Origin of the sequence: Enterococcus sp. AN402 (assembly GCF_040719405.1) — a bacterium.
In the GTDB taxonomy this organism is placed as follows: domain Bacteria; phylum Bacillota; class Bacilli; order Lactobacillales; family Enterococcaceae; genus Enterococcus; species Enterococcus faecalis.
Genome location: NZ_JBFDTM010000004.1, coordinates 1 through 107,500, shown reverse-complemented (window position 1 = coordinate 107,500; position 107,500 = coordinate 1). Strand labels below are relative to the sequence as shown.

Here is a 107,500-nt window from a genome sequence, read left to right as displayed (position 1 = left end):
GTTCATTCTACAAAAGGCACGCCATCACTCATTAACGAGCTTTGACTTGTTGTAGGCACACGGTTTCAGGATCTATTTCACTCCCCTTCCGGGGTGCTTTTCACCTTTCCCTCACGGTACTGGTTCACTATCGGTCACTAGGGAGTATTTAGCCTTGCGGGATGGTCCCCGCGGATTCCGACGGAATTTCTCGTGTTCCGCCGTACTCAGGATCCTCCTAGGTGTTGTTAGCATTTCGTCTACGGGGCTTTCACCCTCTTTAGCGGAATTTTCCAAATCCTTCAACTATACTAACAGACTACCATATCGGAGTCCTACAACCCCAACAAGCAAGCTTGTTGGTTTGGGCTCTTCCCGTTTCGCTCGCCGCTACTCAGGGAATCGAATTTTCTTTCTCTTCCTGCAGGTACTAAGATGTTTCAGTTCTCTGCGTCTACCTCTAATCAGCTATGTATTCACTGAAAAGTAATATCCTATAAAAGATATTGGGTTCCCCCATTCGGAAATCTCTGGATCATAGCTTACTTACAGCTCCCCAAAGCATATCGGTGTTAGTCCCGTCCTTCATCGGCTCCTAGTGCCAAGGCATCCACCGTGCGCCCTTATTCACTTAACCTTATCAACCTTACGGTTGGGTCTTGATCACTTCTTCTAGCGATAGAAGGTTAATCAATAAATAAGCAATTGAACTTATTAAAAAACTCATTCAACGCGGTGTTCTCGGTTTGTTTTGATTCTTTTTACTTCAATATCCAGTTTTCAATGAACGAATCTGATAGCAAAAGCTATCAATGGAGCCTAGCGGGATCGAACCGCTGACCTCCTGCGTGCAAAGCAGGCGCTCTCCCAGCTGAGCTAAGGCCCCGAACTTATTTGATTGAGAGTAGACCTCTCAAAACTGAACAAAGTAAAGACGAAATGTGTATTTCCGTAATATTCCTTAGAAAGGAGGTGATCCAGCCGCACCTTCCGATACGGCTACCTTGTTACGACTTCACCCCAATCATCTATCCCACCTTAGGCGGCTGGCTCCAAAAAGGTTACCTCACCGACTTCGGGTGTTACAAACTCTCGTGGTGTGACGGGCGGTGTGTACAAGGCCCGGGAACGTATTCACCGCGGCGTGCTGATCCGCGATTACTAGCGATTCCGGCTTCATGCAGGCGAGTTGCAGCCTGCAATCCGAACTGAGAGAAGCTTTAAGAGATTTGCATGACCTCGCGGTCTAGCGACTCGTTGTACTTCCCATTGTAGCACGTGTGTAGCCCAGGTCATAAGGGGCATGATGATTTGACGTCATCCCCACCTTCCTCCGGTTTGTCACCGGCAGTCTCGCTAGAGTGCCCAACTAAATGATGGCAACTAACAATAAGGGTTGCGCTCGTTGCGGGACTTAACCCAACATCTCACGACACGAGCTGACGACAACCATGCACCACCTGTCACTTTGTCCCCGAAGGGAAAGCTCTATCTCTAGAGTGATCAAAGGATGTCAAGACCTGGTAAGGTTCTTCGCGTTGCTTCGAATTAAACCACATGCTCCACCGCTTGTGCGGGCCCCCGTCAATTCCTTTGAGTTTCAACCTTGCGGTCGTACTCCCCAGGCGGAGTGCTTAATGCGTTTGCTGCAGCACTGAAGGGCGGAAACCCTCCAACACTTAGCACTCATCGTTTACGGCGTGGACTACCAGGGTATCTAATCCTGTTTGCTCCCCACGCTTTCGAGCCTCAGCGTCAGTTACAGACCAGAGAGCCGCCTTCGCCACTGGTGTTCCTCCATATATCTACGCATTTCACCGCTACACATGGAATTCCACTCTCCTCTTCTGCACTCAAGTCTCCCAGTTTCCAATGACCCTCCCCGGTTGAGCCGGGGGCTTTCACATCAGACTTAAGAAACCGCCTGCGCTCGCTTTACGCCCAATAAATCCGGACAACGCTTGCCACCTACGTATTACCGCGGCTGCTGGCACGTAGTTAGCCGTGGCTTTCTGGTTAGATACCGTCAGGGGACGTTCAGTTACTAACGTCCTTGTTCTTCTCTAACAACAGAGTTTTACGATCCGAAAACCTTCTTCACTCACGCGGCGTTGCTCGGTCAGACTTTCGTCCATTGCCGAAGATTCCCTACTGCTGCCTCCCGTAGGAGTCTGGGCCGTGTCTCAGTCCCAGTGTGGCCGATCACCCTCTCAGGTCGGCTATGCATCGTGGCCTTGGTGAGCCGTTACCTCACCAACTAGCTAATGCACCGCGGGTCCATCCATCAGCGACACCCGAAAGCGCCTTTCACTCTTATGCCATGCGGCATAAACTGTTATGCGGTATTAGCACCTGTTTCCAAGTGTTATCCCCCTCTGATGGGTAGGTTACCCACGTGTTACTCACCCGTCCGCCACTCCTCTTTCCAATTGAGTGCAAGCACTCGGGAGGAAAGAAGCGTTCGACTTGCATGTATTAGGCACGCCGCCAGCGTTCGTCCTGAGCCAGGATCAAACTCTCATAATAAAAGTTAGAACAATCTTACGATTGTTAAGCTCAATTTGTTTGCTAGCATATTGCTTGCTTGTTAAAAATGTTTGTTGTCTTGAATTGAATCAAGACGCCCTACACATTTGGTTCGTCTATTCTTTGTTCAGTTTTCAAAGGTCTACGTTACCTCGCAGCAACTTTTATATCATAACAAACTTTCGTTTGAATGTCAAGAACTTTTTTAAAAAGTTTTTTAAGTTGTTTCGCTCGGTTGTTGTTGTCTGTTGTGACAACTTCTATATCTTATCACCTCGCTTGTTATTTGTCAACAACTTTTTCGTTGTTTTTTCAAACTTTTTTCGAGATATTTGAAATCAAGAATTGTTATTTAATTATTGATTTCTGAATCGCTCAGCTGTGTGACTCGCCTTGCGACATGTAATAATATATCAAGATTTTGATGTTTGGTCAACACTTTTTTTCAAAAAAATTAAAAGAAGTTTTCAATCTGTTTTCATTCTTTTCAATTATTTCGTTTTTAAACTTTTTAAATCCTAATTGTCTATCAAAACAGTTTAATTCCTTACTAAAAATCGAACAATTTGAATCATATATTTGAAATAGTTCGATTAACTTTTTTACGTACAACATAAAAAAAGAAAGAATCTGTTCGATTATCGACAGATTCTTTCTTTTTTGTTTAAAACATTGGGACACCTTCAATATGATATTTTGACCAAATCGTTTTTAATTCTGCAGGTGCTACCCATGTATAGTCTTTATCCATTTCATTTTTAAGTGCTTGTTCATCCATCTCGAAGACAAACAGCGGAACATTTTCTTTATTGATATGCGCGTTAGTTAATTCTACTAAGCTAATTGAAGTAACGTCCAATTGAACCTCTTCTTTGAACCATTGTAGCATACTAGCTAAACCCGTCATCTCATCAGAAACTTTTGCCATCGCAAACTCAATCGCTTCACCTATTGGATGCATCAAAAATTTTTTACTACCATCGTTTAAGTTCAGTATGATTGTTCCAGCGACTTTTTTGTTAGACACGACATCCACCTCAATTAATTTTTAGATTCACTAACAAAAGAAATTGTAACACACTTTCTGAAAAAATACAGAATTATTTTTCAAGCAACTTATCCATTGCTTCATCAATCCATTCTGGAAGTTCTTTGTCTAAGGTTGCAAAGCCAATTTTTTTATTCTTATCCGTAAAATATTTTTTGCGTCGATGGTTCACTGAATGAACTTTGTCTTCAAGGGTCCGTAAAGATAAGCTAATCTTTTGAGAATATTCATCAACATCAATAACTTGAACGGTTACTTTTTGTCCAACGGTTAAGAGTCCATGGATATTTTTAGTAAAGCCAGCTTGTACTTCCGAAACATGAATCAGTCCTTGTGTTTCTTCGTCTAAAGAAACAAATGCGCCATATGGTTGAAGTCCGGTAATTGTGCCAGAAAGTACCATACCAATTTTGTACTTCATCAAATTTCCTCTTTTCATACGATAAATTTCTTTTTCCGTTTCTACTCATTTAAAATAATAGCATTTTTTCAACGTTTGTGCATTATTTCTTCCCTAGTTGTTAAAACAATTGTTTCATCTTTTAAGCAAAATCTACTATACTATAGGAAGTAAGACTTTATATAGAAGAAAAGGAGTTATCTTATGTTTAATTTTAATGAAACCATTGATCGTCGCCACACGAATTGTGTTAAATGGGACACCGTTGAAACGAGTTACCACGAAAAAGATTTACTACCTTTATGGGTTGCTGATATGGATTTCAAAGTACATCAGCCTATTCTTGATGCCTTGTCACAAGTTATTGAACAGGGCATTCTAGGATATGCAGTGGCACCTAATGAACTGTATCAAGCAATTCAAGATTGGCAACGGCAACACCATCAATTGATTGTTGAAAAAGAAGAAATTTTGTTTAATAGTGGCGTGGTACCCAGCTTGGCCACAGCCGTTCAAGCGTATACAGCACCTGCTGATTCTGTCATGATTTGTGATCCAGTCTACCCCCCTTTTGCAGATGTGGTAAAACAAAATGAGCGTAGACTTGTGTGCCATTCTTTACTAGAAGTTAACGGACATTATGAAGTTGATTTGGTTAAAATGGAACAACAGATAATCGAAGAAAAGGTGAAACTGTTACTTTTTTGTAATCCCCATAATCCTGGTGGACGTGTTTGGACAAAAGAAGAATTGCTAGCAATTGGCCGTTTATGCCAAAAACACCAAGTAACTGTAGTTAGCGATGAAATTCATCAGGATTTGATTTTCAAACCGCATACCTTCACTTCCTTCACTGTTGCTGATGAAGCATTTAAGGAATTCACTGTTACCTTAACAGCGGCAACGAAAACCTTTAATTTAGCGGGTATTAAAAATTCAATGCTGTTCATTCCTAATGAAAAACTACGGCAATCTTTCGTATCTTTACAAGACAAAAATCATCAAGGCGGTATCAATACTTTTGGCTACGTTGGAACGGCAGCTGCCTATCAAACAGGGGAAGAATGGCTAACGGCGTTACTTGATTATTTAAAAGAAAATATTGATTTTGCCCTTTCCTTTTTCCGTGAAGAGCTGCCTAGCGTTCGTGTAATGGAGCCTGAAGGAACCTATCTTTTATGGTTAGACTTTAGTTCTTATTCGCTAACGGATCGGGAACTTCGCGATACCTTAATTCATAAGGGGAAAGTGGTTCTAAATCCAGGAATTAGTTTCGGTCCCCAAGGTTCTCAACACATGCGTTTAAACTTAGCTTGTTCAAAAGAAACTCTCGAAGAAGGCCTTTTACGTATCAAAAAAGCTTTTAATTAAAAACAGCTGTCCTAGTTTTTAGGACAGCTGTTTTTAATTCTTTCTTTTGCGTTTAGCTAAATAAACTCTGACGAACCAGATACCTGAAAATAGAAGTAAAATTTCTCCAATTATGATTGTATAAAATCCTGGTTCATGAACGATTCCTTGCTGATCTACATACGTAAAAAACGTTCCTATAAATGGGAGTATTACTGCAAACAAAGCCAAGGCCATTGGATATCTGTATTTTTCTAACAAATTTGGTTCCTCTCCTTCTATTCTTTAACTCAGTATCCTATAAAGACTTCATTAAAAGAAGCGATTTGGATGCTTTTAAAAAAAAGTTAGTCGTTTTAAGAAAAAAATAAAGAGTACCAACGAATTTGTCCCTCGTTGGTACTCTCTTTTTCAATTGGTTAAACTTATTCACCAATGATTTCAACTGTGTCCATGACGACGTCAAATGTTGGACGGTCTTGGGCATCCCGTTGGACTCCACCAATTTCATCCACTACATCCATACCATCAACAACATGACCAAAAACAGTATGACGGAAGTCTAACCAAGGTGTTCCGCCTTGTTTGTAAGCTTCAATAATTTCTTCTGGAAAACCAGCATCTTCTAACTGACTCATCATTTGAGCTGGAACATTTTGATTAGTAACAACAAAGAATTGGCTGCCATTTGTGTTAGGACCAGCATTTGCCATTGACAATGCGCCACGCAAATTGAAAACATCCCGAGAAAATTCATCCTCAAATGCTTCTCCATAAATACTTTCGCCGCCCATTCCTGTTCCGGTTGGGTCACCGCCTTGAATCATAAAATCAGGAATCACACGATGGAAAATAACGCCATCATAGTAGCCCTTTTTCGCTAATTCAACAAAATTTTCAACCGTTTTAGGCGCTTGTTCTGGGAATAATTGAACAGTGATGTCGCCTCGGTTTGTTTTAATGACCGCTTTTGGGCCTTTAGCATTTTCTAAATCTAATTGTGGAAATTGTGACATGAGAATGTCCTCCTAGATAATTATTTTATAGTTCCATCATATCGAAAAATGCTGAAAATTGCTATGATCTTTTTCCAATGATTAAAGAATGCTTTGATTCGTTAGCCAAACTTGCTTTTTTCGAAAAGCCGTGCTATTTTGTGAAGTGTTCGCAAAACGATCAATAGTTGTCTCAACCCTAAATGAATTAGGAGGAATTTTCAAATGTCTGATGAAAAAGATATTTATGATTTAACAATTATCGGCGGCGGTCCTGTTGGATTATTTGCCGCTTTTTATGCGGGAATTCGTAAAGCGAAAACGAAAATCATTGATAGCCTGCCGCAATTAGGTGGTCAGCTAACAATGCTGTATCCCGAAAAATATATTTATGATATTCCTGGATTCCCTGCTATTAAAGCCGGTGAGTTAATTGCCAATTTGGAAAAACAGATGCAGCCATTTCAGCACGATGTTTGTTTGGAAGAAGAGGTCACACACCTTGCACAGGAAGCAGATGGACTTCTGCGCTTAGACACAACTAAAGGCACACATTATTCTAAAACGGTTATCTTTGCGATTGGTAACGGTGCTTTCCAACCTCGACGTTTAGCTATCGAAAATGTTGAAGCCTTTGAAGGTGAGTCAATCCATTATTATGTGACTGACATGAAAAAATTCGCTGGCAAAAAAGTTGCGATTGCTGGTGGCGGCGATTCCGCAATTGACTGGGCTTTAATGCTAGAAAACGTTGCAGAAGAAGTATCTATTATCCATCGTCGCCCACAATTTCGCGGCCATGAACATAGCGTGGAACAACTGGAAAAATCTAGTGTTTCTATCAGAACTCCTTATATCATTAGTGATATTTTAAAGGAAAACGAAACGTTCACAGGCATCCAATTAACGGAGACAAAAGGTGACCAAACATTGGATCTCCCTCTGGATGATTTAATTATCAATTATGGCTTCACTTCTTCTTTAACACACCTCAAAGAATGGGGATTAGACGTTTCTAGAAATGCTATTAATGTTCATTCCGATATGTCAACTAACATTCCTGGTGTATACGCTGTAGGGGATATCTGTTCCTATGAGGGAAAAGTGAAATTAATCGCTACAGGATTTGGTGAGGCACCTACTGCCGTAAATAATGCTTTACATTACTTACGGCCCGATGCTCGACGTCAACCAGTTCATAGTACAAGTTTATTTGAAAACGGCGTACCTAAATAAGGTTAGCACTGGACTTTAGCAGTTTTTAAGCCAAGGACAAAAATCTAAATCGGATTTTTGTCCTTGGCTTTCTGCTTTACTGAAAAGCCTTTCTTTTTCTCTTTTAAATTTATTTTTGATACAATAAAAAGTGCTAGGAGGAAGAAAGATGAACCAACCAATTATTTATTTAAATGAAGTATTCAACGAAGAACAACTGGAACAAGTGAAAGCTGTGGCGCCCAATTATCTAGTTAAAACATCTACTGATCATTTATCCTCTGCTGAAGAAGAGGCAATCGAAATTATGTTAGGCTGGCATAAAGAAATTGGTCCGCGTTTATTAGCCTCTGATACTAGTCACCTAAAATGGATTCAGCTCATTTCTGCTGGTGCTGATTATATGGATTTTGATAAATTAAGAGAAAAAGGCATTCTGTTGTCTAATGGTAGCGGAATCCATAGTGTTTCTATCTCAGAACATGTTTTAGGCGTTTTATTAGCACATACTCGCGGACTGCAAGAAAGTATCCAACAACAAATGCAACACACATGGAATCAAACAGCCCCTTCCTATCAACAACTTTCTGGGCAAAAAATGTTAATCGTAGGCACTGGGCAAATCGGACAACAATTAGCTAAATTTGCTAAAGGTTTAAATCTTCAAGTTTATGGCGTGAATACCTCTGGACATGTGACGGAAGGCTTCATTGAATGCTATTCACAGAAGAATATGAGTAAAATTATCCATGAAATGTCCATTGTTGTGAACATTCTTCCTTTAACTGAAACAACAAAACATTTATACAATCAGGCACTTTTTGAAAAAATGGCTCCTGAAACAATTTTCGTAAATGTTGGTCGCGGCGCCTCAGTAGCAACGAACGATTTGATAACTGCCTTAAACAATAAAACCATTGCTTTTGCTGCCTTAGATGTCTTTGAAGAAGAACCGCTTCCCGAAGATAGCCCTTTATGGGAGATGCAGAATGTTTTATTAACACCTCATATTTCTGGCATGACACCGAAGTTCAAATCAAAATTACTGGCGATTTTTATTCCAAACTTAAATCAATTTGTGACGGATCAGACCCTCGTCAAAAACCAAGTTTCTTTAAAAAAAGGCTATTAATTCAAAAAAGGCCTTCAACCATCTTTCAAGTAATTGCATGGTTGAAGGCTTTTTTTGCTATTTTTTACCAGATAACCTTGAAGTTATCATTTGTCGACGCTTGAATGATTGGATGTTTTTTTAAATATTCTGCAATCAGTTCCGTCATATCAATTTGAATTTCTCGAATAATTTTTTCAGGTTGGAACATTTGATAGTTTCCGCCACCGACTGCTCGGTATTGATTTGTCACGATTTCCAAAACATCTTCTGCTTGCACTGCTTTACCATGATAATTAAGTTTCGTCACTCTTTCACCAAACGGTTGTCTTAAATCAAGCGTATACTCAATGCCTTCATACATGTCATAATTATAGTATTGTGGTTTTGGATCGACATATTTCGGGTTAAAAATTGGTTGGCCTTTTTCTAACACAAAATAAGTAGCGCTTTGTTCTAACGCTTCACGGAGGTCTTGTCCAGTGACACGCAATACAGCCAAGGTATTTGGATAAATATAGTTGGTAATGATATCGCGCATCGTAATTTGGTTATTAAACCCTTTGCCTTCATTGTTAAAAAGTGCAGTCCCTGAAATATCCGTTCCGCTTGAAGCCATTTGGACGTTATTAATAAATTCTATATATGGATGTTCTTTTAGGCGTACGGCATTCGGATTTTGAATCGTCATATCCCCTTCCACATTTCCCACTGGTTGGTCAAGCCACTCTTCTACCTCGTCATGTAACGCTGTTGTCAAAGCTAAAACTTCTGTATCTGGTTGTTCGTTTCCAACAGGATGAATAGCTGCGTCACTTTCAATAACGCGATAGCCTTTAGCCATAGGTTCAATTTCTAAAGTAATTTCTCCAACGAAAGCTCCTCTAAAACCTGGTTGAATCACAGGTATTCCATTCAGTTTTGTAGCAATTTCTCGATGTTGGTGACCAGTGACTAAGGCATCAATCCCAGGAACTTTTTCCAATAAATCGTAGCCTTCATTTTCTCCTGTTAGTAATTCCGTGGGTTCCCCTGTTTCTAAATCTTTTTCAAAACCGCCATGGTAAGCAACAACAACTAGATCCGCTTCTTCCCGTAATTTTGGCACGTATTCTGCCGCTGTTTCAACGACACTTTTAAACGTTAAATCTTTGACTGTTGCCGGCTGTTCCCAATGAGGAATATATTGAGTCGTCACGCCAAGGATGGCTACTTTAACCCCTTGTTTTTCTATGATGACATACGGCTGACCGAAATAAGGTTGTCCATCTTTACCAAGAATATTGGCAGCTAAAACTGGCTGTTGATAACTGGCAATCGTTTCCTTTAAATAATCTAATCCGTAATTAAATTCATGGTTACCTAAAATGCTAACATCATAATTCATTTGATTAATGATTTTAGTGATGGCTTCCACTGAATGTGTTTCTGCTTTTCTTACGTAGTAACTAAGCGGCGAACCTTGAATAAAATCCCCATTTTCAATTTGAAAAACTGGTCCTTCGGCAGACGCCCGTAACTTTTTCAGCATGGTTGCTGCTTTTGCGGTTCCAAAAGGCAAATCCATCTTTTTTTCACTATAACTTGTCGGCATAATATACCCATGCATATCACTTGTTGCTAAAATTTTTATTTGCATTTTGTTTCTCTCCTTCTTCCGACCAAAAGAACAGGAAGGTTAGAACACGAGCCATAACGACTCAGATCCCAACCTCCCACGTCTGTTTATTTATTGATTATTGGTTCCATGCTTGTTCAAATTGTGATGTTGCATCTTTCAATAATTTTTTCGTGTCTTTATTTGATGAAGCAAAAATACTTTCCATAATTGTCCGCATTTCATTATAGGCTGAATCAGCATTTTCTTCTACTGGGATAGCGAATAAATCTTTTACTGCGTTTTCAAGTTGTGCAGGTACTTTGGTTGTCTTAGAATTTTTGTACTCATCACTGTGTAAAACAGATTCTAAAATTGGCATATAACCTGTTTGTTGTGCCCAGTACAATTGTGAATCAGGCGTAGCTAAGAATTTCATGAATTCAAATGCCGCTGTCCGTTGTTCTGGCGTAGCACTATCGAACATATAAATATCTGTTCCTTGTTGTAAATTGATTTTTTCAGGACGTGGTGCAACACCGTATTCATAGCCACCAGCTTCAGCATCTTTTTGAACAAAACCAGCACCAGCAATACTACCGACAAACATTGCTACCTTTTTGTTTGCAAATGGGCCAGATAAATATTTATCTGAACCAGCTGTGCGGAAGTAACCTGCTTCGATACCATCACGGTAATAGTCCACGACTTCTTGTGAATCTTTGCTTGTTAAATCTAAGTCTTTATTAAAATCAACGCCTTTGTTTTTCATTCCAATTGCGTAATAGTTATTTAACGAGTCAAAACCAGCACCAACGACTTCTTTGTTGGATTTTTCGTAAATTGTTTTAGAAGCTTCTTTTAATTCCTCTAATGTTTTCGGTACTTCAACACCATATTCTTTCAACAAATCAGCATTATAGAATAACATTTCTGTCGATTTATTAAATGGAATGCCGTATTGTTTGCCGTCGATTTTGGCGCCGTCTAACAATACTTCACGAATTGGCTCTGCATCTTTCCAGCCGATTGTGTCATCATCCATATATGGTTTTAAGTCCACTAACATTTCATCTTGTGCAGCATTCCATAACCAGCCTGGGTACGCTTGCGTAATTGTTGGTAAATCTTTTGGTGAAGTTAAAGTCGAATTGATTTTGGCTTGTAAATCAGGGTAAGCAGATTGATTTTGTAATTCCACTTTAATTTTTGGATTTTCTTTCATGAAGTCTTTCGTTAATTTTGTTAACGCTTCTTCTTGAACCCCATTCATTGCATGCCAGAAAGTGATTGTCGTATCTTCCTTCACTTCTTTCACAATATCGTTTGATTCTTTGGCCCCATTACCGTTACCACAAGCCCCCAATGCGAAAATAGCTGCGGTTGCTAACACTGTTGTTGCTAGAGTTTTGAACTTCATTTTTTTCTCTCCCTTAAAAAAATTTATAAAACAATTTGCTCGCCACGTTCTGGCAATATTCTTTCACCATACGGGTTTTCCAGTTTTTCTGGTTTTAAGGTATGGATTGGAACCAATACTTGAGGTTCAATCAATGCAATAATTTTATCCAGATCTTCTGGAATTGCATGTCCTGAACAAGCTAAACGGACAAAAGTAATGTCTTTTTTAGCCAACAAATCTAAAAACACGCGATACTGTGGATCAAAGTCCCCTAACGGTTGTGCATCACTGTGAATGTATAAACTACCTTCTTGGAGGTTGTCAAACTGGTTCACAACTTGCCACAGATAGTCTGTTTTGTCCTTTAGTAACGTGTCATACGGGATTTCTAACGCTGGATTCAATTCTGGTATTTTACCAGATTCAGCATAATAATAACGAACTTCTATTCCAAATACTTCAAGTAACAACGCAGCCATATTTGCTTCTAAAACGACTGTACGTGGTGACTTTTCAATAATCTTAGCAAAACGTTCCACGTTTGCTGGATAACCATTAAAGGTAATTTGTCGATTTGGGTTTTCTAGTTCTAAACGAACCAAGTGCTGAACAAGATCTTCTTCACTGACAACCGCTATTTGGGCTGGATCTGGTTCACGTTCTGGGAAGCTAATGCTTACGCCTTCCATCATTAATAATTCAGTATGTTTGGCTTTTTCACAAAAAGCTAAAGTCTCTTCACGATTATGGCCATGTAAGCGCAAATCACCTGTGTATGTGATGAAATGGTCAGGCGTGCGAATCAGTAATGCCGAAGCACCGTACGCATCATGATCAACAGGTACGATTTCCACTGAAATTTCGCCAACTTTAATAACATCGTTTTTATTAAGACCAATCATTTCTCGGGTAAAATTCTTTTCTTCAAACGGTGATGGAATCAAAAAATCACCTTTGCGATTTAAACTATTTAGAATCATTTTCGTTTCTTTTAATGTGTACAACGGAACAGCTGGGTCTAAATAATTAATCATGCGCGAATGATCTAAATGGGCATGAGATAAGAAAACAGCGGTGTGTTGATACTCTTTGTCTTCTGCACCATGATATTCATAACCTAAACGTGGATCATATAAGTCTTTTAATTCTGGCACTAAACGATTATTAATTAAGGTTTCAATGTGATCATCGGGCAAATCTAATTCTGGTCGAAATTCTGTACCAAAATCAAAGAAGATGTGGGCATCTTTATACGCCACTTCAATCACGGTTCCTCCAATTGTTAAAATGCCACTGTGAAAAGTCACAGTTGTTTTAGCCTTTGATTCCATTTTTTGCAACTCCTCTGATAATTTCTTTTCTGAAAATCAAGTAAATAATTAAAATTGGAATAACGGTTAATGTTGCAGCAGCCATTTGTAAATGTACGTCACTACCGCTCTCTGTCGCAAAGGCCGATAGTCCATTATTCAATAAACGGTATTTTTTCTCGTTCGTCACCAATAATGGCCACAAGAAAGAATTCCAACTAGAAATAAATGTTAAAATCCCTACTGTTACTAACGCTGGTTTTGACATTGGTACTAAAATACGCCAAATATATTCTAAATCACTAGCACCATCAATCTTGGCAGCCTTGTAAAAAGTATCAGGAATACCTTTTAAATAACCATTTAAATAGTAAATATAAAAAATACTAGTTAAAAATGGAATAATTAAGGCGCTGTAAGTATTTAACAAACCTAATTGCGCAATCGTTTGATAATTGGTAAAAATAATAGATTCATACGGAACCATTAACAACGAAATCATCAAAGCAATGACCACATTTTTAAAACGGAACTTCAAACTCGTTAATGCGAATGAAGCTAACACGGCGGTGACTACCGTAGCAATCGTTGTAACGCCTGAAACAAAGACTGTGTTCAAGAAATACCGAAGAAAGGGTGCTTTTTGAAAGACCTCTGTGTAGTTTTGCCATTGTGGTTGTTTCGGAAACATGGTTGGCGGCATGCTGGTCGCTTCAGAGTAACTCATTAAACCAGCTAAAATCATATAGACAAATGGAAATAACGTAATAACGGCTAAAATGCCTAAGAAAACAAATGCGATAATCGTTAAAACTTTTTTCATTAGCTTATTGCCCCACTTTCTTTAAGAGTTTATTTTGTAAGAAAGTGACCACTAAAATAATCACAAATAAAATCACTGTGGCGGCCATCGCAATTCCGGGACGCCCTGCAATGTGGAATTTGTCATAAATATAGTACACTGCGGTTGTGGCACTATTGGCAATCCCCGCACGACCACCGAATAAAGCATAAACTTGTGTATAAACTTTAAAGGCGCCAATTAAATTGACCGTTAATAAAAAGGCAATGGTCGGGACTAGTTGCGGAAACGTAATACGTCGGAAAATTTCGCCGTCTGAGGCGCCAAACATTTTTGCAATTTTAAAATGTTCTTCATCAATATTTCTCAACCCAGCCAACAAAATAATAATATTAAATGCTAAACTCGTCCAAACCCCAAAAATAATCAATGTTGGCATACTCATTTGAACATTATCTAGCCAGTTGACAGAAGGAATGCCGAAAAAGCCTAAGACGTAATTGACAATTCCATAATCGCCATTAAAGAAGTAACGGAAGACAATCCCAATGGCAATCGTACTCGTTACATAAGGCATAAAGAAAATCGTTTCAAAGAAACTCTTATGTTTAACTTTTTCAAAGATAATCCAAGCAATTGCTAGGGAAATTATCAAGGCAATCGGTACCACAGCAAATGCATAGAGCGCTGTATTTTTTAACGCTTTATAGAAGATTGGATCATTCAATACACGTTGATAATTTTCTAAACCAGCGTAGCGTTGGTTAATTAAGGAACCTTTTTGGAAGCTCATCCACAAAGAACGAAACAGCGGATAAACGCTAAACAGTAAAATGATTCCTAATGATGGCAGAAGGAAGAGCCATGCTTTTGGTTGATTTTCTGGATTGTATTTTTTCATTAGTAAACCCGGTCTCCCGCTTCGTTAAAGATAAATACTTTTTTATATGAAAAATCAAAAGATAAAGTGTCTCCTTCTTCAATCGCTTCTTCTACACTTACAATTGATTTCACTTGTTCATTTCCTAATGTAAATCGTAAAATACGTTCTCGACCAATCAATTCCACTAAATCTGTCGTTGTGGTAAAGAGACCTGTTTCAGCTGGTACCACATCTTCTGGACGAGAAGCAAACGTATATTTCCCATCAGTCATTGGCATTTTAAAGCGTGCTTGCTCAAAACGCTCAAGCGGAATTTCAAAACTTTCGTGGTACATTTTGCCGTCTTTCACTTCAACAGACAATAAATTAATAATTGGGTTACCTATGAACTGAGCAACAAATAAGTTATTTGGTTCTAAGTAAAGGTTTTGAGGTTCATCATTTTGTTGAATAACCCCTTCGTTTAATAAAATAATTTTATCACTGATTGATAGCGCTTCCTCTTGGTCGTGCGTTACAAAGATTGTTGTAATGCCTACTTCTTTCACCAAGCGGCGGATTTCTTCACGAATTTTCAAACGCAAACGTGCATCCAAGTTACTTAAAGGCTCATCTAATAATAAAACATCTGGTTTTTGAACTAACGCCCGGGTAATCGCAACACGCTGTTGTTGACCACCAGAAAGTGTGCCTGGCTTTTTATGGCTTAACTCTTCAATATTCGTTAGTTTCATATATTCTTCGGCAATAGCTTGTGCCTCTGCCTTGGGAACTTTCTTACTTCCTACTGTCAAAGGAAACATTACGTTTTCTAGAACAGTCATATGTGGATATAAGGCATAGTTTTGAAAAACGAACCCGATGTTCCGATCTTTTGGTGCTGTTTTGACAACCGATTGCTGTCGAAACTGAATATCTCCATCACTTGGATGTAATAAACCTGCAATTAAGTTTAAAATTGTGGATTTCCCACACCCACTTGGTCCTAACAAACAAACCAAGTCCCCTTGCTCAATCGTAAAATTGACCGATTTTAACGCTTCAAACCCATTATCGAATACTTTTTTCAAGTCGATAACTTCTATCATGACCCAACCTCCAAAAAAACATTTAATAGCATACCTTTTGATTTTAACATTTATTTCTTGCAACCGCGAGAGCAAAGCTGTTTCATTAAGATAAAAATAGGTAAAGTTAATGTATTTTTTATGTAAAAAATGTTGTTTTTCTGAAAAGCCTGTTTACACTTTTTTTAACGCATAACAAAAAAGCAGAGAATTTTTCTCTGCTTTTTTGGTTATTTTTTAGAATCTTTTTCTGATTCCTTTACAATATAAATTGGTCTTTTTTTCGTTTCTAAGAAAATTTTGCCGATATATTTGCCAATAATTCCTAAACATAAGAGTTGTAAACCACCTACAAAAAGTACAATACAAACCATTGAAGGCCAGCCGCTTGTTGGATCACCATTAACTAATGTTCGAAAGATAATCACTAACATTGCTAGTGCAGAACCAATACACGAAAAGGCGCCAACGTATGAAGCAATATTCAATGGTGTTTCTGAAAAATTGACAATCCCGTCAATTGAATAACTTAATAGACTCCAGAAAGACCAAGAGGTTTCTCCAGCAATTCGTTCTCGATTTTTAAATTCAATATATTCTGTTTTAAAGCCGACCCAACTAAAAATCCCTTTTGAAAAACGATTATACTCAGATAACTCTAAAATCGCATCGACCATTTGTCGGGTCATGACACGGAAGTCACGGGCACCATCCACCATTTCCGTCTCAGCAATTCGATTAATGAGTTTATAGAACATCCGTGCAAAAAAGCTACGAATGGGCGGTTCGCCGTCTCTTGTTATGCGTCGTGTGCCAACACAATCTAAATCTGTACTGGTTTCAATCATCTCAATCATTTGAGGTAATAACTCAGGCGGGTCTTGTAAATCAACGTCCATGACTGTCACTAAGTCACCTGTTGCTTCTTTTAAACCAGCGTATAAGCCCGCTTCTTTCCCAAAATTTCGTGAAAAAGAAAGATAACGGACCTTCTCTGGATGTTCGCGATAAAGCTGTCTTAAAACAGCTAACGTATTATCTTTTGAGCCATCATTCACAAATATATATTCTACTGAATGAGACAGTTGCTGGCTAATTTTTTCTACTTCTTCAAAAAACAGCGGAATCGCTGCTTCCTCATTATAACAAGGGACAACAATTGATAACATTTTATTTCCTCCACACTTCAGTTAATTATCATTATACCATATGATAGCCTTATTAAATAACGATATCCAATTAAGAATAGCTTAATTAAATAGAAAGAACCTGAGAAAAAATCCAAAACGATTTTTTCTCAGGCTGACTAGCGGTTAAACGAAAGCAACAGAAATAGTCCTACGCACTACTTCAGCCTCTTTTGTTTAGCACTAAAATTATTTTGTTAAATCTTCTTGGTTTGCTTCAAATTGATAACGCGGTTCATCATTCTTTTCATCATAATCAACAATCAAATCATACCCTTTAAAGAACCAATCATCTGTTTCTTCAATAAAATAGGTAATCCCATCTAGGTTCTCTTTAATCATTGGCTCATCTGGCGCTTCTACAGACATCGCAATGGAAAAACCATCATGAACAGGTGTTTTTCCGTAAATTTTTCCGAAAAAACGAATGCCTGTCTCAGGCTGAACCCCGGTTTCTTCTTTAAACCATTGTTGGGCTTTCGGTGTCACTTCTAATTTCATTCTTTGTTCCTCCTTCACATCTCTGTCGCCATTTATTGTAGCACAGCGCAGTGCTTTTAGAGAATAAAGTGCTTAGCCATTCATTTTTTCATCTAATAAATCAACGTCTGCGGTATCACCGATAACTAATAAATTGTCGTTTTCTCGAACAATTTCAGAAGCATCTGGCGAAGCAATTACTTCTGTTTTCGAGCGGCGGATCGCTACCACAGTTAAACCAAATCGCTGACGGAAATTTAATTCTGCTAAGGTTTTATTGTAAAATTTAGGATTGGTGACCCGAACCTCAGCTAATGAAAATTCGCTAGATAATTCAATATAATCTAAAATATTGCGTGAAACAAGTTTATGGGCAATTCGAATACCCATATCTCGCTCTGGGTGAACGACCATATCTGCCCCAATTTTATCTAAGACACGGGCATGATATTCATTGACTGCTTTGGCTAAGACATTGGGAACCCCCATCTCTTTAACCATTAGTGTCACTAAAATACTCGCTTGAATATCTTCACCAATTGCCACCACTACGTGATCAAAATTCCGAATCCCTAAAGAACGCAACGTCATTTCATCTTGGGCGTTAGCCACCACTGCATGCGTTGCAATATTCATATATTCATTGACACGGTCTTCACTGCTGTCAATGGCCAAAACTTCTTGACCAGCTTCCACCAAAGTTTGGCATATGCTGCCGCCAAAACGTCCTAAACCAATAATTGCAAAATTTTGTTTCATTTCTTCTGACCGCTCCTGTCTGTTCGTTAAAATTAGTATAACAAATCCATAAATAAATTCCTAGAAGGATTTCCTAGAATTTATTTATGGATTTATCTGATATTTATTTGGCTAAACCATGTTGAAAAGCATAAATCGCCGCTTGGGTCCGATCATCCACATCTAGTTTTGCTAAAATGTTTGAAACATGTGTTTTAACTGTTTTCAAAGTGATAAAGAGTTCATCAGCAATTTCCTGATTACTTTTACCTTGTGCAATCAACATTAAAATTTCGTGTTCTCGGTTTGTCAAATCTTCGTGCAACACCGGCTCTTGTTTTTTTGTTAACCGTTCCATCATCTTATGCGTCACTTCAGGTTCCAACACACGCTCTCCGCGATAAGTCGCCCGAATTGCATCAGCAATCTCATGTGCTGTTGATGTTTTTAATAGGTAGCCCGCTGCACCAGCTTCAATCGCCGGATACACTTTTTCATCATCAATAAAACTCGTCACAATAATAATCTTGGCTTCTGGCCAATCTTTCAAGATCGCTTTTGTTGAATCAATGCCGTCCATTTCTTCCATTACCAAATCCATCAAAATAACATCTGGACGTAGTTCCAATGCTTTTTCATAGCCAATCTTACCATTTTCTGCTTCGCCTACGACTTCTATATCCTCTTGAATAGATAAATATGATGAAACGCCTAAACGGACCATTTCATGGTCATCCACTAACATTACTTTGATCACTTGCAGTTTCCTCCTTTATGACAGGAACTTTAATTTCAACGCTGGTTCCCTGCCCTTTAAAACTAATAATTTTAACTGTACCGCCCATGCCGACAACACGTTCTCGGATATTATTTAAGCCATAACTACCGGCTTTATTACTTTGTTCCTTCATATCAAAGCCGACACCGTCATCAACAATACGCAATAGCACGTTTTTATCGACTTGGTGTAAGTATACCTCTAATTCCTTTGCTTTGGCATGTCTTAAGGTATTTGAAAGTAATTCCTGCACAATTCGGAAAAGATGATCCTCAATGCTGCTATTTAAATGAACATCTTCAACATCCCAAATCAATTCAATTTTAATTTTTGTTTGTAATTCTTTCAGTAATTGTTCAATACCTTTACGCAAACTTTTTCCTTCTAGACTGATAGGACGCAAGTGCAATAGTAACGCGCGCATTTCCGATTGAGAGGCATTAATGATTTCTGCCACCATGGCTAGTTGTTTACGATATGGTTCCGGGGTTTCTGTTCGTTGTGCTTGTTCATTTAAGGCAGACAACATCATCATGGCTGCAAAAAGTTGTTGACTGACTGAATCATGCAACTCCCGCGCCAAACGATGCCGCTCGTTCTCTAAAATTTCTTCTTTTGTTTGCCCATCCATTAATTGCGGTCGACTGTTTAATAATTGCAATTCTTTAGACATCTCTAATAATTTATTTTTAATCGACCAAATATCTTGTTCGACTTCGGTTAGATAATGGTCTTGATTTTCACTGGTCGTTGGTTTGTTTAAGACTGGACTTTCATAATTACCGTTGGCCAATAACCGAAGTTTTTCTTCAATCCGTCCATATTGCCCTTTTTGAACCAATGAAATCAGTAAAAAGGTCAATAAGCCTATTAGTAAGGATATGAGAACAATGTGCACAATTAGTGGTAAATAAAAGACTTTTCTCTGAAGAAGCTCTAATAACCACCGGTTTTGTTTAATCGAATGAAAATATGAAAACAATGTAATTAAGATAACAATAAAGGTGCTAAGGGACGCATATAATGAAATCATGCGTCTTGAAATCCGATCGGTCATACACGGATCACCTCAACATCTCCTACTAAAGTGTTCGTCATAATTTTCAAACGACGAAGATTGGTATCATAATCATTGCTGTAAATTTTTAATGATTCGTTTTTCAATTGATATTTTTCTTCTTCAAAACGTACCGTTCCGTAAAAAGTTGAATGTTCTAACAAAATAGCTACACCTAACGGCACTAGAATTCGCGTGCGGCCAAAACCTTTACGAATAATAATAATATTGTCTTCTTTCGGTAGTAGCGTATTACCTAAATCAATAATGGTGTCCCCAGAGATTAAATCAATATTGATATCGTCCCATTCATAGATATTGTTACCAATGCGTTCGTTGGCAAACCAGCGGCGTTTAAATCGTTTGCCATTTTTAGGTTCTTTTGCCGCCGTCTCCACCATAATCATTTGTTTTTTACGCCAAGGTGCTCGCTCAGCTATATCCACGCCTGAAATCTCAAAGCCTTTTAAGCCGATAAAGAGTACGCCAAAAATCAACATAAACCAAACAGCCGTGCTGTTCATTGCACCAATGACAATAAAAACAACGCCGAGGACGAATTGAAAGTTGTTAAAATGTGTTTTAGATGCTTTCCTGGAAACATAGGCCACAAGTAAAACGCCAATTGTTAATAAAACAGCTAATCCAGGATTATGTACAATTTGCCATAACGCCAGAATAAAAAGTAATGCTTCTGCGACGATAAAAAAGCGCCAAGGATTATTCATAGATTTGCCTCCTCCCTATGTCATTTATTTTACTCGTTTATTTTATTTAATCATAGTGGTTTGCGCCTTAGGTTACCATAGGACTTTAGCCCTAAATGTCCTAGATTGCGAAAGGACAGGCCTTGGAAGCTGCCTGCCCTACTCAATTATTTAGTTTGCTTCAACTTTTGTAATTTTAACTGTCATGTCGCCACCAGGTGTTGCAATAATCACTTGGTCGCCTAATTGTTTACCAATTAAGGCTTGCGCAATCGGTGAATCGTTAGAAATTTTACCAGAAAATGGATCGGCTTCGGCACTTCCTACGATTGTGTATTCCTCTTCTTCTCCATCAGGCAATTCTTGGAAAGTAACTGTTTTACCGATGGAAACTTCGTCTTGGTCCACGCCATCATTATCGATGATTTCTGCAAAACGAATCATATTTTCTAACGTTGTAATACGTCCTTCAACGAAAGCTTGTTCATCTTTAGCTGATTCATACTCTGAGTTCTCTGAAAGATCCCCAAAGCTACGAGCGATTTTAATACGCTCTACGATTTCTTTACGTTTAATTGTTTTTAATTCTTCTAGCTCTTGTTCTAATTTTTCTTTTCCTTCAAGAGTCATTGGATATACTTTTTCTACCATGTTAATTCTCCTTTTTCGCTTAACGATACGTAGTTCTTGGTTGGTTATTGAAAAAAATTCCGCTTTCAATCCACAAAAGAGTACCACGCTTTTTCTAAATTGTAAATATAATTATTGAATTTTTGTGATTTTGCTAAATTTTATTTATATAAATTTCTAGTTGCTACTCTTTCCCTCTGTTAAACAGATTACTTTTTGAGTATCTAAAAGCTTGGTGAATCATACAAAATTGATTCACCAAGCTCTTTTATGTTTTCATTTTATTCACTACTTGAATTATTGACATACTGATCTACTAATACTTGATGTTCTTCATATGTTTTTGAGAAGTATACTTTTCCTGTAGAAATATCTGCTACAAAGTATAAATAGTCACTTGGTGTCGGATTCAAGACTGCTTTAATTGACTCCTCACTTGGGCTATCTAATGGTCCTGGTCCATAACCAGTATTTTTATACAAGTTATAAGACGAGTCCACTTCCAAGTCAGCATACGTTACAGTTTCTTTGTGTTCTCCTAGAGCATACAAAATAGAAATATCTGATTGGATCGGCATATCGGCAGCCAAGCGGTTAAAGAATACTTGCGCAATTTGTTTGCGGTCTGCTTCTTTGACTCCTTCTTTTTCAACCAATGAAGCTAACGTTAAGACTTGCTGATTGGTTAAATTCTTTGCATGAATTGTCGGCGTATATTGTTCCATTACTGTGTTCATTTTAGCAATCATTTGTTCGACAAATTCAGGAAGTGTTGCTTTTTTGTAGTAATCATAAGTTGCCGGGAATAAATAGCCTTCTAAGCGATAACGAACACCTTCTGCGGTTGCAGCACTTTCAAGTAAATCAGGATACTTAGCCTTCATTTGATTGAAGAAGTCCTCGTTTTTCATTAATGCAATGAAATCTGCTTTCTTGAAATCCGTATTTTTTTCAATGGCTTCGCCAATTTTATCTATATCGTAACCTTCAGGAATCGTTACTTTGCCATCTGCGATTTTAGTTGGTTCTGGCGTGCCTCCTTCTTTTAGCATTTCACCAATTTCATCGAGTGTCATGCTTGGAGACATTTGATAATAGCCCGCTTGAAAATCTGTTAAGTTTTTAAATTTTACGTAGTAGTTAAAAACCATTCCGCTTTTAATGACGTTGCTTTCTTCTAAAACCGCAGCAATTTGCTTATTAGAAGATCCTTCTGGGATATGCACTTGAACAAGCTTCTTATTGTTCTTGTCTAGTGGCTGTAGCCCAGCATCTACATATTTATAAAAAGTAAACCCAAAGATTGCCATCATTAAAACCAATACAGAAACTACAATTAACACGATACGACCGACTAAACGATCTTCTTTTTTACGTGTTTGTTTTTTTGTATTTGTTGGCTTTTCGTCTGTTTCAATCGGGGTTGGCTCTTCGACTGTCTGTGTTGTCTTGTCTTTCCCACGTCTTCGAGCAGCTCTAGAACCTGCGCGTGTTTGTGTTGTGCGGCTCGCTGTTTCTTGTGATTCATCAGATGAAGGTTGGGGAGACCTATCATTTTTTTCAGAGGAATCAGGTTGATCGCCATCATTTCTACCTTTTAAAGACCCAGTTACTTGATCTCTAAGCGAAGATTTGGGATCTTGGTTATTTTGGTTATCATTAGCCAAAACTAACCCTCCTTACTATTCTATCGTTTATGACTGAAACTATTATACATGAAACCTCTTTAAAATTAAATGTTTTTAATAAAAAGACCGTCATTCCCCGATAAAAAATTCATCATTGACAACGGTTAAAGCCTATGATGGCGCTTTTCTATTGAAACGATAATAAATCTTAAAATCCTCCTAAATTTATCGAAAATCCATTTTCTATTAAGAATTTTGTAGCAAAATAGCACCTAAGTCTTTAGGCGATTGTACTAGGAATGTCGCTCCCGCCTCTTGTAATTCTGTTTCTTCACCAAATCCATACAAGACACCTATACTATCTAAGCCATTTTGTTGAGCACCAAGAATGTCATGATTACGATCACCAACCATGATAATCGCTTCTTTGGTTGGGTCTAATTGAGCTTCCGTTAATGCATACTGAATCACATCTGCTTTTTTAGAACGATGACCGTCCATACTCGCTCCATAGATGCCTGTAAAATAACAATCTAAATCAAAATGAGTAATAATCTTTTTAGCAAATTCTTCTGGCTTGGAAGTCGCAATGTATAACTTTGCTCCCGCTTCCTTTAACCTTGTTAACACTTCTGGAATCCCTGGATACACATGGTTTTCAAACATACCTTTTCTCTGATAATACGCTCGATAATGACCCACGGCTTGTTGCGCTGCTTCAGCTGAAGGCGCCATGTGCAAAAATGACTCATATAAAGGCGGCCCTATGAAAGAACGTAACGTCTCCTCGTTAGGAGCTGGCCAGCCTAATTGTTCTGTTGCGTATAAAATAGAACGCATAATGCCGCTACCAGAATCCGTAATTGTGCCATCTAAATCAAATAAAATCGTTTGATACATCTTCACTTCACTACTTTCTAGCATTTTTTGTCTAATTGATTCTTCAAAATAAGATACGCAAAAGAAGCACATTTTTCAGCACTTCTCTGCCTTTTTATTTATTTTGCTGTAAACGTATCTGGTTTTTTATCTGATTGCTGCATTTCATAGGCAATGGCTTCAACGATTCGACGGCTAGCTTGACCATCCCCATACGGATTTTGTGCATGCGCCATCGCGTGGTAAGCATCAGAATCAGTCAATAATGTTTTCGCCTCTTGATAGACTACTTGTTCGTCTGTACCAACCAATTTCAATGTTCCTGCCGCTACGCCTTCCGGACGTTCTGTTGTATCTCGTAAAACTAAAACTGGCACACCTAAGGAAGGAGCTTCTTCTTGCACACCGCCAGAATCAGTTAAAATTAACGCACTTTTCGCTGCAAAATTTTGAAAATCTTTGACGTCCAATGGTTCAATTAAATGCACACGAGCTAATTCACCTAAGTGTTCCGCTACTATTTCACGGACTTTGGGATTTTTGTGCATAGGGAAAATGACTTCAATTTCTGGATGTTCCATTACAAGCCGACGAACAGCTTTAAAAACATTTGCCATTGGCAGGCCTAAATTTTCACGACGATGCATTGTAATTAGTACAATGCGTTGGTCTGTAGGGATTTTTTCCAATAAATCATTTTGATAGTGGGCATCAACGGTGTACGCCATCGCGTCAATCGCTGTATTGCCAGTCACATAAATATGTTCTTCTGGATGATTTTCTTTGATTAAATTGTCCTTACTTTGAGTGGTTGGGGCAAAATAAATATCAGTTAACACGTCTACCAGTTGACGATTCATTTCTTCCGGAAACGGAGAATATTTTTGCCAGGTCCGTAATCCTGCTTCCACATGTCCCACCGGAATCTGTTGATAAAAAGCAGCCAATGCAGCCGCAAATGACGTGGTTGTATCGCCATGAACCAAGACAATATCCGGCTGTTCTGTCACAAGAACCTCAGTTAATAAATTCAAAACACGACTTGTAATATCTGTTAAGGTTTGCCCATCTTTCATGATATTTAAATCATGATTCGGTGTAATTTGAAAATCTTCTAACACTTGATCCAACATTTGGCGATGTTGCGCTGTTACGACTACTACAGAGTCAAATCCTTGACTTTGCTCTTCTAAAACTTTGATTAAGGGAGCCATTTTGATTGCTTCTGGCCGTGTTCCAAAAACCGTCATTACTTTAATTTTCTTCATCATTTTCCTCCTAATTCTATGTTAGTTTCGGGTATTTTTGTTGGCGAAATTCTTCTGCTCGTTGAATATAATGTAAGGCGTTCGTATGATTACTAGCTATTTCTGCTGCCGTTAACGGACGGATAACCTTCGCTGGTCGACCAAATGCTAAAACATTTGGCGGGATAATTTTGCCTTCCGTCACTAAAGAACCCGCACCAATCAGGCTGTTTTCTCCAATAATAGCGTTATTTAGAATGGTTGAACCCATGCCAATCAAAGCACCATCACCGATTTTACAACCGTGTAACATGCATTGATGACCCACTGTTACATACTTGCCTACAATTGTCGGGGCATCTTCATCAACATGAATAATCGTGCCATCTTGAATATTACTACCTTCACCAATGGTAATTGTGTTACTGTCACCTCTTAAGACCGACTGAAACCAAATATTACTATCCTTCGCTAGTTGTACGTTTCCATAGACATCTGCACTAGCAGCAATAAAATACTCTTTTTTCAAACCCTGTCACCTCTTTTCATTAAGTATAGACAAGAATTCCTCACTTTCATAGTAAAAAAGACAAGAAAAGAGCGTGGGACAAAAATCACTTTGGATTTTTGCTCCACGCTCAAAAACTGATAAACGGCGGGAACAAAAGCAACTCCTTCGGAAATAAGCCGGAATTCTCCAAAAATTACAGAACAATTTTCGGAAATTCCTTCTTATTTCTCGGAGTTAAACGCTTCTGTCCCGACCTCTTTTTATTCCTCATAGTCGCCTTCTTCAGCAAATTGACTATTGTATAGTTTTTCATAGAAGCCACCTTGTTTCAGCAACTCATGATGCGTACCTTTTTCAATGATTTCTCCTTGTTTCATAACAAGAATTAAATCAGCTTCACGAATAGTTGATAGGCGGTGGGCAATAACGAAACTCGTTCGTCCTTCCATAACACGATCCATTGCTTTTTGAATTAAGGCTTCCAAGCGTGTATCGACTGAACTAGTCGCCTCATCTAAAATCAAAATTTTCGGATCAGAAATTACCGCTCGGGCAATGGTCAACAATTGTTTTTGACCAAGGGAAACGTTATCTCCCTCAGAATTGATTTCCATTTCATACCCGTCTGGCATTGTCCGAATGAAGTGATCCACATTGGCCGTTTTCGCTGCATCCACAACTTCATAATCCGTGGCATCCAACTTCCCAAAACGAATATTATCTGCAATGGTACCTTTATACAACCAAGCATCTTGCAATACCATTCCAAATACAGAACGGACATCACTACGGTTCATTTTTTTCGTGTCAATACCATCAATTTTAATGGCGCCTTCCGTTACATCATAAAAACGCATCAGTAAGTTGATTAAGGTTGTTTTCCCAGCGCCAGTTGGTCCCACAATCGCAACCATTTGGCCCGCATCAACTTTAAAGTTCAAATTACGAATTAACGGTTTTTCTGGGTCATAACTAAAGCTGACATTTTCAAATTCAACAGAGCCTAAAATAGGTTCTGGTAAAGGAACATCTTGTTCGTTAAGTTCTTCTTCTGGTTCATCTAGGATTTCAAAAATCCGCATGGTCGAAGCTGAAGCGCTTTGTAAAGCTGCAGACAACTGCGTAATATTCCCCATTGGTTGGCTAATTTGCCAAATATATTGAATAAACGCTTGTAATTGCCCCACTACGATCACACCAGCAACCACATAGTAACTACCAAGGACAGCTACCCCGATATAGGTCCCATAAGCGGTCATCTGAACCAATGGCAACATTAATCCTGAGATAAAGGATGCTTTGAAACCAAAACCATTTAAACGATGATTAACTTGTTTAAAGCCTTCAAGGGTTTCTTTTTCCCGACCATATAGTTTTAAAACACTGAACCCAGTCATATTTTCTTGGACATAACCATTTAAGTCTCCTAAAGAATTTTGCATTCCTTGGAAATATTTCTGGGAGATTTTAACAATTGTTCTTGAAATAATCAGAGACAACGGAATCATAATCACTGAAAAAATCGCCATCAGCGGATTGATTAAGAACATCATCACTACCGCCATCACAATACCTAAGACTGCCGAAACAATATTAATAAAACTTTGTTGCATCGCATTGCTGACAGCATCCACATCGTTCGTCACCCGTGACAAAATATTTCCTTGTTGGTTCTTATCAAAATAAGAAACTGGCAAACGATTGATTTTTTCTTCAATATCTCGACGTAAATCGCGCATGGATTGTTGAACGACATTCGTCATTAAAAAGCCTGACAAAAATTGTGCCACACAATAACCTGTTCCCACAACTAAAATCCAAATTAAACATTGGATTACATAATCAAAATTGATTGATTCACCGGCCGCAATATTACGGCTAATTTCTGTCGTTGGTAATCCAGTCAAATAAGGCAACGCTGCATTAAAGGCCACGGTTAATATTGTAAATAAAATAACTAAATAAAACGTCACTCGGTACGGTTTAATATAGCGACCGATTCGTTTCATAGAAGAAAAGGCGTGTTTCATGCTAATTCCTCCTCTGACAATTGAGAAGCCGCAATATCATAGTAAATTGGACAAGTCTCAAGTAATTCACGATGTGTGCCAATTCCGACCACGTCGCCTTCGTTTAAAACAACAATGCGGTCCGCATGCATAATTGTTCCAACACGTTGTGCCACAATTAAAACAGTGGATTCTGTTGTTTCTTTTTTCAGACGCGCTCGTAAATTTGCATCTGTTTGATAATCTAACGCAGAAAAACTATCATCAAATATATAAATTTCCGGATTGCGAATAATCGCCCGTGCGATAGCTAAACGTTGTTTTTGACCACCAGAAAAGTTCGTGCCACCTTCTGAAAGAGGTTCATCATAGCCTTGCGGTTTTTGTGAAACAAATTCTGTTGCTTGAGCAATGTCAATTGCTCGTTCCATTTCTTCTAACGTCGCATCTTCCTTACCGTAGCGAAGGTTATCAGCAATTGTACCAGTAAAAAGTAACGCTTTTTGTGGAATATAGCCAATCTTATTGCGTAATGCACTAAGTTGGTACTCTTTTACGTTCACTCCATCGATTAAAATTTCACCTTCTGATACATCATAAAACCGTGGAATCAATTGAATTAATGTTGATTTCCCACTACCTGTGCTCCCAATAAAGGCCACTGTTTCACCAGGTGACGCCTTAAAACTTACATTGCGAATTACTGGGCTTTCCGCATGTCCAGGATAGGCAAAGGTTACATTTTTAAACTCTAGATAGCCTTTAGTAGCTGTTTCTGTTACGCCTTCTTCTTCACGAATAGCTGGTTCCATATCTAAGGCTTCTTGAATCCGTGAAGCCGAAACCGCAGCCCGTGGATACATCATAAAGACACTGGCAAATAACATAAACGAGAACAGCGCATGAAAAATATATTCAATAAAAGCAATTAAATTCCCAACTTCTAAATCCCCATGGCTGATTTGAACAGTCCCGCTCCAAATGATTAAGACCATTACAATATTAAATAAGAAAAAGAACCCTGGTTGGGCTGCTGCCATTAAACGAAACAGGCTTTTTGAACTTTTAGTGTAAGTTTCATTAACTTTATTAAAACGAGATTCTTCAAATTTTTCATTAACAAATGCGCGTATTACCCGCAATCCAGAAAGATTTTCTCTTAAAATCCCATTGATTCCATCTAAGTTCTTTTGTTGCTTTTTAGATAACGGTTCTGACAAACGAGCAATTCCGACAACGGCTAGCAGTAGAAAAGGCAAGGCACCTAAAACGTACATTCCTAACGACGGACTCGTCCGCATCACCATGTAAAGACTGGCAATAAACATCACTGGCGTCATAAAGCCAAGACGTAAAATATTTCCCATGAAGAGCATAATTTGGTATGCATCATTGGTAGTTCGCGTAATTAAGGAAGAAACCCCAATACTTTCATATTCACTGTGTGAGAAAGTTTGAATCTTTTCAAATAAATCATCACGAATATCACGAACAATGTTTGTTGTAATTCTGGCACCAAAGTACCCCAGCAAAATATTCATTGCGACACCAATAATCGTAATTACGACCATCCAAATCCCTTGCTGATAAATATAGTCCATATCTCTAGGAATAATTCCTTTGTCAATCATTCGTGCTAAAATGGTCGGCAAACCTAATTCAATCAAAATAAAACCAAACACACAAATAAAATCAGCAAAAAGTAATTTCTTATAACGCATTGTGTAACGCCACATTAACTTCAATTAATCATCTCCTTCTTATCTTACTTTAAATTTTCTAGTACTCCCACTGTATCAAAAAGAAATCGGTAATACAAGCTGTCTGGCTAGAAAAAACAGCCTTTCTCTTTCTATCCTTTCTCTTTTAGATTTTCTAAAAAATAGATAATTTTAATGATTTACTTATACGATTAAAATTGCTACTTCCTTTTGATTGTGCCATAATTGGGAAAAACTGAAAGGACCCTTTGAATGAAAAAATTATTCTTCATTTTTCTCGGTTCCTGTACGTTTGCTTTAGGCACGTTAGGAATCTTTTTGCCGCTTTTACCCACCACTGGTTTTTATTTATTAACGGCCTTTTTTTGGATGCGTAGTTCAGATAAACTTTATAACAAATTTTTAGCTTCTTCTTATTATCAAAAATATATCCAAGAAGCCTTCTTTGAGAAAAAAATTACTCGTAAAGGTAAATGGAAACTATTTATTTCCATGTTTCTTTTATTTGCCATTCCGTGTTTAATTGTCCGAAATACGTTGATGACCACGACTTTAGCGATTGTTTATTTAGCCCACGTGATTGGCTTAAGTTGGTATTGGCGTCCTAAAAAAAAGGCACTCGAACTTGATCAAGAATAAGGTGAAACAAGAAGTTTGTTTTTTTTAAAAGTCCAGTGAGTGTTTCTATACTTCCTTATCATTCTATGATAAAATAAGCTTAATTGTTGTTATTCACAACACACGGGACGGTTGAAAAAAGAACACATAAAATCAAATACCCAGAATGAAGCAAAGTCGAGGCTTCATTTCATCATTAACAGATGTTTTTGATGAGCATTCTTTTTTAGGTGATCAGCACCTCGTTTTGTTGTGTTTAATTTTCTGTCTTAAAATGAAAAAAACTATAAATTGCTACTATTAGTAGCTGAAGGAGAAATGAATCGATGATTTACAAAGTATACTATCAAGAAACAAAAATCAGAAACCCAAAAAGAGAAGACACAAAATCTCTTTACATGGAAGCCGATAGCGATGTAATCGTGCGCCAATTAGTTGAAGAAAATACCCCATACAATATTGAATACGTTCAATTATTAGACGAAAAACATCTTGCTTACGAGCAAGAACATGCGGACTTCACTCTAACGGAGTTTTAACATGAAAGTAAACATAAAAAATAACGAAACTGGCGTTTTTGCAATCGGTGGTTTAGGCGAAATTGGAAAAAACACATATGGGGTACAATTCCAAGATGAAATTATCATTATTGATGCTGGGATCAAATTCCCAGAAGATGATTTACTTGGGATTGACTACGTGATTCCAGATTATAGCTACATCGTTCAAAATTTGCATAAAGTCAAAGCACTCGTTATTACCCACGGTCACGAAGACCATATTGGTGGCGTTCCTTATCTTTTACGTCAAGCGAATATCCCAATCTATGCGGGACCACTAGCCTTGGCTTTAATTACCAACAAACTAGATGAACATGGTTTATTGCGAGAAGCGGAATTACACGAAATTAATGAAGATACGGTGATTCGTTTTAGAAAAACAGCGATTAGCTTTTTCCGGACGACTCACAGTATTCCTGATGCCTTGGGCGTTGTGGTTAAAACGCCTTCTGGTAACATTGTCGCAACAGGTGACTTTAAGTTTGACTTTACACCCGTTGGTGAGCCAGCCAACTTACACAGAATGGCGAAATTAGGTGAAGAAGGCGTCCTTTGTCTTCTTTCAGACAGTACCAATGCTGAAATACCCACCTTTACAAAATCCGAAAAAACAATTGGGACCTCTATTTTAAAAATCTTTGAAAAAATTGATGGTCGGATTATCTTTGCCAGTTTTGCTTCAAACATTTTCCGTTTACAACAAGCTGCTGATGCAGCCGTGAAAACCGGTCGCAAAATTGCTGTTTTTGGTCGTAGCATGGAAAATGCCATTGTCAATGGCGAACGCTTAGGCTACATCAAAGTGCCAAAAGGAACGTTTGTCGATGCGGCGGAACTGAATCAATTGCCAGCAAATGAAACAATGATTTTATGTACTGGCTCTCAAGGAGAACCTATGGCCGCGCTTAGTCGGATTGCTAACGGTACACATCGCCAAATTAGTATTCAACCAGGCGATACGGTTGTTTTCTCAAGTTCACCAATTCCTGGGAATACGACAAGCGTTAACCGTTTAATCAACTTATTATCTGAAGCCGGTGCAGAAGTTATCCACGGAAAAATCAATAATATCCATACTTCTGGTCACGGTGGACAAGAAGAGCAAAAATTAATGCTTCGTTTGATGAAGCCTAAATATTTCATGCCTGTTCATGGTGAATTTAGAATGTTAAAAATCCATGCTTCGCTCGCTCAAGATACAGGGGTTCCTGAAGAAAATTGCTTTATCATGGGCAACGGCGATGTCTTAGCTTTAACGGCTGATAGCGCACGTCCTGCTGGTCACTTCAACGCTAATGACGTGTACGTTGATGGAAATGGTGTCGGTGATATCGGGAATGTTGTTTTACGGGATCGTCGTATCTTATCTGAAGAAGGTTTAGTTTTAGCGGTAGCAACGGTTGATATTAAAAATAAAGAAATTATGGCTGGTCCAGACATTCTTTCCCGTGGTTTTGTCTACATGCGTGAGTCTGGTGATATGATTCATGAAGGCCAACGTCTTTTATTCAATGCTCTACGTGAAGCAATGAAAGATAAAAACTGTACCGAAGCAAAATTAGGCGAAGCCATGACGACCGCTTTACAGCCTTTCTTGTTTGAACAAACAGAACGTCATCCAATGATTCTGCCAATGATTATGACTGCCACAGTTAGTGATCAATAAAGCTCTCATTTAATAGAGAAGAAAAATGTTTGTTCATTTTTCTTCTCTATTTTTTCTAACAAAAAAACACCTAACATGCGTTAGGTGTTTTTGGATTATTTTTTATTAGTTTTTTTCTACGTTAACTGCTTGAGGGCCACGGTCTGAATCTTCAACATCAAAAGTCACTGCTTGACCTTCTTCTAAAGTTTTGAAACCATCACCTTGGATAGCTGAGAAGTGTACGAATACGTCGCTTCCGTCTTCGCGTGAGATAAACCCAAAACCTTTTTCTGCGTTAAACCATTTTACTGTTCCTTGTTCCATTCTTTTGTTCCTCCTCGTGCATTTGCACATAAATAGTCGTAACTTTGCTCGCTTCCAATAGAATATTTAAAAAAATTTAAAAAGTCTACATAATTCCAAACAAGATTACCCTTTCATTTTACACGTGATAAAATATTTTTGCAAGAATTGTCCTCATTCTGAAGCAAAAAAATTCTCTTCTCTCAAACTAATGTATCCGCTATCACCAACAATAATATGATCCAACAATTGAATCCCCATCATTTCGCCACATTCTTCCATTCGTTTGGTAAATTGAATATCTTGTGGAGACGGTGTCGGATTGCCAGATGGATGATTATGAGCTAATAGTATGCGAGCAGAAGAATATTTAACCGCTTCCCGAAAAATTTCGCGTGGATGAGCAATACTTTGATTCAGTGAACCTTTGAAAATCGTTTTCTGTTGGATAATGTCATTCTTGGTATTCAAGTAAATACAAATTAAATGTTCTTGTTGCAGCCCCTTCATCTCTTGGAGTAATCGTTGAGCGACTTGTTGACTGGACGTAACTTTGCCAAATTTGATTTGACTACTTTGATAAATTCGACACCCCAATTCAATGGCCGCACGTAATTCAATGGCTTTCACTTGTCCAATACCTTTAATAGCCATTAACTCGTTCAACGTGGCTTGCTGCAAATAAGAAAGTTGCTTAAACTGTTTTAATAGCGTTGCGGCAACAGTCATCACGTCTGCTTCTTTTGAGCCAGTTCGTAACAGAATCGCCAACAACTCTTGATTCGATAATGCTTTTTCTCCTATCGCTAAGAGCCGTTCTCGTGGTAAACAATCACTCGGCATCTCGCGAATAAACAGATCCGATACTTGCATAAAAAAAACCTCCTTTGCTAGTCATTAATAAACTACGCAAAGGAGTGTTGTTTTTATTATTTTAAATAATGTGGCGCTTGATGTAAACTCTCCAAGACATGTAATGTTTTCTCTTGGATAACTTCAGTTGGTTGCAATAAATCAGGTACCATGATCACTGGAATGCCCGCACTATGAGCCGCACTTACCCCATGAAATGAGTCTTCGAAAATCAAGGTTTTCGGGGCTTCTGTTCCTAAAAGTTGACGAGCTTTTTGAAAAATTTCTGGGTCCGGTTTTGCTCGTTTAACATCCTCTGCTGAAACGATCCCTACAAAACGATCCTGAATCCCAGCATGGCTTAATAACATTTCAATTGCTGGACGGACGTTACTTGAAGCAACTAATCGAGGAATTTTTTGATCATCTAAAAAGTCAAGGAATTCCACCACCCCTGGTTTTAAAGGGACGTTACCAGATCGAAACTCTTGCAGGGTATCCTCATAAGAACGGCGGATAAATTCTTCCACTGTGTCGTGACCATAGGACGCATAAATACGTCGGTAATTCTCTTGTACTTCTTCATCGGAAATCCCAACATAGTCTAAATAGACTTCTTTACTATATGGTAACCCCATTGCATCTGCTACTTTTTGAGTAGATGTATAGTAAATCAACTCCGTATCAAAAAGCAACCCATCCATATCAAAAATTACGCCATCAAATTTCTTCATCATTTCCTCCTATAGTTAAAAGTAATTCTCTTACTTGAGAAACAAAATATAATGAACCTGTTACTAATAATAAATCATCTGTCGACATTTTTTCTAAAATTTCGCCTAAGCCAAATTGCCATAAAGACACAATTTCTGTTAAATCGTCTTCATATTTTTCCATTTCTGTAAGTGCAATAGCTTTAGGATAATCGAAGCTAGTTAAGTAAAGATGCGCATTCGATACTTGCTTTAAGTCCTGAATCATCTCATCCACATCTTTAGTTGCTAAAGCTGAAAATAAAATATGAATCGTGTGTTGTGGAAACTCTTTGCGCAAGTTTTCAACTAAGCGTTTTACTGCATGATCATTGTGGGCACCATCTAAAACAATCAACGGTTCATCACTAAGACGTTCCATTCGAGCTGGCCATTGCGCTTTAGCTAACCCTTGAGTAATGTCTCGTTCTTTAAACGGCAAATGTTGTAGTTGGCAATACTTGTCAAATAATTGAATAGCTACCGCCGCGTTTTCTACTTGGTGACGCCCCAACAAGGGAACTTTAATCTTTGTCAGTTTGCCCATTTCTCCATAGAAATTAAATACTTCCCCCCAATGTGTATCAGGATGTAGATATTCCACTTGATACTCTTTGCCAAAACGAAAAATTGGACTCTGTTTTTCTTGTGCGACTTTTTCAATGACTGCTAGCGCATCAGCACAAATATTGCCTGTTACTACTGGGACTTTTTCTTTAATAATACCCGCTTTTTGATAGGCAATTTCAGCAATTGTTTCACCTAAAATTTCTGTGTGATCCTTCCCAATTGTCGTAATTCCCGTCAATAATGGCTTCACGACATTGGTGCTATCAAGTAATCCACCTAAGCCAACTTCAACAACTGCGATATCCACTTGTTCATTCACGAAATAGTCCAAGGCCATTCCTGTCAATGTTTCGAATTCTGTAATTCCAGCCACTTCAGTGATTTGGTCTAATTCTTTAATGATTGGTTGATACTTCTCCACATAGGTAATCAATTGTTCGTCTGAAATTGGTTGACCATTTATCGCAATTCTTTCATTAAATGATTCAATATAAGGAGAGGTAAAGGTTCCGACTTTCAAGCCCATTTCTTCTAATAGACAGCGTAAATATGTCACGGTTGAGCCTTTACCATTGGTTCCTGCGATATGAATCGTTGGCACTTTGTTTTCTGGATGATCAATTTTTTCTAATAACGCATTAATCCGATCCAAACCAGGTCTTGAACCAAAGGGTAACCGGCTATGAATCCATTCAATGGCTTCTTCTATTGTTAATTGCATCTTGTCCAACTCCTTGTCTTCTTCTACATTATAACTAAGTTAGGTGACTTTTTCACTAATAACCAATTGAAACTTTTTCTTGAAAACTTTTTGCATTTTTCATAATTTTGCGTTATTAGCGGATACATTAATGAACTTATGGTAAACTAACATTCTGGATGGTTCGTTCCAGCCAGCCAATTAAAAACTATTTTTAGAGCGTTCAACACGCTTATTCATGATTTTTTTATAAAGGTGGACTTATTTTGATGAAAAACAAATCGAAGCTTTTATGGTTAGGAAGTTTTTTCTTGCCGTTTTTACTTCTGTTGCTTGTATGGATGACATTACAACTTGCGCCTTTTGGTGACAACAACTTATTAGTTAGTGATTTAGGCACGCAATACATGCCTTTCTTGAGTTTTTTTAAACGCTCTTTTCACGAGGGAATAACTACATTCTACTCTTTTTCCAATGAGATTGGTGAGTCGATTGTTCCTTTGGCAGCCTATTACTTACTGAGCCCTTTTAATGTGTTGGCTTTCTTTTTTCCTTATGAACAATTACCTATAGCAATTTTATGGATTATTACCTTAAAACTTGCCTTGATGGGCACTACGATGTTTAGCTATTTAAAATACACCTATCAAAAAGTTGATGGCACCACGTTACTTTTTTCAACGTCCTATAGTTTCTGTGGCTTTGTCACCGTCTATAGCCAAAACTTTATGTGGTTGGATGCACTGATTCTATTCCCGCTTATCTTATTGGGACTCCAACGTTTATGGGATCAACGCAAATGGGGCTTATACAGTATAACCCTGTTTTTAGCGATTGTGACGAATTACTACATGGGTTATATGATTTGTCTCTTTGCTGTTTTGTACAGTATCTATTGGTTCTTTAAAAAGAATACCCAAGCCCATGCTATTCGGCAATTTTTTAAACAAAGTCCGTTATTCATCCTCGTTTCTTTTTTAACAGGAACCGCAACTAGCTTTTTATTATTACCTGCAGCAGAAGGAATGCTCTATACAAAAAAAGCAGATTTTGATGTCTCGACGTTCTTTTTAACGCCTAAGTTCAACACTTCATTCTTCTCGCAATTAGGCTTAGGTTCTATTAATTATGAGTTGCGTTTAGACCATTTACCAACCGTTTTTGCTGGATTATTTGTGACACTCCTCTGTGTCGCCTATTTTCAAACGAAACAAATTGCGTTAAAAGAAAGAATAGCTTCAGCGATTCTTTTATTCATTCTCTTTTTAAGCTTTTGGTTAGAAGCCTTTAACACTGTCTGGCACATGTTTCAAAGCCCAGCTGGTTTCCCATACCGAAATGTCTTTATCTTTAGCTTTTTATTGATTGTCTTTGCCTATGAAGTTTGGCTTAAAAAAGTGACCATTCCTTGGACCGCACCTATTATTTTTAGTCTGCTGTTAGTCATTGGCTACGGATCTTTGTATTATGGTCCACAAAAAAATCTCTTAATTTCGATCAATTATTTATGGCTAAGTTTACTTTTTATTTGGTTGATTTTCTTTTGCTTGCGTTTAGCACACAAAAAGGCCTTAAGAAACTATGTAGTCGTGGCTTTATTCTTACTGGTCAGCACAGAATTAACAACGAATTTCTGGATTTCTTTTAAACACATGCCCTTTGGTAGCCAAGCAACATTTGCCCAAGATTACCGAAAACACAGCCAATTAATCGATGAAAAAATGGCCTCAGCACCAGAACTTTATCGCATGAAACAAGTCATTCCTTCCAAAGAAACAGGGTTCCGTGAAATCAATAACGGCTACAACAATCCTTTACTTTATGGCTATGCTGGCGTTTCTAGCTATACTTCGACTTTAACTGCCACTACCCAAGACACATTAAGTGCGCTAGGTTTATATCGAAAAAATGATCGCCGGATTGCTTATGTGGATAATTCACAACTAACCAATTTACTTTTAAATGTGAAATATGACTTTTTACCAATTGAAAAACCTACGAGTGAAAAATTGCTAAAAACAGTTGGTTCCACAAAAATCATGGAAAATGATGAAGCAATCGGTATGGGCTTTTTGGCGCCAACCGCATTAACCAAGTTAAAATTAGCAAAAAATAATCCTTTAGATGCCCAAGAAGAACTCCTGCAAATGCTCGTGCCGACGGATAAACCTTACTTTAAAACAGCTTCGTTGATAAATGAACCTCATCATACCAACGAAACAATTGAAGCAACCTTTAAAGTGAATAGCACTGGCGACTTGCATCTTTATATTCCGAATTTAAAATGGAAAAAGGTTACACAATTGAAGGTAAACCAACAAGTTATCTCGACGCCAATTTATATTGCAACCAATCAGCTGTTCAATTTAGGGCATTTTGAAAAAGGAACTACCGTGACCCTGTCACTAACTGCTGAACAAGTGGTTGATTTAACTAATTGGCAGCTTCAAACTTTAGACCAAACAGCCTTTAATCTTGCGGTTGACAAATTACGCCAACAAGCTCTTCACGTGAATGCAACTAAAAAAGGCCATTTAAATGGCGCACTGAATGTACCTGGAAATGACACTCAGTTACTGTATACGTCCATTCCTTATGACCAAGATTGGCAAGTCAAATCGTCGCTACAAAAAGAACCATTAAAAACACAACGCATTCTAGGTGGCTTTTTAGCTGTTGAAGTTCCAGCTGGCAAACAGCAGTTAACCTTTGCCTATCATCCAAGAATGATTTATCTCGGCACTGCCGTCAGCGGAACGATTTTACTGGGAACGGCTGGTTATCTTGGCTTTAAAAAATACCGTCGAAAACGTCAGGAGGCCACTCATGACTAATCAGAAAAAATTTTTAAATGAACTCATTCGGTGGTTACCCCTAGTTGGACTGGTGCTTTTCTTCGGCTTAATTCTATGGGGATATTCCAGAGGAATTTTTCATTCTGTTGCTTCCTTGCAAGCTTTTATTAAACAGTTTGGTAACTATGCGGTTCTGTGTTTCGTTCTTTTACAAATCGTCCAAGTGATTATCCCTATTCTACCTGGAGGAATCTCTTCTGTTGCAGGAATGTTGATGTTTGGCAATTTGCAAGGCCTTTTGTATAGCTATCTTGGATTGATTATTGGTGAGTTTATTGGCTTTTTACTGGTTCGTTACTATGGACGTAGCTTTGTAAAAATAATCCTTTCACCCAATAAATACAAAAAATTTGAAGAGATTTTAGACAAAAATGAACACAATGTCAAAAAGCTTTTAATCTTTACTATGTTAGTCCCCTTCGCTCCAGATGATATTGTTTGTTTAGTGGCGGGAATTACAGATATTTCTTTAAAAGAATTCATGAAAATTGTTCTTTTATTGAAATTCTGGTCTGTGGCTACTTACAGCTACTTAATGTTGTATTTGTTTCAATTATTTGGCAAATTATAACAAAAAGACAACAAAACCAAACGTTGGTTTTGTTGTCTTTTCTTTTTTAGATTGAACGTAATTGGGCAATCCGTTCTTTGACAGCCTCTTGTTTTTCAAGGTAGTCTTTTTCTTTTGCACGTTCTGCTTCCACGACCTCATCTGGTGCATTTGACACAAAACGTTCATTTGAAAGTTTGCCTTGCACACGTTTGACTTCTTTTGTCCATTTGTCTAATTCTTTTTCTAAGCGAGCAATTTCTTCTTCAATATTAATCAAACCAGCTAATGGTAGGAATAGTTCTGCGCCTGTTAAAACAGCGGACATGGCTAATTCTGGCGCTTCTATTTCACGACTGATGACTAATTCCTCTGGGTTACAGAAGCGTTCCAAGTAGCTAGTATTAGCTGTTAAAAATTCTTCTACTTCTGTATCGTTTGTTTTAATTAACAAAGTAATTGGTTTAGAAAGTGGTGTATTCACTTCTGCTCGAATATTCCGAACCGAACGAATAACTTCTTTCAGAACTTCCATTCCTCGAGCTGCTGCTTCATCGTTAAATTCTTCATGAACAACTGGGTACTCTGCCACAACCAATGACTCACCTTGATGCGGAATTTTTTCCCAAATTTCTTCTGTTACAAATGGCATAATTGGATGCAATAAGCGTAAGATTTGATCCAATGTGTACACCAAGATGCTCCGTGTTGTTTGTTTAGCTGCTTCATTTTCTCCGTAAAGAATTTCTTTACTCATTTCAATATACCAATCACAGAAATCATCCCAGATGAAGTTGTATAATTGGCGACCTGCTTCACCGAATTCAAAGCGATCAAATAATTCTGTCACACGGGCGACTGTTTCGTTTAAGCGCGTTAAAATCCAACGATCAGCGACAGTCTTTTCACCACTAAAGTCAATATCTGCAGCAGTCATACCTTCTACATTCATAATAACGAAACGACTTGCATTCCAGATCTTATTGATAAAGTTCCAAGAAGCATCCATTTTTTCATAACTAAAACGAACATCTTGACCAGGTGCTGAACCATTTGATAAGAACCAACGTAACGCATCTGCGCCATATTTTTCGATGACATCCATTGGATCAATCCCATTCCCCAATGATTTACTCATTTTGCGTCCTTGCTCATCACGAATTAAGCCGTGAATTAAGACATTTTGGAAGGGACGTTCGCCTGTAAACTCTAAGCTTTGGAAAATCATACGACTTACCCAAAAGGCAATAATATCATAGCCAGTAACTAATGTGCTTGTTGGGAAGTAACGTTGATAATCTTCGCTTGCTTCGTCCGGCCAACCCATCGTTGAAAATGGCCATAATGCAGAACTAAACCATGTATCTAAGACATCACTATCTTGAACCCAGTTTTCACTGTCGGCTGGTGCTTCCATCCCAACATACATCTCGCCCGTTTCTTTGTGATACCAAGCAGGAATTTGATGGCCCCACCATAATTGTCGCGAAATAACCCAGTCATGAATATTTTCCATCCAACGTAAAAATGTTTGATTGAAGCGTGGTGGATAAAATTCAACAGCGTCTTCTGTTTTTTGATTTTCTATTGCTTTTTCAGCTAATGGTCCCATTTTTACAAACCATTGGGTCGATAAACGAGGTTCCACGACAACGCCTGTTCGTTCTGAATGGCCCACGCTGTGATTCATTGTTTCGATCTTAATTAAGCGACCTAATTCTTTCAAGTCAGAGACAATCGCTTTACGTGCAGCAAAACGATCCATTCCTTCATATTTTCCAGCCAGTTTATTCATCGTGCCGTCTTCGTTCATAACATTTACTCGAGGTAAGTCATGACGATTACCGACTTCAAAGTCATTTGGATCATGAGCAGGTGTGATTTTTACAACCCCTGTTCCAAATTCCATATCTACATAGTCATCTGCAATAATTGGAATTTCTTTATCGACTAATGGCAAGACAACTGTCTTACCAATAAGTTCCTGATACCGTTCATCTTCTGGATGGACCGCAATCGCCGTATCTCCCAACATTGTTTCAGGACGCGTTGTCGCAATTTCAACAACGCCAGAACCATCTGATAATGGGTAGCTCATGTGGTAAAAAGCTCCTTCAATATCTTTATGGATTACTTCAATATCAGACAATGCTGTTTTCGCTTTTGGATCCCAGTTAATGATATATTCACCACGGTAAATCAAATCTTTCTCGTAAAGAGAGACAAACACTTTACGAACGGCCTCAGATAGCCCTTCATCTAAAGTAAAACGTTCACGGCTGTAATCTAAAGAAAGGCCCATTTTTGCCCACTGTTCACGAATGTGAGAAGCATATTCTTCTTTCCATTCCCACACTTGATCAACAAATTTTTCACGACCTAAGTCGTAACGTGAAATTCCTTGTTGTGCTAGTTTCTCTTCTACTTTTGCTTGCGTGGCAATTCCGGCATGGTCCATTCCTGGTAGCCATAACGTATCAAAGCCTTGCATTCTTTTTTGGCGGATAATCATATCTTGTAATGTTGTATCCCAAGCATGCCCTAAGTGTAGTTTCCCTGTTACATTGGGTGGTGGAATAACAATTGAATAGGGCTTTGCTTTTTTGTCGCCACTTGGTTTAAATAAATCTTGATCTAGCCATTTTTGATAACGGCCAGCTTCGATTTCTGTCGGTTGATATTTCGTTGGTAAGTTTTTTTCTTCTGACATTTTTTCCCCTTCTTTCTTAAAATACGCGATTTGGAGCGGTAATTATTTTACAAATGAGTTTTTTGGGCTAAACACTAAAATACGCCCTAAAATACTTTCGTATTTTAGGGCGTAGATTCATCTTATTTACGCGGTACCACCTAAATTGCATTTGAATTGAATTCATTCAAATGCCACTCATTCGTGAGATAACGTTCACGAAACGAATCGTTCTACTAACGTACTGTGTTCAAACCATTGACTCACAAGCTACCTTCTCACTGGTTGTGTAAAAGTCTTGCACCTGAACGACTTTTTCTCTAAAACGACGCCAATGATACTCCTCTTGTTCGCTGTCTTTGCTTCATTCTACAATGAAGCGCAAGCAAAGTCAATTTGTAATCTAGAGGGATTACACTTTTTTTGCAGCTTCTAACGCTTGTTGATAATCGGGTTCCGACGAAACTTCTGAGACGATTTCTTCATAAACTAACGTTCCTTCTGGGTCAATCACAAAAATAGCACGTGCTAAACGGCCCATTTCTGGAATATACAAACCATAAGCTGCACCAAATGAGTCTTCAGTATCATGAAGCATTTCCATTTCGACACCCTCAGCGGCACACCAATTTGCTTGTTCTTCAACTGTGTTATTGGAAATCGTGATAATCTGAACACCGTCTAATTTCGCCGCTTCTTGATTGAAACGTTTCGTTTGCAGTGAACAAACACGTGTGTCGATATCAGGAACCACACTAATTAAAACCGTTTTACCTTTATAATCTGCCAAGTTGATTTCTTGGTTGTTTAAATTTTTCAAAGAAAAGACGGGGGCTTTTGTGCCAACTTTAGGCTGCTCACCTGTCAATTCTAATACGTGCCCTTTTCTTGTAACATTCATTCTGAAATCCTCCTTTTCCACTTTCAATAATAAGTATAGTAGAGGATTTTTATGAAGACAATTTTATTGCTTTGGGCTATTTGCTAGTGAAAAAGTTTCATTAAAATAAATCAGTGTTTGCAGTTCCGTTGTTAAATCAATATACTGCACACTAACGTTGGCTGGCACACTGACACGGTCTGGCGCAAAATTTAAAATCGCAGTCACACCCGCTTGTACAATTTTGTCGATGGCTTTTTGGGCATGGTGACTTGGTACTGTAGAAATGGCTACCGTGACCCCTTCTTGTCGAACGAATGCTTCTAACTCAGACATATCATGAACTAATAATCCATTAATCGTGGTGCCAACTAAAGCTGAATCATTATCAAAAGCACAGACAATATTCAAATTCTCGTTGCGTCTAAAATTATTTTTTAATAATGCCTTGCCTAAATTGCCACAACCAATCAGAGCAATTCTTTTTTCTTCTTGCGTATTTAAAATATTACTAAATACCTCAATTAAATACGGCACATCGTAACCATAACCGCTTCGGCCCAGTTCACCAACGTGGGAAAAATCACGCCGAATCGTTGCAGAAGGAATCTGGATCATTTCACTAAACTCTCGTGATTTAATGCGTTTAACACCAGAATCCCCTAACATTTTTAAATAACGTAAATAAACCGGCAAACGTTTTGCCGTTGCTTTAGGCATTTTTTTCTCCATCCTCTGTCCTCCTTGTTACCTACTTCACATATTCAGTTTATCACGGTTCCCCTCTCCGAGCAACTTGTTTGTGAAATAAGTACAAAATAAATACAGTGACGTCTAAGCGACCGTCACTGTATTTATTTCTTATAGGAAATCTGCAAATTCGTCTTCTTGTTTATCTTTCGCTGTTTCTGCTGAAATCTCTGTAATTTTGAGTCCTTCTAAGGCCCGAGCCATTAAACCTTCCAAGTCTAAGCGCGCTTCATAATCTTGCGCTTTATCCAAGCGCGGTCGTGTTTTCGGTTGCGGTGGCGCAAAAATTGTACAACAATCTTCGAAGGGTTGGATGGCTAATTCAAACGTGTCAATTTTTTCGGCAATTTCGATAATTTCTGTCTTATCCATTGAAACAACGGGTCGAATTATCGGTGTTGAGGTAACCTCATTAATTGCTACCATACTTTGAAGTGTTTGCGAAGCCACTTGTCCTAACGATTCACCGTTAATAATGACTAAACCTTTCCGCATTTCACGAATTGCATCTGTTAAGCGTAACATTAAACGTCGTGTAATGGTCATTAAGTAGCCTTGGGGAACAACTCGTTTTATTTCTTCTTGAATTTCTGTAAAGGGCACTTCAATAAATTGAATAGTTCCTACATAAGGGACTAATTTTTCAGCTAAATCTTTAGCCTTTTGTAACGCTTGTTCACTTGTATAAGGCGGACTAGCAAAATGGACAGCTTCCACTTCCACGCCACGTTTCATAGCTAAATAACCAGCAACTGGTGAATCAATGCCTCCTGACAACATCAACATACCACGACCACTGGTGCCCACTGGCAATCCACCCGCACCGCGAATCGTTTCATAAGATAAATACGCCGCATCTTTACGAATTTCAATTCTTAAGTTAATATCAGGCTTTTTCATTTGTACTTGAATTTCCGGAATGGCTTCAATAACGGCCCCACCTAATTCTTGATTCAAGCCATTTGAATCAAGTTCAAATGAATGGTCCGAGCGTTTAGCAGTAATTTTAAACGTCTTACCTGGCGTATAAACTTCCCGAACAACCTCTTGAACCATTGCACGAATCGCTGGCATTTCTTTTTCAATACGAATACTTGGCGAAAAATTTTGAATTCCAAACACTTTACTTAGTTTCGGAATCACTTCTTCACTATCTTCCCCATTTAATAAAATATGCATTCTATCTCGATCTGCATGGATTTTCAATGCTGGAAAATCAGCTAACGCACGTTTCACATTTTGTGCTAACTGCATGATAAACGTTTTACGATTTTTTCCTTTAGTTGATAATTCGCCATAGCGAACCATAATTTCTGTATATTTCACTTTCTATTAATCCCTTTCTAAATCGCTTTAAAACAAAGCTTACAATTAGTTTTCATTATATTTGCTAACAATAAAGCTAACAATTACTATTCTAAATTTTTAAATCAGTTAATTTCTTAGAAACATCATTCATTCTTCCATTATAAAGGTGCCCATATTTTTCTAAAGTGGTTGTTATACGACTATGACCCAATCTTTCCTTAATAACCAGTGAATCTTCCTTAAGGGCAATTAACATAGAAGCATGAGAATGTCTTAAAGCGTGTATTTTAATCACTGGCACATCTGCTAAGTCACAAAGTTTTTTAAGCCAGCCATGCGTTGTAGACTTAGCCAATGTTCCACCATCTATAGAAAATATAAGGTTTATTTTTAAAGGAGATTGCTGTTCTCTCCATATTTCAAAAAGCCGTAGCGTTTCATCGTCAAGAGATACCGTTCTAATACTACTTTTTGTTTTTGGCGTTGTAGTTCTAAACTCTCTTTTATTTTTAACAAGCATCGTCTTATTAATATAAACAACTTTACTGTCAAAATCAACATCTTCCCAATTCAAAGCTAAGGCTTCACCTAGCCGAAGACCTGTCATGAATAAAAATCTAAAAAACATTTTTTTAAAGAACAATAAACTATCGCTTTCATCACTAAGCAGCATTACTTTTTGCATATCATCTATAGTCCAAATGTTAACTTCTTTCTCTTCAACTCGAACTCTACTTACTTTTTTTGATATATCTTCATCAATAAATCCAAAAATAAAAGCTCGCTCGAATACGGATTGAATATTACAAATGATTAAATTAATATACTCTGGAGATAAACTTTCACCTGTTTTAGTTTTATACTCACCAGATAAATAATTAATCAATTTTTGTAAATCAACCGTTTCAATAGCATTTATCTGTACCTCATTAAAGATAGATAAATGATTTTCAATTATACCTGTATTGGTCTTAAAAGTACCTTCCTTAACATGATTTTTGTACCAGCATTTATAATATTCTTCGTAAAAATTACCAAATGTAATCTTTTCACGTTTTTCTTGATAATCAATCATAAACTGATTATAAGCTTTTTTTGCCTCCTTTGCTGTCTTAAATCCACGCTTAAATTTTTGTATTCTTTTCCCTTTTAAATCAAAACCCAAACTTGCAACAAAATAATACTTACCTGTCTTTTTGTCTTTATAAACATTTGATGTCTTTGCCACCTTTATTAACCTCTATTCCTAAAATTTCTTCAACTACACTCACAGGAACACAAGAGATTTTCTTACCACTATAGAAGTGGCAACCTCTTTCTACTAGTAAAGCTTTGGCTTCACGAATAACACGTTGTGATTGGTATGGAGAAAATCCAAGGCTAATAATGTCTTTTTTTGTCACAGTACTTAACATTAATAATACCATCTCCTTCTATTTAATTACATAAAAAAAAGCAGTACTTAATTAGCACTACCCTATGTCAAATGTTCATTAAAATTGAATTTCTATTTAAATTTACCCGACTTGTAGATAACTTCATAGTTACCACTAGCTTTCATATCATCAAAAGTTACTTTGCTTTTTGTACTATCTAACTGCTTATCTTCATCATAATAATAAAAATACTCCAATGCACTAGGCTCATCTTTAACAGGAACCCAAATATCAGCCAAATAACGATTAGTGTCTTTATCTTTATACATCAAAAAACTAAAACTATCTTCTGAATACTCATCACCATATGCAGAATCTTTAATTATAGAGTCTTTAAATTCTTCACCTGTTTTATCTAATTTAGAACCACAGGCAGATATCATAAAAATTGCAACAACCATCAACACAATTGAAGCTGCCTTTTTCATTTTATCATCTCCTAACTTATATAAACGTAATACTATTAAATAAAGCAAAAAATTGTATATCAAAATTAATACTCTTGTTTCACTGAGTTATAGGTAATTTCTGCTATCTTATTCCCTTTCACTTTTGCCAGTAAAAGTACCCTTGTTTTTGTTCCGTTTTGTTCACAATCAAGCACGACTGCGTATTCCTTTTTATCATTTTGATATATTGAACTTACTTCACCTTTACTTTCCAATTTTGCACCAGTTTTCACATCAATACCATTTTTCTTTATACATTCAGCAGTCATTAATTTCTTCAATTTTTCGTTACGATCATTGATACTAGAAAAATTAGCATAAGCATTTCCAAAGTCCTCTACCAACTGGTAAGTGTTAGATACCTTTTCTTCCGTTGATTTATCCTTACTCTGTATAGACTTGGTACTACTTTTTTCAGTTACTTCACTTCTTTTCGTAGTATTTATATTATCAACTGGTTTCATAGTCGCCGATTCAGTTGTTGACGAAGCCACCGTTTCATGACCTTTGGTATTTCCTCCACAAGCAGAAAATATTAATCCAACACCTAATACTAAAACTACTAAACTTAACTTTTTCATTTTCTACCTACTTTCTTTGAAATGCGTTGCACTTCTTTAATATACACAACCTTTGAAAAAATTCCCTCAGAAAATTTAACACGATACTCTTTATTATTCACAGCTACTAAAAAACCATCTTGGTACTTTTGAACTGCAAACTCATTTTTTCTACAGTTAAATTTCGAACAGATTTCTTTTATCTGACGATTAGTTAAACCACTTTTCTTACTCAAAATCATTCATAGTTCCTCCTACTTCCTTACTATGCTGGTCACATGTGGAAAATCTAATCCCCAAGTCCGAGAATACTTAGCAACAATTTGACCTTGTTCCGCATTTTGCTCGTATGTTGTAAATATTCCTTTGCCTTCTACGCCTGCAACAACACCAGTATGTCCATAAATACTAGTAGCCACACCACCTTGTCCAAAATTAATAACATCTCCTGCTTTAATATCCGAGTAGTTTGGATTCTTTATCACTTTCCAACCTATTGACGGCCAATTGTAATCATTACCAATCTCACTCGCAAACATATGTCCTGTACCCATCATTTGAAAACCTCCTTGTTTTTCAACAAAAAAAGCAGATAAGCCATAGCACTGCCCACCATTAATAGTTTGTCCCAGTACATTTTCTAAAATATCAATTTCTCCTCCACCAATATTGGCTGAACCTCCGCCCATCGAACCTGTAGAAAGTCGCTTATACCAATTATTAGCACTAGTCTTTCTTTTTACTTGTTCTACAGGATCATCTTTTGTTCCAGCTCGTTCCCACAGCTTCAAAATATCTACCGCAAGTGTATTCACATCTTTTGATTTAGACATTCTTTTAAGTAAGTCACTATCAGAACCATCCTTATTCCATGCAAAATCCATTTGTAAAGCTACTGATTTCCATTCCTTTTTTTGACTTTTTGCAAAATTTAATAAATTAACTCTTCGTCCTGAATCCCATTGCCCTAATCCAATTCCATAACCGCCTAAACTAGCGTTATAAGCAATAGAAGGATTTAAAGCCAAATTACTTTGAATTCTAGCAGGATTTAATCCACTTTCATGTTCCATATTGCCAATCCAAGCGGCTGCAAACTGCAACGTTCCACCGTGTGACGTCACGTAGTTAGAAACTTCTAATGCTACTTTTTCCTGTGGTGTAGCAGGCTGAAACTGGGAAGAATCTCCGCTTTCACTAGAAGAAAATACACCTAAAAATAATAAAAAAGGAAGAATAAAGACAAAGCAACTAGCAATTAAAACCTTATTTGATTTCTTCATGGTCTCTCCTTTCAATAAAAAAGAAGGCTGATAATCATTCATCAGCCCTCTACAACATCAAAATTATATTCTTCCGTGTTCACACTACCAAAAAATTGTTCCTCTGTTTGTTCTAAATTATTGAAGTTTTCTTCTGTTTGGTAAAATGAATAAACGTTATTTAATGAATCATTGTTATTTGTGATTAATTCGCTATCCTCTCTACCATCAAAAAATGCACGTTCTTCACGAGCAAATGCCAACTCATCGAAATTATCAACCCTAACATTCAAATTGTCCGCTATTTCTTGCTCATCAAGTTCTTGGATTGGCTCTTCTCTATCATTTTCACTTGATTCTACACTTGAATCTAAACTATCAAGTTCATTTTCAATAATTGGCTCTAATTCAATATTATTTTCATCAGCTAAAGAAGTATCAGTATCAAAATCAGATACATTTTCATCTAATACAGGAACATCAAATTCTTCTAAAGAATTATCCGCTTCATCATCTGTTGAATCTTCAAAATTATCCACTTCATCAGTTAAAGCTTTATCTTCTATTTCTTCCAATTCCTCATTATCAACATTGGTTGGCTCTTCTACTTCCACAATTTCTTCTTCAGGCAACATATCGTCTTTAAATGGTTGTTGTTCTTCTTGAGTAGAACGATTCAATAATGAATTCAATCCTGTTCTAACACCAGCAAATTGCCCATTATCGTCAATAAAATGGTCTTTAGCTAAGTTCAATGCCTTGTCATGTTTTGGCATTAAATGACTAGCACCATCAGCAGCCAACGCTAAATTTCCAGTGGAAGCACCTATTCCTGCTTTTACTGCTCCAACACCAATTTCACCTGTACGCTCAACCGTTTCTTTTGTTTTTTCATTCATTTTTGATTCAAAAGAAGGTTGTTGAACTTGACCATCAGAAAAGAATGATAATATTTTATATCTGCTTTTCCAAATTTTCCGATACAAAATAATTTTCACCAATGCAGTAACAATTAATGTGCTTAAAAGAAAAACACCACCAGACATCACCATTAATAAACTACTACTTACTTTATCCATCAATCCTAAAAACGCTTGGTCAATTAACTTATTGATCCAAAATAACACAGACAAAAATATACCGAAAACTACAGGTAAAAATAAAATGCCAATTAATGATTTAAAAAATTTAAACATCATCATTTGACACCGAGGGAAGAAAGACACCAACGCAATAATCGGAAAAACAAGAATGAGTAAATCAACAATGATTTGAATTACATTGAGCATAATATTAATATACGTGACAGGCACTGCTAAGACTGCTAAATTGACTAAACCCACACCAACGCCAAAAGCTTTTTCCATTGTTTTTGCTCCGTCCTGTGCGAAGTATGGATTATCTTTCTCATTATTTTTTATATAGGTACTTCTTTCATCCTCAAATTTTGCTTTTTCTTTTTGAGACAATTTAGGTTTTTCTAGTAGTTTACTTTCGTCTAACTTTTTACCATTTTCCATTTTCCCATCAAGTGAACCACTATTTACAAAATTAAATGTTTGTTTTACTGTGGCATCAAAAATAGGACTTTGGTATACTTCTCCATCTTTAGAACCTTCTGTTCCTAAATTGGCACTTGAAGTAAATGTACTTTGTACTCCTTTAGCAATTGCGTTTGTTGATTGAATTAAAAACGTTGAGCCACTTGTTGTGCCTGTTGACGTTGATACAGAGCCAAACCAAAAACCAAACAAAACAACAACTGCTAAATAATGAAGGAACACTTTTGAAAAGCTTCTACGACTGGAAAAGAAATGGTAAAGCAGATAATACGCACTTACAAGAATCGCTAACGCAAATAAAGAACTACCTCTAAATCCCTTGCCACCAAAGCCATTTAAGACATCTTTTGACATATTCAATACCGTTTCTTGTTTTCCTTCAAAGAAACTAGATTGGTTTAAGACGTTCTCACAAAAAAGGAAAAAAGAAGCAAACATTCGTAAGATAAAGAATGGTATATCTACAAAGAACCAATTTACTACTTGCCATCCTTTATCCAACAAACCACCATCAACCGTATACGCACTATAACTGTCAATTAGATACTGCATCTTCTCACTTCCTTCCTATGCAACAAAGCGATTCTCCATTTTAGAAGCTTCTGTATCATCAACAGTTTTGAATAGTTCCAACCATTCCTCAAAAATTACATGAACAACAATTCGATTAGTCTGACCAAACATATCTTTCATTAAACACTGACCTTGAACCATATTTGAGACCCATTTCATGTTAATTTCGTTCACTGGTAAATTGAGATATTTCAAAACACCTTCTCGATTTTGTACTTCATCAAAGCAAATCACTGTTCCAAAACCAGTACCATCTTCACTGTCATCTAAATCGTTTGTTGATTGTGTAATTAATACTAAGAAATTATTAAACGAACGACCAATACGTTTCATTGATTTTAAAATCGCTTTACCTTCTGGCGAAGATTGAAAAATCCAAGATTCATCAAAGAACGTCACTGTTTCTTCTTTTGGATTTCTTGAACCAAACTTCGAACAAAACGTTCCTAAAGCAAACATCAGTGTCACTGACGACCGTTTATTTTCATCTAACTTTTCATTTTTATCAGTTGGTAAATCTAAGTCCTCGATTTCCAAAATGGTTACTTTTCTATCGAATGACAAACCTTCCACTTCTCCGTGAGAAAACGCCAATTCTAAAACAGACCCTTTGATTGTTGACAATAAAAATCTCCCCATGTCTTTAACATCCGAGATTTCACTCTCAGCTAACAATTCAATAACATGCCAGAATCCAACTTTCTTTCCTGCTTTTCGTTCAGAAATTACCTTTGTAATAGCTTCATTACTTGCTGTTTTCTGTTTTAAGTTCCATGTACCATCATAAACATTCGTTATCATCGCTTTAGCGGTAGACGTGGCTTCTGTTTCATTAAATAGAACAATCGGGTCAAGCACGCCATGGTTTTTCGTATCACGAACATCTAAAGTGACGAAATTAAAGGACTTCACAAAATCAACATCTAAAGGATATTTCTTTTGATATTCAGGATCATTGATTGTATACATAAATTGCTTTCGCATTTCTTTTTTTGGATCAATGTATAACACTCTGTCTTTTAAAAGTGCCATTTGCATAAACAATGTTTTAGCTGTAACCGATTTTCCGTTCCCAGTATCGCCCGTTAAAGCCCAGTGAGGATTATTTGTTTTCTTCCCATCAACATTTTGTTTATTCGCTAGTAGCATATTCATAAAAATCAAATTTTTTGAACTGGAAATAATAGATTTTCTATCTTCTTTTTCTTCTAAAGTTGTATCAATACGTCCAAGGTAAAAGCCTAACTTCGTACCTGCATGAAGTGAAGTAAAGAAATTCAACTCGGCAAACGATTCAATCGTTGACGTGTGTTGCCAACGAGAAGTCTGCATGCGGATAAAATTACCAAACAAAGTGGATTGAAATAAATAAGGATTATCAAACGTTGCTTTAATAAGCGGAATATCTAAACTATCAAAACGATTGATTAAATATTTTTTTCTTGCACGCATTTGTTTTTTCGTGCTACCACTAACAACAATCACTGCTTTCCAGTCAATAATATCCACACCATCATCAATTTTTTGGTCTAAATCGTCTAGTGATAATTGACCTTCAACAATCTTTCGTTTTTGTTTAGAACCAGCTAAGTGTGCTTCCTGCATGATATTCTTAGTGCGGGTTCTTGCACGTGACGAACGCCCAGACAGTGCTAATTGCCCTTTACTTTCTGCAAAAGTCGCTTGAATCTTCACTTCAACTGGAAAAGGCATTTTTTGAACAACCTCTAAAAAATGGTTACCATCAAGAAAAACCCCAACATCACCCATAGGAAGATAGGATATATAGCTTTCGCCATAATCACAATTTAAATGAAGCCCTCCACCGAACAATGGTTTAATTTTTGTTGCCATTAAATTATCTAAGTTTTGACTAGAAAGAACATCTTGTCGCTCATGTGGAATATTTTTCAAGAATTGGTAAGCTTGGTAATAATACAATTCATCTTCTGTTAATCGTTCAATTAACAATTCAGATAGATTTTGGTAAACTTCTAATTCTTGTTCTCGATAATCCTTCTCCCAATCCTCTGCCAGTTCTACATCAAACCCTAGACCTTTAACAAACTTTTCCGATACGTTGCTAATTGAATTAGTAACGGTTTCTTTTAAATCAACAGCGAGATCTTTCTTGATTAAAGGCACACCAATAATCCACGTATATTCGTAAACCATACCCATTTCTTGTTCTAAAACCATTGCCGTTTTCATCAATTTATCTACGCCTACTTCATAATTATTAGAATCAATTAAAGAACGCATAGCACCCATTTTCCCTCGAATGTCGGCATTAACTGGCAAAAGGTTAATTTCAAATCCATCATTTGCTTTTAAACGATTTAACGCACGAGAAACTTTCCTTTTCGTTTTTAATTTCTTTTCAACATCAGTCAACATTACCGTTTCAGAACGAACACGATAGTAAGCTATCGCTGTTTTTTCCTGTGTTAAAACAATATTTCCTTTCATATGATTCGTTAATGGATATTCTAGTTGCATATTCACACTCCTTTTTATTTTTTATTGTTTAAACGAAAAATCTTCTATTTCTTTTACTCGTTCGAAAGCTACAATTGGTCTACTATCTAACACATAATTTTTCATATAGACAAAACCATCTTTTAAAAAACCAAAGCCTGTTTTTCCTTCGAATTCCTTTTCGGAATACCAACGAGCAACTTTATTCGGCACCAACACCATGATCAACAAATTCAAGTTAATTCCTAAAATTTGTGGTAATGGTACTTCTTTCCAAAACAAACCAGTTAACACAATCCCTAAGAATAGAATTAAGAGATACGATAAGCTAACAGGTTGTGCAAATACCCATACCACTTGTCCTTTAGGCGACTTAATAACTTGCATTGAATAAGGGGCTTTTAAGCCCCTTGAATAATCGTAATATTTCATATACTCACCTACATCTTAATTCCAACTAAACTTAATACCCATTTAACAACTGCAAAAATATTTTTTCCTTGATTCGTCGCAAAGTCCTGTAAAATTAAGGCAATGACAATTACTGAACCAATTTTTGCCCATTCGGCACCTTTCCAATGTTTTAAAATCAAGATAATCGCACCAGCCGCTAAAATTGTAATAAAACCTGTACTTAAAAAACTACTCAAATTGCCTGTATTCATTAGTCATTTCCTTCTTTCTCTGTAAAGTAATGTTTCATCGTATTAATAAAATAAGAATTCTCCGTTTTAGATAACCAAAGCGAAAAATCCTCCGTATGCGTTAATTTTGTTGTGTTATCTGAAAAAGTAACCGATACTTGAACTCCTGTTACACCTTTCTGCTTTGTATCAAAAAATTTCATATCACCTGAATCTATTGAAACAAATGAGTCTTGACCAGCTGTCGTTGCTGGATTTTTCATTAACAACATTAATTCTTGTTTGTTCCCAATTGAATATTTTGTAAAAAACATCTTTAAAAATTTCTCTACAGATTGTTTTTCTTTCCCATCAACATCTATTGAATTTTCTGTCTGTTTTAGAGGTACTGTTTTCCCTTGTGGTAAACTACTTGCTACAAAATAAGGACGTCCTACAATTGAAAACAAATTGTCTTTTACTTGAATTGGTAAAACCATATTCTGTGTCACATTTTCAGTCTTTTTATCTTTCTCCAATTCATAATTCACATTTAGATAAACCGAATAACAATCTTCCATTTTCTCTATACGTGATAAAGACGTATTTTTAAACGTACGTAAGACATTCACTTGTAGATTTTCTGTTTCATCAACATCTTTTACATCTAGTGATAAATATTTAGATAATCGATCAATACGAGCCTTTTTCGCTTCATCACTTGCTTTCGAGTTATAGTTCAAATACTCTTTCGCAAAATTTTCGACATAAAAAGAGAGGGCTGAATAATCAAGCTCCTCTCTATCAACTTTATTCTTTTTTGATTGTTCACTTAGTGTATCCACTTTTGAATACAAATTATCTACATTACTTGCCATCACATTGGCTCGAAGCGCACCAACTCCTGACATCACCAGTAAAACACTAGCGCCAATTAACACAACCCGATTCGCTTTCTTTTGAGAAAAAGTTTTAACCTTTGGTGTTTTTTCTTTCTTCTCTTTCTTTTTAATTTTCTTTAAATTCATATTCCCCTCCTACTCTTAATAAGCCCAAACAACTTTCAAACGTTTTTAAAAAAGTAGATTTAATCGCCTTTTCAACATAAACTCTCTCTCTAACATGCCCCTTATGTGTTTGAAAGCCTTCTTTATACAAATAAAAATAATACGAATTGTACATTTTATCCCCGTTAGGCTTTCTCAAGTATTGACCTTCTGCCATCAAACTAGTTATACCGCCATGAAAAACGTATTGCGCAACAAATTCCTTTTTAAAAGGCGCTTCATCAATAATAATCCCCATTTTAAATAAAGAATTTTTATATTCTTCCATATAAACAATATCTGCTTCATCAATAGGCATTTCATCAACTATGAATCCATGCAATCGAAGCATTTCAGGAACTGGTACATTTGAATACTTTTGGTAAAATTTACTATGCTCTCTAAAAATTGGCATAATATTTTGATTCATAAAATACAACTCCTTTCCATTTTTCTGTAATATTTATGGTATCTTTCCATAAATTCTTCCCTTAACTCTTCCAATCCCTGCGTAACTGCTTTTTTAGAACGACTTATCATTAGTTCTTCATAACCCATAGGAAAATCATCATGTGTGAGAAAATAATTAGCAGCCACCTTCTTTTCTCGTCCTAAAATATAAGATAAATCATCTGCTCGATACTTTTCTAATGGCATTTGCTGTTTGACCATTTTTACGTGTAGACCACAAAATTTTTCTTCACTAATCACATCATATTCCACTCGAAATAACTTTAAACGGTCAAGGAAATTTCTTTGAACAATCCTACCCAGTTCTTTTTCATCAGGCGGATACCCCTTCATTCGTTTATATGTTTCATAAAATAATACAGCGATTTTCTTTTCACATTCCAAGAGTTTTTCTTGTTTAGCTGTTATTTTTTCAGGATTATTGGATTTGAAAATTAATGACTTAAAATCAAACATGTACTGATTGATAAATTCTTCTTTTGACAATTCCCTTATTTTTTCAACCAACTTTTTCCCTCCTCTAAACTAATTCCGCAATCACAATAATTCTTCCTGTTGTTTTTGTGGCTTGGTCACAAGTTATTAAAGTTAATGTTGGCTTTCTTGTTAGATTCAACATAGTTGTATCAGTCATATCAACATGCTTTTGCTCTTTTACCTTATATGTGAACGAATGTCCTTCACGATCATTAAGTTTGACCAAATCTCCTACAGAAACTTTATTTAACGAGGTAAAAAGTAATCCTTCATATCCAGCATTGTGAGAAGCTAAAGCATAATTTCCTTTTCCCATCGTTTGTTTTGATAAAACAGTACACGCTCCATAAAGCATATTGTCAAAACTATCACCCATTAAAATAGGCAATTTTAATTGAATAGAATCAATTTCAATAGACCCCAAAACAGAATCCGACACTTCATTAAAATTTACTTGGGCACTTTGAATCGTTTTAACAGACGGACGTTCGCCTTCGGTTAAAGAAATCACTGTTGGAATAGGTGTTTCTTCTTGTACTTCCGTACCAGTAATAACATCTACTTGATTACTTTGAACAGTTTCACTAGATTTTGTCTCTACATGTTTTTTTGGCTTTTCTGCTTCCTCTAAACCACTTGATACCATTGTATTTATAGCTTCTTTCACTTCTTCTTTTTGTTGGTTTTGAAAAAGAAGGAATGAAAAAAGAGCAATGAGAATAACTCCAATTGCTCCAACAAAATATTTGTTTTTTTCAATCCATTTTTTCATTAATTAGCCCTCTTTGCTATCTTTTTGTCGTTTCACTGCTACGACCACACCAATTAATGAAATTGCAATCACTGTAGCTACACCTGCACTTGTTCCAAAATCCATATTAGTATTTGGCAATACTTTTGGTTTTTCTTGTGGAGTTGTAACATTCACTTTGTTAGAATCTGTCGGTTCATCATTAATCACCAATTGTGCCAAGTTTGGAATCATAATATTCCCTTTATCATCGACATATTGCGAAAAGTCTGCGTCTTTCAATTTCCCTTTAATGTACACAAATAATTGTTTTTCTTTTAATTTGTTTGGTTCATTGGCAGTCCAAGAAACTTTTTGTGTTTTTTCATCAACACTAATTTTCCCCTGATCCGTAATATCTGTCCCATCTGAAAGAGTGACTTTCACTTCTTTATTCGCTTCCAATACATCTTCTAAATCATCTTGAATCACTAAAGATGTCATATCTTTGGTGTTTGGCACTTGTACATCTAATTTGAATGTCACTTCATCGCCCACTTTGGCACTGGTCAAATCCACTTCTTTATCGCCTTCAAAGATTTTCTTAGCGATAGACGGGTCTTTTGGTGTGACAGTTGTATGTGTTTCATCAGTTGGCACTTCTTTGTTGTTTTGGATAATTTTTGCTTTATTTGGAATTTGTAGTTTGCCATCGACAAGGTACTTATCTAAGCTAACACCTTCACGGATTTTTGTTTGAAAATTGAACTTGTATTCATGATTGTAGAAATCCGCTGTTTTTAATACGTCTGCTTTTGCGACCATACGTACTAAATTACCTTCATGCTTCGCTTCAAATTTATTGGTAACGTCCTTTCCTGCTTCGTCCGTGACTTTCACATCAGACACACGTTCTAATTCAGGAACCAGCTCGTCTTGCATTTCGTAATTACTGTAGTAGAATTCTTTCATTTCATCAGGAACTTTATGTGTAATCGTATAGCTATATACTTCGCCTAACCCTTCTAAGGTATTCTTATCAACATTTGTTTCATCACTATCTGTCACTGTTTTAGTAGGAATCATTGGCGCTGTTCGAACTGGTTTTTTAGCACTATAACCAAAATAACTATACTGGTTATTATTTTTTGGCGGTAAAGGATACCCTAAATTCTTTTCACGTGTCGCGAAGTCCTCACTATATGTGAAGTCGAATCGAGAACGATTAGAATACAAAAACGTAAAATCACCACGGTTATCGCCATCATCTAAGGGAATGTCATCAGAATCATAAAAAGTTTTTCCACCGTCTTTTTCTTCTTTATATTTAACAATTGTATCTTTCGTTGGTACGTACAATTTATCGATTGCTTTGTACGAATCTTTGTCAATCGTCATTCCTTGTAAATTATCAATATCAATCCATGAATAGTAGCCTGAAACTGGCTTTTCTTTGTCTGTGCCATGTTCTAGGTACGTCCATGTTTGTTTCACCCATGAGAAACCACCTTGGTAGGTTGCAATTGCGGATACATTGTTAAAAGCAACAATATTATTTGACACCATATTTTGTGCATTTTTATATTGTTCCCAATCTTGAATGGTAATTTTTAAATCAATTAGTGTCCCATCATCAGCTGTACCTACGTTGTTGTAACGAATCCACGATTGCCCTTTCTTCGTTTTCGTTACATCAAGACCGATTTTCCCGTCCCATTTTTGTGGAGGCATATTAACGTAAACATCATTCGTCCACCCACCACCACCTGTTTCAACCGTAGTGACACCTTTAATAAACTTTGCAATAAAACTATACTTTGAACCAGCTTCATCATCTGGTGTTACCACAGAAGCATTCGGCGCATTAATGATTGAGTTAGAGCTTACATTTGCACGTTGAAAAAAATCTGCTCTCACTGTTTGTGGAACTTGTCCGCCTTCTTGCCCTTGAACCATCATTGGCATTGCCATGCCTGCTAAAATGATTGTTGTTGCTAATCCTTGAATAATCGTTGTTTTCTTCAAAATATTTCCTCTTTTCATTATTATTTTTTTGTATAAAAAATAGCCACAGAATAATTTCTATCGCTTCATCACAGATTCATTCAATTAAATATATTAAGGTGCACGTTCTGTTTTCAACAAAACACCTAGCATTTGAAAAATTTAAAGCATCTCTTTTACTTTACCTTCCACAATTTCTCCTTCAAACCATTCTGCAAAGTCTTGTTTAAATCCATCTACACTATACACTTCTTGTAATCCAACTTCTTCTCCATCCGTTGGATCTAAATAAGTTGGTTTATCCTTTGGTCTAGCGTAAACCCCAATCCATCTTTCAAAATCACCTTCAAATGGACTGTCAACAATATACCCTTTCTTTTCTAACAATACTCGAGCTTGTTGTTTTAATTCTTCACTGTTTTTAGGTTCAAAATATTTATATTTCTCTTTAAAACTAGAAAATTCTGAAAGCTCTTTATCATATATTTTTTTTACACTAAAAAATTCTTCCCAAATTGCTTTCTCTTTAACCGTCATTAATTCTTCATAAGCCACATAAGTATAACTATATCTTGAAATTTCTTTTAAAAGTTCTTCATTAGATTCTAAAAGCTTTTCAAAGACTGTTTTTAAATAAGGAATAATCAATTCTCCTTGTTTATCTAATTGAATTATTTTTTCTTTTGTTTTTTGTATGTCATTTCTAGTTTGTTTCATTTTCCCAGTAATAGTAATTGCTACTTTAGTGTTTTGTTTAATACATTCTCTGCCCATATACATAAACTCCTTTCAACTACAATATTATCTATTAATAAAGAATCAGCATCAGAACGTTTTCTAAATTCTTCATCAACATTATTTAGCTTTTTTCTCTTTATCATCGAATAGAGTGAAAAAATAAATATCTCAAAATTAAGTACTACTAAAACAAAAGTAATTAGCAATAAATCAATTGTATCCATATATCCCCCCTTAATCTTTAAAATGGATATGCTTCTTCTAAATCAAATTCTTGTTCCATATAAGACCGAACACTATTATTTTGATTAGTATTAAACAATAAATCTTTCGCATCAACACACACCATTTCAATAATTTCCTCGTGTTTCTCCTTTAGTTCTGCTAAATCGATACGTTCCATCAGCTCATTTGTTCCTAACAGATTATCAATCTCTTTAATCATCTTTAATGAAGGGGCTAAATAATTTGATAACCACCGAAGTGTTTTTTCAATAGACGGTTTTTCACCTTGAATAGATAATTTTAAGCCTTCCAATTTATCAACAACATCATACCAAGATTTACAATAGACCTTCATATCATCTTCAATGTCATATACAGTCAAAGATTGATTAATAATTTCTTTCACTAACCAGTCTAACGACTCACCGCTTGATAGAAAATATTCTACAAACAAAAACGCCTTTTCATCTGAAAGGCGAATTTCATATCGATTTTTAATTTCATATTTTTCTCTTGCTTCCTCAACACTTACACTTTCTTTTCTTGCTAACTCGTAATCTTTTTGGTAAAAGTTAAAATATAATGGCGATTGACGACTGCCAAAATAAAGAGACAAACCTTTATTTACCATTTTTTTATTTTCATAAGCAAAGCCCCCACTAAAATCAAAATTCTTAAATGTAGTATCTACAAGCCCTTGCTCCATTTTTTCTTTCAAAACATATAAATCAAAATTTTCTTGTCCTTTCACAATCAATTCATCAAGAGCAATATCAATTCGTGTAATTTTTGTATCTACCAAAATACCTTGACCGAAAATATCGTCATCATAAAGAGAGCGAAAAAATTCTGTCCACGATCTATTGTTATCCTCTTCAAAAATTTCTTCTAGTTGACGACAACCTTCACCAGACAAGTCCAACATAATTCCCATATTAACGTTTTCTGGATTCCGAAAAATCCGAATAGAGCTATATGAAAATGTTTCTGTATAATGATAAAACCCTCTAGGTTCATAAGTAAACCAGTTCATATCCATGTGCAACAACTTCTCAATAACTGTCCGAACATCTAATGTTTTAAATCGTATTCTTAAAAAGTCAATTTTTGCTTCTACCGAAGCGTGCCCACCATCTAAGTTCAACACATCAATAATCTTTTGTTCTAACTCTTTAGAAATAACACGTTTTCCAGATTCTATTTTTGAAATTAACGAACGCTCAATTCCTAATTTACTTGCCAATTCTTGCTGTTTTAATTTTAGCTCTTTTCTATACCGCTTTAAATCAACACCTCTCACTGCTTTAAACCTACTTCCAAAAAATGTGACAACTTTAGTCGAAAAATGTGACAAAATTATAATCGCTCAATCCCTTGTGGGACATAGCGTTTAAGCAACTTTTTTATATGGTATATTAAATTCTACCCCCATGTTATAAATGGGGGGGTATTTATTTAAAAGATGGCAAGCCCACCTTTCGACTAGAAGTATTTGGGATATACGTTACTACTTTTGTTAACAATAGAATAGGGGCGGGCGCCTTAGGGCGCCGCCCCTATTCTATCTACAAAGTACGTAACAATCCCTAGCAACTTCTAGCCTAATTTTATGTCGTGCATTTTACTATTAGCTAACATGTACAATAAATAAGTTGCTATTTGAAGAAGAAAAAGAATCTTACTAAACAAGTATTTCACAAAATTCTTCAAATTCTGCAATGAACTAGTCAGTTACTTCATTAACTTTCTCAAGATAAAAGATAATCCAAACCATAAAAAAATACTTATTACTATTGTAATTATCCATCCAGAAGCATTATGTTCCAATGGTAAAGGCATGTTCATACCAAAAAAACCCGTAATAATAGTGGGTATTGTTAATAAAACTGAAAGAACAGTTAAGACTCGCATAGTATCATTTAAATTATTATTAAGAACATTATTGTATGTCCCCGACAATTGACGTAATATTTCAGACGATATTTGTGTCATCTCTACTACTTGCTTAGCCTCGATTAAAACATCTTCTAACTCTTCTTTCTCGCTTTCAGTAAATTTATTACGAAAAGAGTGTGTTGTAATTTGTTCAAGTAATAATACATTCTGCTTTGAAGCTGAAACGAAAAAAACTATACCTGTTTCTAAATCAGATAATAAAAGTAAATTTTTTTTGCTTGTTTTTTCTCTTAGCTTTGTATTTACATTTTTACGTTGTGTATTCATTTCTTCAATGTAAGGGAAAAATTTATCTGTGATAACAAATAAAGTATTGAATAAAAATTCAAAAATAGAGCTGTCTTCATTTTGTTCTAAATACTTTTCCATCTCCAAAGTAATATATTCATTTTGTTCTTTTGTAATAGTAATAAAGGTATTGTTTTTAACAATAAAAGTTATGGGTGTTGTTTCATAATGATTATCTGTTTTTGATTTATTTGGAACATTATAAATTAATACTAATAAATCTGAATGTTTGTCATATTCTAACCGTGCTCTTTCGTTTACATCAAGAGTATAATTAATGACCTCTAGATTGATATCATAGTCAGAATATATTTTTTCTAATTCTTCATTATCATTGGTATTTAAATGTATCCAAACATTCTCCTTGAATTTGATGTTTCTCATCTTTACATCTCCTAATAGTGTATAATTGATTTCTTAATATATTCTACTATATAAAATATATTTTAATACACTAAAATGATAAAAGCATTCAAACTATTCGTTTAACATCTCTATTCTTAGTTCTAAATTCTTCAATCGTTTCTTAATTTCAGCATTTTCCTTCAAAACTTCTTTAACATATTCAACCAATTCTTTTACTGTCGCTTGATTTTCATTGAACTCTTCTTTGGTCAATGAAATAGTTTCTTTTCTCTTTTTTCCTTCTTCTGACATAAATATTTCTGTAATTGCTACATCTAATGGAACATTATTATTTCTTAACTCAATAAGTTTAGAGAAAGATTCCACCTCATTAGAATTGAAAACTTTAAATGAATAGGTATGACCTTTAGAATTTTTCGCATATTTCCTTTCAAATTTTTTATCTGTTAATCTCTCTACTTTATTCGCCCAGTTTTTTAATGTTTTTAGTGCAATTTTATTTTCAAGTTGTAAAATCACTTCCTCAAACGAAAACATCCCTCACACCTACTTACCAAACATTTCTTTCCAAGCAGAATCCATATGCTCCTTAAATCTTGTTTCTAAATACTTATCAACTTCTTGTGATGTTGAGAATTTCTTCTCCTCAACCGGTCTATCTTCATCATAAAAAGCTTCTGCATCTAAAATAGAAGTCACTAAAAACTTATAATCAAGCAATCTATTATCATCTGAAACTTCTTCTTTTTCTGCTCTTCGCTCAACTTCTTTAATTATTTTTTGTTCTTTCTCTTTTAAATAACTTAGCATTTGTCCTTGCGATTTAAATTTCACTTTTTTCCTCCTTTTTATTCAAAGCAAAGGTTACTTCTTCAACAATTTTAGTTCCCTTATTTTCCATAAATTTTTCAAACTCAACAGGATCAGTTAATTTTTTTATTCGCTTTCCATTAGAAAATCGAACTAATTTTGCATAGCTTTCTGATTGTTCATAGAGAATGTCACGAATACGTGTATCTAAATCAGGCTTTTTATATCGTTTCTTGACTTCAACATATACTCGTTCTCTAACGTGCTTGATTATTTCACTAGAATCCAATAAAAAGCTCCTTTCTTATTATCCAAATTTTTCACTTAACTTAGCTAACTTTGCTTGCCCTGCTTCTAACTCTTCATCAATTTCAGCAAGAGCTTCTTTATCCACATGTTTTGATATTTTTTGAGATACTTCTTCTTGAACTTCTTTTGAAACAGCTTCATATCCTATTTCTTTAGAAATCTTGATAAATTCCTGAATGAAATCAAAATCTTGTGGTACTTGCGGGCTATAAAATTCTCTTGCAATAGAACCACCTAAAGCAACATAGCCACGTCCATAAACTTTTAATCCATCAATTTTTTCAACATATTTAAACTTTTTATTTTTATTTTCATCGCCGAATATCATCAAAATACCTGTTTCTGATAAACGGCCAACTGACATTCGGAACATAAATTGGTCTCTTAATGCCGTTTTGATAAATTCACCATCTGGACGTTGCATTGCAACAATAAAGAAAATCCCTGCTTGACGAGCTTTTAAAATAAGTTGGGTTAAATATTCATCTACGTCACCATCAGTCGCATAGTCATTCGCTAATTCTGCTTTAAATGCAGCAAATTCATCTACGACAATAAATTTTGGTTTCAATCCATAATAGGCATAGTTTTTACCCATTTTAAATTTTGGACTCTCGTTGATAGTTTTGAATCGATCTTCCATTTCCTGTACTGCGTTTTTAATACAATTGACAATATCCGTCTTTCCTGTAAAAACTTTTTCTTCAAATAAAGGCAATCTACCTAGTGCCATTAAATCCGAATTTTTTGGGTCGCAAATTTCTATTTCACCAACACGACACAAAGCATAGATTAAAGAAAGAATAGTAAAAGTTTTACCACCACCTGTACCTCCTCCAATCAACATATGTGGGTCTTTGTCGAAATGCCAATACAAACCTTTCATCAACTGGACTTTACCTTTATCTGCCTGCATATCTCTAATGGAAATACGTTTACTATACACATCAGTTGCTAACTCATACATTACAAATCCTTTTTCACTAGTCTGACTTAAATTATCTGCATGAAAAGCTGTTTCTAAAAAACCACCAATGGTTTCAAATTTTTCCTGAAATTTATTACCTGCCGTTTCAAAAGAAACCAAGACACTATTTTTTCTGGGCTTATAGTAAATCTTTGGAAACTTAATTTTTTCTCTTGTTTTACCATTACTGCTTTTCACTTGTTTCTTCGTATAATACCCATTGTCGATAATCATACGCGCTAATATTTGACGTTGTTCTACTTTAGAAAAATATCCTGAATTGATAATCGAAGCTTTAACAAACAATGTAATTAGCACGATTGAGCCTATCGAGGTACCTATAATTATTAAAGCTGGGACAATGTAAATTTTCCAATCAGATGGATTTGATAGATACAACGGATAAAGCCATTTATAGCCAACAAAATAGCCTACACAAGCAAAAATTGGCATAAAAAATAACACTCGATAGAATGCCAACAAATTTCTTGAAGAATAACGAATTCTTCGACCCTTATATCTAAATAATTTTTTTAACATTTACCTACCTTCTTTTTGTAATCTTGCTAATTCTTGTCTACAAAATTCTTCGTAAACAGGAAAAAAGACTGTTGCAAGTTCCCAAACAGTCCGTTTATTAATATTACTATATGCATGTGCAAAAATATTTCTAATTGACCTTAATTGTCGCCATTCAACCGCATCCCTGTTTCTTTCCTTAAACCTTTCAGAAAAAGAATTAGCAAGTTCTCCTACCTGCATACAGGACATGCTGATTGCATGAAAAAACACTCTATCGTGAGAGAAAACTTCAAAGTTTCTACTACAACGATTGAGTGCCAATTTTACATCTTCACAATAAATCAATGTTCCTTTTAGAACACAAATATCTCTATTTTTCTCTTTCAAATACCTTAACTTTCTCCTTCATCATAGTATCGTAAAACTCTCTCTGATATTCTGAATCAATTGGTTGTTCAAATGCTTCAAGCTCTACTAAATCAATCTCATGTTCAACGGCTTCCTTCAATTCATCGAAAAAATCACTATACACAGACCAACGATATTTTTCTGGCAAACCAGTGGTGCCAACCAAAAAATCAATATCGCTTGATTCCTTCGCTTCAGCTCTAGCATAAGAACCAAACACATATATTACAGGAATTTCGTATCTTTCAGCTATTGGCTTCACACGCTCTTTAATTTCATTCATTGTCATCACCATTTTTCTCACCTCTTCTAACGTCTTTTCTAAAGCCATTATAAAGCATTCAAAATTCACAATCAATTCACTTTACTTGTGTATTCCTCAATGAAAGCTCTTTTAGCAAAGTCTTCATGCAGTTTATCATCATATGCTTTAACTAATTGTTCTAAAAAATTATCTAACAAATTTAAAACCGCTTCAGCTTCATCACATTCAAAAAATAAACTATCTAACAATAAAAACTGGATAAGATACTCACTAGTTTCGTTATAAAGCTTTAAATACAATGTACTATAATAATTAAAACTTTGCCACATACGATAAACTCTGATTTTTCTCTCTAAAAACCTCCTATATTTTTCTTGTTTTATTCCCATTCTTTCCGCCAAGTCTAACACTACTTCCCCACCACCTCCTTTCAATTAGTTTCAATAATAAATTTTCTTCAAATTACTAATTTCTTTATGAAGAAAAATAACACTACTCTTCAACCCTCTTTCAACTAACCGATTCATTAAATTCAATCTGCAGCTTTTCAACAATTTTTTTCTTTCTTAACTGGACGTTTCCTTGTTTCATTTAACCTCTCTTCATTTTTTTATTATTAATGTCTATTAACAAATCTTGTTAACACAAATTAATAGTAAAAAGGGCATTCGTTAGAATGCCCTTTACATCTGCTAAACGGTGCTATCGATTCGTCTGAATATAATATTTACTTCCATCATTTCAATTTTCACATCTAGTTAATTTTTTCAGAAATTTCTAGTTCAGTGGTAAAATATTGACAAAAGGAGGTGTCCTATAATAATGCTAAAAACAATTGAAAAAGCATGTGAATTAGACATGCAATCCGTAACAATTATTCTTGCCAACAACCAAAGACTCAAAATTGAAAAATTCCAATCAATTATTGATGATACAATTTTAGAATTTATCAGCTCCAATATTCAATACTACATTCCTGAAAAAAGTATTCTCTATTTTACAACGTCTTAAGTGACACCATTGTTCGTTGCATTTCATGATCTAATTTAATCGAAAGATAATTTAGCGTTACTTTTGCTTGTTCAAAGGTAACGTTGTTTTGTGCCAAAACTTTATATAACTCATCACCTATTTTTTTTAATTCTTCCCTTTTACTCATTAAATCTACCTCAATCTAATATTTATTTTTGCTAATTTGCTTAATTCTTATTTTCTTTTTGTAGTGTAGGTTGCGCTGGTTTAACAGCTCCTACTTTTTTAATACCCACTGCACGGACTTTAAACGCTTGTTCTGTTTGTACATTGTCATTAAAACCTTTGTAAGCATTAAGCCATCCACGAGCTGTTACATTTCCAGTCAACTCGATTTCATCATCATAATTGATATCACTAACGTCATAGCCTGGATCAATCGCAATTTCTACTTGGTCATTTAATTTGCTAGAATAAACCGTTACTCGTTGTTCACGAACATCGTCAGTCACATTTCCTTCACCATCACGTTCATTAATTGCAACTACTTCTAAGAAATTCATCGTACCAAATGTTCCTACTACATCAAAATTTTCAATCGTGTTATTTTCAAATGATAATCCCATTATTTATTACCTCCAACTACTTCTAAACGTTTTGCATAAACTACCATGTCAATTGAGCGACTATTTCCAATGTTATTCCGTTTTACATTGATTCGTGCTACTGGATCAATTAATTTTACTTCTTCACGGCCATTCAACATTTGTGAATTTCGTAAATGAGGAATAAAAATCTCAAAATCACGTTGCTTTTCGCTTGAAGCGGTGAACACACGACCACGAACAGGTGCTCCATTTACATAAATATCACGTTCTGTTTTATAAACAGCTTTAATTTTACTTCCTAAATTTTTATCACTTAATGCGATTTCTTGAATTCTATTTGCCAAAATAATTTCCTTCTTTCACTAATTTTTATACAAAAATAAACAGTCAACCATTGACTGCCTTTCTCTCTTTATGCAATTCTTCTTATTAACTAAAAAACACAACTTGACAAGGTTTATGATAACCTGTCATTTTATATGTTCGTTGTAAAATCTGATTTTTTAATAATCGACTTTCAATTGTTAAGCGTTCCATGTTTGTTAACTTAACCGCACTCTTACCTAACTTCTTACGTTCTAAGTTATAGCTCTTTTCTATATCCGAAATAGAAAAAGCTTTTTTCTGTCGTTTCATACGTTCAACAAACTTCTCAACAAAAAGTAATAACTCTTCTTTCATTTTTATCCTCCTCATTCACTTAATAACAAATTCTGTTCTTCCATTTAAAATAAAAAAGTACAATTACAGTTGTGCTTACTAAAGTTAAGATTGAATTTTTTTTTAATCTTTTTCACGATTAAAAATAAAAACTTAAATTGTATTTCAATTTTAGATTCTTATGTTCATCACAATACATAGAATCATCTTCAATGGCTAGTGACTCTTACATCACATAACGGCACATTAGATAGTATTGTAATATACGGTGTACAGCTCTCCTCCTTTTATTGAGCTTGCATAGATTTTTTTATTCAATCTAGTTCAGCAACTATTTCCAACGTGTCTCACGACATGGTTATTGAAAATAATCTGACAGCTCTGCATTAATCTGTCATCAATATGGCTCTAGTTAAAGATACTACTGCCACCTTGCGTCCCATTCAACGGCTGGTACGCACCACCTCAACAAGACTTACAACATTTAATGAAAACTTCACCCTTGTTTTATCTCGTCAAATACCGTACAATAAAAGTGTCTAAGTTTTATTTTACGGCGTTTACGAAATGGAGATTCATTTTCTTCTCGTGAACGCTTTTTTGTTTATCAAATCGAAAAGTTAAACATTTTGTTTAACTCGTGTTAAGAATATATCTTTTAAAATAAATTGTCAACACTTTTTGTTTAACTTTCTCATTTTTGTACACAAAAAGTTTATAATGTACTTATAAGAGGAGGTAAAACCAGTGCAACCATTAGCAAAAAGACTACAGCTTTTAAGAGAAGAAAAAGAATGGACAAAAACATATGTTGCAAAACAACTAGGCTTAAATAACTTAGGAACCTATGCAAATTGGGAATATGGAACACGTGAACCAGATTCGGAAATGCTATCAAAAATTGCTTCCTTATATGATGTATCTACCGATTTTTTACTAGGTAGAACAGAGGAAAGAATACATCTAAACGACAAGGAAAAAATTGGAAAAAATATCATTTCTCATTTTCGTTTAAATACTTCTGATATGGACATAGAAGATATAGAAGAATTAGAAGAGGAATTAATCGACTTTCAAGATTTTCTTATAAAAAAAGCAAAAGAAAAAAAGGAACGTAACAAAAAAGATTGATTGGACTGTTGTTGGTGGATTTTATTAGTAAAGAACTCTATTTTGAAGCATTTAATTTTTCGAACGAATTAATAAAAGAAGTATCTTACTACTCTTCCAAAAATATTGAACAAGTTAAATGCTTTGATATTGAAAAATATGTAAAAGAAGTTGAAGATGTTGAATTTGTTGAATACACGTTTCAAAAACAACTTAAAAGACGGATGCTTGGTTCAATCTCTAAAGTAGACGATGAAGTCATTATAACAACAAACAAAGAATTAATGTTAGAACGAAAAAATTTCACTAAAATGCATGAGGTTATGCATTACTACATAGATATACCTAAAATTAATAATGCAACTCATACTTTTTCTGATATTCTTTTAAAAAATGGTTACTTGATGGAAGATTTTCCAAAAGAATATCGTGCTAATGTCGGTGCTAGCATGTTAATGGCAAATGACCAAGCATTGTTTTACGCATTAAAAAAATTTTATTCATTCGAAGAAATTGCACAATACTTTTTTATGAGCAAATCTGCATTAAGAAATAGACTCATCGAGCATCTTATGTATGTAAATAACTGTACTTTTGCACACGCTAATACACTTTTTAACAATTATTACTTTCATAAAGAAACTGATATCTACAGATTTATTTTCAATTAGTTTTTATTTTTAATTATTCATAAAAGGAGTGTTACATAATGGATAAAAACGTAGAAAAAAAATGCCCTGTAGAGGCTTTATCTAATATACTTGGAAAAAAGTGGATTCCCCAAATAATAGAATCCCTAAACGGAGGATCTATGCGCTTTGGAGAAATTTGCCGATTGCTTCCGAATAGTTCTCCAAAAATGATCAAACAACAACTAAAACTTTTGGAAGATAATGAGATTGTTAAGAATGAAAAAGAAGTTTTTAATAATACTATTTCGTCCACTTATTATTTGTCTGAAAAGGGAAAAGATTTAGCAACTATTGTTTTACAAATGAAACTATGGGGTCAAAGAGAATTAGATTGTACAAATCTAAAAAATTGAAGTTCATTTCTATGGTTATGAAATGAACTTCAATTTTTTATTTTAGTAAATCATTTAAAGATTCCGACATAGTAGGATGGGTATACACTCTATCACGTAATACTTTATAGTCCATATTAAAATCCATTGCCAACGAAATAAGATTTATTAATTCATGAGATTCTGCACCATATAAAGAAGCTCCCAAAATCTTTTCAGTTTCTGCATCTATTATTACTTTAAAAATTCCTACTGTCTGATCAATAATATGGGCTTTAGGTATAGCTTTTACAGGTAAACTAAAAACTTTATAGTTTACTTTGCTTTTTTCTAGCTCTTTTTCTTTTATTCCAACACTTGAAAAAGGTGGTGTTATAAATACACTGTACGGTATATTACCTCTATTCATAGTATTTCTCTTTTTGTCACCATAAAGATAATCCACTATTATTCTATAATCATCTAAAGAAATATAGGTAAATTGTAGGCCCCCTTTTACATCGCCTATTGCCCAAATATTTTCCACAGATGTTTTTAAAAATTCATCTACAACAATAGCCCCATGACTATCCGTTTTTATATTTGTGTTTTCTAATCCTAAGGCATCTGTATTAGGTTTTCTACCTGTAGCTACAAGCAATTTAGACACTTCTACTTTCTTTATTTTACCAGCTTGAGTATATATTACTTCAGTATAATTATCCTTATCTATGATATGGTTTATAGATACGCCTAACTGAATATCAATTCCCTTATCTAAAAAATCTTTATATATTAATGTTGAGATATCTTCATCTTCTCTAGGTAAAAATTCAGAGCTAGCATCTAAAATACTAACTTTGCTTCCATAAGAATTAAACATTGATGCAAATTCTAACCCAATGTAACCAGCACCTATAATAACTATTTTTTCTGGTGCTATTACTTGTTCCATAGCAGTTGTAGAATCTAAAACATTCTTACTTTTATTTAACCCATCTATAGGTAATTTGATAGCTTTTGAGCCCGTATTAATAAAAATACGTTCACCTTTAACTTGTATTTTCGTATTATCTGTCTTAGTGATTTGTATGATTTTATCTGATAAAAATTTAGCTTTTCCATTTAAAATAGTTATATTCTCTTCCTCAAAAAGGTTATTGTAATTTTTTTCTCTCAGCTTACTTGTCAAACTATTTTTTATTGAATGTGCCGTTGACATATCTACATGTTTTTCTCCATTAATTATTAAAGATTTTGATGGTATACATCCTACATTAATGCATGTCCCTCCATACATTAGTTCAGATTCTTCAATCATCAATACCTCTTCACCACGCATAGCAATTTCTTTTGCTAGTGTTTTCCCTCCCTTTCCAAAACCGATAATTATATTTTTATATTTGTTCATAACAATCACTTCCTTTCTAAAATAATTTTATAAGGTTTTATTAAAGCTAGCAATTAGTTACTTTAAAGTAACCATATGGACCTATCTTTTTAACTCCTTTAATCCACATTAATTTCAGTGTCTAGCATTCTATTCATAAACCATTCCACTTGCTGTGGTGCGTCATGATCAAAGAAAGCAGATTCTTTCATGTCTAAATTCGCTATCTTTTCAATGTCTCCTTTTGAAAGCTCAAAATCAAAAATATCAATGTTTTCAGCCATTCGTTCAGGATGGACTGATTTTGCTAAAGCTACAATCCCTCTTTGCATTAGCCAGCGAAGCACAACTTGACCAATTGACTTGCCATATTGCTCACCGATTTCTTCTAATACTGGATTTTTGAATAGTTCATGGCGGCCTTCTGCAAATGGTGCCCAAGCTTCTATTTGTACTTCATATTTTTCGTGCCATTCCTGATCTTCAATTCGCTGATTCCATGGATTCACTTCAATTTGATTAATTTGAGGTTTTACTTCATTCAATCCAACAAACTCAATCATTTTAGCTGACTTGAAATTTGAAATTCCTATTGCACGCAATTTCCCTGCTTTTTGAGTAGCAACCATTGACCGCCATGCACCATAAATATCTCCATATGGTTGATGAATAAGATAAAGATCAAGATAATCCAATCCCATTACTTTAAGAGAATGTTCAATCGTTTCCTTAGCTTTGCCCTCTGATGCTTGAAGAATAAACAATTTAGAGGTAATAAAAAGTTCATCTCTAGTGACCAGATCTTCATTGATGGCACGTTTGATTCCCTCACCTGTTTCTTTTTCATTTCCGTAAATAGAAGCTGTATCGATCAAACGGTATCCTGCTTTAATGGCTTGATAGACTGCTTCAGCTGTTTCTTCTAATGGAATTTGATACACACCAAATCCCAATTGAGGCATTTCTACACCATTATTCAAAGTAATTGTTTGCATATTGTTTTCCTCCTCTAATTTCTTTACATGTTCTATCCTAAATCTTAGAGTTAAATACATAAAAAGAAAAAAATTTATTTTTTTCGTTCCCATAGTTTTTCGACTTTATCAGGATCCAATTCACCAGCTTTAAATTTTGCAATATGATCCTCATATGTTTCTATCTTGTACACAAGTAATTCTCTTGTTTGTTGCATTTCCTCTAGCTTTTTATCTAATTCTACTAACTGTTCTTTTAAAATATGCTTTTGCGCATCTTCTACATTTTGTTTATCTCTAAGTTGTGCTAAAGTTGAAAATTCAATCAAAGATTCTATAGATAAGCCTGCATTACGAAGATTTTTTACTAAATAAACCCAATTTAAATCTTTAGTTTTATAGTCTCTATATCCGCTACTGTTTCTTGATACAGGAGGTATTATTCCCACTCGTTCATAATATCTTAACGTATCTACTGTTAAATTAAACATTTCTGCTGCCTGTTTTATATTCATTATTGTCTTTACCTCCTTACTCTAAATGTGAAAAATCATGATTAATAATCTCTTCTAAGTAAAACTGATCATTCTCAAAACAAAATTTCATAATACTACAGTTACCAATAGGAGCTTGCGGTGTAATATCACTTAAATGCGCCCACTCTCTTATAAATTGTCTACAAGCTGCTCCATGTGAGACTACTAAAATAGTTTTACCTTGTTCTTTCTGCATAATATTTACTAAGCATTTTGTTACTCTTTTTCTAAACTCTATTTCTTCTTCACCACCATATTGTACAAAAAAATCTCTATAAGGTAATGGTGGATTTAAATATTCATGCTCCGCTTCTAATCTGCCAAAATTCCATTCTTTTAATCCTTTATGCCTCTCATAGTTTATTTCTGTAATTAATTCTAATGTATCTGAAGCTCGTTCAAGAGTAGAAGTGTGTGCACCATCAAATACAATACCGTTTTTTTCAAAAAATTCTTTAGCTATCTTAGCTTGTTCAATTCCTTGTTTTGTTAAAGGAGAATCGCACCATCCTTGAATTTTTTTTTGTTGATTGAACAATGTTTGACCATGTCTCATTAAATAAAGTGTCTTTTTCATCTATCTAACTCCCTACTATCTATTTTTCATCATTATAAACCTTGAAGTTAACTTCAAGGCAACTGATTATGTTTTAAAATATATATCTATAATTTTTCACACAATATTAGCTAAAATAGAAAGTCTATTAATAAAATTTTATTAGATATTTTCGTTGAAATTATCTATAAATTTAATTTATACTATAGATAAATTAAAAATTTTATTCGGAGAACAAAATTATGAAAAAAAATCCACAATTACCTATTTGTGATGTAGAAACAACAGTTAAACTAGTTAATAGTAAATGGAAGGTCTTGATTATCCGGGATTTAATGACTGGTTCCAAAAGAAATAGTGAGTTAAAAAGATCATTGAGTGGAATTTCACAAAAAGTTTTAACAGCTAGTTTAAAGTCAATGATTAAAGATGGCCTTGTTGAACGTATTGATTTTAAAAAAAATCCACCCCATGTCGAATATAAATTAACTAAACTAGGAAATACATTATTACCTGTAATTGAATCTATGAGAGAGTGGGGAGAATTCTACAAAACACAAGTTAACATATAGTTACATTTTTGTACCTACTTCTCATTCTAAAAAAAATAAGCTATCCTTACATTATAGAAAATTAGGGAGCGTGAAAACATGGATATAGAAATGTTTGATTTTGAGCAAGTAAATGTAAATACCAAACTTACTACTTTAAAAAAAGCTATTGTTTTAAGAGTTGTAAAATCAAATAAAATAATGGAGTTTGATGAAAACACCTACGCTAAAGTAACTAATTTTTCTTTTCATAATGGTATAATTGAAGTAAAAATGTTAAGTAGGTTATTGTCGAATGCTCCAAACTTTGCTCGAGGTTTTATCGGTATTGCATTCAGGATAAATGATGATGATTCTAAATTTGAATCTTTTTATATACGCCCTACCAATGGTCATAGCGAAGATCATATAAGAAAGAATAGAGCAGTACAATATTTTTCATACCCTAACTATACCTTTGAATATTTTAGAAATCTTAATATAGCGGATTATGAAGGTCCAGCTGATATTCAGCTTAACGAATGGATTACTTTAAAAGCCATAATTCAAGAATCTAGAGGTGAATTTTATCTAAACAATAATGAAACTCCTTCTTTGGTTGTAGAGAACATGAAACTCGGGGAGGCTGCTTCTGGTAGTATAGGATTGTTCGTTGATATCGGTACAGAAGCGTTTTTTAAAGATTTAAAAATTATAAAATTCGATTAAATAATAACAATTGCATGCAATAAAAAAGTCTGAAAAGCATTAACAATAATGTTCTCAGACTTTTTTTGGCTCTTCGTCAATGAGTGTTGGTGAAGAAATTCAATAGAATAATCGAGATACTCACACGGCTAGACAGCTATCTTGTCTAGCCGTGTTGTTGTTCTGGCTTTAGTCAGTTGGGTAGTATTCTTAGTTTTCTTAAAATATTTTCCTCGATATAAAAAGATTCGTTCTCGGTAGTTTTGAAAGTTTCTAAAGCCATAGGCAATTCGTTTTAGTACTTTGATATGGTTATTCAAACATTCTATAGGGCCGTTGGAATAGGGAACGCGCAACGCTCGTTTGATTTCTGTTTGGTATTTCTTGAAGGTCGTGAACACTGGTTGGTAGTGCTCTGGCAACTCCTTGTAGTCTTCTTTTAGGAGCGCGACGAATTCAGGAACATCTTGTCTTCTGATAACGGAAAGAAAATCCTGGTAGACTTCGTAGCCTCGCTTTAAGGAATCATCATAAGATAATAGCCGATCGACTATCTCTGCTTCTGTCAGATGATCTCGAAATGACGGACGCCAGTAGCGATGCTGACCTTTCAATTCCCACGCATTCTTTTGAAGTAGTCTCCAGTATTTCTTTAAGTGCTTCGACCGACGATCCCCTTTTTTAAAGGTCTTCATTACTTGAATTCGGTGGTTGGTAAAAGCCCGACCAATGTGTTGGCTAATATGAAAGCGATCGGCGACGATTCGGGCATTCGGAAAACACTCTTTCACCAATGTGCGATAAGGTGTATAGAAATCTGAAACCACTAGACGCACTTGTTCACGGACTTTTCTAGGGTAGCGCAAGAAATAGTCGCGTAAAGGATTGAGTTGCCGATTTTCCACAATATCAATCAGTTGATGGGTCTTGCCGTCCATCATGACAAAGCTCATGGCTCCCGAGACGTTTTTCACCGATTTGAATTCATCGAAACACACCACTTCTGGTAACGGCTGGTTCAAAGAAACGGTTTTAGGCCGAAGGCTGCGAAGTATTCGAATGACAGTGGTCGGAGAAATGTGCTTCATACGTGCAATCAAAGACATAGAAATAGGCTCACTTAATAGCTCAAGAATGGCTTGTTTGACTCTGCGGGCGATGGAGCAGCGACGATCACTAACTGAATCTTCTGCTAAAAAAGTCTTTCCACAGTGTTTACATTTGAAGCGCTGTTTGTTAATCCGCAGAATGGTCTTGTAGTTACTGACATCATTCAATAAGATGGATACTTTTTTCCAGCCCCATTTAATGATCGTTTGCTTATTTTGATAGTGACAATGGAAGCATTCCTCTGGTTGATAGGTCAATGTGCCATCAAAAACAAAACATGTTTCGTCATTGATTCGCTCTTTGCGAAAGGCATCTTCATGAAAGATAAGATTTAGGTCTAGAATATCTAGTAACTCTTTGGTAAACTCTGAATAGGACATCTTGAAACACTCCTTTGAATGGTTTTCGTCGACTTTATTCTAAAGGATTTCAAGGTGTCTGTTTGCGTTTATTAGAAAAAAGAAAAAGTATTGGCAACAGAAGGCGTCACCAACACTAGATATTATAGAGCCCTTTTTTTATAAGCAGTTCAAAATATTCATTACATTGATTATTAACACTTAAATTACTTTAATGCTCTTACATTTTATGCTCTCTTTCAGGATTTTTTACTAAGTTAGCCCCTAATAATCCAAATAGGGAAGTAATAATTAAGCCAACGACCATTGCAACAAATCCCCAAATAGATGCTTTAGCTGTCGTGTTTGACGCATCCTCTGCCGCTTGTCTTGCTTCATCGATTGATTCTTTCAAATCATCTTTAGCTTTATCTAAATTAGTACGCGCAGTGTCAATTTGTTTTTGCGCTTCATCACTAGCTGTTTTTAATTCATTGTAAATATTATCTGTTGCTTGTTGTGCTTCTTCTTGAGATAAGTCGCTATTTTTCGCTACAGCATTCGCAATCGCGTTTTTATCTACGGAATCGCCAATTTTTTTCGCTTGGTCTTGTAAAGAATCCGCTGTAGAATCAAAAACCTTATCTGCATTTTCAGGATTTTTTATAATTTCTTTACCAGCATCTTTGATTTTATCAGTCGCTTCACTCATTTGATCTTTTAAATAATCTGGTTGAAGTTCTGGAACATCCGTATCTTTTAAATATTTATTTACATTATTTTGTAGTTCTTGTGTATTGACCGTGCCAATTTCATCAGTTACTTTATCAAAACCTTTTGAGATCGCATCGCCAGTAGTAGAAGCAACTGCCCCAACACTATCCCCTACACCAGAAGCAACATTTCCTAAAAGGGAACCGATTGCTGAAAATGTACTAACAGCTGTATAACTCACTAAAAGCATTACTACAATCATACTTGTTGCCCATGTTAAGAAACCGTGCAATAAACCAATTCTTTTAGCCGCTACACCAGATACAAATCCTGCAGCCATCAGAGATAACACAATAGTAATAATCGTCCAAATAATGAGTCCAGTCCCAACTCCATCTAAAGGGTTACTTGATGTCGGTTTTAAAGTACCGAACCCAATCGCTGATCCAATAAGTCCAAGAGTCATAAAAATAGATAGAAATGTAATTACTCCAGCAAAAACTGATCCCCAAGAAATGTTTGTCCCCGCTTCATCGTCTGTAAAATAAGTTCTGAATCTTGTATTGCTTTTTTTCATTTTATATATCCTCCTAATTTTTATTTACAATAAAATTTTATAGGATGTTATTTATTTATACAAATATTTTGATTTCCTATAATTATAAACTATTATTTAAAAACATTTATTCAATTTGTTTTATGTGATAAATAACCTGTTATAATTTAATAAACTAATTACGCAAAAAAATTATCCAGTATAATTACTAGTTAATACTAGTTTGCATAAAGTTTTTTAGATTTTAATAATTCATTAATTAATAGTAACTATTTATCATTCATGCTTAGATCCATATAATTTGTCATATCCAATCACAATTGTTTCATTTTTTTCTTTATGACCTTTGATGCTGTCCAATTCTATAATTGCTGAATTGGTCAATAAATCTTTTATCTTACCACTTCTTATTTCTTTTCTATACATAAAAGACACATGTTGATTTTCAGAAAATTGTTTACTACTTTCAGAAGGCACACTTGGTTTCCATCCATTAAATCCCATATAATTTCCTCTTTTCTGTAATTTCAAATTCTTTCATACAATAAATATTAAAAAATAACGGATCAAAAATTGATCCGTTATTACTCGTAATTAAGCTTTTGCGATATTAGTGGCTTGTGGCCCACGCGGACCTTCTTCAGTATCAAACGTTACGGTTTGTCCTTCATCTAAAGTTTTAAATCCATCTGTTTGGATAGCTGAAAAATGGGCAAATACATCATTGCCATCTCTTCACCTGTAATAAATCCAAAACCTTTGTCTGCGTTAAACCATTTTACTGTACCATTGTTCATGTATATTTCCTCCTAGTGCACTAAATCATGCAAATTATTGCAAAAAATGTTGAGTGGTAAAAGGAGAAGTATAGTTTTTAGATGTATAACTCAAATTACTTATCAAAATTGATTACTTGTTCACTATAACACATTAATAAGGAATAAACAAAACTAAGTCTTCTTGAAATAATTTAGATAGTACTTAATTCGAATTTATTAAGATTCAATTACATTTAGAAATAAAAGTAACTAATATGAAAATTAATGTTAGAATTTACTTGTATCAGAAAGTAGGTGTTCATATGAATACTAATTTTTTTCCAATAAAAGTTTACTCTTTAAACTACAATCTATATTCTTCACGTTCAAAAGCTTTTTTAACAAAAAAAATAAACAATAATCAAACAGTTGATCCTTTCTATGCCGTTTTAAATTTAAGGGAGATAAAAAATATTGAATTACGTTTATCCATATTAGATATTGATATTGATAAATATAAGAGCCTTGATCACGCAATTAATCGTTGCAAGGAACTCATGTATATGTATAAGTAGTCAAAAAAATTTTATTCACTAATCGAATAGATTTTGCTCTAAAAACACTATTATTTGCCAATAGTGCTTTTATTTTAGACTTCATTTATATTAATGGAATTAACTTTATTCAAATTATAAACAACTAAAATAAAAAGAAGACCAAAAATCGTAAAAAGATTTTCAGTCTTCTTTTTTATGATTTTTAACCCTTATGTCCTAATCTCTTTTATTCACTTAATTGTAAAGCGTCCTAAGTAATCAACGTTGAAATCAAAGTTAATTCCAGGAACAAAATCAAAAGAGCCTTGACTACTCCATTGCCAAGCAGCTGTATCTGTGTGTAGTAAGTTATTAGCACTTGGGTTCGCCGGCCATTCTGCCACCCAACTATTTTCTTTACCTAAAACGTCATATTCCATCCAATTATTATTGAACCAACTAGCGCTAGAATAATGGACAACATTTTTGAAGCCACGTTTTGCTAATTGATCTCTAAAGTAGACAGAAACTTTTGTGGCATCTGCATTAATCATTGGCGTTGTTTCTGCATCATTAACCATGACACTATTTGGGGATATCCCTAATTCTTCTGCGTAATCCGCATAGTAATCGGCTTGATCAATTGCTTCTTGTTGATTTTCAAACCAAGAAAAATGATACGTTGAAACAGTTAGACCTGCTTTTTTGGCATTGGTAATTTGACTAGGGGCTAACGAGTTTTTGTAAGTTGTTCCTTCGGTTAATTTGACAACTACGCCTTTAATTCCCATGTTTTTCATCTTTTGAAATTGTTCTACAGAAATCTCTCCATTATGAGAAGAAATATCAATAAAATCTACTCTCGGAGGTGTTTCGCTGAGGCTACGTTTACTTCTTAACAAGGGTTGGTTGACAGGGTCATTTTGAGCAAAACTTCCTAATTCATAGTTACTCGCCACAATATTTTTTGCTTCTGCTGGAACACTCGTTATAAGACCTCCAAAAGTTACTCCTATTCCTAAAATAAATAACTTAGCTGAACTTTTCATTTAACCATTCCCCTCTTTTTTGTTACATGTTAAATAATTTATAACACTTATAAATTATTTTGCACTTAATAGAACTCTTTCAGAGCCTGTGTTTGTCTTAACATTGATATCATAAACTAATGTTCCGTCTTTTTTTTCTAATCGCCAATCCAATACTCGTGGAGAAATCCCTCCCACCTTATTTTTAGCTTCTTCTAGAACTTTTTTTGTAGATTTAATCCCTTCAATCTCTTTTGCATTAAATGTTTCTTTATTACTCTCTCCACCGCTAGTAATGCTTTCTTTTTTTACTTTTTCATTTTGTGGATTTATATATATTTTTTCAGTCTTGTTAACAAACATATACTCATATTCTTTAGAGCTCTCACCAATTTCAAAGTTAATAGACAGAATTTCTGAATTATTCGTATTTTTTTTGTAAATATTTGCTGCGTCTTCAACAGTTACCTTATAAACAGTTATCTATTAACAATGTAGTGCGCCCCCAAAGTTAGACTAAAAAATCTAACTTTGGGGGCGCACTATGCAATGACTGTTCCTTTTTTTATTATTTTTATTCAACTCCAATATAGAAATTAAAATTAAGATTCCTATTATTTTAATAGAGACTTGACCTCCACAGTTTGCTTGCTTTAATAAAAAGCAAGCACCACTAACACAAAAGCTAGAAATCATTACTTTTTGAACTTAATTACTTTGCAAAAAAACATTGCAAATCAACCAGTACTATCTATACTTTCCAAAAAACTACTATACAAAAACATAATTATTTTATATTTACTATAATTTAAACTACGGTCTGAGCTTATTATAATTCATTCTTTTATCGTAAAACATTAAATATTCTAAAATGATGATACTACTTCTTACAGTTATATTTCAAAAACCTTGCTAACTGATTGTAATACTACTTCATCTTCTTCATGAGTAGTTAAGATAATACCCTTATCTTCTGATATTTTAATATCTATAATTTTATATAACATTTTTTTTCTTTTCTTATCTACAAAAGCAAACGGTTCATCTAAAATATACCATTCTCTTTCTAAAGACATCAAAATAAGAGCATAAAGGAACTTTTTTTCCCCTTCTGAAAGCATTCCCCATTGTTTTTTAAGCAACTTATCAATATCTTCACGCTTAAGAATTTTATCGCTTAATTGATAAAAAGATTGAATACTTTTTTTTCCGTCCAAACCATAACTAAATTTCAGAAAGTCCATTCCTGATAAACGATCAGAAAAATATATGTTTTGATTAATATATATGATACTTTCATTTCCTTTAATTACAGTTCTTTTTGCCTTTTTTACTCCTGAAATGTAATCTAATAGTAAGGTTTTTCCGTTACCATTATCACCAGTAAATAAATTATACTCTTTTAAAATATTCATACTTATTTTTTTATCTACATAAGGAATATTTAAATCCTTTATTTCGATCATAGCTTTACCTTCTTTCATTTGAAATCGGTTCAAATTTAACTATAGAATACATACTAATAAAAACTAAAAATATTGAAAAAGTAACATATTTGAAGACATCCATATTTTTATGTTCAATTAAAACATTAGATAAAATTGACAGAGGGTTATATTTATTTAACTCTATATTCGTATTTAACAATATAAATAAACCAAAAATTAGCATTGTAAATATTGAATTTATAGTATTAGCATGCACTTTTTTTATTAGAGTTAAATTGTAACTAAAAAATGCAACTGGTAAACACGCTATAATAGTAATAAAGCTATATAAAAAAAGACGGAGAAACGATAATGGTAGTAAAATAACCACAATTAAATTAAGTAAGTTTACACTGATAAAGCTAAACATAATTTGCGTCAATAGATTGCCTAAAAAAAATGCCCAAGGTGAATTATTTATTGAAAAAATTGTTTTTAAGCTTCCATATTCCTTTAATTGTAATGCGTAAACTCCTACTCCATAAACATAGGAACAAACAACAATATATACCCACCAATATGCCAATTCCCATTCATTTGTTACACTTCTATAATTCATAAAAAAAGTAATTACAGGTAAGGCTATTGACCACAATAAAGGAATTTTATCTTTCAGTAACATTTTAATATTAAACAATGCATATGATTTAACTGAGATAAACATTTTCACTCCTCCTTACGGAAATGGTAACAGTTCTGAAAAATTTTTTCTTTTTAATTTTAATATATTCTCTACATTTAATATTATTTCTTTCGAAAAATTTCTTGGTGCCATGTTGGGGAACCACTTTGGGTCAAATACCTTCACTACTTTCACATTCTTAGCATGATTATTTTCAAACATTGTAATATACGGATACATATTAAGAGAATTACTTATATTTTTGATAGTAAATGTATGACTAACTTTTTCTATTTTCTCTTCATTATTCAGAATAATAAATTCACTACCTTCAAGATATGCATATAAATCTTTAACTTCTTTCGAGCTCAATCTATCAAAATAGTCATGATAAATGTCCTTATTGTCAATTACTAATCCAGAGACTTGACTAACTTTTCCTTCTTTATATTTTGAATGCGATGTAGCAAAATATTGTAATATTTCTTTTTGTGATTTTATTACTGCTTTTCTTGCTGATTGACTAGTTCCCAAACCCACTGCTTTGTATTTTTCACCATACCCAACGGCAAGTACCACGTAAAGGTTCTTACTTAAAGATATATTATAATATTTGACATTGTCTAAATAATTAGTCAAATATCTGTCTATTTTTTTTATTTCTTCTATCTTATCTATATTTAATTGCTGAGCCTTAGTATGAAACAAGAAGTTAGTAATATAGCTCTGTCTTTCAAAGAATTCTTTATACGCTGTCCATATTAATGGCTTTGATTTTTTATGCGAGGCCATACCAGAAGAATCAACAAAACTATTCTTAAACAAAATCATATCAAGATTAACTTGTTTAATGCTTCCATCAATTAAATTCGTAGCAATAACCGTATGCTCTTTTGGTGAATTTTCGTTGATGAGTGTTTCTCGCTCCAAATACTCTCCTAAAGTTGAAAGAATATGCTGCCTTTTATTCTTTAAATCAACCTCATAGGCTTTGATAGGTCTTTTAGAATATTTTTCTATATATACGTTATAGTGATGTGACATAAATAAATCCTCATTTAAAACAAAATTCACCTTATTTCTTAAAAAACCTTTCAAAAGTATTCTCCTTTCTATCATTGGATAGGACAATCAATAGAATAATCAATTAAATATCTCTTAATAATCTCTTTATCTTTTTGTCTTTCAATGTTTATCTTAATTGGTACAGAATTTAGTAACTGTTTGGATATACATTTTATTGTTTTAACTCCTCTATTTATGTCATCTCCAATTACGGATATCTCAACATGGTTAATCCAATCAGCAGTTTCAATGTATTTCGTAGCTTGTATAGAATCTTTTGTAATAACTTTGTATGTTTCATCCATAAACTTTACTTTTTTTAAAATTTGTTTATGCAATTTATCAGAAAATTTATTTGCTTTTGCTAAGGGATTATTAAAAGTTTGCCACTCTATTCCCTTAGCTTCTTTCAAGGCCAAAATTAGAGATTGTTCCATAGTAATACTACAACATACACCTGAGGTTAGTAATTTCCCTTCTAAAAACCCCATCACGATCACTGTTGAATAATTACTAAGTTCACGAACTACATAAATTTTAAACATATTTGAAATAAAATTATAATCATTAATTAAGTCATGAATTTCTTTATCTTGTTTTAACTTTTCCCCTTTCAAACCATACCAAAAACAAAATACTTCATTTTTCTCAATCAATTCTGTTAGTGCCTTTTGGATTATTACTTCTGAAAGTTTTCCAGATGAAGTTCCTGTCGTATCATTAAATCCAAACTCATGATTTCCATATCCAAATTCTGAATATTTTCTGCTACTTACAATATTTTTTTCTAAATTTACAGAAGAAATAGTTTTATTTGTACTTAATGGTATCCCTAAGAAAAGTCTTTCTAAATATTCATTATAACTTTTAATAAGTGATAACTGTTTATTTTCGTCAACTGAGAAAGCACTACCTGCTGTCGTTCCTTGCTTAATCTTGACACGTGAAAAATTCACATATCCAATATTTATATTTGATAAAAACATATCACTTTTCACACCGTAGGAACTTTTATTCGTGAATATCATTAGTTAACACCTCTAAAATTAAAGCTTCCATTAACAAACATTTTCTCAAGTTTATACCTAATCCATTTGTCAGTTGTTGCTCTGGTACTAGCATTTCGTTTATTATTATGTTTTTTTCTTTACTAATCGCTAATTGACTGCTTTTAGAAACATAACCAATTTCTTTTATACCATTTGTGTACGCCTTTTTTTTATATAAACAAATTGCATCCTCTATGTTTAAAAAAAAAGCTAATACCAGTTTATCATTTACTATTTCTCTAATCTTAGTTACATCAGTTTCATATAGAATCAAAAAATTATTTTTAAAATCAAAAGAATAACAACCAGTATTTACATTCCCTATTTTTTTTGTTATGGCTAGTATTGGCATACTAACTTTATATATAAAGGAAGCATAATTTTTTTTTAAATCACTAACTAACGTTTTTATAAAGACAGGTAACTCATCAAAAGGATATACCGCTAACCTAATATCCGAGTATTTCACATTATAAAGACCTAAAACATCGCTCAATTCATCTAAATTATTCTCTTCTACTTGTTTATTCACTACCCTTTGTTGATATTTTAACGTATCAATTAAATATGCTTCATCTAATAGTACATTCTTATATTCATTCCAATAATAATCACTCATAGCAATCACAATACCCCCAATGATAAGCAATATCTTTTGTAACTAAATGATTATTTAAATCAATAGATAAAACTTCATCTAAGTCACATTTCATTAAATCGCTATCCAAATTCCTCATTATGGTATAAACTATCGTAAAATAATCATCCTTTTGCAACGGGTATTCTATAGCAAAATTTTGTGATTTTGTATAAAGTAAATCTATAATTGTCTGAAAATTAGCTGTATCAGAAGTTATTTCTCCTCTTAATTGGCTTTCTAGTTCAGAAAAAAAACATATTGGACATGGATTGTACCATTCCCTTTTATAGAAATTCGAAAAATAAATATGATGATTATAGCTAAAAATTATTTTAATGACTACATTCTTTTCCTTGGCTATATTTACAATATTTTCATATTCTTTAAAATTGAAAGCCTTTAAAAATACTATAAGCAATTTACCATCCATATTTTTAGATTCTAAGTGGGAAATACTGCTCTGATGACTAATTGTAAATTTTTCGGAAAACACGTAATCGAATAATTCAGAAAATTCAGAATCATCGGTATATACCAAAACCTCATTAACCTTATTATTTTCTATATCTAGCTTTTTAATTAATTTATTTTCTTCTAAAAAGACCAGTACATTATTAATCATGTTGCTCCTAAAATAATTGGATAATAGAGATTCCTCAAAATTTATTACTTCATTTTTTTCTAAATCTTTTAACATTCTAACTAAATTTTTATTAGTAATAATTATCGAAGATAGTTTTGTTTGAAAGAATGTTTCTTTTTCACTAAGATCATGCCATATAAAAGGGTTTACTTTATACATTTTTTCACTCCTTTTTACTTGAGTATGTAAAGAGGTAAGTGCGTCCACTTACCTTATGAAGTTTCTATTCTTCTAATCCTGTGGCACCCCCACAACAACAGCAGCAACAACAACAACAGCCACCGCCACCGCCGCCTCCACCACCGCCTCCACCTTTAGAGACAGTAATGTTCTCAACGACAGAACCATACCCAAACCCATATAATTCAGTCTCTTCATTAATTGCATTTGGGGTTTTTTGCGACACTAAAACTTCTTCAACATTCATTTTAATACACCTCCGTTATAATTTTATCAATATTGATGAAATTATTTTACCACTATCCAATCAATTTTCAAGCAAAAACTCATCTTATTCTAATTAAAAAACGTATTTTTATACTGAAAAATCTAAAAATCTTTGATTAGACAACAAAAACAAAAAAATTAATAACAAAACAACTATCATTAATTTTTCTATTTTTATATCAATGAAAATTCTAACAAAAATAATTTTTAAAATATTTATTTTATCACATTAAAATTATAATATACAATGCATATTCGCATATTTTCGGATTTTACCTCTTTAATAACAATTGTGAATACCTAGTTTTATGAATTGATACTTACTATAAGGAAAGCATATTGTTTAATAACAAAACATATTTAAGTATTTAAAAAGCAACAACCGCTAACACAAGAGCTAACAATCATTGCTTTTTGAACTTATTTACTGTACGAAAAAAGACATTAAAAACCAGTATTCTCAATACATTTCAGCAGAAACTACTACCTGAAATCATAATTTCTGTATACTTCACTCAATTAATTCCTCTCTGTTCCTGTATCTTCACAGGTCAATGTCTTTGCAAATTATACATCAAATAAGGGGCGTTTTTCTAGTGCTTAGTCGAAAAAAAATAGTTGATTCATAAGTTCATTGTCTTATGAATCAACTATTTGATAACTTTCTCTCTTACTTATTGCGCATTCAGGATCCACATGAATCCGACAAAAACAAAGAACAAGCCATACATAATTGGCGAAACTTCTTTCCCACGTTTTGCCGCAATCATTGTAATTGGATAGAAGATAAAGCCTAAGGCAATCCCATCTGAAATGCTATATGTCAATGGCATTCCTAACAAGATTAAGAAGGAAGGGATTGCAATTTCCATTTCGTTCCATTTAATTTTGCTTAAGGATTGTGCCATCAAAACGCCAACAATAATCAACGCTGGTGCTGTAACTTGCGAAGTGACAACTGCTAACAAAGGAGAAAATAGCAAACTGAAAATAAATAAAATCCCTGTTGTAATAGCTGTGATTCCTGAACGACCACCCACAGCAATCCCCGCAGATGATTCGACATATGCGCCAACTGGCGATGTCCCTAGTAGAGAACCAGCTAACATCGCTGTTGAATCAGCGGCTAAAGCTTTCCCCACACGCGGCATTTTATTGTCCTTCATAAAACCTGCTTGATTGGCTAAGCCCACCAACGTACCAGCCGTATCAAAGAATGTTACTAATAGGAACGTTAAAACCACGACCCACATTTGAATCGTATTGATATCTTTCACATGTCCTAACGCCACTAAAAATGTTGGTTCTAAACTTGGCGCGCTTGAAATAATCTTATCAGGCATTGGAATAACGCCTGTCGCTAAACCAACAATCGTTGAAATCGCCATCCCAATAAAAATACCACCCGGTACTCGACGAACTAACAAAATTGCAGTTACGACTAAGCCGACAATGGTGACCCAGGTTGAACCAACATTCAAAGGTCCTAAGCCAACGAGTGTCGCATCATTTGCCACAATTAAGCCACCTTGGCTTAAACCAAGAAAAGCAATAAACAACCCGATCCCACCTGAAATGGCAAATTTCAAGTCTGCAGGAATTGCATCAATAATTAGCTCGCGTAATTTAAAAATTGTAATTAAAATAAATATCAATGAAGCCACAAAAACGCCCGCTAATGTCGTTTGCCAAGGAATCCCCATACCAACAGAGACTGAATAAGCAAAGAATGCATTAATTCCTAAAGCTGGTGCTGTCGCAATCGGATATTTCGCCAACACACCCATTAAAATACAACCTAAGGCACTCGCTAAAGCGGTGGCAGTAAAAACAGCGCCTTCGTCCATGCCAGAAGCACCAAGTACGGTTGGATTAACGAACAAAATATACGCCATTGAGATAAATGTGGTGAAACCAGCTAACATTTCTCGTTTCATATTCGTATTCAATTGTTCAAGTTCAAAATATGAACTTATTTTTTCTTTCATGTTCCGTCCTCCTAAAATCTAAACATCTTACAATGTTCGTAAAATATTCAATTTATTAATGAAACAACGTGTTTAATCATATAATAAACCAACAAATAAGTAAATATCAAATTCTAAATTCTGTAAAAAACGAACAATCACGATTTAAAAAAAGTATTCCTTTCTAGGAATACTTTTTAAATTAAATCGTTTGTGTTGTCGGGCGAACAACCATTTCACTGATTGACATACGATCTGGCGTGTCTATGGCAAAGACCACCGCTTGCGCAATGTCTTCCGCCTTTAAGCCCCAACTTAACTGTTCTAGATGTAACGTTTCAGCTACTACTCGATTAGAAATTGTTTGATAAAGTTCTGTTTGTACAGCACCTGGTGAAATAATCGTTGATTTAATGTTATTCTCTCTTTGTTCTTGTCGCAATCCTTCCATAATTGCTCGAACAGCAAACTTTGTTCCACAGTAGACAGCCGAATCTGGATAAACGACATGTCCTGCCACAGAATCAGTAGCAATAATCTGCCCTGATTTTTGTTCAACCATAATTGGAAGAACTGCCGCAATGCCATTTAAAACACCCATAATATTAATATCTAGCATTTGACGCCATTCTCCTTTTGGTGCTTCAATAAGAGGCGCCGTTGGCATAACTCCTGCATTGTTAAAAAGAACATCAATTCGTCCATATTTTTCCATTGTAAGCTTGATTACACGCTGAACTTCCTCTTCTTTCGTTACATCTGCTTGTTGCACGAGAATCGTTGCTTCAGGAAGTTCTTTTTTTATAGCAATTAAACGTTCTTGTCGACGTGCTGCAATGACTAACTTCGCTCCTTTTCTGGCAAGTAAACGGGCTGTTGCCTCACCGATGCCACTGGAAGCGCCCATGATAACAATAACTTTTTCTGATAATGATTTCATTATATTTCCTCCTTATCTTCCTGAATCCAACGAATAATTTTAGCTGGTGTTCCTGCAACAATAGCGTTAGCTGGCACATCTTTAGTTACAGTCGCATTAGCTGCTACGATAGCATTTTCACCAATCGTAATACCTGGTAAAACAGTGACACCCGCACCTAACCACGCAAATTTTTTAATGGTAATTGGTGCTAGCAATACGCCTCGCCGTTTCATTGGCAGTTCCGGATGATTGACACTTAAGAGATTAACGCGCGGACCAATTAAAACATTGTCTTCAATTATAATGCCCCCTAAATCAACAAACATAGCTGCCCGATTAATAAAAATATTTTTACCAAAATGTATATTGCGTCCAAAATCTGTATAAAAAGGCAATAAAATCGTAACAGTTTCGTCAATTTTGTCTTGGATAATCGTGGCAAGAAGATTCCTTACTTCATTATGTGTATAGGCTTGTTGATTTAATTCTATTAAATAGCGACTATTTTCCTCTTGAATCTGATGAATAAGTTGAAATAGTGGTTCATCTTTATCAATGCTACCTGTTGCAATTAGTTCTTGGAGATTTTTTGTAAGCATTCCTAATCGCCTCCTTTTGCTAAATTTATCGTAATACGTGACAACTCCTCTGTCTAATACTTATAATAAATAGATAAGTATGCGTTTTAGTTATAGGAGGGAAAGTAATGGAATTACGAGTGATTCACTATTTCTTAGCAGTGGTCCAAGAAAAAACGATTAGTGGCGCAGCCAAACAATTGCATGTATCACAACCAACATTATCTAAGCAATTAAAAGAATTAGAGGAAGAATTAGGCGTGACATTATTTATACGAGGAAATCGACAAATACAATTAACACCTGAAGGAGAATATTTAGCTAAACAAGGGCAAGATATTTTAAGCTTAGCGAATAAAACAGTCACCAACTTGTCGCAAAATGAATTCATTAATGGCGAAATCACGATTGGTGGCGGCGAAACAAAAGCTATGTCTTTTTTAGCGAATGCACTACAACAAATAACAAGCCAGCACTCAGCTGATATTCACCTTCATTTATACAGTGGGAATGCAGATGATGTAATAGAACGGCTAGACAAAGGATTATTAGATTTTGGTTTAATTATTGAGCCTGCACCTAAACAAAAATATAGCTATTTAACATTACCAGTTGTAGATACATGGGGCTTAATTACTGTAAAGGACCATCCCTTAGCCACTAAAAATGTTATTACTGCAGCCGATTTAAAAGAAGAACCTTTATTTATTTCTCGACAAGCACAAGTTCCGAGCCAACTCTCTGATTGGCTCGAAGCAAGTCTAGATCAGTTCCGAATCGTTGGGACCTACAACTTACTTTACAACGCTTCACTGATGGTAGAAGCTGGGCTAGGTAGCGCCCTAAGCATTGATGGTATTCTAGAAACAAAGCAAACAAATTTACGTTTTATCCCGCTATATCCTGCTTTAACAGCCAAAATTAGTTTAATTTGGCGCAAAAATACGGTTCTTTCCACAGCTGCTGCATTATTTTTAGAACAAATAAAAAAAAGTATTCAACGCCCTGAATAATAGGTCGTTGAATACTTTTTTAAATCATCACTGTGATCGTAGCTGCTGCCAAAATCAAAACTAAGCCGATAATCGTTACGGTCATTTCCTTGGCTGTTTTCTTTTGACCTAAGAACCAAATACCTGTCAACGTTGCAAGCACAACTGATGTTTGGGATAGAATAAAGCCAGTTGCCAAGCCGTTCATATCTGGCTGCGCTGAAATTAAATAAGTTAACGCTGCAAAGGCGAAGAAAAAGCCTGAAAAAATTTGTTTGTAAGAAACAGTTTCTATAAATGGCGATGTTTCCCCACCCTTAATAGTGACAACTGCTGAATAAATAACTGCGACAATTACCATGCCTATTGCTTGTGGTAAAAAGGCATGCATGCCATCAATTGCCGTCGCTTGGGGTGCTGCAGAGTACGCCCAATAGCCGATTTCACCAACGGCTAATAGAAGAACTGCTTTTTTCATAATCCCAGCACTCTCAGCGGATTCCGTTTCCGACCAGACCGTCATTTTGGCACCAATCATGATTAACACTAAGGCAAATGCGCCTAACAATTTGGCTGTCGCACCTGGCCAGTTTCCTAAGAAAAAGACACCCCAGAGAGAAGCCCCTAAAAGTTGGAACGCGGTCGTTACTGGCATGGCACGTGATGAACCAATCATCGTGAAGCATTTAAATGTAATGATTTGCGCACAGGCCCAACCGACACCAGATAAAATTGAAAAGAATAAATCCATGCCCGCTGGAAAAGCCAAACCATTAATCATTGAAAAAATAGCGGCAAAAATCAATGTTCCTAAACTGGTACCGAGAATTTGATTCACCGGACGTCCACCAATTTTTGAAGCAATTGTTGGAAAAAGCCCCCAACCTAGAAGCGGTCCTAAACCGATTAATAATGCAGTCGCATTCATCTCTATTTCCCCTCTCTCGTTTAAAAGACAACGTTACTTTCTAATAAAATATTTGCGTATGGGGTCATTTCCCCTGTCCGAATAAAGGCATGGCAGTTGTTTAATTCTTGTTTCATTTCTGTATGAGGAATAAAACTGATGGGAGTTTCTGGTAAACGAGTTTTAATTGCTGTCAACATGTCAGGATTTTCTGTTTTAATTTCTTCTGCTAAATAAATTCGTTGAACTGCCAATTCCTCAAGGACATTGTTTAAAACTTCCATAAAACTAGGGACACCATTGGTAACTGCTAAATCAATTTTTTCTGTAGTTCGAGGCACAGGCATGCCTGCATCACCAATACTTAATTTATCAAAATGACCCATTTGTGCGATGACGCGGGAAATATCTGAATTAATAACTTTTGTTTTTTTCATGTCGCTCGCTCCTTTTTATTTGTCTGCCAATTCGTGTTGATAAGGAATCGAAGGTTGGGCTCCAAAACGTTGAACAGTCAACGAGGACGCCTTGTTTCCATAACGAATAGCTTCTTCCAAATTGCTAAAGTCTTTCTCTAATATACTACTTAATGCGCCAATAAAAGTATCGCCAGCAGCCGTTGTATCAACCGCTTTCACTTTAAAAGCAGGCACAATACCACTTCGTCCATTGACGTCATAAAAGGCGCCTTTACTACCTACTGTAATAATTACTGCTTCAATCCCTAATTGATGAAGTGCTTCTGCGGCTTTACGCATACTCGCTTCATCTGTGATTTTAATGCCTGTTAAAATTTCGGTTTCTGTTTCATTTGGTACAATCATATCTGTCACGTTTAGTAATTCTTCAGGAACTTGTTCTAACGCAGGTGCGGGATTTAAAATCGTTTTGACGCCTGCTTTTTTAGCAATTTTAAACGCTGCAATCGTACTATCAATCGCACTTTCAAATTGGGCAATCACAAAATCACTTTTTTCAATAATTTCTTGATGTTCCTGTACTTGTTTTGGCGTAAAGGCGTTATTGGCTCCTGCGTAAATCATAATGCTATTTTCACCAGCGTTATCTACCATAATAAAGGCTTGGCCAGTAGCTGTTTTCTCTAAAGTGGTAACCCCAGTTAAATTAATTTCATCTTGACTCATTAAATCAGTCATCATAGCTCCAGCGCCATCATTTCCCACAGCACCAATAAAATATGTTTCTGCGCCTGAACGTTTCGCTGCAACTGCTTGGTTTGCTCCTTTACCACCACCTGCTGTAAAATGTTCAATGGCGTGAATTGTTTCGCCTGGTTTTGGCATTTCTTTGACTCTTAATGTTGTGTCTAAATTGATACTTCCGATAATTGTAACCGTGTTCATTTTCATCCACCTCAATAAAATTTATTTTTTCATTCTAATTAAAACGTTTTAGTAAAACGTTTTAATTCCACAACAAAAATATAGCACACCTTGAAAGCTATTTCAAGGGTGCTGTCGAAAATCGTTCAATCAGTTGGACCGGCAAGGTTTGCTCCTCCCAATCTTTTGCAGGCTGATGGATTCTTTCCAATAATAAAGTCGCCGTAGTTTGCCCCAATTGAAAAACAGGTTGAGCAATTGTTGTTAGCGGCGGCGAAACATACTCGCACATGTCAACATTGTCATAACCAATAATACTATAATCCTCAGGAATTTTTTTGCCCGCTTCTGCTAATCCTCGATATAAACCAAAAGCAATTTCATCATTGATAGCAAAAATTCCGGTGCTCTCTGTTTTTAAAATTTCGGGGACAGCTTGGTAGCCGCCAGTTTTTGATAATTCTGTTTCGATTAACTGGACCTTTTCCGTATAAACAGAACAAAAACCTTTTAACCGTTGCTGAATATTGACTGGCGCATGTGGTGGCATTACCACGACGACCTGTTCATGTCGTTGCTCTTGTAAATGTTTTGCTGCTAGTTGCCCACCTCTATAATCGTCTGTCAAAACAGCGTCGCTAAAGCCTTCTGCTTTTTTTTGGTCAAGTACAATAAACGGAATCTTTTTCGCACGTAGCGTTTCATTAATCGTTTGATTGGAAATTTCAGAACTTGCAATCACAAAGCCATCGACACTACGACGAATCAACTCTGTTAAATATTCATGTTCTCTTGTAACGTCTTGGTCCGCATTGCATAACATCAGTATAAAATTTTCTTTGTATAAAACACTTTCAATTCCTCGAATCAATTGCGCGAAAAATGGATTAGTAATATCAGGTACGATTACGCCAATCGTCTTACTTTTTTTCATCACCATACGTTGCGCAAAATAGTCGGGCTGATAGTTTAATCGCTCTTTTGCAGCCAATACTTTTTCGACCGTTTTCCCACTAAACCGTGCCCCATTCCCGTTTAAAATTTGTGAAACGGTAGTAATGGAGACACCTGAGTCATTGGCAACATCTTTAATTGTAACCTTTTTATTTGTCATCCTACTTCTCTCCTTGCCGTGAACGCGCCCATTCACCGGACCTCTTAATCTCATTTAATTTACTACAATCATTTACTTTACGCAACCACAAATAAATACGTACATTCGTTTAAACCGTCCTTTCATCCCTTCAACAAATTTCGTTGTTCTACTTTTAAAATGTTATACTGTAGAAAAAATGATTTACTTTTTGCTGAATGGAGGGCCTTAATTGAAAAAGAAATCGATTGGTTTGTTGTTAGCTAGCGCATATTTGTTCCACGCACGTTCTCGTCAAAAATCCTTAAAAGCCTGTCTTTTTGAAGATTCTTTACGTCTTTCCCAAATTGCTCGACTTGAACGAAATCCGAAAGTCACCAAGGCTTTTTATCATTGGCAACGATCATTAAATGAACAAGTAACTTTGCCAAAACATTTACGTCATCTTTTTCCTCTTCAAGAAACGACTCAATTTCCTACGATGTATCGCATGTCAAACTCCGTTATTGCGCCTACCAAGAAAGCTGTACTGTACCTGCATGGTGGGGGCTTTACATTGAATCTCGCCTATAGCCAATTAGACTTTAGTTATAAACTAATTGAAGATCTCTCTTTTGCAACAGATTATTTTATCCCTGTATATCCATTAGCACCAAATAAGTCTTTTGCTGATATTTATAATCATTGCTATGCTGCTTATCAAGAAATTTTACAGCATTATGATCCCGAAGATGTTATTTTATTAGGTGATTCTGCTGGTGGTACATTGGTTTTAAACGTATTGCAGAATTTAGCCATCGATTTCCCTGAACGCTTACCCAAAGCTGCTGTTTTAATTTCTCCTTGGTTAGATGGACATTTAGACATTCCTGTTGCCAAAAGTTATCAAAAAAAGGACAAAATGATTGGCATGAACTATTTACAATTAATTGCCCAAGAGATTGACGACACGGCCAATCACGCCACGCTTTCTTTAAATTGCTTGTCCTTTGATTATCAAAAATTTCCGCCACTTTTTTTCGTGGGCGGCACACATGAAGTTTTTTGCCCTTCCTATCACCAATTTTTAAAGCAATTAGGGCCACGACCACAAGATACTTGCCGATTGGTGCCTGGCATGCAACACGTTTTCGCAATGAAACAATACTTGCCAGAAGGACGACAAGCGCGGAAACAAATTGCACAGTTTATCCAAGAACAATGGTAAAAGGCAAGTGGGACAGAAGTCAAAACGACTTCTGTCCCACTTGCCTTTTTGTAGAAGAAAACACTTAGTTTTCTTCGGCGACTTTTTTCTCCCGCATAGTCAAAACAGCGCTAGCCAAAAGAACAACCACTACAAAAGCAATGATTCCTCCTACTAAAAGACTCGGACCTGCCTCACCTAATTTGCCTAAAAATAGGCCTGGGATTAAATAATCTGTATCCGCAAACGTTGAGGATGCTAACTGTAGATCACCCAAGACTGGTAAAATAAATAACGGTAACCAACTAATTAATAAGCCATTAAACGCAGCTCCTAAAATCGCTCCTCGACGTCCCCCTGTGGAATTTCCAAAAACGCCTGCCGCGGCACCACAGAAAAAGTGCCCGACAACGCCTGGTATAATCACGGTGGTATTCAGACCAACCATCGCTAACATTGAAATAGTTCCCACAATAAAGCTCACAAAGAACCCAATCAAGACAGCATTTGGCGCATAAGGAAAGATAATGGGAACATCAAGTGCTGGTTTAGAATTAGGCACTAATTTTTTAGCAATTCCTTGGAAAGCTGGCACAATTTCTCCTAAAACCATCCGCACACCCTGTAAAACCACTACGAAACCAGCCGTAAAGGTTCCTGCTTGAATTAATGAAAAGATAATCGCATTTTCGCCATTGCTTAACTCATGCTCGACATAGCCTGTCCCAGCCAGCAAAGCCAAAATCACATAGACAATCGACATCAAAATCATAATTGAGATGGTTGAGTCTCTTAAAAAACCAAAACTTTTAGGAATTTTAATATCTTCCGTTGACTTTTCTTTATTCCCAAAGACTTTTCCAATAAAGCCACTTGCCGCATAACCAATATTCCCTGTATGCCCCATTGCTACTTTATCATTTCCAGTAATTTGTTTCATAAAGGGCTGACAAAGAGCAGGTGTCACTGTTAATAAAGTTCCTTCAAATAAACCACCTAAAAGAATCATTGGTAAACTAACGCTAAAACCGGCCCCCACTAAAATAACGGCTGTCAAACACGAAACGTACATCATCGCTTGACCTGTCAAAAAGATATATTTAAAACGTGTAAAACGCGCCAACAGAATATTAACAACCATGCCCACCAACATAATCAGAGCAGTTGGTGTCCCATATTGTTGCAAGGCAATCGCTACAACTGCTTCATTACTAGGCACCACGCCTTGTGTATTTAATGCGGTTTGGAACATCTCCGCAAAGGGCGTTAATGAGTTCGCCAATAGCCCTGCGCCACCAATTAAAACTAAGAAGCCGACGAATGTTTTCAACGTTCCTTGAACAACATCAGAAAATTTCTTTTTCTGTAAAACTAATCCCAACAAAGCAATTAATGAAACCAGAATCGCTGGCTGGCTAACAATTGAAACAAATAAATTCAATAAAGTTTCCATGTTTTTCCTCCTTCTTATTGATGTGCAATGCCATTGTCATCTAAAACTTTCAAGACTTTCTCCTTCGTTTCATCGTAATCAATAATCGCATTTAAAGGAATGATTTTTTCAGCAGGAATTGACCCTAAAGCATCTTGCAATGTTTTTTCGACAAAGAAGTAATCAGCCATATCACCACTGGCACTCCCGACATCTGTGTGATCAATTTGAAAATTATCTGTATCAACACCGACTTCCTCTAAAATTTGTTGGATATTCATTTGCACCATAAAACTTGTTCCTAAACCACTTTGACAAACTGTAAAAATCTTCATCTTATTTCTCTCCTTCTTGGATAATTGATAATATTTCTGGGACGGTTTCAGCCGCCACTAAGCGATGTAATGATTCTTTTTTTGATAGAATTTTTGTCAGACTAGATAAGGCCCGTAAATGTGTTTCGTTATCTGAAGCAGCTAAACAAATAAAAAGGTGAATTTCATGCTTAGGATCTTCTAATAAATCGACACTTTTTTGGATTTTTAGTAATGACATGCCTAACTGATTAACGCCATCTTCTGGTCGCGCATGAGGCAATGCTACGTCTGGACAGATATGGATAAATGGCCCAAACGATTCGACTTTTTGAATCATCGCATCAATGTACTTTTCCGTAATACTGCCATTTTTTAATAACGGCTTGGCAGCTTCTGTAATTCCCGCTCGCCAGTCTGCAACTTCAGGCAGGACTTGGACTGTTTCTGTTGTTAATAATTCCGATAACATTGGACGCAGATCCTCCTCTTTTTCTAAAATTTTGTTCATTTTACGATGCAAGACACGATATAACTGCGCTTCTGTGACTCCTTTTTTTAAGGAAATATAAGGTTTTAACGCATCTAAAATATCTTTAACATCTGGCATGGAAATACCTGGCAATAGCCAATCTGATTGAACTTGGTGCATCAATTGATTTTTCTCCAAAGAGCTCATAATGGGCTTGGTAAGATAAACCTTTTTGGCTGTTTCAATAGGGACCGTTGAGAAAATGATGTCATAGCTTTTTTCAGACACATTCTCTATTTCCCTCACCGCATTTGTTTCTTTAAATTCAATCATTGGAAATAGCCGACGCAATTCCGATTGCAAAATCAACGAAGAACTGATACCACTGGGACAAACAATTAGCGCTTTTAGCTTTTCTTGCCGCTGCTCATTTTTTTGGCCGAAAATTTCTCCACCAAATAATATGGTAAAAAAACCGATTTCCTCTGACGGGATTGACCGTTTCGTTAATTTTTCTAAAGGAGCTAACGCTTGTTCACAAAGATGATAAAGCGACCGGTACGATTGTCGAATATCCTTGATTAAAACATTCGGCAAGTAAAAGCCATAGTTAATCCGAAAATAGGCAGGAACCAGATGATAATACACATTCATGAGCAATTCACGAGGCTGTTCAAATTGAACAACGGCCAACAATTCCATTTTCCGAATAATTTCACCAGAAATATCTAATAAAAACTCTAACTTCGTATCTCGCAATTCTCCTTGCAAGGCTGTCATTAAACAAATCGTGAAAAAAAGACTCTCAGTTTCTACATTCGCCACTGGCCCAACTAAATCACTTAAAATACGACGACTGACGGGATAAGCGCGTAAGGACTGAATTAACTGGTTCTCAGGCCAGACGACTGTTCCATATTTGCCTAATCTTTTTTGAGAAAAAGCAAGAAAGTAACTAATTTCATCCAATCTGCTGGGTACCAGTTGAAGCTGCGCTTCCTGGACGGCTAATTGAATGCCGTCACGCATTTTTGCGTATTGGCTCATTTGATGCTGACTGAGCCAGCAAAATAAAGCGAAGGTGCCCGACTTTTGTTGTAAGAGGCGGGCAAGCCAATTTTTCCCGAAACGACGAATCCGAAATTCATCTCCTTCTAGGTAAAACCCTCGTTTTCGTTCGTAGGATAAAGCAATGTTTTCAGTTGCTAGTTGGTGTCGTACTTTTTTGATGTCCGCTAAAATAGTACCTTTCGAAACATCTAAAAAATTTTGGTAATGATACACCGATAGTTCTTCGATTTCTGAATAAGTGAGTAAAAAAATAAGTGCTTGTCTTTCTGTTTCGCTATAAATCACTTGACGTTGTTGAAAAAGTTGTTTTCCCCATTCATTTGCGGAAAGGTTTGGAATGCTGACGGTATTCTGTTGAACTGCTCCGCCTATTGTCGAAAGTTGTGTCACTAATTCTCGTTGCGAAAGATCGGTTATTTGTTGAGCCAAAGAGAGCGCAATTTTTTGCCCTGCATACTCGTCAAGGAGATAACTTATTTTATAATTCACAGCTGTGTCCTCCTCCTGTAATCATCATATAATGATAGCGCTTTATTTTCTATCTAAGTTGGGTACAAATGTCTACTGTACTTTTTTGATAAATTGTACCGTTCTTTATTTTAAAGTTAACAAAAACCCGTTGCAAGTTTCTTAAAAACTTACAACGGGTTTTCTTTATGTTAATTGTGTTTGTAATGCGATATTCAGCAAGATAGCTATTGCTACCCAGCCACCACACATCACCAGAAGCAGCCAACTAAACATTGATTGTTTTACTAAAGACTGCTTAGGCTTTGCTTGATGAACAAAATTCATGCTATTTACTAAGAACAGTAAAAATAAAGCAAAACAAAGGACGGCCAAGCCAGCACAAATCCAAATCCACATCGTAATCTCCATCTATATTCCTCCTTCTACAATTGACTCTGTTTATAAAAACAGCACATTATTTTTCCTTTTTCCTTTTTTTATTCAAATAATAGAAACTTGTTAGTACTACGAGTAAACATGCAATACCAAGGCTGTAAAGCCACGTGCTATTTCGTTCACCTGTCCTTGGTAATGACGTCTGTGCATTAGTCGGATTCGTTTTAGCAGTGGTTTTTCTGCTCACTTTGTCTTGTTGTTGTGACGTTTTTTTATCTTTATTAGTGACTGGTTGTTCTGTTGACTTAGTGCCACCTTTCGTTCTTAGGGGTGCCTTCCCTCCATAAAACGTCACACCGATATTCGTTTGTCCCGCTTCTTCTGCAAAGCTCTCAGAAGAAGCGGTCAGAATCGCAATGCTGACGGTTAAAAGTATTCCCAATGTCACCAGAAGTGACCCTTTACTTTTCATTGTCATCATAGCGTGCTCCTTGTCTATTTTTCAAGGCTGCCTGTTTTTCTTGTTGTAAATAGGCTTGTTGTTTCAGTGTTGCTTTCTGTTGCGTAAAACGCCAAATAGCTAGAATTAGACTCACAATTGTTGCAGCTAACAAGCCATAAAAAGCTTGATTCCACCAAGTCGGTAGGACCAATTTCACTACTGCTTCTTTATTTAATTTTTTGGCTTCTTGACTACTGATGGTAAATTCTTGCTTAAACGGCCACACTTGTTGTTCATCTTCTTTCAAGACCGCTTTTCCTTCAAAAATATAGGTTCCTGGACGAACATCTTCTTTCCCGAAATCTAAATGGAAGTTCATCGTCGAATTTGGCGCAAAACGAACACTTGGTAAAATCCGTTTGGCATATTCTTTCGTTTCGCCTTTTTTCGTTACTTTTCCTTCTAAACGTACTTCAGGAAAAATAGCGGATGTCGGATTCTGAATAACCGCTTGGACCGATTTATTTCCTAAAGCAATGGTCGGAACTAATTTAACTAATTGAAGAGTCTCTGCTAGATACATCGGTGTATCTTCTGACATTCGTAAAGCAATTGCTACATTAAATCCATATCGACTGGTTAAACCCGTTGATTTTCCTTTTTCTTCCTTTTCATCTTCTGCAAGCGAAGCATAAACACCACCCAAAACTAATCCTTGGAAACCATTCGCTGGAATTTCGACAGTCATTTTGGCTGTTACGGTTTTCTTAGCGGGAACTTTTACATGTTCCTCAGGTAATTTAATTAATGTTGTCAAGGGTACTTTTAAACTTGAATCTGGTTTTTTCTCGAAATCATTGTACACAATTAAACCATTGTCATTCGTCACAGCATTCGCCAAATTTAAATCAATCGTCAATTCTTCATCTGTTTTATTAATTAATGATAATTCGACTTCTTGTTTCTGTCCTGGTTTTACAATGAGATCATAGTAGGATTGCGTATTTTTCGCTTGATTCTCAGGAATATTGGGTTTAACTGTAAATTTTGTATTCATGTTGTCATCCGCTTCTTCTGCTTGTACAGCAGAAGGGATGCTTAATGCCATCACACAAATAAAAACTGTGACGATTAGCCAGCGCATTGTCTTCATTATTTGTTCCTCCTATGTATCGAAAAGGAGCCGTGCACCACTGCGCAGCTCCTTTTCTAGTAATGCAGTATTCTCGTTAGTAACTGTTTATGGCGCAGCCACTAATGTCCAAGTTACGTTACCTGTATACGCACCATTTATAATTTGTGAACTAGGTGTTGTAATGTTTAATTTTACATTTGATAATTCAGAATCCCATGTACCTTGACCTTTACCAACTGCTGCTGTAGCAATTGATACAGCTGCTCCACCTACTGGAATAGTTGTTCCAGCAAATTCAGGACTTCCTGGATCTGCTGCAAAGGCAGCCACATCACGTGAGTATTTTGTTGTTGTTTCATCATATTTCGCTACCGCTCCTGTTTGTGCAAAGGTAATTGAACCTTCTAACGTAGCAGTACCGTTTTTCATTTCAGCAACGCCGGCAGTAACTGACCAACCCGCTTGTGTTCCACGAACATCCCCGACACCATAACGTTTTGTTTGGGTACCTGTCGCATCTAACGAAATCGCTGATAAATCAGAACTAACTTCTGTCGAAGCAAATTTGAATTCTGTTGGAACATATAACAAATCAAAGTTAGTATTCGTACCTGGTCCTGGCTCTTGTGTGCTTCCGTCATCTCCATCACCCGTACCGCCTGGTAATGAACCACTTGTCATCTCTACGTTTGCTGGTGTTGTACCAGTCGTTGTTGCATGCGCTGCTGCAGGAGCGATGCTTGCCCCTAAAATAGCTGTTCCTGCAAATAAAGTTACCAATGTTTTTTTCTTCATTTTACTCTCTCCTTTATATCTTGGTTAATTAATGAATAAAAAAGTGAAAAACTTTTCTATCTCAGTAGAACGTAAACTAAGTATAGCGAAAAAAAGACTGCTTGTGATTTCAAATTTTAAACACCTCATGCAAAAAAAATGAATTTACTATAACAGCAAGGTTCCAACGACTTTTTGTGTCTTTGAAAACGTAATTTTCAAAAAAGATATCGTTTTTTTTCATATATAAAGTGGTAATTTTATAAAAAAACAGCGAGAAAACGTCAAAATATTAGTAACAAACACTAACATTTTGACGTTTTCTCGCATTTATTAAATCAAAATTTCCTCAATATTTTTAAAAAAAATAGTGAAAACTAAAATTATATCGTTTTCATAGACAAAACGTACATTTTTTCTTACGAAAATTGATAATCACTCGCTGACTATTCTCTAATCAAAGCTTGCGTTGTACAACGGAAAGAACCACCTAACATTCTAGAAACATGGTAATCAATTGCCTCAACTTTGATACCTTTTGCTTCTATTTGAGGAATTAAGGTTGTAAACGATTGGTCCGTTATATACGTTTCTTCGTTAAGCGGTAGACCATTTGTCACTAAATACGCTGCTTCTTGCAAAGTAACGTGAATTTTTTCCCAGTTGGCTAATTGCGCAGGAAGTCCATCCAAAAAGGCCTCTTCACAAACAATCATCAAGCCTTCTCTCAACAAGCTTAACGCACAATCTAAGTGGAGAATATGCGGATGTAACCGAACCGGCACCACTTCATAACCAAAATGACCAATCATATTGGCTAACCACTGAATTCCTGCTAGGTTACTTGCCAAGCCAGAGTAGCCCACAAAAATTGTTTTTCCTAGAACTAAAACATCGCCGCCTTCAATAAAGGGACCTGCTTCACTTAAAGCCCCTTCAGAAATGTCAGGTTGTGGCGCAGCAAAATAATAGCCTTCTGCTTCTTGTGTCCACTGCTGAATAATCGGACGAATTGGTAAAATTTCTTGTCGACGGTGTTGAAATCTTAAGTTTCCTTCTATTAAGAGATTGCCAATTGTAAAAAAAGGGTCTCGTGAAAAGAAGTTACTATATCCTACGCCCAATTCCTTGCCATGTTCTTTTTCATAGGTTGTCAATAAACGTGGACGAAATACTTCTACGCCATAAGATTCTAATACTCCTTGCATGACTTCTTTTTCTTTTTCCCAACGCACTTGTTGTTCTGGTGCAAAGTCTGCTAAATCGCGCCCTTCATTATTCTGTGTTAAACGGGCATTTTCCTCTGTTAAAAAAGTCGTATCCGCTTCATCAAATTTATCTGGTAAACAAAATTGCGATTGTGCTAAAACAACTGAACGTAACGGTGCAAATTCACTTTCAACATGCATTTTTTTCATTATTTGACCTCACTTTTATCTGGTTACCTTCATTATAACAGAGATAAAATTTTTATGCCTCCAATGAAGAAAAAGCAGAACTTCTATACGTTCTGCTTTTTCTTCATTTTGTTATTTGCCAATACCTTTATCTTTAATCTCAGCTTTTTGCCCGGTGCCATCTACTAAGCCAAAAATAATCTTCGCTTGGTCTGTATTATCAATTTGTCCTGAAAAAGCTTCTGCTTGTGGGCCATAAGCATAGACATTTACATCTTCTCCTGTGTGTCCGCCAGTAGTCCAACCAGTATTCGAACGTTCATCAAAAATCTTTCTTAATGCCTGAGCGATTTTTTCAACATCTTTTGACTCCGCCGCTGTTTTCACTGCTTTCAATTCAGCCTCACTTAATTGAAAATCAATATACTCAGTCACTGTTTTTTCCACATTACCATTTTTAATAATTTCTTCTGCCATAAAATCAGGCGTGCGTTTTGCCGCATGTAAAGGCTCCGTCAACCAGTTGTATTGATCTCCTTTGCCTAAAGACAAGCCCCCTGTTGAATGATCTGCAGTTGTAACCACCAATGTTTCACCATCTTTTTTGGCAAAATCGATGGCCTTTTCAAACGCCGCTTCGAAGTCTTGCATTTCGCTCATCGCGCCAACAATATCATTGCTATGCCCGGCCCAATCAATTTGACTACCTTCAACCATTAAAAAGAAACCTTTTTCATTTTTATCTAACCGTTGAAGAGCCGCTTCTGTCATATCAGCTAATGAAGGGACCTCTTCCGTTCGGTCAATCATTTTAGGTAGCCCGCCTGGTGCAAACAAGCCTAAAATTTTGTCGTCTTGGTTTTCATTTAACGACTTTTTGTCTGTGACATGACCATAACCCGCTTGGGAAAATTCTTTGACTAAATCACGATCTTTCCGGGCAAATAATTCGGAGCCGCCGCCAAGTAACACATCGACTTTATGTTGTCCGTCGATTTGATCATCAAAATAGTCATCAGCGATTTCTGCCATATTTTTGCGTGAAACATTATGTGCGCCATATGCAGCAGGGGTTGCATGTGTTATTTCAGATGTTGCTACAAGCCCCGTTGATTTCCCCACTTTTTTCGCACGTTCCAGCACTGTTTCTGTTTTGGACTTGTCATTATCGAGCGCAATAGCATTATTGTAGGTTTTCACTCCAGCAGCCATCGCTGTCGCTGCGGACGCTGAATCGGTGACATTCTCTTCTTCATCTTCTGGATAAGTGGCTTGTTGCCCAACTAAATAGGTATCAAAAGCTGTTTGGGGAACACGCTTGTCTGAGTGATTGGCTTTGAAATAGCGATAGCCCGTTGTATACGGATTCCCCATGCCATCTCCAATCATAAAAATAACATTTTTTACTGGTGCTTTTTCGGATTCAGTTGCCTTCGCTTCAGCAACCTCTGTTTGTTTTTCGCCGCTTTTTTGTTCAGATAAATTTGTACAACCCGCTAATGTTGTGAATGTTAATAAGGTAACCCCTAGCAAAGCTCTTTTCTTCATTTCCTTGTTTCCTCCTTCATATCTACCCATACATTGACTATAACAAGTCTTAGTTGATTTCTGATAAATAACAAGTAAACAAAGTGTTAAGTTGTTGTATTGCTTCTGTTAAGTTCCTTATTTGTCGCGTCTTGCTGCTCTTTTTTCGGCTTCTTTGCGTAATTGTTTCTGCGCTTTTTTTGAGCCGCGTTCAATATCTTTGAGTTTCTTTCGTTCATGGAAATCTGTAAATAAACTTTCTAAATCATAGTCTTGCGGATATAGATCTTGTGCTTTCGCTTGTAATTTCAACCGTCTTCGTGGTACATTTTCGATTTTATCATTCACAAATACTTGGATTTCTTGTTCACCCTCATCTGTAAAAACCAACCCAATTTGTTGTGTTTCTGTCAATAGGACACGATCACCTTTTTGATAACGGTGTGTTTCTTCTACAAACGTGGCAAAGGTCGTTTCTTTTGCTTTCAGGGGTTTAAATAGACTTCGATTAGTAGGGTATTCTTTCCGCTGAATATAATGAGCCGCCTTTTCAATGAGCTGTGGCTCCATCTTCATTTTACGTGCAATCCAAAGAGCCTGACTATCGCCAACTTCACCAATTTTCAATTGATATTTGGGCGTTAATGTTTCACGATCGAAGGCCATTGCGGCGGGCACAAAATCGTCATGCTCTTGGGCAAAACGTTTAATTTCACCATAATGGGTCGTTGCAACTACCAAGGCCCCCTTTTGATACATCGTTTCCATGATAGCAATCGCTAAGCCAGCTCCTTCGTTCGGCTCGGTTCCACTGCCAATTTCATCTAATAAAACAAGCGTGTGTCGCTTAACGTTACGCAACATTTCCGCAATATTTTTCATGTGCCCAGAAAAAGTGCTTAACGCATTTTCCAGATTTTGCTGATCACCAATATCGACAAAAATTTCATCTAATACTGGAATCTCTGTGCCCGCTTGTGCTGGAATTTGCAACCCAAATTGTGTCATGACAGTCAATAAGCCAACTGTTTTCAAGACAACCGTTTTACCACCAGCATTGGCACCTGTAATGACAAGTCCTCGATACTCTGCTCCTAAAGAAAACGTCAATGGTACTGCGTGTTCTAATAAAAGAGGGTGTTTTCCTTGAACAATGCGCAAGCGTTCTTCTTTGTTTACTTTTGGCGTAATCCCACCAATTTCGCGACTATACTTTCCTCGTGCAAAAATAATATCTAAGGTGGTCATTGTATCGACGGCTTGATCGACAAGTCGTTCTTGCTCATTGATTAACCCTGTTAGTTCTGCCAAAATTTGATATTCTTCCGCTGTTTCTTCCGCTTTTAAGAGTGTCAATTGTTCATTTAATTTACTAATTGCTACAGGTTCAATAAAGACCGTTTGTCCTTTATTGGATTGCTCAATGATTGTGCCTGAAACCTTATTTTTATAGCTAGCTTTGATTGGTACCGTGTAATGTTCCCCTTTTTTCACCATCATATTTTCTTGAATATACAGTTGATTATTTTTATTACGTAAAAATTTGGTGACTTTTGTTTCAATTTCTTGTTGGCATTCATTGATTTGACGCCGGATTTTCCGAAGTTGTCGAGAAGCATCGGTGGCAACTTTTTGGTTATGGATTTTCGTATAAATTTGTTCTTCAATTGCTCTGAAATCAGCTAAGTGCTGACTGTAACTAAATAGGCGTGGTGTTTGGTATTGATTTTTTTCAAAAAACTTCTGGATTCGCTGACTACTTCTTAAAAAGTCAGCCACCTCAATCAATTCGTTTGGTGTAAGGATTAAGCCTTTTTTCACTTGTTGAAGCAAGCGGGTAATTTGGCTCAAGCCCATGAAAGGGACGTGTTGTCCGCTATCAATAATTAAGCGGGCCTCGGTTGTTTCCGTTAAGCGGGACTGCACTGTTTCTAAACGTGTTGCAGGGACCATTTTCGCCAACCGTTCTTTACTATACTCGCCAATCGCACGTGTTTGAACTTCTTTAAGAATTGTTGTAAATTGTAATTTTTGAATGGTTTCATGATTCATTTGTTTTTTCTTCCTTTCTATCGCGAAAAGAATACCTGGCGCCTTTAAATAAAAACCAGTTTCTACAGAAAAAAGAGGACAGCGTTCTACCGCTGTCCTCTTTATCATTGGATAAAGGTTACTAAAGAAACCTCTTCTAAAGGAGGTATTTAGTAAATGAGATGACTGACAGGTATCACTTTCTAAGCACACCAAATAAACCTTGCTTGGTTCACTGGTTATTCAACTTATCAATTAGATACCTACGACACTCACCAAAATACCCCACATTCATTTGTTGGTTTTTATTTATTCTCCACTTGAGAGTAGCAAATCTGGCGAAGAAAGTCAAATAAAGATTGGCCCTTTACTTATTCAATGTGTTTTTCATCATGGTTAGTAACGTTTTCACGTCTTCTGTTCTAGTGTCCCCTGTTTCTTGATCGATAATTGAGCTGTAGACATGAGGAATGATTTTTTTAACGCCGGCATCCACCGCAATTTGAACAATTTCTTCAAAGTTTTCTAAATCAATGCCCCCTGTTGGTTCTAAATAAAAGTCATACTTGGCACAAGCTGCTGCTACTGCTTGGTATTCTTCTTTGTGAGCCAAGCCTTTCATCGGGAAATATTTAATGGAACTGCCCCCCATGTCTTTCAACAATTTGATGGCGGTTTCGATAGGCACTTCCGCCGCTGGCGCACCCGAGCTTAACGGACCTGTCGCAATGTTGACATAGCCAACTTTGCCTGTGGGTGAAACCAAGCCATTAATCACTGTTTCGTCTTGACGAAGTAAGGCCCGCGAAGCGCCGACACCTGTGAAGACTTGGTTCACGTGTTGCGGTTGTAGAACTTCTGATAAGCGAGCCACCATTTGACTTTGATTAGGATCGCCAGCCCCTAAGCCGACAGATAAAGCGTTGTTGGTTGCTGCTTGGTATTTTTTCATATCGTCAATGGCTGCTTCATCGGTTTCATAGTTTTTTGAAAGGACGCCTAACACAACATGCCCTTCTGCTGCTTCATAACAGGCTTGGGCATTTTCTACTGAATTGGCTAAGACGTTTAAACAAATGCGTTCTTCTAAATAATTAGGTTTTAATGACATGGCTTATTTCTCCTTTGTGTCCATAATTTCTTGTAATCGTTGCACGATTTTGTTCATTTCTTCTTGATTGACAGAACGAATGTCAAACTCAATGATGCCATTGTTGGCTTGATATTCTCGCGTATAAATGGCTGGACTTTTTGCTTTTAATGCTTGGATGACTTCCTTGGCAGTTTTTCTGCCGTCCACTTTAACACTGGCGCGATAAATGTCTCGGCCAGCGCCATCTTGGACGATTTTGGCGGTTAAATCTGACAAGTTGTTGATAGCTTCAACAAACGGTTTTAAGCGTTCTTGCATCGAAGCCCCTGATTCACTGCCATGCGCCAAGTATTCTTCCACTGCTTGCGTAAAGCCTAGGATATTGTCTTTGCCAATTTTCATTGCCCGACCAATGCCTTTGCCTTGTAGGCGCACCCAGTCAATGTATTCTTTTTTCCCGACCACTAAACCGGCACTTGGCCCTTCAATGGCTTTGGCGCCGCTGTAAATCACCAAATCAGCGCCTGCTTCAGTGTATTTGAAAAGATCTTCTTCTGCTGCCGCGTCAACAATTAGCGGCACCTTGTGGCGTTGCGCCACTTTGGCCGCTTCGGCCACCGTCAGCATACTTTTTTGCACGGTATGATGGCTTTTGATGTATAGAATGGCCGCTGTTTTTTCAGAAATCATCATTTCCACGTGTTCTGGACTGCACATGTTGGCGTAGCCAGCTTCCACCACTTGGCCGCCACCTTGCGCTACCATAACTTCTACAGGCGTGCCGTAGTCCACGTTGTGCCCTTTAGGTAAAACAATCTCTCGCTGTTCAATTTTTTCTGTATAGGGATGATACGCGTGGTACAAGCTGCCTTTTCCAATCAAGGCAGCCACCGATTGGGCAATCCCCGCCGAAGCCGAGGAAACGATTTGGGCATCTTCTACCTTCAACAAGTCGGCTAAAAAGGCCCCTGTTTGCACACTAAGTTCATTCATTTCAAAGAAATGTTCGCCGCCGAATCGTTGAGCTGCTAGGACTGCCTCCGAAACTTTGGAGACACCTAGAATGGTCATTTTCCCAGAAGCATTGATGACTTCTTTTAAGTGGAATTTTTCGTAACTAT

At 35.7% G+C, this 107,500-nt stretch carries 113 protein-coding genes, 1 tRNA gene, 2 rRNA genes, 1 pseudogene and 1 other annotated feature (1 of these 118 cut by a window edge); of the genes and pseudogenes, 16 read left to right on the top strand and 101 right to left on the bottom strand.

Translation table 11 applies throughout. The annotated features are described in order from the left end of the window. The 6 genes from AB1I62_RS01870 to AB1I62_RS01845 form a co-directional block, all read right to left on the bottom strand. Positions 1 to 616: ribosomal RNA gene (locus AB1I62_RS01870) — 23S ribosomal RNA — on the bottom strand; it reaches 2,297 nt to the left of the window's first position. A gap of 176 nt (positions 617 to 792) precedes the next feature. Next, positions 793 to 865: transfer RNA gene (locus AB1I62_RS01865), tRNA-Ala, on the bottom strand. Positions 866 to 944: 79 nt separating this feature from the next. Beyond that, positions 945 to 2,505 (bottom strand): 16S ribosomal RNA (locus AB1I62_RS01860). The 16S and 23S rRNA genes sit together here with 1 tRNA gene alongside, the layout of an rRNA operon. Positions 2,506 to 2,937: 432 nt before the next feature. Then, positions 2,938 to 3,186 carry a hypothetical protein gene (locus tag AB1I62_RS01855; RefSeq protein ID WP_002392518.1) on the bottom strand — a complete coding sequence of 83 codons (249 nt, stop codon included), beginning with the start codon at positions 3,184 to 3,186 and terminating at the stop codon, positions 2,938 to 2,940. Then, on the bottom strand, positions 3,170 to 3,541 hold the full coding sequence (locus tag AB1I62_RS01850) for a hypothetical protein (protein WP_002385270.1): 372 nt from the start codon (positions 3,539 to 3,541) through the stop codon (positions 3,170 to 3,172). Before AB1I62_RS01850 ends, AB1I62_RS01855 begins: the two co-directional genes overlap by 17 nt. A gap of 64 nt (positions 3,542 to 3,605) precedes the next feature. Then, positions 3,606 to 3,974, bottom strand: coding sequence for a CvfD/Ygs/GSP13 family RNA-binding post-transcriptional regulator (locus AB1I62_RS01845; protein WP_002365178.1), 369 nt, complete (start codon positions 3,972 to 3,974; stop codon positions 3,606 to 3,608). Between the two features lie 183 nt (positions 3,975 to 4,157). On the opposite strand from AB1I62_RS01845, the gene AB1I62_RS01840 reads away from it, so the two are divergent. Beyond that, complete coding sequence (locus tag AB1I62_RS01840; protein WP_033595447.1) at positions 4,158 to 5,324, top strand: MalY/PatB family protein; 1,167 nt, start codon at positions 4,158 to 4,160, stop codon at positions 5,322 to 5,324. A gap of 33 nt (positions 5,325 to 5,357) precedes the next feature. On the opposite strand, the gene AB1I62_RS01835 is transcribed toward AB1I62_RS01840, so the two are convergent. Both AB1I62_RS01835 and AB1I62_RS01830 read right to left on the bottom strand, forming a co-directional pair. Further along, positions 5,358 to 5,564 carry a DUF3955 domain-containing protein gene (locus AB1I62_RS01835; RefSeq protein WP_002355151.1) on the bottom strand — a complete coding sequence of 69 codons (207 nt, stop codon included), beginning with the start codon at positions 5,562 to 5,564 and terminating at the stop codon, positions 5,358 to 5,360. A 164-nt stretch (positions 5,565 to 5,728) separates the two neighbouring features. Beyond that, positions 5,729 to 6,319: a peptidylprolyl isomerase gene (locus tag AB1I62_RS01830; RefSeq protein ID WP_002361120.1), complete on the bottom strand. Its 591-nt coding sequence runs from the start codon at positions 6,317 to 6,319 to the stop codon at positions 5,729 to 5,731. 204 nt (positions 6,320 to 6,523) lie between these two features. Here AB1I62_RS01830 and AB1I62_RS01825 point away from each other — a divergent pair, with 204 nt between their 5' ends. Together AB1I62_RS01825 and AB1I62_RS01820 are read left to right on the top strand one after the other, a co-directional pair. Next, a complete protein-coding gene (locus tag AB1I62_RS01825; RefSeq protein ID WP_002368301.1) occupies positions 6,524 to 7,534 on the top strand; it encodes an NAD(P)/FAD-dependent oxidoreductase in 1,011 nt (336 codons plus the stop codon). Between the two features lie 148 nt (positions 7,535 to 7,682). After that, positions 7,683 to 8,645: a phosphoglycerate dehydrogenase gene (locus tag AB1I62_RS01820; protein ID WP_002355148.1), complete on the top strand. Its 963-nt coding sequence runs from the start codon at positions 7,683 to 7,685 to the stop codon at positions 8,643 to 8,645. A 64-nt stretch (positions 8,646 to 8,709) separates the two neighbouring features. Here AB1I62_RS01820 and AB1I62_RS01815 read toward each other — a convergent pair whose 3' ends face one another. The 19 genes from AB1I62_RS01815 to efrA form a co-directional block, all read right to left on the bottom strand. After that, positions 8,710 to 10,263 carry a bifunctional UDP-sugar hydrolase/5'-nucleotidase gene (locus tag AB1I62_RS01815; RefSeq protein ID WP_104859308.1) on the bottom strand — a complete coding sequence of 518 codons (1,554 nt, stop codon included), beginning with the start codon at positions 10,261 to 10,263 and terminating at the stop codon, positions 8,710 to 8,712. Between the two features lie 97 nt (positions 10,264 to 10,360). Beyond that, a complete protein-coding gene (locus AB1I62_RS01810; RefSeq protein ID WP_002359172.1) occupies positions 10,361 to 11,641 on the bottom strand; it encodes an extracellular solute-binding protein in 1,281 nt (426 codons plus the stop codon). 23 nt (positions 11,642 to 11,664) lie between these two features. Beyond that, complete coding sequence (locus tag AB1I62_RS01805) at positions 11,665 to 12,954, bottom strand: MBL fold metallo-hydrolase (RefSeq protein WP_002359171.1); 1,290 nt, start codon at positions 12,952 to 12,954, stop codon at positions 11,665 to 11,667. Continuing rightward, positions 12,938 to 13,756, bottom strand: a complete 819-nt coding sequence (locus AB1I62_RS01800) for a carbohydrate ABC transporter permease (RefSeq protein ID WP_002355144.1) — start codon at positions 13,754 to 13,756, stop codon at positions 12,938 to 12,940. Before AB1I62_RS01800 ends, AB1I62_RS01805 begins: the two co-directional genes overlap by 17 nt. A 4-nt stretch (positions 13,757 to 13,760) precedes the next feature. Next, entirely contained in the window at positions 13,761 to 14,636 is an 876-nt protein-coding gene (locus AB1I62_RS01795) for a carbohydrate ABC transporter permease (RefSeq protein WP_002355143.1), read from the bottom strand. Next, the gene (locus AB1I62_RS01790; protein ID WP_002396511.1) at positions 14,636 to 15,769 is read right to left on the bottom strand and encodes an ABC transporter ATP-binding protein; all 1,134 of its coding nucleotides are present in this window, start codon (positions 15,767 to 15,769) and stop codon (positions 14,636 to 14,638) included. Before AB1I62_RS01790 ends, AB1I62_RS01795 begins: the two co-directional genes overlap by 1 nt. Before the next feature lie 146 nt (positions 15,770 to 15,915). Further along, on the bottom strand, positions 15,916 to 16,854 hold the full coding sequence (locus AB1I62_RS01785) for a glycosyltransferase family 2 protein (protein WP_002373102.1): 939 nt from the start codon (positions 16,852 to 16,854) through the stop codon (positions 15,916 to 15,918). 207 nt (positions 16,855 to 17,061) lie between these two features. Continuing rightward, the gene (locus tag AB1I62_RS01780) at positions 17,062 to 17,391 is read right to left on the bottom strand and encodes a HesB/YadR/YfhF family protein (protein ID WP_002355140.1); all 330 of its coding nucleotides are present in this window, start codon (positions 17,389 to 17,391) and stop codon (positions 17,062 to 17,064) included. A 54-nt stretch (positions 17,392 to 17,445) separates the two neighbouring features. Beyond that, the gene (locus tag AB1I62_RS01775; RefSeq protein WP_002355139.1) at positions 17,446 to 18,111 is read right to left on the bottom strand and encodes a TrkA family potassium uptake protein; all 666 of its coding nucleotides are present in this window, start codon (positions 18,109 to 18,111) and stop codon (positions 17,446 to 17,448) included. A gap of 103 nt (positions 18,112 to 18,214) precedes the next feature. Continuing rightward, positions 18,215 to 18,847 (bottom strand): response regulator transcription factor, encoded by a 633-nt coding sequence (locus AB1I62_RS01770; protein ID WP_002355137.1) that lies wholly within the window; start codon positions 18,845 to 18,847, stop codon positions 18,215 to 18,217. Further along, positions 18,822 to 19,925, bottom strand: coding sequence for a sensor histidine kinase (locus AB1I62_RS01765; protein ID WP_002365182.1), 1,104 nt, complete (start codon positions 19,923 to 19,925; stop codon positions 18,822 to 18,824). Before AB1I62_RS01765 ends, AB1I62_RS01770 begins: the two co-directional genes overlap by 26 nt. Beyond that, positions 19,922 to 20,653: a cell wall-active antibiotics response protein LiaF gene (gene liaF, locus AB1I62_RS01760; protein WP_002381168.1), complete on the bottom strand. Its 732-nt coding sequence runs from the start codon at positions 20,651 to 20,653 to the stop codon at positions 19,922 to 19,924. Before liaF ends, AB1I62_RS01765 begins: the two co-directional genes overlap by 4 nt. Positions 20,654 to 20,803: 150 nt before the next feature. After that, positions 20,804 to 21,283: a transcription elongation factor GreA gene (greA, locus tag AB1I62_RS01755; RefSeq protein WP_002355133.1), complete on the bottom strand. Its 480-nt coding sequence runs from the start codon at positions 21,281 to 21,283 to the stop codon at positions 20,804 to 20,806. 260 nt (positions 21,284 to 21,543) lie between these two features. Then, positions 21,544 to 22,929 (bottom strand): endolytic transglycosylase MltG, encoded by a 1,386-nt coding sequence (mltG, locus tag AB1I62_RS01750; protein WP_002375722.1) that lies wholly within the window; start codon positions 22,927 to 22,929, stop codon positions 21,544 to 21,546. Positions 22,930 to 23,136: 207 nt separating this feature from the next. Further along, a complete protein-coding gene (locus AB1I62_RS01745) occupies positions 23,137 to 23,814 on the bottom strand; it encodes an HAD family hydrolase (protein WP_367019422.1) in 678 nt (225 codons plus the stop codon). A gap of 74 nt (positions 23,815 to 23,888) precedes the next feature. Next, entirely contained in the window at positions 23,889 to 25,040 is a 1,152-nt protein-coding gene (wecB, locus tag AB1I62_RS01740) for a non-hydrolyzing UDP-N-acetylglucosamine 2-epimerase (protein ID WP_002402063.1), read from the bottom strand. Between the two features lie 13 nt (positions 25,041 to 25,053). After that, positions 25,054 to 25,545, bottom strand: a complete 492-nt coding sequence (locus AB1I62_RS01735) for a gamma carbonic anhydrase family protein (RefSeq protein WP_002355129.1) — start codon at positions 25,543 to 25,545, stop codon at positions 25,054 to 25,056. Positions 25,546 to 25,787: 242 nt separating this feature from the next. Next, positions 25,788 to 27,557, bottom strand: coding sequence for a multidrug efflux ABC transporter subunit EfrB (efrB, locus tag AB1I62_RS01730; protein ID WP_010824164.1), 1,770 nt, complete (start codon positions 27,555 to 27,557; stop codon positions 25,788 to 25,790). Beyond that, entirely contained in the window at positions 27,554 to 29,281 is a 1,728-nt protein-coding gene (gene efrA / locus AB1I62_RS01725; protein WP_010818536.1) for a multidrug efflux ABC transporter subunit EfrA, read from the bottom strand. The genes efrB and efrA overlap by 4 nt, the downstream gene beginning before the upstream one ends. Positions 29,282 to 29,509: 228 nt before the next feature. Here efrA and AB1I62_RS01720 point away from each other — a divergent pair, with 228 nt between their 5' ends. From AB1I62_RS01720 to AB1I62_RS01710, 3 genes are all read left to right on the top strand, one after another. After that, on the top strand, positions 29,510 to 29,896 hold the full coding sequence (locus AB1I62_RS01720; protein ID WP_002355126.1) for a YbaN family protein: 387 nt from the start codon (positions 29,510 to 29,512) through the stop codon (positions 29,894 to 29,896). A gap of 305 nt (positions 29,897 to 30,201) precedes the next feature. Continuing rightward, a complete protein-coding gene (locus AB1I62_RS01715; protein ID WP_002355123.1) occupies positions 30,202 to 30,414 on the top strand; it encodes a DNA-directed RNA polymerase subunit epsilon in 213 nt (70 codons plus the stop codon). Between the two features lies 1 nt (position 30,415). After that, complete coding sequence (locus AB1I62_RS01710) at positions 30,416 to 32,101, top strand: ribonuclease J (protein WP_002355122.1); 1,686 nt, start codon at positions 30,416 to 30,418, stop codon at positions 32,099 to 32,101. A 105-nt stretch (positions 32,102 to 32,206) separates the two neighbouring features. Here AB1I62_RS01710 and AB1I62_RS01705 read toward each other — a convergent pair whose 3' ends face one another. The 4 genes from AB1I62_RS01705 to AB1I62_RS01690 all read right to left on the bottom strand — a co-directional run bounded on the left by AB1I62_RS01705 (position 32,207) and on the right by AB1I62_RS01690 (position 35,281). Then, a complete protein-coding gene (locus AB1I62_RS01705) occupies positions 32,207 to 32,407 on the bottom strand; it encodes a cold-shock protein (RefSeq protein ID WP_002355121.1) in 201 nt (66 codons plus the stop codon). Between the two features lie 153 nt (positions 32,408 to 32,560). Continuing rightward, positions 32,561 to 33,259: a DNA repair protein RadC gene (radC, locus tag AB1I62_RS01700; protein WP_002365188.1), complete on the bottom strand. Its 699-nt coding sequence runs from the start codon at positions 33,257 to 33,259 to the stop codon at positions 32,561 to 32,563. 56 nt (positions 33,260 to 33,315) lie between these two features. Beyond that, positions 33,316 to 33,975 (bottom strand): HAD family phosphatase, encoded by a 660-nt coding sequence (locus AB1I62_RS01695; protein ID WP_016616796.1) that lies wholly within the window; start codon positions 33,973 to 33,975, stop codon positions 33,316 to 33,318. After that, the gene (locus tag AB1I62_RS01690) at positions 33,959 to 35,281 is read right to left on the bottom strand and encodes a folylpolyglutamate synthase/dihydrofolate synthase family protein (protein WP_048737558.1); all 1,323 of its coding nucleotides are present in this window, start codon (positions 35,279 to 35,281) and stop codon (positions 33,959 to 33,961) included. Before AB1I62_RS01690 ends, AB1I62_RS01695 begins: the two co-directional genes overlap by 17 nt. Positions 35,282 to 35,529: 248 nt before the next feature. On the opposite strand from AB1I62_RS01690, the gene AB1I62_RS01685 reads away from it, so the two are divergent. After that, positions 35,530 to 38,094: a YfhO family protein gene (locus AB1I62_RS01685; RefSeq protein WP_048737556.1), complete on the top strand. Its 2,565-nt coding sequence runs from the start codon at positions 35,530 to 35,532 to the stop codon at positions 38,092 to 38,094. Then, entirely contained in the window at positions 38,087 to 38,686 is a 600-nt protein-coding gene (locus AB1I62_RS01680) for a TVP38/TMEM64 family protein (RefSeq protein WP_048737553.1), read from the top strand. Before AB1I62_RS01685 ends, AB1I62_RS01680 begins: the two co-directional genes overlap by 8 nt. Before the next feature lie 46 nt (positions 38,687 to 38,732). On the opposite strand, the gene AB1I62_RS01675 is transcribed toward AB1I62_RS01680, so the two are convergent. The 30 genes from AB1I62_RS01675 to AB1I62_RS01530 all read right to left on the bottom strand — a co-directional run bounded on the left by AB1I62_RS01675 (position 38,733) and on the right by AB1I62_RS01530 (position 65,206). Continuing rightward, positions 38,733 to 41,375: a valine--tRNA ligase gene (locus AB1I62_RS01675; protein ID WP_048737552.1), complete on the bottom strand. Its 2,643-nt coding sequence runs from the start codon at positions 41,373 to 41,375 to the stop codon at positions 38,733 to 38,735. A 102-nt stretch (positions 41,376 to 41,477) separates the two neighbouring features. Next, positions 41,478 to 41,717: a binding site (T-box leader), on the bottom strand. 49 nt (positions 41,718 to 41,766) lie between these two features. Further along, positions 41,767 to 42,255 carry a thiol peroxidase gene (gene tpx / locus AB1I62_RS01670; protein WP_002355111.1) on the bottom strand — a complete coding sequence of 163 codons (489 nt, stop codon included), beginning with the start codon at positions 42,253 to 42,255 and terminating at the stop codon, positions 41,767 to 41,769. A gap of 63 nt (positions 42,256 to 42,318) precedes the next feature. Continuing rightward, on the bottom strand, positions 42,319 to 42,966 hold the full coding sequence (locus AB1I62_RS01665) for a redox-sensing transcriptional repressor Rex (RefSeq protein WP_002365189.1): 648 nt from the start codon (positions 42,964 to 42,966) through the stop codon (positions 42,319 to 42,321). A 129-nt stretch (positions 42,967 to 43,095) separates the two neighbouring features. Next, positions 43,096 to 44,310, bottom strand: coding sequence for a tRNA uracil 4-sulfurtransferase ThiI (gene thiI, locus AB1I62_RS01660; RefSeq protein ID WP_002359156.1), 1,215 nt, complete (start codon positions 44,308 to 44,310; stop codon positions 43,096 to 43,098). 91 nt (positions 44,311 to 44,401) lie between these two features. Further along, positions 44,402 to 45,520, bottom strand: coding sequence for a site-specific integrase (locus tag AB1I62_RS01655; protein WP_002365190.1), 1,119 nt, complete (start codon positions 45,518 to 45,520; stop codon positions 44,402 to 44,404). After that, positions 45,495 to 45,707, bottom strand: coding sequence for a DUF3173 domain-containing protein (locus AB1I62_RS01650; protein WP_002399131.1), 213 nt, complete (start codon positions 45,705 to 45,707; stop codon positions 45,495 to 45,497). Before AB1I62_RS01650 ends, AB1I62_RS01655 begins: the two co-directional genes overlap by 26 nt. Before the next feature lie 92 nt (positions 45,708 to 45,799). Further along, positions 45,800 to 46,156, bottom strand: a complete 357-nt coding sequence (locus tag AB1I62_RS01645; protein ID WP_010823197.1) for a lipoprotein — start codon at positions 46,154 to 46,156, stop codon at positions 45,800 to 45,802. Positions 46,157 to 46,221: 65 nt separating this feature from the next. Beyond that, entirely contained in the window at positions 46,222 to 46,758 is a 537-nt protein-coding gene (locus tag AB1I62_RS01640) for an EF0163 family protein (protein ID WP_033594329.1), read from the bottom strand. Continuing rightward, positions 46,755 to 46,979, bottom strand: coding sequence for a hypothetical protein (locus tag AB1I62_RS01635; RefSeq protein WP_002371406.1), 225 nt, complete (start codon positions 46,977 to 46,979; stop codon positions 46,755 to 46,757). Before AB1I62_RS01635 ends, AB1I62_RS01640 begins: the two co-directional genes overlap by 4 nt. Before the next feature lie 12 nt (positions 46,980 to 46,991). Beyond that, positions 46,992 to 48,020, bottom strand: coding sequence for a phage tail tip lysozyme (locus AB1I62_RS01630; RefSeq protein WP_033594352.1), 1,029 nt, complete (start codon positions 48,018 to 48,020; stop codon positions 46,992 to 46,994). 41 nt (positions 48,021 to 48,061) lie between these two features. Continuing rightward, positions 48,062 to 50,113 carry a hypothetical protein gene (locus tag AB1I62_RS01625; RefSeq protein ID WP_367018969.1) on the bottom strand — a complete coding sequence of 684 codons (2,052 nt, stop codon included), beginning with the start codon at positions 50,111 to 50,113 and terminating at the stop codon, positions 48,062 to 48,064. A 15-nt stretch (positions 50,114 to 50,128) separates the two neighbouring features. Beyond that, positions 50,129 to 52,633 carry an ATP-binding protein gene (locus tag AB1I62_RS01620; protein ID WP_085443178.1) on the bottom strand — a complete coding sequence of 835 codons (2,505 nt, stop codon included), beginning with the start codon at positions 52,631 to 52,633 and terminating at the stop codon, positions 50,129 to 50,131. Between the two features lie 21 nt (positions 52,634 to 52,654). Then, complete coding sequence (locus AB1I62_RS01615) at positions 52,655 to 53,044, bottom strand: conjugal transfer protein (RefSeq protein WP_033594332.1); 390 nt, start codon at positions 53,042 to 53,044, stop codon at positions 52,655 to 52,657. Positions 53,045 to 53,052: 8 nt separating this feature from the next. Then, positions 53,053 to 53,277, bottom strand: a complete 225-nt coding sequence (locus AB1I62_RS01610) for a hypothetical protein (protein WP_002394254.1) — start codon at positions 53,275 to 53,277, stop codon at positions 53,053 to 53,055. After that, entirely contained in the window at positions 53,277 to 54,263 is a 987-nt protein-coding gene (locus tag AB1I62_RS01605) for a conjugal transfer protein (RefSeq protein WP_085443177.1), read from the bottom strand. Before AB1I62_RS01605 ends, AB1I62_RS01610 begins: the two co-directional genes overlap by 1 nt. Beyond that, a complete protein-coding gene (locus AB1I62_RS01600; protein ID WP_033594334.1) occupies positions 54,244 to 54,711 on the bottom strand; it encodes a hypothetical protein in 468 nt (155 codons plus the stop codon). The genes AB1I62_RS01605 and AB1I62_RS01600 overlap by 20 nt, the downstream gene beginning before the upstream one ends. Next, positions 54,708 to 55,259: a hypothetical protein gene (locus tag AB1I62_RS01595; RefSeq protein WP_367018966.1), complete on the bottom strand. Its 552-nt coding sequence runs from the start codon at positions 55,257 to 55,259 to the stop codon at positions 54,708 to 54,710. The genes AB1I62_RS01600 and AB1I62_RS01595 overlap by 4 nt, the downstream gene beginning before the upstream one ends. A gap of 13 nt (positions 55,260 to 55,272) precedes the next feature. Beyond that, positions 55,273 to 56,001: a class A sortase gene (locus AB1I62_RS01590; RefSeq protein ID WP_033594336.1), complete on the bottom strand. Its 729-nt coding sequence runs from the start codon at positions 55,999 to 56,001 to the stop codon at positions 55,273 to 55,275. Positions 56,002 to 56,004: 3 nt separating this feature from the next. Further along, positions 56,005 to 58,002, bottom strand: a complete 1,998-nt coding sequence (locus AB1I62_RS01585) for an isopeptide-forming domain-containing fimbrial protein (protein WP_367018965.1) — start codon at positions 58,000 to 58,002, stop codon at positions 56,005 to 56,007. A gap of 123 nt (positions 58,003 to 58,125) precedes the next feature. Next, positions 58,126 to 58,737, bottom strand: a complete 612-nt coding sequence (locus tag AB1I62_RS01580; RefSeq protein ID WP_002394260.1) for a hypothetical protein — start codon at positions 58,735 to 58,737, stop codon at positions 58,126 to 58,128. Continuing rightward, complete coding sequence (locus AB1I62_RS01575) at positions 58,701 to 58,925, bottom strand: hypothetical protein (RefSeq protein WP_016633972.1); 225 nt, start codon at positions 58,923 to 58,925, stop codon at positions 58,701 to 58,703. The genes AB1I62_RS01580 and AB1I62_RS01575 overlap by 37 nt, the downstream gene beginning before the upstream one ends. A 17-nt stretch (positions 58,926 to 58,942) precedes the next feature. Continuing rightward, positions 58,943 to 60,226 carry a replication initiation factor domain-containing protein gene (locus tag AB1I62_RS01570; RefSeq protein ID WP_002399520.1) on the bottom strand — a complete coding sequence of 428 codons (1,284 nt, stop codon included), beginning with the start codon at positions 60,224 to 60,226 and terminating at the stop codon, positions 58,943 to 58,945. Between the two features lie 431 nt (positions 60,227 to 60,657). After that, entirely contained in the window at positions 60,658 to 61,554 is an 897-nt protein-coding gene (locus AB1I62_RS01565; RefSeq protein WP_228242143.1) for a magnesium transporter CorA family protein, read from the bottom strand. A gap of 93 nt (positions 61,555 to 61,647) precedes the next feature. Next, positions 61,648 to 62,073, bottom strand: a complete 426-nt coding sequence (locus AB1I62_RS01560; RefSeq protein ID WP_367018962.1) for a hypothetical protein — start codon at positions 62,071 to 62,073, stop codon at positions 61,648 to 61,650. 9 nt (positions 62,074 to 62,082) lie between these two features. Then, a complete protein-coding gene (locus AB1I62_RS01555; protein WP_228242135.1) occupies positions 62,083 to 62,370 on the bottom strand; it encodes a hypothetical protein in 288 nt (95 codons plus the stop codon). Next, a complete protein-coding gene (locus AB1I62_RS01550) occupies positions 62,360 to 62,635 on the bottom strand; it encodes a hypothetical protein (RefSeq protein WP_228242129.1) in 276 nt (91 codons plus the stop codon). Before AB1I62_RS01550 ends, AB1I62_RS01555 begins: the two co-directional genes overlap by 11 nt. Positions 62,636 to 62,653: 18 nt before the next feature. Further along, entirely contained in the window at positions 62,654 to 64,075 is a 1,422-nt protein-coding gene (locus AB1I62_RS01545; protein ID WP_367019421.1) for an FtsK/SpoIIIE domain-containing protein, read from the bottom strand. Positions 64,076 to 64,162: 87 nt separating this feature from the next. Then, positions 64,163 to 64,531 carry a HepT-like ribonuclease domain-containing protein gene (locus tag AB1I62_RS01540; protein ID WP_367018960.1) on the bottom strand — a complete coding sequence of 123 codons (369 nt, stop codon included), beginning with the start codon at positions 64,529 to 64,531 and terminating at the stop codon, positions 64,163 to 64,165. After that, positions 64,515 to 64,847, bottom strand: a complete 333-nt coding sequence (locus AB1I62_RS01535; RefSeq protein ID WP_367019420.1) for a nucleotidyltransferase domain-containing protein — start codon at positions 64,845 to 64,847, stop codon at positions 64,515 to 64,517. The genes AB1I62_RS01540 and AB1I62_RS01535 overlap by 17 nt, the downstream gene beginning before the upstream one ends. A gap of 59 nt (positions 64,848 to 64,906) precedes the next feature. After that, positions 64,907 to 65,206 (bottom strand): hypothetical protein, encoded by a 300-nt coding sequence (locus AB1I62_RS01530; protein WP_367019418.1) that lies wholly within the window; start codon positions 65,204 to 65,206, stop codon positions 64,907 to 64,909. Between the two features lie 433 nt (positions 65,207 to 65,639). Here AB1I62_RS01530 and AB1I62_RS01525 point away from each other — a divergent pair, with 433 nt between their 5' ends. Continuing rightward, entirely contained in the window at positions 65,640 to 65,828 is a 189-nt protein-coding gene (locus AB1I62_RS01525) for a hypothetical protein (protein ID WP_367018958.1), read from the top strand. On the opposite strand, the gene AB1I62_RS01520 is transcribed toward AB1I62_RS01525, so the two are convergent. The 4 genes from AB1I62_RS01520 to AB1I62_RS01505 all read right to left on the bottom strand — a co-directional run bounded on the left by AB1I62_RS01520 (position 65,815) and on the right by AB1I62_RS01505 (position 67,078). Beyond that, positions 65,815 to 65,976 carry a hypothetical protein gene (locus AB1I62_RS01520; RefSeq protein ID WP_002380875.1) on the bottom strand — a complete coding sequence of 54 codons (162 nt, stop codon included), beginning with the start codon at positions 65,974 to 65,976 and terminating at the stop codon, positions 65,815 to 65,817. The two genes, AB1I62_RS01525 and AB1I62_RS01520, sit on opposite strands and share 14 nt — an antisense overlap. A 40-nt stretch (positions 65,977 to 66,016) precedes the next feature. Then, positions 66,017 to 66,415: a DUF961 family protein gene (locus tag AB1I62_RS01515; protein WP_002371435.1), complete on the bottom strand. Its 399-nt coding sequence runs from the start codon at positions 66,413 to 66,415 to the stop codon at positions 66,017 to 66,019. Then, on the bottom strand, positions 66,415 to 66,741 hold the full coding sequence (locus tag AB1I62_RS01510) for a hypothetical protein (protein ID WP_367018957.1): 327 nt from the start codon (positions 66,739 to 66,741) through the stop codon (positions 66,415 to 66,417). Before AB1I62_RS01510 ends, AB1I62_RS01515 begins: the two co-directional genes overlap by 1 nt. Positions 66,742 to 66,826: 85 nt before the next feature. After that, entirely contained in the window at positions 66,827 to 67,078 is a 252-nt protein-coding gene (locus tag AB1I62_RS01505; RefSeq protein ID WP_010777935.1) for a hypothetical protein, read from the bottom strand. A 726-nt stretch (positions 67,079 to 67,804) separates the two neighbouring features. Between AB1I62_RS01505 and AB1I62_RS01500 the strand changes: the two genes are divergently transcribed. From AB1I62_RS01500 to AB1I62_RS01490, 3 genes are read left to right on the top strand one after another with little or no spacing between them, the layout of a single operon-like run. Continuing rightward, complete coding sequence (locus AB1I62_RS01500) at positions 67,805 to 68,188, top strand: helix-turn-helix transcriptional regulator (RefSeq protein ID WP_002394275.1); 384 nt, start codon at positions 67,805 to 67,807, stop codon at positions 68,186 to 68,188. After that, positions 68,185 to 68,838, top strand: a complete 654-nt coding sequence (locus AB1I62_RS01495) for an ImmA/IrrE family metallo-endopeptidase (RefSeq protein WP_002365229.1) — start codon at positions 68,185 to 68,187, stop codon at positions 68,836 to 68,838. Before AB1I62_RS01500 ends, AB1I62_RS01495 begins: the two co-directional genes overlap by 4 nt. A gap of 38 nt (positions 68,839 to 68,876) precedes the next feature. Next, the gene (locus AB1I62_RS01490; protein WP_002399532.1) at positions 68,877 to 69,212 is read left to right on the top strand and encodes a helix-turn-helix domain-containing protein; all 336 of its coding nucleotides are present in this window, start codon (positions 68,877 to 68,879) and stop codon (positions 69,210 to 69,212) included. 37 nt (positions 69,213 to 69,249) lie between these two features. Here the strand turns inward: AB1I62_RS01490 and AB1I62_RS01485 are convergent, their stop codons facing one another. The 4 genes from AB1I62_RS01485 to AB1I62_RS01470 form a co-directional block, all read right to left on the bottom strand. After that, on the bottom strand, positions 69,250 to 70,581 hold the full coding sequence (locus tag AB1I62_RS01485; RefSeq protein ID WP_002365232.1) for an FAD-dependent oxidoreductase: 1,332 nt from the start codon (positions 70,579 to 70,581) through the stop codon (positions 69,250 to 69,252). Between the two features lie 98 nt (positions 70,582 to 70,679). After that, on the bottom strand, positions 70,680 to 71,615 hold the full coding sequence (locus AB1I62_RS01480; protein ID WP_171803825.1) for an aldo/keto reductase: 936 nt from the start codon (positions 71,613 to 71,615) through the stop codon (positions 70,680 to 70,682). 14 nt (positions 71,616 to 71,629) lie between these two features. Then, positions 71,630 to 72,049, bottom strand: a complete 420-nt coding sequence (locus tag AB1I62_RS01475) for a MerR family transcriptional regulator (protein WP_002365234.1) — start codon at positions 72,047 to 72,049, stop codon at positions 71,630 to 71,632. Positions 72,050 to 72,065: 16 nt separating this feature from the next. Then, a complete protein-coding gene (locus AB1I62_RS01470; RefSeq protein ID WP_002380883.1) occupies positions 72,066 to 72,647 on the bottom strand; it encodes a histidine phosphatase family protein in 582 nt (193 codons plus the stop codon). Positions 72,648 to 72,868: 221 nt separating this feature from the next. On the opposite strand from AB1I62_RS01470, the gene AB1I62_RS01465 reads away from it, so the two are divergent. Both AB1I62_RS01465 and AB1I62_RS01460 read left to right on the top strand, forming a co-directional pair. Then, on the top strand, positions 72,869 to 73,198 hold the full coding sequence (locus AB1I62_RS01465) for a helix-turn-helix domain-containing protein (protein ID WP_002365236.1): 330 nt from the start codon (positions 72,869 to 72,871) through the stop codon (positions 73,196 to 73,198). 78 nt (positions 73,199 to 73,276) lie between these two features. Continuing rightward, positions 73,277 to 73,885: a hypothetical protein gene (locus tag AB1I62_RS01460; protein WP_367018954.1), complete on the top strand. Its 609-nt coding sequence runs from the start codon at positions 73,277 to 73,279 to the stop codon at positions 73,883 to 73,885. A 128-nt stretch (positions 73,886 to 74,013) separates the two neighbouring features. On the opposite strand, the gene AB1I62_RS01455 is transcribed toward AB1I62_RS01460, so the two are convergent. The 16 genes and pseudogenes from AB1I62_RS01455 to AB1I62_RS01380 all read right to left on the bottom strand — a co-directional run bounded on the left by AB1I62_RS01455 (position 74,014) and on the right by AB1I62_RS01380 (position 88,345). Continuing rightward, positions 74,014 to 75,354, bottom strand: coding sequence for an ISL3 family transposase (locus tag AB1I62_RS01455; protein WP_127978659.1), 1,341 nt, complete (start codon positions 75,352 to 75,354; stop codon positions 74,014 to 74,016). A gap of 199 nt (positions 75,355 to 75,553) precedes the next feature. Continuing rightward, complete coding sequence (locus AB1I62_RS01450; RefSeq protein WP_002402301.1) at positions 75,554 to 76,603, bottom strand: hypothetical protein; 1,050 nt, start codon at positions 76,601 to 76,603, stop codon at positions 75,554 to 75,556. A 255-nt stretch (positions 76,604 to 76,858) separates the two neighbouring features. Continuing rightward, positions 76,859 to 77,086, bottom strand: a complete 228-nt coding sequence (locus AB1I62_RS01445) for a hypothetical protein (RefSeq protein WP_002380886.1) — start codon at positions 77,084 to 77,086, stop codon at positions 76,859 to 76,861. A gap of 90 nt (positions 77,087 to 77,176) precedes the next feature. Beyond that, a pseudogene (locus AB1I62_RS01440) lies at positions 77,177 to 77,379 on the bottom strand (cold-shock protein). A 748-nt stretch (positions 77,380 to 78,127) separates the two neighbouring features. Next, entirely contained in the window at positions 78,128 to 78,925 is a 798-nt protein-coding gene (locus AB1I62_RS01435) for a GH25 family lysozyme (protein ID WP_367018952.1), read from the bottom strand. A 54-nt stretch (positions 78,926 to 78,979) separates the two neighbouring features. Continuing rightward, positions 78,980 to 79,267, bottom strand: a complete 288-nt coding sequence (locus AB1I62_RS01430) for a hypothetical protein (RefSeq protein WP_367018950.1) — start codon at positions 79,265 to 79,267, stop codon at positions 78,980 to 78,982. A 530-nt stretch (positions 79,268 to 79,797) separates the two neighbouring features. Further along, the gene (locus tag AB1I62_RS01425) at positions 79,798 to 80,388 is read right to left on the bottom strand and encodes an ATP-binding cassette domain-containing protein (RefSeq protein ID WP_367018948.1); all 591 of its coding nucleotides are present in this window, start codon (positions 80,386 to 80,388) and stop codon (positions 79,798 to 79,800) included. Further along, complete coding sequence (locus AB1I62_RS01420; RefSeq protein ID WP_002365261.1) at positions 80,375 to 81,055, bottom strand: hypothetical protein; 681 nt, start codon at positions 81,053 to 81,055, stop codon at positions 80,375 to 80,377. The genes AB1I62_RS01425 and AB1I62_RS01420 overlap by 14 nt, the downstream gene beginning before the upstream one ends. 12 nt (positions 81,056 to 81,067) lie before the next feature. After that, positions 81,068 to 82,111 (bottom strand): YcaO-like family protein, encoded by a 1,044-nt coding sequence (locus AB1I62_RS01415; protein WP_367018946.1) that lies wholly within the window; start codon positions 82,109 to 82,111, stop codon positions 81,068 to 81,070. A gap of 17 nt (positions 82,112 to 82,128) precedes the next feature. Beyond that, positions 82,129 to 83,106 (bottom strand): hypothetical protein, encoded by a 978-nt coding sequence (locus AB1I62_RS01410; RefSeq protein ID WP_002399541.1) that lies wholly within the window; start codon positions 83,104 to 83,106, stop codon positions 82,129 to 82,131. Beyond that, on the bottom strand, positions 83,090 to 83,746 hold the full coding sequence (locus AB1I62_RS01405; protein ID WP_367018944.1) for a hypothetical protein: 657 nt from the start codon (positions 83,744 to 83,746) through the stop codon (positions 83,090 to 83,092). Before AB1I62_RS01405 ends, AB1I62_RS01410 begins: the two co-directional genes overlap by 17 nt. After that, positions 83,739 to 84,569 carry an McbB family protein gene (locus tag AB1I62_RS01400; RefSeq protein WP_002365265.1) on the bottom strand — a complete coding sequence of 277 codons (831 nt, stop codon included), beginning with the start codon at positions 84,567 to 84,569 and terminating at the stop codon, positions 83,739 to 83,741. Before AB1I62_RS01400 ends, AB1I62_RS01405 begins: the two co-directional genes overlap by 8 nt. A 64-nt stretch (positions 84,570 to 84,633) precedes the next feature. Further along, positions 84,634 to 84,837: a hypothetical protein gene (locus tag AB1I62_RS01395; protein ID WP_002410046.1), complete on the bottom strand. Its 204-nt coding sequence runs from the start codon at positions 84,835 to 84,837 to the stop codon at positions 84,634 to 84,636. Positions 84,838 to 85,531: 694 nt separating this feature from the next. Further along, positions 85,532 to 86,845 (bottom strand): NCS2 family permease, encoded by a 1,314-nt coding sequence (locus tag AB1I62_RS01390; RefSeq protein ID WP_002355107.1) that lies wholly within the window; start codon positions 86,843 to 86,845, stop codon positions 85,532 to 85,534. Between the two features lie 181 nt (positions 86,846 to 87,026). Further along, on the bottom strand, positions 87,027 to 87,764 hold the full coding sequence (locus AB1I62_RS01385) for an SDR family oxidoreductase (RefSeq protein ID WP_002359155.1): 738 nt from the start codon (positions 87,762 to 87,764) through the stop codon (positions 87,027 to 87,029). Continuing rightward, the gene (locus tag AB1I62_RS01380; RefSeq protein WP_002355105.1) at positions 87,764 to 88,345 is read right to left on the bottom strand and encodes a DapH/DapD/GlmU-related protein; all 582 of its coding nucleotides are present in this window, start codon (positions 88,343 to 88,345) and stop codon (positions 87,764 to 87,766) included. The genes AB1I62_RS01385 and AB1I62_RS01380 overlap by 1 nt, the downstream gene beginning before the upstream one ends. Positions 88,346 to 88,452: 107 nt before the next feature. Between AB1I62_RS01380 and AB1I62_RS01375 the strand changes: the two genes are divergently transcribed. Continuing rightward, positions 88,453 to 89,337: a LysR family transcriptional regulator gene (locus AB1I62_RS01375; RefSeq protein ID WP_002370030.1), complete on the top strand. Its 885-nt coding sequence runs from the start codon at positions 88,453 to 88,455 to the stop codon at positions 89,335 to 89,337. Between the two features lie 19 nt (positions 89,338 to 89,356). Here the strand turns inward: AB1I62_RS01375 and AB1I62_RS01370 are convergent, their stop codons facing one another. The 4 genes from AB1I62_RS01370 to AB1I62_RS01355 form a co-directional block, all read right to left on the bottom strand. Beyond that, a complete protein-coding gene (locus AB1I62_RS01370) occupies positions 89,357 to 90,244 on the bottom strand; it encodes a GRP family sugar transporter (RefSeq protein ID WP_010777945.1) in 888 nt (295 codons plus the stop codon). 20 nt (positions 90,245 to 90,264) lie between these two features. After that, complete coding sequence (rbsD, locus tag AB1I62_RS01365; RefSeq protein WP_002355102.1) at positions 90,265 to 90,660, bottom strand: D-ribose pyranase; 396 nt, start codon at positions 90,658 to 90,660, stop codon at positions 90,265 to 90,267. A gap of 15 nt (positions 90,661 to 90,675) precedes the next feature. After that, complete coding sequence (rbsK, locus tag AB1I62_RS01360) at positions 90,676 to 91,593, bottom strand: ribokinase (protein ID WP_174078543.1); 918 nt, start codon at positions 91,591 to 91,593, stop codon at positions 90,676 to 90,678. Positions 91,594 to 91,684: 91 nt separating this feature from the next. After that, entirely contained in the window at positions 91,685 to 92,680 is a 996-nt protein-coding gene (locus AB1I62_RS01355; protein WP_002359151.1) for a substrate-binding domain-containing protein, read from the bottom strand. 211 nt (positions 92,681 to 92,891) lie between these two features. On the opposite strand from AB1I62_RS01355, the gene AB1I62_RS01350 reads away from it, so the two are divergent. Further along, a complete protein-coding gene (locus tag AB1I62_RS01350) occupies positions 92,892 to 93,866 on the top strand; it encodes an alpha/beta hydrolase (protein ID WP_048737547.1) in 975 nt (324 codons plus the stop codon). Positions 93,867 to 93,930: 64 nt separating this feature from the next. Here AB1I62_RS01350 and AB1I62_RS01345 read toward each other — a convergent pair whose 3' ends face one another. The 12 genes from AB1I62_RS01345 to AB1I62_RS01290 all read right to left on the bottom strand — a co-directional run. Next, on the bottom strand, positions 93,931 to 95,298 hold the full coding sequence (locus tag AB1I62_RS01345; RefSeq protein ID WP_002355097.1) for a PTS ascorbate transporter subunit IIC: 1,368 nt from the start codon (positions 95,296 to 95,298) through the stop codon (positions 93,931 to 93,933). 14 nt (positions 95,299 to 95,312) lie between these two features. Further along, entirely contained in the window at positions 95,313 to 95,612 is a 300-nt protein-coding gene (locus tag AB1I62_RS01340) for a PTS sugar transporter subunit IIB (protein WP_002367331.1), read from the bottom strand. Position 95,613: 1 nt separating this feature from the next. After that, positions 95,614 to 97,623, bottom strand: a complete 2,010-nt coding sequence (locus tag AB1I62_RS01335; RefSeq protein ID WP_367018938.1) for a BglG family transcription antiterminator — start codon at positions 97,621 to 97,623, stop codon at positions 95,614 to 95,616. Between the two features lie 165 nt (positions 97,624 to 97,788). Beyond that, a complete protein-coding gene (locus AB1I62_RS01330; protein ID WP_002378909.1) occupies positions 97,789 to 98,013 on the bottom strand; it encodes a hypothetical protein in 225 nt (74 codons plus the stop codon). Positions 98,014 to 98,059: 46 nt separating this feature from the next. After that, the gene (locus tag AB1I62_RS01325) at positions 98,060 to 98,461 is read right to left on the bottom strand and encodes an LPXTG cell wall anchor domain-containing protein (protein WP_048737540.1); all 402 of its coding nucleotides are present in this window, start codon (positions 98,459 to 98,461) and stop codon (positions 98,060 to 98,062) included. Continuing rightward, the gene (locus AB1I62_RS01320; RefSeq protein WP_002385299.1) at positions 98,442 to 99,575 is read right to left on the bottom strand and encodes a DUF916 and DUF3324 domain-containing protein; all 1,134 of its coding nucleotides are present in this window, start codon (positions 99,573 to 99,575) and stop codon (positions 98,442 to 98,444) included. The genes AB1I62_RS01325 and AB1I62_RS01320 overlap by 20 nt, the downstream gene beginning before the upstream one ends. 87 nt (positions 99,576 to 99,662) lie before the next feature. Next, complete coding sequence (locus AB1I62_RS01315) at positions 99,663 to 100,352, bottom strand: WxL domain-containing protein (RefSeq protein WP_048737538.1); 690 nt, start codon at positions 100,350 to 100,352, stop codon at positions 99,663 to 99,665. 425 nt (positions 100,353 to 100,777) lie between these two features. Next, positions 100,778 to 101,749: a dimethylarginine dimethylaminohydrolase family protein gene (locus AB1I62_RS01310; RefSeq protein ID WP_002359145.1), complete on the bottom strand. Its 972-nt coding sequence runs from the start codon at positions 101,747 to 101,749 to the stop codon at positions 100,778 to 100,780. Between the two features lie 111 nt (positions 101,750 to 101,860). Next, on the bottom strand, positions 101,861 to 103,306 hold the full coding sequence (locus AB1I62_RS01305; protein ID WP_002381148.1) for an alkaline phosphatase: 1,446 nt from the start codon (positions 103,304 to 103,306) through the stop codon (positions 101,861 to 101,863). Between the two features lie 87 nt (positions 103,307 to 103,393). Continuing rightward, entirely contained in the window at positions 103,394 to 105,415 is a 2,022-nt protein-coding gene (locus tag AB1I62_RS01300) for a mannonate oxidoreductase (RefSeq protein WP_048737536.1), read from the bottom strand. A gap of 238 nt (positions 105,416 to 105,653) precedes the next feature. Beyond that, positions 105,654 to 106,397 carry a KDGP aldolase family protein gene (locus tag AB1I62_RS01295; protein WP_002361094.1) on the bottom strand — a complete coding sequence of 248 codons (744 nt, stop codon included), beginning with the start codon at positions 106,395 to 106,397 and terminating at the stop codon, positions 105,654 to 105,656. A 3-nt stretch (positions 106,398 to 106,400) separates the two neighbouring features. Next, on the bottom strand, positions 106,401 to 107,500 hold a 1,100-nt coding region (locus tag AB1I62_RS01290; protein WP_367018934.1), incomplete at its 5' end, for a DgaE family pyridoxal phosphate-dependent ammonia lyase.

What these genes read in the sequence shown, in the direction of transcription:
- AB1I62_RS01690 (WP_048737558.1), bottom strand. Translation starts at nt 35,281, where the DNA reads ATGCAATTAACAATAGAAGAAGCCATTGAATGGATTCATAGCCGGTTA.
- AB1I62_RS01485 (WP_002365232.1), bottom strand. Translation starts at nt 70,581, where the DNA reads ATGAACAAATATAAAAATATAATTATCGGTTTTGGAAAGGGAGGGAAA.
- AB1I62_RS01430 (WP_367018950.1), bottom strand. Translation starts at nt 79,267, where the DNA reads ATGTTTGTTAACAAGACTGAAAAAATATATATAAATCCACAAAATGAA.
- AB1I62_RS01480 (WP_171803825.1), bottom strand. Translation starts at nt 71,615, where the DNA reads ATGTATTTAACTCTAAGATTTAGGATAGAACATGTAAAGAAATTAGAG.
- AB1I62_RS01295 (WP_002361094.1), bottom strand. Translation starts at nt 106,397, where the DNA reads ATGTCATTAAAACCTAATTATTTAGAAGAACGCATTTGTTTAAACGTC.
- AB1I62_RS01840 (WP_033595447.1), top strand. Translation starts at nt 4,158, where the DNA reads ATGTTTAATTTTAATGAAACCATTGATCGTCGCCACACGAATTGTGTT.
- AB1I62_RS01565 (WP_228242143.1), bottom strand. Translation starts at nt 61,554, where the DNA reads ATGAGAAACATCAAATTCAAGGAGAATGTTTGGATACATTTAAATACC.
- AB1I62_RS01355 (WP_002359151.1), bottom strand. Translation starts at nt 92,680, where the DNA reads ATGACAAATAAAAAGGTTACAATTAAAGATGTTGCCAATGACTCAGGT.
- AB1I62_RS01625 (WP_367018969.1), bottom strand. Translation starts at nt 50,113, where the DNA reads ATGCAGTATCTAATTGACAGTTATAGTGCGTATACGGTTGATGGTGGT.
- AB1I62_RS01515 (WP_002371435.1), bottom strand. Translation starts at nt 66,415, where the DNA reads ATGGGATTATCATTTGAAAATAACACGATTGAAAATTTTGATGTAGTA.
- AB1I62_RS01340 (WP_002367331.1), bottom strand. Translation starts at nt 95,612, where the DNA reads ATGAAGATTTTTACAGTTTGTCAAAGTGGTTTAGGAACAAGTTTTATG.
- AB1I62_RS01410 (WP_002399541.1), bottom strand. Translation starts at nt 83,106, where the DNA reads ATGATATTCACGAATAAAAGTTCCTACGGTGTGAAAAGTGATATGTTT.
- AB1I62_RS01505 (WP_010777935.1), bottom strand. Translation starts at nt 67,078, where the DNA reads ATGAAAGAAGAGTTATTACTTTTTGTTGAGAAGTTTGTTGAACGTATG.
- AB1I62_RS01615 (WP_033594332.1), bottom strand. Translation starts at nt 53,044, where the DNA reads ATGAAATATTACGATTATTCAAGGGGCTTAAAAGCCCCTTATTCAATG.
- AB1I62_RS01630 (WP_033594352.1), bottom strand. Translation starts at nt 48,020, where the DNA reads ATGAAGAAATCAAATAAGGTTTTAATTGCTAGTTGCTTTGTCTTTATT.
- AB1I62_RS01580 (WP_002394260.1), bottom strand. Translation starts at nt 58,737, where the DNA reads ATGGGCAGAGAATGTATTAAACAAAACACTAAAGTAGCAATTACTATT.
- AB1I62_RS01520 (WP_002380875.1), bottom strand. Translation starts at nt 65,976, where the DNA reads ATGAGTAAAAGGGAAGAATTAAAAAAAATAGGTGATGAGTTATATAAA.
- rbsD (WP_002355102.1), bottom strand. Translation starts at nt 90,660, where the DNA reads ATGAAAAAAACAAAAGTTATTAATTCAGATATTTCCCGCGTCATCGCA.
- tpx (WP_002355111.1), bottom strand. Translation starts at nt 42,255, where the DNA reads ATGAATGTTACAAGAAAAGGGCACGTATTAGAATTGACAGGTGAGCAG.
- AB1I62_RS01640 (WP_033594329.1), bottom strand. Translation starts at nt 46,758, where the DNA reads ATGAAAAAGTTAAGTTTAGTAGTTTTAGTATTAGGTGTTGGATTAATA.
- AB1I62_RS01695 (WP_016616796.1), bottom strand. Translation starts at nt 33,975, where the DNA reads ATGATGAAGAAATTTGATGGCGTAATTTTTGATATGGATGGGTTGCTT.
- AB1I62_RS01400 (WP_002365265.1), bottom strand. Translation starts at nt 84,569, where the DNA reads ATGTATAAAGTAAACCCTTTTATATGGCATGATCTTAGTGAAAAAGAA.
- AB1I62_RS01325 (WP_048737540.1), bottom strand. Translation starts at nt 98,461, where the DNA reads ATGATGACAATGAAAAGTAAAGGGTCACTTCTGGTGACATTGGGAATA.
- greA (WP_002355133.1), bottom strand. Translation starts at nt 21,283, where the DNA reads ATGGTAGAAAAAGTATATCCAATGACTCTTGAAGGAAAAGAAAAATTA.
- AB1I62_RS01785 (WP_002373102.1), bottom strand. Translation starts at nt 16,854, where the DNA reads ATGTTATCAATTGTTGTCCCTTGTTATAATGAGGAAGCAGCGATTCCG.
- AB1I62_RS01685 (WP_048737556.1), top strand. Translation starts at nt 35,530, where the DNA reads ATGAAAAACAAATCGAAGCTTTTATGGTTAGGAAGTTTTTTCTTGCCG.
- AB1I62_RS01330 (WP_002378909.1), bottom strand. Translation starts at nt 98,013, where the DNA reads ATGGAGATTACGATGTGGATTTGGATTTGTGCTGGCTTGGCCGTCCTT.
- AB1I62_RS01525 (WP_367018958.1), top strand. Translation starts at nt 65,640, where the DNA reads ATGCTAAAAACAATTGAAAAAGCATGTGAATTAGACATGCAATCCGTA.
- AB1I62_RS01650 (WP_002399131.1), bottom strand. Translation starts at nt 45,707, where the DNA reads ATGTTAAGTACTGTGACAAAAAAAGACATTATTAGCCTTGGATTTTCT.
- AB1I62_RS01585 (WP_367018965.1), bottom strand. Translation starts at nt 58,002, where the DNA reads ATGAAAAGAGGAAATATTTTGAAGAAAACAACGATTATTCAAGGATTA.
- AB1I62_RS01590 (WP_033594336.1), bottom strand. Translation starts at nt 56,001, where the DNA reads ATGAAAAAATGGATTGAAAAAAACAAATATTTTGTTGGAGCAATTGGA.
- AB1I62_RS01775 (WP_002355139.1), bottom strand. Translation starts at nt 18,111, where the DNA reads ATGAAACAAAATTTTGCAATTATTGGTTTAGGACGTTTTGGCGGCAGC.
- AB1I62_RS01455 (WP_127978659.1), bottom strand. Translation starts at nt 75,354, where the DNA reads ATGTCCTATTCAGAGTTTACCAAAGAGTTACTAGATATTCTAGACCTA.
- AB1I62_RS01705 (WP_002355121.1), bottom strand. Translation starts at nt 32,407, where the DNA reads ATGGAACAAGGAACAGTAAAATGGTTTAACGCAGAAAAAGGTTTTGGG.
- AB1I62_RS01610 (WP_002394254.1), bottom strand. Translation starts at nt 53,277, where the DNA reads ATGAATACAGGCAATTTGAGTAGTTTTTTAAGTACAGGTTTTATTACA.
- rbsK (WP_174078543.1), bottom strand. Translation starts at nt 91,593, where the DNA reads ATGAAAATGAACACGGTTACAATTATCGGAAGTATCAATTTAGACACA.
- AB1I62_RS01720 (WP_002355126.1), top strand. Translation starts at nt 29,510, where the DNA reads ATGAAAAAATTATTCTTCATTTTTCTCGGTTCCTGTACGTTTGCTTTA.
- AB1I62_RS01620 (WP_085443178.1), bottom strand. Translation starts at nt 52,633, where the DNA reads ATGCAACTAGAATATCCATTAACGAATCATATGAAAGGAAATATTGTT.
- AB1I62_RS01800 (WP_002355144.1), bottom strand. Translation starts at nt 13,756, where the DNA reads ATGAAAAAAGTTTTAACGATTATCGCATTTGTTTTCTTAGGCATTTTA.
- AB1I62_RS01675 (WP_048737552.1), bottom strand. Translation starts at nt 41,375, where the DNA reads ATGTCAGAAGAAAAAAACTTACCAACGAAATATCAACCGACAGAAATC.
- wecB (WP_002402063.1), bottom strand. Translation starts at nt 25,040, where the DNA reads ATGATGAAGAAAATTAAAGTAATGACGGTTTTTGGAACACGGCCAGAA.
- AB1I62_RS01605 (WP_085443177.1), bottom strand. Translation starts at nt 54,263, where the DNA reads ATGAATTTAAAGAAAATTAAAAAGAAAGAGAAGAAAGAAAAAACACCA.
- AB1I62_RS01490 (WP_002399532.1), top strand. Translation starts at nt 68,877, where the DNA reads ATGGATAAAAACGTAGAAAAAAAATGCCCTGTAGAGGCTTTATCTAAT.
- AB1I62_RS01370 (WP_010777945.1), bottom strand. Translation starts at nt 90,244, where the DNA reads ATGAATGCGACTGCATTATTAATCGGTTTAGGACCGCTTCTAGGTTGG.
- AB1I62_RS01310 (WP_002359145.1), bottom strand. Translation starts at nt 101,749, where the DNA reads ATGAAAAAAATGCATGTTGAAAGTGAATTTGCACCGTTACGTTCAGTT.
- radC (WP_002365188.1), bottom strand. Translation starts at nt 33,259, where the DNA reads ATGCAAGTATCGGATCTGTTTATTCGCGAGATGCCGAGTGATTGTTTA.
- AB1I62_RS01305 (WP_002381148.1), bottom strand. Translation starts at nt 103,306, where the DNA reads ATGGGTAGATATGAAGGAGGAAACAAGGAAATGAAGAAAAGAGCTTTG.
- AB1I62_RS01795 (WP_002355143.1), bottom strand. Translation starts at nt 14,636, where the DNA reads ATGAAAAAATACAATCCAGAAAATCAACCAAAAGCATGGCTCTTCCTT.
- AB1I62_RS01315 (WP_048737538.1), bottom strand. Translation starts at nt 100,352, where the DNA reads ATGAAGAAAAAAACATTGGTAACTTTATTTGCAGGAACAGCTATTTTA.
- AB1I62_RS01745 (WP_367019422.1), bottom strand. Translation starts at nt 23,814, where the DNA reads ATGCTAGAAAGTAGTGAAGTGAAGATGTATCAAACGATTTTATTTGAT.
- AB1I62_RS01405 (WP_367018944.1), bottom strand. Translation starts at nt 83,746, where the DNA reads ATGAGTGATTATTATTGGAATGAATATAAGAATGTACTATTAGATGAA.
- AB1I62_RS01530 (WP_367019418.1), bottom strand. Translation starts at nt 65,206, where the DNA reads ATGGGAATAAAACAAGAAAAATATAGGAGGTTTTTAGAGAGAAAAATC.
- AB1I62_RS01345 (WP_002355097.1), bottom strand. Translation starts at nt 95,298, where the DNA reads ATGGAAACTTTATTGAATTTATTTGTTTCAATTGTTAGCCAGCCAGCG.
- AB1I62_RS01425 (WP_367018948.1), bottom strand. Translation starts at nt 80,388, where the DNA reads ATGAAAGAAGGTAAAGCTATGATCGAAATAAAGGATTTAAATATTCCT.
- AB1I62_RS01645 (WP_010823197.1), bottom strand. Translation starts at nt 46,156, where the DNA reads ATGAAAAAGGCAGCTTCAATTGTGTTGATGGTTGTTGCAATTTTTATG.
- AB1I62_RS01830 (WP_002361120.1), bottom strand. Translation starts at nt 6,319, where the DNA reads ATGTCACAATTTCCACAATTAGATTTAGAAAATGCTAAAGGCCCAAAA.
- AB1I62_RS01545 (WP_367019421.1), bottom strand. Translation starts at nt 64,075, where the DNA reads ATGCCAATTTTTGCTTGTGTAGGCTATTTTGTTGGCTATAAATGGCTT.
- AB1I62_RS01385 (WP_002359155.1), bottom strand. Translation starts at nt 87,764, where the DNA reads ATGAAATCATTATCAGAAAAAGTTATTGTTATCATGGGCGCTTCCAGT.
- AB1I62_RS01845 (WP_002365178.1), bottom strand. Translation starts at nt 3,974, where the DNA reads ATGAAGTACAAAATTGGTATGGTACTTTCTGGCACAATTACCGGACTT.
- AB1I62_RS01395 (WP_002410046.1), bottom strand. Translation starts at nt 84,837, where the DNA reads ATGAATGTTGAAGAAGTTTTAGTGTCGCAAAAAACCCCAAATGCAATT.
- AB1I62_RS01805 (WP_002359171.1), bottom strand. Translation starts at nt 12,954, where the DNA reads ATGGAATCAAAGGCTAAAACAACTGTGACTTTTCACAGTGGCATTTTA.
- AB1I62_RS01635 (WP_002371406.1), bottom strand. Translation starts at nt 46,979, where the DNA reads ATGATTTTGAGTAAGAAAAGTGGTTTAACTAATCGTCAGATAAAAGAA.
- AB1I62_RS01535 (WP_367019420.1), bottom strand. Translation starts at nt 64,847, where the DNA reads ATGGTGATGACAATGAATGAAATTAAAGAGCGTGTGAAGCCAATAGCT.
- AB1I62_RS01445 (WP_002380886.1), bottom strand. Translation starts at nt 77,086, where the DNA reads ATGGGATTTAATGGATGGAAACCAAGTGTGCCTTCTGAAAGTAGTAAA.
- liaF (WP_002381168.1), bottom strand. Translation starts at nt 20,653, where the DNA reads ATGAATAATCCTTGGCGCTTTTTTATCGTCGCAGAAGCATTACTTTTT.
- efrB (WP_010824164.1), bottom strand. Translation starts at nt 27,557, where the DNA reads ATGAAACACGCCTTTTCTTCTATGAAACGAATCGGTCGCTATATTAAA.
- AB1I62_RS01470 (WP_002380883.1), bottom strand. Translation starts at nt 72,647, where the DNA reads ATGAAAAAGACACTTTATTTAATGAGACATGGTCAAACATTGTTCAAT.
- AB1I62_RS01810 (WP_002359172.1), bottom strand. Translation starts at nt 11,641, where the DNA reads ATGAAGTTCAAAACTCTAGCAACAACAGTGTTAGCAACCGCAGCTATT.
- AB1I62_RS01680 (WP_048737553.1), top strand. Translation starts at nt 38,087, where the DNA reads ATGACTAATCAGAAAAAATTTTTAAATGAACTCATTCGGTGGTTACCC.
- AB1I62_RS01320 (WP_002385299.1), bottom strand. Translation starts at nt 99,575, where the DNA reads ATGAAGACAATGCGCTGGCTAATCGTCACAGTTTTTATTTGTGTGATG.
- AB1I62_RS01390 (WP_002355107.1), bottom strand. Translation starts at nt 86,845, where the DNA reads ATGAAAGAAAAAATAAGTTCATATTTTGAACTTGAACAATTGAATACG.
- AB1I62_RS01560 (WP_367018962.1), bottom strand. Translation starts at nt 62,073, where the DNA reads ATGTTTTCGTTTGAGGAAGTGATTTTACAACTTGAAAATAAAATTGCA.
- AB1I62_RS01715 (WP_002355123.1), top strand. Translation starts at nt 30,202, where the DNA reads ATGATTTACAAAGTATACTATCAAGAAACAAAAATCAGAAACCCAAAA.
- AB1I62_RS01815 (WP_104859308.1), bottom strand. Translation starts at nt 10,263, where the DNA reads ATGCAAATAAAAATTTTAGCAACAAGTGATATGCATGGGTATATTATG.
- AB1I62_RS01475 (WP_002365234.1), bottom strand. Translation starts at nt 72,049, where the DNA reads ATGAATATAAAACAGGCAGCAGAAATGTTTAATTTAACAGTAGATACG.
- AB1I62_RS01665 (WP_002365189.1), bottom strand. Translation starts at nt 42,966, where the DNA reads ATGGAGAAAAAAATGCCTAAAGCAACGGCAAAACGTTTGCCGGTTTAT.
- AB1I62_RS01380 (WP_002355105.1), bottom strand. Translation starts at nt 88,345, where the DNA reads ATGCTTACAAAAAATCTCCAAGAACTAATTGCAACAGGTAGCATTGAT.
- AB1I62_RS01300 (WP_048737536.1), bottom strand. Translation starts at nt 105,415, where the DNA reads ATGATAAAGAGGACAGCGGTAGAACGCTGTCCTCTTTTTTCTGTAGAA.
- AB1I62_RS01825 (WP_002368301.1), top strand. Translation starts at nt 6,524, where the DNA reads ATGTCTGATGAAAAAGATATTTATGATTTAACAATTATCGGCGGCGGT.
- AB1I62_RS01575 (WP_016633972.1), bottom strand. Translation starts at nt 58,925, where the DNA reads ATGGATACAATTGATTTATTGCTAATTACTTTTGTTTTAGTAGTACTT.
- AB1I62_RS01820 (WP_002355148.1), top strand. Translation starts at nt 7,683, where the DNA reads ATGAACCAACCAATTATTTATTTAAATGAAGTATTCAACGAAGAACAA.
- AB1I62_RS01420 (WP_002365261.1), bottom strand. Translation starts at nt 81,055, where the DNA reads ATGTTTATCTCAGTTAAATCATATGCATTGTTTAATATTAAAATGTTA.
- AB1I62_RS01460 (WP_367018954.1), top strand. Translation starts at nt 73,277, where the DNA reads ATGGATATAGAAATGTTTGATTTTGAGCAAGTAAATGTAAATACCAAA.
- AB1I62_RS01600 (WP_033594334.1), bottom strand. Translation starts at nt 54,711, where the DNA reads ATGAATCAAAATATTATGCCAATTTTTAGAGAGCATAGTAAATTTTAC.
- AB1I62_RS01375 (WP_002370030.1), top strand. Translation starts at nt 88,453, where the DNA reads ATGGAATTACGAGTGATTCACTATTTCTTAGCAGTGGTCCAAGAAAAA.
- AB1I62_RS01765 (WP_002365182.1), bottom strand. Translation starts at nt 19,925, where the DNA reads ATGACCGATCGGATTTCAAGACGCATGATTTCATTATATGCGTCCCTT.
- AB1I62_RS01450 (WP_002402301.1), bottom strand. Translation starts at nt 76,603, where the DNA reads ATGAAAAAAAGCAATACAAGATTCAGAACTTATTTTACAGACGATGAA.
- AB1I62_RS01435 (WP_367018952.1), bottom strand. Translation starts at nt 78,925, where the DNA reads ATGAAAAGTTCAGCTAAGTTATTTATTTTAGGAATAGGAGTAACTTTT.
- AB1I62_RS01710 (WP_002355122.1), top strand. Translation starts at nt 30,416, where the DNA reads ATGAAAGTAAACATAAAAAATAACGAAACTGGCGTTTTTGCAATCGGT.
- AB1I62_RS01465 (WP_002365236.1), top strand. Translation starts at nt 72,869, where the DNA reads ATGAAAAAAAATCCACAATTACCTATTTGTGATGTAGAAACAACAGTT.